The sequence below is a fragment of the Ideonella sp. genome, from assembly GCF_041914305.1.
Lineage (GTDB): Bacteria > Pseudomonadota > Gammaproteobacteria > Burkholderiales > Burkholderiaceae_C > Ideonella.
Genome location: NZ_JAYSDQ010000007.1, coordinates 168,012 through 264,225, shown reverse-complemented (window position 1 = coordinate 264,225; position 96,214 = coordinate 168,012). Strand labels below are relative to the sequence as shown.

Here is a 96,214-nt window from a genome sequence, read left to right as displayed (position 1 = left end):
GCGTAAGCCAACAGATTTACAGTCTGCCCCCTTTAGCCACTCGGGCACCCCTCCGCAGCGAGCCTGAGACTATAACACGCTTCCCGTGACAAGCGCGAGTCGCTGTTTCAGCCCGATCGGGCGGCCCCTTCACGCCCGGCACCCAGCCAGTCGACATCGATGCCGGCCGAGCGCAGCGCGCCCCAATGCCCACACCCGATGAAGGGCTGCGGCGGCCGGCGCGCCGACAGCGGCGACGGGTGGTTGGCGGTCAGCAACAGATGCCGGCCCGGCGTGGCCTGCTCGATCAGCGCCGCCTTGGCCTGGGCGTGGGCGCCCCACAACAAGAAGGCGATCCGGCGTGGCTGCCAGGCCACCGCCTGGATCAGGGCATCGGTCAGCGCCTCCCAGCCGCGTTTGGCATGGCTGGCAGGCTGGCCGTCCTCGACCGTCAGGCTGGTGTTCAGCAGCAGCACGCCCTGGCGTGCCCAATGCCCCAGGTGGCCGTCGACGGGAGTGGCGCCACCGAACTCGCGCTGCAGCTCGACGAAGATGTTGCGCAGGCTGGGCGGTGGCTTGACGCCCGGCGGCACCGAGAACGCGAGCCCTTCGGCCTGGCCGGGGCCGTGGTACGGGTCCTGCCCCAGGATCACGACGCGCACGCCCGCCAGCGGCGTCAAGGCCAGCGCGCGCAGCGGATCGGCCGGGTAGATGGTGGCGCCGGCCCGGCGGCGTTGCTCCACATACGCGATCAGCGCCTGCCCGGCCGGGCTCGCGCGCCAGGCGTCGACCACCGGGCGCCATTCGGCCGGGACCTGATCCAGCAGATCGGGCAGCGGGGTGCGCAGCCGGTTGTCGGCCGCCGCGTCGTCGAACAGGCCCATCTCAGCCGAACAAGGCCTGCAGGGCCCGGCCCGGGTCCGGCGCCCGCATGAACGCTTCGCCGACCAAGAAGGCATGGACGCCGGCTGCGCGCATGCGCTGCACGTCGGCCGGCGCCAGGATGCCGGACTCGGTCACCAGCAGGCGGTCAGCCGGCACCTGCCCCAGCAGGCCCAGCGTCGTGTCCAAAGTGACTTCGAAGCTGCGCAGGTCGCGGTTGTTGATGCCGACCAGCGGCGTCTTCAGCGCCAGCGCACGGGCCAGTTCGTCGCCATCGTGCACCTCGACCAGCACGTCCAGCCCCAGCGCCATGGCCGTGGCCTCCAGGTCTGCCATCTGCGCATCGCCCAGGCAGGCGGCGATCAGCAGGATGCAGTCGGCGCCCATCGCCGCCGCCTCGACGACCTGGTATTCGTCGACCATGAAGTCCTTGCGCAGCACCGGCAGTGCGCAGGCCGCCCGGGCTTGTTGCAGGTAGGCGGTCGCCCCCTGGAAGAACGATTCGTCGGTCAGCACGCTGAGGCAGGCCGCGCCGTGGCGCTCGTAGCTCATCGCGATCTCGGCCGGCACGAAGTGTTCGCGCAGCACCCCTTTGCTCGGGCTGGCCTTCTTGACCTCGGCGATCACCGCCGAGCGGCCAGCGGCCAGCTTGGCCCGCAGCGCCGCGCCAAAGCCGCGGCGGTCGCGGCGCGCCTCGGCTTCGGCCCGCAGCGCCGCCAAGGGCCGCGCCACCCGGGCCTTGGCCACCTCGTCGTGCTTGACCTCGACGATGCGGCGCAGGATGTCCGGCACGCCCGCCATCACGCCGCCGCCGGCCGGAACCGGTTGGTCACGGCCACGAACTGGCTCAGCTTGGCCGCCGCGGCGCCGCTGGCCACCGCCTCGCGCGCCCGCTTGACGCCTTCGGCCACCGAGCCGGCCACGTTGGCACAGTACAGGGCCGCGCCGGCGTTCAACAGCACGATGTCGCGCACGGGGCCGTCTTCATTGGCCAGCGCCCGCTGGATGCATTCGACCGACTCCTGCTGGTTGGCCACCTTCAGCACCCGCGAGTCGTAGACCGGCAGGCCGAAATCGCTCGGGTGCACGACGTATTCCTTCACCTCGCCGTTCTTCAGCTCGCCGATCATCGTCTCGCCGGACAGCGAGATCTCGTCCATGCCGTTCATGCCGTAGACCACCATCACGTGCTCGGAGCCCAGGCGCTGCAGCACCCGCACCTGGATGCCGACCAGGTCGGGGTGGAACACGCCCATCAGCTGGTTCGGCGCGCCGGCCGGGTTGGTCAGCGGGCCGAGGATGTTGAAGATCGTGCGCACGCCCAGCTCCTTGCGCACCGGCGCCGCGTGCTTCATCGACGCATGGTGGTTGGGCGCGAACATGAAGGCGATGCCCGACTCTTCGAGGCACACCGCGACCTGCTCGGCGTTCAGGCCGATGTAGGCGCCCAGCGCCTCCAGCACATCGGCGCTGCCCGAGCTGGACGACACGCTGCGCCCGCCGTGCTTGGCGATGCGCGCGCCGCCGGCCGCGGCCACGAGCATCGACGCAGTCGAGATGTTGAAGGTGTGCGCCGCGTCGCCTCCGGTGCCGCACAGGTCGACCAGGTTCGTCTTGTCGGCCACCGCCACCGGCGTGGCGAACTCACGCATCACCTGCGCGGCCGCGGCGATCTCGCCGATCGACTCTTTCTTGACACGCAGGCCGATCGCCAGCGCGGCGATCATCACCGGCGACATCTCGCCGCTCATGATGCGGCGCATCAGCGCCAGCATCTCGTCGTGGAAGATCTCGCGGTGCTCGATGACGCGCACGAGGGCGTCTGTGTTGCTGATGCTCATGGTCGTCAAGCCGGGTTGGAGAAGAACTCGCGGACAGCCGCGATGGCGGTGTCGATGCCGGCGGCATCCACATCGAGATGGGTCACGAAGCGCAGGCCGATCAGGCCGGTGGCCAGCACGCCGCGGGCCTTCAGGTGCGCCAGCAACGCGGCGCCGCGGCCGTCGGCAACCTGGGCGAAGACGATGTTGGTCTGCGGCGGCGTCACGGTCAGCCCGGCGATGCCGGCCATGCCCTCGGCCAGGCGGCGCGCCAGCACGTGGTCGTCGGCCAGCCGCTCAATGTGGTGCGTCAGCGCATGGTCGGCCGCCGCTGCCAGCAGACCGACCTGGCGCATGCCGCCGCCGGCCATCTTGCGCACCCGGTGCGCGCGGGCGATGAAGTCGCGCGAGCCACACAAGGCCGAACCGATCGGCGCGCCCAGGCCCTTGCTGAAGCAGACCGAGACGCTGTCGAAATGGCGCGTGATCTCGCGTGCCGGCACCTTCGAAGCGACCGCGGCATTGAACAGCCGCGCGCCGTCAAGGTGCGCGGCCAGACCGCGCTTCTTCGCCAGCTGTGTCGCGGCCTCGATGTAGGCCAGCGGCAGCGCGTTGCCGTTCCAGGTGTTTTCCAGGCACAGCAGCCGGCTCTTCGCAAAGTGCGAGTCGTCGGGCTTGATCGCCGCCTCGATGTCGGCCAGCAGCAGCGTGCCGTCGGGCTGGTTCGGCAAGGGCTGCGGCTGGATGCTGCCGAAGACCGCACCGCCGCCGCCTTCATAACGGTAGGTGTGCGCCATCTGGCCGACGATGTATTCGTCGCCACGGCCGCAGTGCGCGAGCAAGCCGCACAGGTTGCTCTGGGTGCCGGTCGGCATGAACAGCGCGGCCTCGAAGCCGAGCAGCGCCGCGATGCGCTCCTGCAGCGCGTTGACCGTCGGGTCGTCGCCAAACACGTCGTCGCCCAGCGGCGCAGCCATCATCGCCTCGCGCATCGCGGGCGTCGGCTGCGTGACGGTGTCGCTGCGCAGGTCGACCACCCGCGCGCCCGCGGGCCGCGAGGCGCCACTGCCGTACTGGACTGCGGTCATGCCAAGGCCTCCTGGCGGCTCATCTCGATGAAATTGCGCAGCATCGCGTGGCCGTGTTCCGAAAGAATCGACTCGGGGTGGAACTGCACGCCTTCGAGCGGCGTGGCGGTGGCGGCCAGTTCGCGGTGGCGTACCCCCATGACCTCGCCGTCCTCGCTGGTCGAGGTCACGTCCAGCACCTTCGGCATGGTTTCGCGCTCGATCGCCAGCGAGTGGTAGCGGATCACCGAAAACTCGCTCGGCAGGCCACGGTAGACACCCTTGCCGTCGGTGGTGATGCGGCTGGCCTTGCCGTGCATCTGGGCCTGGGCCCGCACGACCTTGCCGCCCAGCGCCGCACCGATGCTCTGGTGCCCGAGGCACACGCCCAGGATCGGCAGCTTGCCGATGAAGGCCTGGATCGCCGGCACGCAGATGCCGGCTTCGGCCGGCGAACACGGCCCGGGCGACAGCACCAGCTGGTCCGGCCTCAGTGCGCCGATGTCCTCGAGCGAGATCTCGTCATTGCGAAAGACCCGCACCTCCTGGCCCAGCTCACCGAAGTACTGCACCAGGTTGAAGGTGAAGGAGTCGTAGTTGTCAATCATCAGCAACATCGCGGCGCTCCTTCAAAAACCTTCTTCGACCAGCTCGGCCGCGCGGATCACTGCCCGCGCCTTCGCCTCGGTCTCTTTCCATTCCAGCTCGGGCACCGAATCGGCCACGATGCCGGCCGCCGCCTGCACGTACAAGGTGTTGTCTTTCACGATGCCGGTGCGGATCGCGATCGCCACGTCCATGTCGCCGGCGAAGCTGAGGTAGCCGCAGGCGCCGCCGTAGATGCCACGCTTGACCGGCTCGAGCTCGTCGATGATCTCCATCGCGCGGACCTTCGGCGCGCCGGTCAGCGTGCCGGCCGGGAAGGTGGCGCGCAGCACGTCGAGGTTGCTGACGCCCTCTTTCAGCAGCCCTTCGACGTTGCTGACGATGTGCATCACGTGCGAATAACGCTCGACGACGAAGGCCTCGGTGACCTTGACGCTGCCGGTCTTGGCGATGCGGCCGATGTCGTTGCGCGCCAGGTCGATCAGCATCAGGTGCTCGGCGCGCTCCTTCGGGTCGGCGCTCAGCTCGACTTCCAGCGCCTTGTCCTGCTCGGGCGTCGCGCCACGGGGCCGGGTGCCGGCCAGCGGGCGGATCGTGATCTTGTCGCCTTCGGGCGTGTGCTCGTGGCGGACCAGGATCTCGGGCGACGCACCGACGATCTGGAAATCGCCCATGTCGTAGAAATACATGTAGGGCGACGGGTTCAGCGAGCGCAAGGCGCGGTACAGGCTGAGCGGCGATTCGGTGAACCGCTTCTTCAGGCGCTGGCCGATCTGGACCTGCATCATGTCGCCGGCGGCGATGTAGTCCTTGCTCTTGAGCACCGCGGCGATGTAGTCGTCCTTGGCGAACTCACGCTCCACCGCATGGGCCGGGCCCCGCCGCACAGCGGGTGCGGTGACGCTGTATTTCAGCTTGTCGGCCAGTTCGGCCAGGCGCTTCTTGGCCTTGAAGTAGGCCTCGGGCTGGGCCGGGTCGGCGTAGACGATCAAGTAAAGCCGGCCCGACAAGTTGTCAATGACCGCCAGCTCCTCGGTTTGTAACAGCAGGATGTCGGGGGTGCCGATGCCGCCCGGCTTGTCGGTCGCCGCGAGCTTGGGCTCGATGTAGCGAACGGCGTCGTAGCCGAAGTAACCCGCCAGCCCGCCGCAGAACCGCGGCAGCCCGGGCCGCAGCGCCACCTTGAAGCGCTTCTGGTACTCGGCGATGAAGTCCAGCGGGTTGCCGTCGTGGGTTTCAACGACATGGCCGTCGGTGACGACCTCGGTCTTGAACCCGGTGGCGCGCAGCAAGGTGCGCGCCGGCAGGCCGATGAACGAATAGCGACCGAAGCGTTCGCCCCCGACGACCGATTCGAGCAGGAAACCGTATTTCTGGCCGCCGGCCAGTTTCAGGTACAGCGAGAGGGGGGTTTCGAGGTCGGCAAAGGCCTCGCTGACGAGCGCGACGCGGTTGTGGCCTTGGGCGGCCAGGCTCTGGAATTCGAGTTCGGTGATCACTTTGGGCGGGTCCTTCCGGGGGCCCGCGCCAGGTTTCGCAGGCGCGAAAACTCAGGCAAGGCGGCGGGCCGGGTCTGGCGAGGCGGGCGTGCTGGGGTCAACACGCACCACCGGTGGGAACCGGGGCGCCGCCGATCACGAGGATGCTCAGGGCGGTGCCGTCGGCAAATGGTTCACGCAGGCCAGCGACGCCAGGGCCAAGCTCCCCGGTCGTGCGACCACGCCATCCATTTGCGCGAAGTGAACATGATGTGGAAAGTGTAGCAGTCGTCCGTGTTTTTTCGGGTTCCGACGCATGGACATCCTCGTAACACTGATTCACACTTTGCGGCCTCACCCAGGGGTTCGTACGTGTTTTGTTGAGGGTACCCCTGCGAACAAGATAATCGGAAAGGTCGTGCCCATGTGGCGTCGTCTGGGTTCGAGCGCTCTGCTCGGAATGGCTGTTTCATTGGCGTGCTTGTCGTCGGCACAAGCCGATACCGTCGATCTGGCGGGCGTCAAGTACGAGACCGTCGAGCAGGTGGGCGGCAGCAAGCTGCAGCTCAATGGCGCGGGCATTCGCTACAAGGCCATCTTCAAGGTCTACACCGCCGGGCTGTACCTGCCGGCCAAGATGAACTCCGCCGAGCAGATTTACGGCGCCACCAATGGGCCGCGGCGCGTGCACATCGTGATGCTGCGCGAAATCGACGGCAATGAACTGGGCAAGCTGTTCACCCAAGGCATGGAGAAGAACTCTCCGCGCGACATCTTCGCCAAATCCATCAACGGCACCATCAAGATGGCCGACCTGTTCTCCAAGCGCAAGAAGCTGGGAGCGGGCGATGCCTTCACGGTCGACTGGCTGCCGGGCACCGGCACGCTGATCTCGGTCAACGGCAAGGTCGAGTCCGAGCCGATCAAGGAACCCGAGTTCTACACCGCGCTCCTGAGCCTTTGGCTGGGCCCCTCGCCGGCCGATAACCTGCTGAAGGACGCACTGCTGGGCAAGGCTCGCAGCAGCGGCCGCGGCGGCAACGATTAGTGAGTGAACGTTTCTTGCTTGTGTCCGCGCGCCCCGCGCGGCCGGCGTTTCGATGTACCGTTTCGCGGTTGATGGGTTGATGTTGAAGTAGCGGGCGGGCGCGTGATCCGCGTCTGTTCGAGTCGTAATTGCCGGGGTGTGCCCGCCATGATGGGCAGCCGGCTTCTCGTGATGACGCCGATGACGTACTTTGCCCGACGCCTGACGATCGCCAGTGGCTCCGTGAGCCTGGCGGCCGCGTTGCTCCACCCCCTGCTGGCCATGGGCCAGACGACGCCGGCGGCGCCTGCAGCATCGGCCGCGGGCCCGGCCGACCCGAGCGTCAGCGAGCGGGTGAAGAAGGACGCGGCCAGCCCGCTGTACTGGATCCGCCTGAACGCGCAGAAGACCGACAGCGGCCCGGCCAAGCCGGCGCCGCGCATCGTCGAAGTCAAGCCCGTCACCAACACCGCCGCGGCGGCCCCGGCACGCCCGGCACCGAGCGCCCCGACGCCATCCGGCGGTGGCGCCGTCCTGGCCGCCAACAGCAGCAGCAGCAGCAGCAGCAGCAGCAGCAGCAGCAACGGCGGCGCGCCAGCGAGCACCGGCGGCACCGCCAGCAACCTGGCAGCCACCGCGGCCGCCACAGCGGCGGCGAGCGCGCCGATCGAGGCCACGTTGACGCTGTCGGCGCCGCCGCCCTTGAGCGCGGGCGGCACCAGCGCCGCGGTGGCGGGCAGCGCAGGCCTGGCCGCGCCATCGGGCGCGGCGGCCGCCACCGAAGCCGCCCGCACGGCCACGGCGCCGGCGCCGGTCGAAGAGCCGGACGAGCAGCCGCTTGCGCTGGTGAGCGCCGGCGAGCCGGAATTCCCGACCACCGTGATGCGCCGCCTGCGCAAGGGCAGCGTGCAAGTGCGTTTCGAAGTGCAGCCGGACGGCAGCGTCGCCAACCCGACGGTCGTGCTGACCACGAACCGCAGTCTCAACGAAGCGGCGCTGGAGGCGGTGGCCGCCTGGCGCTTCCAGCCGGTGCGCAGCCCCCGCAGCGCGGTGGTGGACCTGGGCTTCGACCTCGACAGCTGAGTCGGAAGCAGGGCCGGGCCCCGAGCCCCGCGCTCTCAGGCCGAGACCGACTGCACGATCTCGTCCAACCGGTCGACCACCCGGTCGGCGCCGGCCGACTCGGCCGGTTCGCCGTGGTTGTAGCCGTAACGCACCAGCACCACCGGGCAACCGGCGCCGCGCGCCGCCTGCACGTCGTTGCGCGAATCGCCGATCATCAAGGTGCGCCCCGGCACCGAGCCGAGCGCCTCGCAGGCCTTGCGCAAGGGCAGCGGGTCGGGCTTCTTGCGCTCGAACGAATCCCCTCCGAAGCAGTGTTCGAACCAGCCTGACAGGCCTTTGCGCTGCAGCAGGTCGCGCGCGAAGGCGGCGGGCTTGTTGGTCAGGCAGGCCAAGCGCAAGCCGGCCGAGCGCAGCTGCGCCAGGCCTTCGAGCACGCCGGGATAAACCGCCGAGTGGTGGCCATTGATACCCTCGTAATGCCGCTGGTAGTGGGCCCAGGCCGGCTCGTACAGCGCCGGCGCCCCGCCGACCGCGGCCAGGGTCTCGCGGATCAGGTGTTCCGAGCCCCGCCCGACGGTGCGCTCGATGAAAGGCCGCCCGACCGCCGGCAGGCCGAGGTCGGCCAGCATGCGCGCCAACGCCACCTCGAAGTCGCCGACCGTGTCGACCAGCGTGCCGTCGAGGTCGACCAGCGCGGCGTCATACAGCACCCGGCTCGCCGGGTACGGCGAGCCACCCTCCGAGAGGGTCGGGCCTTGCTTGGGGCGGCCCGGCGCGGCGGCCCGTTCGTCCCACCGCCCACCGGTCTCACTCATCGCGCCAGCTCGGCCCGCATCGCGTCGATGACCTGCTTGTAGTCCTTCTGGCCGAAGATCGCGCTGCCGGCAACAAAGGTGTCGGCGCCAGCGTCGGCAACGCGGCGGATGTTGTCGACCTTGATGCCGCCGTCGACCTCGAGCCGGATGTCGCGGCCGGTCGCATCGATCAGGCGGCGCACCTTCTCGGTCTTGCGCAGCGCGCTGTCGATGAAGCTCTGGCCGCCGAAGCCGGGGTTGACGCTCATGATCAGCACCAGGTCGACCTTGTCGATCACCCACTCGAGCACGTCGATCGGCTCGGCCGGGTTGAACACCAAGCCAGCCTGCGCGCCCTCGGCCTTGATCAGCTGCAGCGTGCGGTCGACATGGGTGCTGGCGTCGGGGTGAAAGCTCACCAGGTCGGCGCCGGCCTTGGCAAAGGCCTGTGCCAGCGCGTCGACCGGCTGCACCATCAGGTGCACGTCGATCGGCGCCTTGGCGCCATCGGGCTTGACCGAGTGGGGCTTGAGCGCCTGGCAGACCATCGGGCCGAAGGTCAGGTTCGGCACGTAATGGTTGTCCATCACGTCGAAGTGGATCCAGTCGGCGCCGGCCGCGAGCACGTCGCGCACCTCTTGGCCCAGGCGGGCGAAATCGGCCGACAGGATGCTGGGCGCGATGCGGTAGGTTCGGCTCATGGCGGGCGCAGTTCGAGACGCAAAGGGGCAATTTTAGGAGCCGCCCGGGGCAGGCTTTCTAGAATGCACCCATGAGCACGCCGAAATTCACCGTCTCGGTGGTCACCCAGTACCTGCCCGAACAATCGTCCAGCGCCGACGACGTGTTCGCCTTTTCGTACACCATCACAGTCCGCAACGAAGGCAACATCACCGGTCAACTGGTCGCCCGCCACTGGGTCATCACCGACAGCAGCGGCCGGGTCGAAGAGGTGCGCGGCCTGGCGGTCGTCGGGCACCAGCCGGTGCTCAAGCCCGGCGAGCAGTTCGAATACACCAGCTGGACACGCATCGCCACGCCCCGGGGCCGCATGCACGGCACCTTCTTCTGCATCACCGACGACGCGCACTGGTTCGACACACCGGTGCCCGCGTTCGAACTGTCGCAAGCCCAAGCCCTGCATTGATGACGCGCTGGGACCTGAGCGCGCTGCTCAACGCCGCCGACCCGCGGGCGCCGGCCGCCGAGCAGCACCTGTGGCTGGTGCGCTGGCTGCAATGGCTGCGCTCACCGGGGCCGACCAGCGCCGGCGACAGCCCGGGCGAGACGGCAGACCCCGCCACGCCCTGGCCGGTGCAGCGCCTGCGCTTGTTCATCGACGTGGTCGAGCGCCACCCCGAGCACCGCGCCCAGATCAGCGCCCTGTGGCGCGCCATCTTCGCCCGGCTCGATGCGACCGGCCTGCTGGCCGACTTCGGCTTCGCGCCGCGCCACGGCTTCGTCAGCGAACTGGCCGAGCGCCTGCGCCTGGCCTGCCTGCCCGGCACGCCGCAGACGACCGACCTCGGCGCCCTCTTCCCGCAGCTGTTCGGCAGCCCGGCGGATGCCGACTGGGTGGCCGCGATCGACGATGCGACGATCGAGCGCCTGCTGGCGCTGGCGGTGCCGGCCTCGCCGCCGGGTGAAGAGCCTTGGCGCGAACCGATGGTCGAGTCGATCCAGCTGCTGGCCAGCCAGATCCGTGCGTCCGGCCTGTCGGGGCCGATGCGCCTGCGGATGGACGAAGCGCTGCTGGCCGACCGGCCCTTCCACCAGGTCGTGCAGGCGGCCGAGGCGCTGCGGGCCGGCCACCGCGATGGCGACGACGGCAGCGCCCGGCTGCAGCAGGCGGGCTACCTGCGCGCGGTGCTCGACGCCTGCCGCGAAGCTGCCGCCAGCGTGCGTGGCCATCTGGACGAGCACGGCGTCTCGGTCGACCTGGTGTTCCAGGTCGAGCAACTGCGCGAGCGCGGCGAGCGCATCGAGGCGTTGCTGGCCTGCCTGGTCAGCGACCTGGCCGCCGACACCACGGTCGATGCAGCGGCCTGCGGCCCGCGCGGTGCGCCCGAGCTGCGCCACCTGATGACCGGGCTGGTGCGCTGCGCGAGCGAGCGGCGCGGCGTGGCGCGGCTGTTCGGCCACCACTACGCGCTGCTGGCGCGCAAGGTCACCGAGCGCAGCGCCGAAACCGGCGAGCACTACATCACCCGCGACCGGGCCGAGTACCGCACGATGCTGGCCCAGGCCACCGGCGGCGGCGCGGTCATCGGAGTCACCGCACTGCTGAAGTTCGGGCTCGGCGCGCTGGCGCTGTCGGCCTTCTGGGCCGGCTTCGCGGCCGGCACCAACTACGCGATCAGCTTCGTGCTGATCTACCTGCTGCACTGGGCGGTGGCCACCAAGCAGCCGGCGATGACCGCGCCGGCGATGGCCGCCAAGCTCGAGGGCGTGTCGGCCAGCAACCAGGCGGTCGAGGGCTTCGTCGACGAGGTGGCCAACCTGCTGCGCTCGCAGGTGGCCGGCATCGCCGGCAACCTGGCCGGCGTGGTGCCGGTGGTGCTGGCGATGCAGGGCCTGGCCTGGTGGGTGCTGGGCGCGCCGTTGGTCGGCGAGAAGCAGGCGCACTATGTGCTGCATTCGCTGCACCTGCTGGGCCCGACGCTGTTCTTTGCCGCCTTCACCGGCGTGCTGCTGTTCGCCGCCAGCCTGATCGCCGGCTGGGTCGAGAACTGGTTCGTCTTCCACCGGCTGGACAGCGCGATCGCCTGGAACCCGCGCATCCGCGACCGGCTCGGGCCCGAGCGCGCCCAGCGCTGGGCGCTCTGGTGGCGGCAACACATCTCAGGCCTCGCGGCCAATGTGTCGCTGGGCTTCATGCTGGGGCTGGTGCCGGTGCTCGGCGCGTTCTTTGGCTTGGCCGTCGAGGTGCGCCACGTCACGCTGTCGATGGGCCAGTTGGCGGCTGCGCTGGGCGCGTTGGGGCCGGCGCTGCTGCAAGAGCCCGACTTCTGGTGGTGCCTGGCGTCGATCCCGCTGGTCGGGGTGCTGAACCTGAGCGTCAGCTTCACGCTGGCGTTCAAGGTGGCGCTGGCCTCGCGCGGGCTGCGCGTCAACGACCGCGGCCGCCTGTATGCGGCGCTGCGCCGGCGCTGGCGCCGCGCGCCGGCCAGCTTTCTGCTGCCGCCAGCCGAGGCCCGCCCGGCCCCGCCCTGATCAACCCGGATCGTTCTTGCCCGATGCGCTGTCCCCGCCCTGCTCCGTGTCTGCCGGTTCGCCGCCACGCCGGCCCGAGAACATCGTCCACCAGACGATGAAGACCAGCACCCCGCCGGCGGCCAGCGCTTCGAAGATCAACCAACCCATGTCCACTTTCCCGCGCCATGGCGGCGCCCGCCGCCGATTGTCGTCCCGCACCGTCGGCACCCTGTTGAGCCTCGCGCTGCTGGCGTCGTGCTCGGTGCTGCAACGCCAGCCGCCGGTGCCGGTGGAAGACCGGGGCGCCGTGCCCGGCGCGCCCGCGGCACCCGCCTCGGCCGCCAGTGCCCCGGTGCCCGCACCGCCCGGCACGCTCGAGCGCGGCCACGCGCGCTGGGTGCCGTCGAGTTTTGCCGAGCTGCCCGGTTGGGGCCAGGACCGCGTGGCCGAGCTGTGGCCCGCGCTGCGCCTGAGCTGCGGCACCAACGGCAGCGCCGCGCTGGCCGAGGGCTGGGCCACGGTCTGCGCGCAGTCGCGCCAGTTCTTCCCGGCCGACGACCAGCAGGCCCGGCAGTGGCTGGAGCAGCGCTTCAAGGTCTACCGCATCGAGTCGCCCGAGGGCGACCCGGCCGGCCTGGTGACCGGCTACTTCGAGCCGCTGGTCGACGCCAGTCGCAAGCCGACGCGCATCCGCAAGGTCGCGCTGTACGGCACGCCGGGCGACCTGGGCCAGCGCAAGCCCTACTGGACGCGGCAGGAGCTGGACACGCTGCCGGCCGCGCAGGCCGGCCTGAAGGGCCGCGAGATCGCCTATGTCGAAGACCCGCTCGATGCGCTGGTGCTGCAGGTGCAAGGCTCGGGCCGCCTGCGCGTGGTCGAGCCCGACGGCAGCGTGCGCCTGCAGCGCCTGGCCTTCGCCGGCCACAACGACCAGCCCTACCGCTCGGTCGGCCGCTGGCTCATCGACCAGGGCGAACTGCTCGCCGGCGAGGCCAGCTGGCCCGCGATCAAGGACTGGATGAAGCGCAACCCCCGGCGCATCAACGAGGCGCTGTGGCAGAACCCGCGCACCGTGTTCTTCCGCGAAGAGCCGCTGCCCGACCCGGCGCTGGGGCCCAAGGGGGCGCAGGGTGTGCCGCTGACCCCGGGCCGCTCGATCGCGGTCGACCCGTTGTCGGTGCCCTATGGCACACCGGTCTGGCTCGATGCGACCGAGCCGCTGTCGAACAAGCCGCTGCAACGGCTGGTGATGGCGCAGGACACCGGTGGCGCGATCGTCGGCGCGGTGCGCGCCGACTACTTCTGGGGCTGGGGAGACGAGGCCGAGGCACAGGCCGGGCGGATGAAGCAGCCGCTCAGGGCGTGGGCCCTCTGGCCGAAATGATGCCCCCACGCCCCTTGCCAGGGGCCGCCCCCCGAGGGGGCTGAGCCCGGACATGAAAGGTCCAGTGGACCTTTCGTGCCTGGCGAAGGGGCGGGCCACTGGCCCGCCGCGGTCTGCAAGACCGCGCAGCGGACCGGCAAAGCCGGATCCGCGCACGCCACTTGGAGGGCCCGGGCTGCGCCGGGCCGCTAAGGCAGGCGGTTGAGGCGAAGTTGAAGGGCTTGGCCGGTGCCGTCGGGCGCCGACCAGTGGCCGACCTCTTGCCATTGGTCCAGCTGCAGCAACAGGTCGCCGTCGAGTTGATGGGCGGCATCGCCACGAGGGGTGTCGGCCGTGTCGGGCAGCGGGTGTTCGAAGCGGAAGCTCAGTTGCGCCGGCGCGGAGCCGCCGGGCCATTGCACCTGCACCCACAGCGCGTCGCGCTGGCCGTGGCGGCGGGTGCGGCTTTCGATGCCCTGGCCCAGCGCCGTCCATGCCCAATCGGGCTGGGCCGACAGCTCGTCGCGCTGCAGGGCGATCTGTGCCTGGCCGCCGTTGCGCACGAGCAGCCGCGGCGCGGGCGTCTCAGGGGTCGCCGTGCGGGTGGTCTGTGAGCCGGGCGGGGCGGTGGCCGGGCTGGTCGTCGACACCGTGACCGAGCCGGGCGCCGTCACCGGCACCGGTGGCGAAGGCCACGGCACCACACGCCACTGCAGGCTGAAGTTGACCGCCGGCGGCGGCGTGGCGGCCTGCGCGCTGGCGATCGCGACCATCAGGCCGGCCAGCAACAGGTGGCGGCGCGTCAACACCGGGCGGCTCCAACACAACATGACGGCAAGGACAGTAGCACCGTGCCGCCCGGCCGGCCAGCCGCGCGTTCCGCGCCGTCAGCGCGAGCGTGCATCCGGCACGACCACCAGTTCGTTGACCACGCCTTCGACATCGTCGATGCCACGCACCAGCGTCTCCAGCGCCTGGGACTCGGCCTGGCTGCCGACGCAGCCCTGCAGCCAGACCCAGCGCCGCTGGCCCGTGGCCCAGACGCTGGTCGTGCGGTCGAAGCGGCCGTCGGCATCGACCGCCTTCTGCACCCGCGGCATGATCTCTTTGTCGTACAGGTAGCTGTTGGGCAGGCGGCAGCGGCCGGCGCGAAAACAGCTGGTGCCGCGCTCGATGCGGCCGTGGGCCTGCGCCTTGGCGTCGGCCTCGGTCAGCAGCGGGCCTTCGGGCACCGGGCAGGTGGGCAGCGCACGCGTCAGCTGGACGAACGGGTCGTCGAAGACGTTGCGGCGCAGCTCGTCGGCGGCAACGAACCCGGGCAGACCAACGAGCAACACGATTGCAGCGCTCCGTAGGAGTCGCTGCTCTCCAAGTGGCGTGCGCGGAGCCGGCTTTGCCGGTCCGCTGCGCGAGCCCCCTCGGGGGGCAGCCCCCGGAAGGGGGCGTGGGGGCTTCATTTCCGCTACTTCAGGCCTCCGGAGAGGAATTGCTTCAGCCGCTCGCTGGTCGGCTTGACCAGCACCTCACGCGGCGCGCCCTGCTCTTCGATCAGGCCCTGGTGCAGGAAGATCGCGTGGTTGGCCACCTCGCGCGCGAACTCCATTTCGTGTGTCACGACCAGCATCGTGCGGCCTTCGGCGGCCAGGCCGCGCATCACCTTCAGCACCTCGCCGACCAGCTCGGGGTCGAGCGCCGAGGTTGGCTCGTCGAACAGCATCACCTCGGGGTCGATGGCCAGCGCGCGCGCGATCGCGACCCGCTGCTGCTCACCGCCCGACAGCTGCGCCGGGTAGTTGTTTTCGCGGTGCGACAGGCCAACGCGGGCCAGCAGCTCGCGCCCGCGCTCGCGCGCCTGCGCCGGCGGCTGGCCGAGCACGTGGATCGGCGCCTCGATCACGTTCTCGATCGCGGTGCGGTGCTGCCACAGGTTGAAGCTCTGGAAGACAAAGGCCAGCCGCGAGCGCCAGTGGCGCAATTGCGCGGGGTCGGCCGCCGTCAGGCTGCCGTCGCGGTCGCGCTTGAGGGCCAGCGTCTCGTTGCCCAGCTGCAGCGTGCCCTCGTGCGGTTGCTCGAGCAGGTTCAGGCAGCGCAGCAGCGTGCTCTTGCCCGAGCCGCTGGCGCCGATGATCGCCATCACATCGCCCGGCTTGGCCTTCAACGACACGCCGCGCAGCACCTCGCGGTCGCCGAAGCGTTTGTGCAGGTTGTCGACAACGAGGCCGAGGTGGGAAACAGGTGAAGTCATGGTGGGGGTCAGGCCGACAGCAGCGAGCCCTGGCGCAGTGCCTCGCGCCCTGCCACCTTGCCGATCGGCATGCCGGCGACGGCGAACCGTTTGCGCTCGCGGGCGAAGAACAGGCCGTCGACCGGGCTGGTCAGCACGCTGGTCGCGCCCGTGATCGGGTCGATGATCTCGGCCAAGGGCTCGCCGGTGCACACGCGCTGGCCGACCTCGCACAAGAACACCAGCACGCCGCCATGCGGCGCGTGCAGCGGCATCGAGCCGGCCAGCGGCGTCGGCTCGCACACCGTGGGCGGCAACGCCGGCGCCGGGTCGAGCCGGATCGCGCCGCGGTGGTGCAGGTAGACCAGGATCGCGTCGGCGTCGCGCTCGGCCAGCCCGTGCGCCACGTCGCCCTCGCCGCGCAGCTCGATCGTCGCGGCCAGGCAGGCCGGCGGCACCGGCTTGGCCGGGCCCAGGCGCTCGGCCAGGTCGGGCCAGAGCATCGAGCAGGCCTCGTCGAACGGGTCGCCGCCCGAGCGGCCGGCCAGCAACGCCACCTCGGCGCCGAGGCAGCGCGTCAGCAGCTCACCGCCGGCGTCCCAGCCGGCGTGCGTGCTGTACAGGTGCAGCAGCGCCTCGCCGTCGCAGTGCAGGTCGAGCACGACGTCGGCATCGACCGCCATGCCCAGCAGCGTGCGGCGCAGGTGTTCGAGCGAGGTGGTGGCCGGCAGCGCCGCCACCGCGCCGCGCAGCGCCGTGCGCACCAGCGCCACGTTGGCCTGCGCGTCGGCGCCCAGTTTGTCGCCGCAACGCTCGATCACGGCCGAGGTCAGGTCGGTGAACTGGCGGTTGAAGTTCTCGCCGCTGCCCCACTCGAAGCGGCCCTGCGGCGAGCGCAGCATCCACTGGCCCATCCCCAGCGGGTTTGCCGCGGGCACCAGCACGACCTCGCCGGTGACCTGGCCAGCCGCGTCCAGCGCCGCCAGGCGGCTGCGCAGGTGGTGAGCGACCAGCATGCTGGGCACTTCGTCGGCGTGCAACGAGGCCTGGATGTAGACCTTCGGGCCGGCGCCGGGCCGGGCGTGCGAGGTGCCGAAATGCAGGCTGACCAGCTCGTGGCGGGCGCCAGGTGTGGACGGCAGCAGGGGGTGGTGTTCAGTGCGCATGAAACGAAGGGGTTAGCGGGCCGTCAGCGGCGTCAGCCAGCGCGCTTCGGCGGCGCGGAACAGCCCCACCAGCACGAAGGTCAGCAGCAGGTAACAGACGCCCGCGGTGATGAAGGCCTCGAACGGCATGTAGAAGCGCGAGTTGACCTCGCGCGCGGCGCCGGTCAGGTCGTACAGCGTGACCGTGCTGGCCAACGATGTGGCGTGCAGCATCAGCACCACCTCGTTGCCGTAGGCCGGCAGCGAGCGCCGGAAGGCCGACGGCAGGATGACGCGCCGAAACGTCGTCCAGCGCGACATGCCCAGCGCCTTGGCCGCCTCGACCTCGCCGCCCGGCACCGCGCGCATCGCGCCGTAGAGGATCTCGGTGGTGTAGGCGCCAGTGTTGAGCACGAAGGCCGCGACCGCGCAGAACCAGGCCGAGCGCAGCAGCGGCCACAGCGCGCTCTCGCGCACGACCTCGAACTGCGCCAGCCCGTAGTACAGCAAGAAGACCTGCACCAGCAGCGGCGTGCCGCGCATCACATAGGTGAAGGCCCAGACCGGCCGCCAGGCCCAGGGCGACGGCAGGCTGCGCAGCATCGCCAGCGGCAGGGCCAGCAGCATGCCGAAGCCAAGCGACAGCGCCAGCAGCGCCAGTGTCACGAGCGCGCCCTGGCCGTACATCGGCAGGCTGTCGAGGATGACGTCGAAATCCATCTCGCGCCGCCCCCGTCAGACCGCGACCTGGCGCACGCCGATCGCCAGCTTGCGCTGCAGCGCCGCGAAGCCCCACTCGGAGACGGACGTGAACAGCAGGTACATGCCACCGGCCGCGAGGTAGAACATGAACGGCTCGTGGGTCGCGCCCGCCGCCTGGGCCGAGCGGTTCATCAGGTCGGACAGGCCGATCACCGAGACGATCGCGGTGCTCTTGACCATCACCAGCCAGTTGTTCGACAAGCCCGGCAGCGCATGGCGCAGCATCTGCGGGCCGACCACGCGCACCAGCACCTGGCGCGGTGTCATGCCGAACGCGAGCGCCGCCTCCTTCTGGCCGGCCGGCACCGCGAGGAACGCACCGCGCAGCACCTCGGTGATGTAGGCGCCGAAGATGAAGCCGATGGTGAGCACGCCGGCCACGAAGGGGTCGATGTCGACATAGCCCCAGCCGAAGCGGTCACCCAGCGAATTGATCAGCACCTGGCCGCCGTAGAAGACGGTCAGCATCATCACCAGGTCAGGCACGCCGCGGATCAGCGTGGTGTAGACCTGCGCCAGCCAGCGCAGCGGCCGCAGGCGCGACAGCTTCGCCAGCGCGCCCAGCAGCCCGAGCACCAACGCAATGGCCAGCGACGCGAACGCCACCGCCAGCGTCAGCAGCGAGCCCTCCAGCAGGCTCGCGCCATAACCGTGCAACATTCCCTCAGCCCTTGTTGTTCTTCAGCGTTCGTCTCGACCGTCCACCAGCCTCACTGGCCGTAGACGTCGAAGTCGAAGTACTTGTCCTGGATCTTCTTGTAGGTGCCGTTGGCGCGGATCGCGGCAATCGCGGCATTGAGCTTCTGCTGCAGACCGGTGTCGCCCTTGCGCACAGCGATGCCGGCGCCGATGCCGAAGATCTTCGGGTCGTCGATCGGGGCGCCGACGCGCGCGAAGCCCTTGCCGGCCGGCGTCTTCATGAAGCCCATGTCGGCCGAGACCGAGTCGCACAGCACCGCGTCGACGCGGCCGGCGGCCAGGTCAAGGAAGACCTCGTCCTGCTTGGCGTAGCGCACGATCTCGCTGTCCTTGAAGTGCTCGGTCGCGAAGCGGTCGTGCGTGGTCGTGCGCTGCACACCGATCTTCTTGCCCTTCCAGGCGGCGGCCGACTGGTCGGCTGAGGTGCCCGCCTTGGCGATCAGCCAGGCCGGGGTGTTGGAGTACTTGTTGGTGAACAGCACCGACCGCTGCCGCTCTTCGGTGATCGACATCTGGGCCACGATGGCGTCGAACTTGCGCGCCTGCAGCGCCGGGATCATGCCGTCCCATTCCTGGTTGACCAGCGCGCACTCGGCCTTCATCTCGGCGCACAGCGCGTTGGCGATGTCGATGTCGAAGCCCTTGATCTTGCCGTCGGTGCCGATCTCGGAGAACGGCGGGTAGGCGCCCTCGACGGCGATGCGGACCTTTTTCCAGTCGGGCGCCTGGGCCTGCACGGCGGTGCCGGCAACGGACAACAGCGCGGCCAATGCGGCAGCGAGGACGGTGGTGCGGCGAAGGGTCATGGTCAAGCTCTCCTGGCTAACTCGGCGATACAGCGGCTCGTTCGGCCACGTGGGCGGATGGGTGGTTGGTGGGCAGCGCCTGGGGGTCAGCGCGTCCAGGGCGAATACAGCGGGCGGCTGATGCGCACCGGGGCGATGTCCAGATACAGGCTCGCCACCGAGTACTCGTCGCTGCCGGACTCGTCAGAGTACCAGCCCATGCTGTCCTTGCCCTTGTAGACCCTGAAGGAAAACCCCAGGTCGGCCAGCGGCTCGCTGGACGGTGCCTTGGGGTCGAAGCTCAGGCCCCGCACTTCCTTCTGGTTGCTGTCGATCAGGAAGCCCATCGCGTTGCTCAGCGTCGAGTCGCTCAGCATGTCGATGTAGAACGGCTCGTTGGTGTACTCGGGCTTGTAGTTGGGCGAGTTCGGGTCGAGGAACTGGCCGCGCCGCTTGCGCTCGGACGGCTCGATCCGGCGCAGCCCCAGGTCGAAGTGGTCACCACGGTCGAGGTAGGTCAGGCGGGCGCCGGTCAGGTTCAGCGCGTTGATGTTGCTGTCGATCTTCACGTCGTTCAGGTCGATCAGCAAGGCGCCCTTGCCGCCGATCACCTCGACCATGTCGCCCTGCACGATGGCCGCGCTGTTCTCTTCGATGCCCAGGCCGAGCTTGTAGCCCTTGGCCAGCATCAGCGGGATCATCCGACCGAAGCGGCCGCGCTTCAAGAAGTGCTGGTCGACGAACAGGTTGGGGCCGACGAAGCCCAGGCCGTGGTCGATCTCCTTGCCTTCGCGCAGCTGGCCCTTCATCACGTTGATGACGGACAGCGCGTCGCGGAACATCACGGTCGACATGATGGCCGCGCCGGCCGAGGTGCCGGCCACGACGCCGCCGCGGCGATAGACCTCCCAGATCACGTTCAGCATCGGCGTGTTGTGGCCGCCGGGCTTGAAGGTGTCGACGATGCGCTCTTGCGCGCCGCCGGTGAAGAACACGCCATTGGCGTTGCGCACCAGCTCGAGCAACTGCGGGTCGCGCACCGCCTTGTCCAGGTCGACCCATTTCAGCTGTGGCGCCACCGGCATCGACTCGGCCACCGCGCCGCGTTTTTCGAGCAGCTCGGACGCGCGGCGGCCGGCCTTGTCGGGCGTTTCGGACGCGGTGCCGAAGACCACCCAGCGCGCACCCTTGCCGCCAGACAGCTCGACCATGCGCGACCAGACCTCGTCGTTGTCGGCCTTCAGCGCGCCACCGATGATCACCGCGTAGCCCTTGACCGGCTCGCCGACCTTGGTCTCGCGCGCACCGAACGCGGCCCGCGCACCGGCACTGGGCACGGCACTGGGCACGGCACTGGGCACGGCGCTCGGCACCGCGCTGGGCGCCGAGGCCGGGGCAGACGGAGGCTGCGGCGACGGCCCGGTGAGGGGGGCCCGGTCTTGGGCGGCGGCGCCCATCGGGCCGGCCACAACGACGACAGCGACCAGCGCTGCAACAAGTTTTTTCAAGCTTGGGTTCATGACAGGCAATATGTTCTCGGCTCCCCGGGGGGCATCTTGGCATTGGCGGCACCCCTCAACCACCAAGAACTGGGGATGGACTCGTTCTTGCATCGGCCGCGCTCAGCGGCAACGCCGCGATGATGCCTGCAGTTGCGCCCTTGCCACGACCGCGGCGGCATCGTTTTGCGAAGCATCACAGGCTTCATAGACTGCATCCGCACCCGCAGTTCCCTCACTTTTGTCGAAAGCGACCCGATGCGCCCAGCCCACCGCCAAGCCCGCCCCACCCTGCACTTGTTGGCCCAGGTCGCGCTGCTGGCCCTGGCCGCACCGCTGGCAGCCAACGGCCAGACCCCGGCGGCGGATGACACCGGCACGACGCCGAAGCCGGCGCGGGTGGAGATCACGGGGTCGCTGATCAAGCGGATCGAGGGCGAAAGCGCGCTGCCGATCCAGGTCATCACACGAGAAGAGATCAACAAGCTCGGCATCACGACCGCCGCCGAATTGATGGGCAAGCTGACCGCGGCCTCGAACGGCCTGACCGACGGCGGCAGCATCAACGTCGGCGGTTATGACCAGAAGGGTTTCAACTCGGCCAACCTGCGCGGCGTCGGCACCTCGTCGACGCTGGTGCTGCTGAATGGCCGGCGCATGGCCAACTTCGCGTCACCCGGTGACGATGCGGGCGTCGACCTGAACAACATCCCCGCGGCCGCCATTCAACGTGTCGAGGTCCTGCTCGACGGCGCGTCGGCGCGCTACGGGACGGACGCGATCGGCGGCGTGATCAACTTCATCACCCAGACCGACTATCAAGGCGTCGAGCTGAACGCCTACGGCGGTGGCACCCAGGAAGGCGGCGGCGGCAAGACGACTGCGTCGATCGCCGCCGGCTTCGGCAGCCTGGGGGAGAGCGGCTTCAATGTCTTTGGTGTGCTCGATGTCCAGCACACCCAGGCGCTGCGCACCTCGCAGCGTGATTTCATCAAAGACCTGCGCGTGCCCGAGCGGCTGCCGCACCTGCTGTCGGGCTACACCAGCCCGGCCAACATCCGGCTGGGCTCGGACCAGCGCGACTATCTGCAGGAACACAATTTCGAACTCGCGCCGGGGCATCCCATCGAGAACCGCACGATCAACCTCAGCGTGCCGAACTGCAACCCGCCGGCCAACCTCTACCTGCCCAATGGCATCGGCGGTGTCGACGCCTGCACCTACGACTACATGCGCGACACCGAGCTGTACCCGAAGTCCGACAAGCTCGGCTTCCTCGGCCGCGGCGTGCTGGCCTTGGGCGGCGAGCACCAACTCTATGGCGAAGTCGCCTACAGCCGCGCCAAGACCTGGTATGTCGGTTCGTCGGCGCGCACCAACTCGGTCATGCAGGTCAAGGACGTGCCGGAGTTCGTCGCGATCGGTATGGACCAGGATCCCGACGTCGACCAGGAACTCGAGGTCCACGCACGGCTGCCCGAAGCCGGTGCGCGCACCAGCGAGCTGACCAGCACCGGCGAGCGCTACGTCGTCGGCCTCAGCGGCGTCCTGTCGGGCTGGGACTACGACATCGGCCTGAACCACAGCGTCAACACCGTCGCGGACAAGGACGGCCACGGCTACCTGCTGTATCAAGAGTTGCAAGACGCGATCTACGACCACGTCGTCGACGTCGTGCACCCGGACCCGGCGACCAACAAGGCCTTCTACGACACCATCCAGGTCAACGACGTGGCACGGCGCTCGAAAGGCACGATGGATTCGATCGACGCCAAGGCCTCGCGCTCGCTGATGAAGCTGGACGGCGGTGATCTCGCGCTGGGGCTGGGCGGCGAATTCCGCCGCGAGACAACCAGCTACAAGCCCTCGGCGCTGTACGCCAGCGACAACATCAACAACGACGACGTCGCCGGCGAGACCGAGCCGCGCAGCGACAGCCGCAAGGTGGCGGCCGTCTACGCCGAACTGGAAGCGCCGATCAGCAAGCAGTGGACGCTGCAGTTCGCCGCCCGTCACGACAAATACCAGAACGTCGGCAGCACGACCAATCCGAAGATCGGTGCGAAGTTCCAGCCGATGCCCGAGCTGCTGCTGCGCGGCTCGGCCGGCACCGGCTTTCGGGCACCGTCGTTGTCGGATCTGTACCGCCCGACCGTCGTCAGTTCGACCGCGACGCTGCCCGACCCGGTCTGCATGGCCGAGAACGACAACGACCTGTCCTTTTGCGCCGACAACTGGGAAACCCATCGCTTCAGCAACGCGAACCTGAAGCCCGAGCACTCACGCCAGTTCTCGCTCGGCGTCGTCGCTCAGCCCAGCAAGAACTGGAGCTTCAGCGTCGACTACTGGAACATCCGCAAGTCCGACCTGATCAGCGAGCTGGGCGACGATGTGATCCTGTCACACGCCGACAAGTACGCCAGCCTGATCCACCGCTACAGCGACCCGCGCAATGGCAACCAGGACTTCATCGACACCTGCGGCGAGGACCCGGACCCGGACGACACTGGCATCTGCTACATCGACCTGCGCAAGGAAAACCGCGGTGCGATGCGCTCCTCGGGTCTGGACATCGTGGTCGACTGGAGCGGCCTGAAGACCGCCTTCGGCGAGTTCGCCGTGCACCTGGCCGGCACCTACACGCTTGAGTCGAAGCAGCAGACCGGCGACGGCGACCCCTTCGTCAGCAACCTGGGCCACTTCGTCACCGACGGCGTCGTGCAGCGCTGGCGCCACCGGCTGAGCGCGGACTGGGAATACGGGGCGTTCGGCGCCACGCTGTCGAACACCTACTACTCCGGCTACGAAGACCAGAACTCGGCCATCGACACCGACAGCGGCACCGTCGTCGGCAAGAACCACGTCAAGGCCTATTCGCTGTGGGACCTGTCGGGCTCGTGGGCGTTCGACAAGTCGCTGAAATTCCGCGCCGGGGTCCGCAACGTGTTCGACACGCCGCCGCCGTATTCGAACCAGGCCTGGTACTTCATCTCGGGTTACGACCCCAGCTACACCGACCCGCGCGGACGCTTCTTCTACGCCAGCGTGCAATACACCTTCAAGTAGCACCGGCGTCATGCCTCGGCCATGCCCTATCCTGTCGGGCATGGCTGCTGAAGATCCGACCCTGGCCGCGCTCGCGGCCGACACCTCGCACGACCTGACCAGCGACGACGCGCTGCGCCGCATCTACAGCACCGGCCCCGGTGACACCTCGCTGGCCAAGGTCTGCGACCATGTGCACCCGCTGTACCGGCCGTACATCGAGGCCGCGCCGTTCGCCGTGCTGGCCACGCGCGGGCCGCACGGGCTGGACACCTCGCCGCGCGGCGACGGGCCTGGCTTCGTGGAGATCGCCGACGACAAGACGCTGCTGCTGCCCGACCGGCGCGGCAACCAGCGCATCGACAGCCTGCGCAACCTCGTGCACGACCCGCAGGTGGCGCTGCTGTTCATGATCCCGGGCGTCGGCGAGACGCTGCGCGTCAACGGCAGCGCGCGCATCTCGGCGGCGCCCGCGCTGTGCGAGCGCCTGGCCGTCGATGGCAAGGCGCCGGCCGCGGTGCTGGTGATCTCGGTCCACTCGGTCTTCTTCCAGTGCGCGCGCGCGATCAAGCGCTCGCACCTGTGGGACCCGGCGCGCCACATCGAACGCAGCACGCTGCCGTCGCCAGGGCTGATCCTCGAAACCCTGAGCCACGCGAGCATCGACGGGGCCGACTACGACGCCGCCCTGCAGGCGCGCCAGGCCGCCACGCTGTACTGACGCCGAGGGCCTGGTGCAAGGCGTGCCCGAGCAGTTCGACCAGCCGCAGGACCGGGCCGAGTTTCGCCGCGCGGCCGGGCAAGAGGGGGTCGAGCTGTACCGCGCGCACATCGTGCACCACCGGTTCGCGCCGCATATCCACGACGGTTATGGCCTGGGTGTGATCGAGGCCGGGCAGGAGCGTTTCGACTACCGCGGCCGCGAGCACCTCGCCCCCGCCGGCGCGATCGTGCTGATGCAGCCGGGCGAGCTGCACACCGGCGGCGCAGCCTCGCCCCAGGGCTGGCGCTACCGCATGCTCTACCTCGACGAAGCGGTGCTGGCGGCGCACCTGGGCGGCGAGCCGGCCTGGCGTTTCGACAGCGCGGTCTGGCGGGGCGACCTGCCCCGCGCCACCGCCATGGCCCAGGCGATGGCCGCGCTGTGGCGGGCCGAGGATGCAGCAGCCGCCGACGCCACGCTGGCCGAGGTGCTGGCGCTGCTGGCCCCGCTGGCCACGGGCCATCACGACGCGCGCACTGATCCGTCCAACGGCCCGCGACCTTTCCAGCGCGTGGTCGACGCGCTGCACGCCGACCTGCCGCGCGAGTGGCGGTTGAACGAACTCGCCGCCCTCGCCGGCCTGAGCCCCTTTCACTTTCAGCGCGCGTTCAAGGCCGCCTACGGCATCAGCCCGCACCAGTGGCGCATTGCGCTGCGGGTGGCCGAGGCCAAGCGGCTGCTGTCGCGCGGCATGCCCGCCGCCGAGGTGGCCGCCACGGTCGGCCTGGTCGACCAGGCGCACCTGACGCGCCGCTTTGCCGGCATGTATGGCGTGACGCCGGCGCGCTATCAGCGCCAGCTGCGCACGTCGGTGCCGGTCAGCGCGCCGGCTCGTCCAGCGGCTCCAGCACCGCGGCCGCGGCCTTTTGCACCGCACGGCTGAGCGCCTCCAGCACGGCCGGGCCGCGCCGCTTGTGCTGCCAGTGCAGCGGCACCGCCAGCGTCTGCCCCGGCATCAGCTCGACCAGCTCGCCGCGGTCCAGCATCGGCTGCACCATCGCCCGCATGTTCATGCCCCAGCCGAGGCCGGCCAGACAACCATCGACAAAAGCCTGGGTCGACGGCAGCCAGTGCGTCGGCGCCGGCAGGTCCTGGCCCAGCACCTGCTCGATCCATTGGCCTTGCAGCCGGTCGCGCCGGTTGAAGGTCAGCGTGGGGGCCTGCGCCAGTGACTCGGCATGGACACCATCGGCAAAGTGGCGCTGCATGAAGGCCGGGCTCGCGGTGGCGCAGTAGCGCAGCCGGCCGAGCGGCACGCTGCGGCAACCCGGCACGGCGGGCGCGAGTGCCGTCACGGCCGCGACCACCTCGCCGCTGCGCAGCCATTCGGCGGTGTGCTCCTGGTCGTCCAGGCTCAGGTCGAGCAGCAGCGGTGCGTTGGCGGTGGCCTCGGCCGCGGCGGCGATGAACCAGCTCGCCAGGCTGTCGGCATTCACCGCCACCGGCAGGGTCACACGGCCCTGCACCCCCTGCGCCAGCACCGGCAGCTCGCCGAGCAGCTCGTGCTCGAGCAGGCCGACCTGCTCGGCGTGGCGGGCCAGCGCGCGGCCGGCCGGCGTGGCCCGCGTTGGGTTCGAGCGCACGACCAGCACCTGGCCCAGCCGCTCTTCGAGCAGGCGCACGCGTTGAGACACGGCCGACGGCGTCAGGTGCAGCGCCCGCGCGGCACGCTCGAAGCTGCCTTCGCGCAGCACCGCGGCCAGCGCGTCGATCAGGGCGTAGTCCAGCATGTCAACGGGTCCCCTCTTGAGCGCTGCTTCATCGGCTGAAGAAAGTCTAACTGGCGTTCTTCGTCAACGGCCGGCAAGCTGCGCAGCATGCTCGACGACACCCCGCTCACCACCGCCGCCTCGCTGCTCGACCCCGCCCTGCAAGGCCTGGCGCTGACCTTCGGCCTGATCGTCGCGATCGGCGCGCAGAACGCCTTCGTGCTGCGCCAGGGCCTGCGGCGCGAACACGTCGGCACCATCATCGCCTTCTGCACGCTGGCCGATGCGGTGCTGATGGCCGCCGGCGTCGCCGGCCTGGCCAGCCTGATCGGCGCGCAGCCCGGGCTGGCCCGCCTGCTGGCCGGCGGCGGCGCGCTGTTCCTGCTCGGTTACGGGCTGCGCGCACTGTGGAACGCCCGCGCCCCGGGCGCGCTGCAAGCCACCACGAGCACCAGCCTGGGCCGCCGGCAGGCGCTGGTGCAGGTGGCCGGCTTCACGCTGCTGAACCCGCACGTCTACCTCGATTCGGTGCTGCTGATCGGCACGATCGGCGCGCAGCACAGCGGCGCGCCGGCGCGGGCGGCCTTCGTCGGCGGCTGTGTGCTGGCCAGCGCGCTGTGGTTCACCGCGCTCGGCTACGGCGCGCGCAAGCTGGCGCCGCTGTTCGCCCGCCCACAGGCCTGGCAGGTGCTCGACGCGCTGGTCGGCCTGACGATGCTGGTGCTGGCCTGGAAGGTGGCGCCGATGGCCTGGCGCTGAAACAGCAACGCGGTACAAGACCGCCCGCGCCCGGCCGGCGCATCATCGCGGCATGACCATGGGTGTGTTGTTCGCGCTGGCCGCCGGCCTGATGTGGGGCCTGGTGTTCGTCGGGCCGCTGATGCTGGCCGACTATCCGGCCGTGATGCTGTCGTTCGGCCGTTACCTGGCCTTCGGCCTGATCGCGTTGCCGCTGGCCTGGCTGGACCGCGCCAACCTGCGCCAGCTCAGCCGCGCCGACTGGGTCGAGGCGCTGAAGCTGGCCCTCGTCGGCAACGTCGTCTACTACCTGTTCCTGTCGTCGGCCATCCAGCGCGCCGGCGCACCGCTGCCGACGATGATCATCGGCACGCTGCCGGTGGTCATCGCCACCTGCGCCAACGTGCGCAACGCGGCGCGCGACGGCCACCTGCCCTGGCGCCGGCTCGCGCCGTCACTGGGCCTGATCGCACTCGGCATCGGGCTGGTCAACCAGGCCGAATGGACCGCCCTGCGGGCCGACCCCGACGCCGACGTGGGCCGCTACGCGCTCGGCGCGGTATTGGCCGTGGGCGCGGTCATCTGCTGGACTTGGTACCCGCTGCGCAATGCCGACTGGCTGCGCGCCCACCCTGATCGCAGCCCCCGAAGCTGGGCCACCGCGCAGGGCGTGGCGACGCTGCCGCTGGCGGTCGTCGGCTACGCGTCGACCTGGCTCTGGTTCGGCGCCACCGACGCGCCCTGGGCCATGCCCTTCGGCCCGCGGCCCGACGCCTTCGTCACGCTGATGCTGGCGATCGGCCTGCTGTCGTCATGGCTCGGCACGCTGTGTTGGAACGAAGCCAGCCAGCGCCTGCCGACCAACCTGGCCGGCCAGTTGATCGTCTTCGAGACGCTGTCGGCGCTGGCCTACGCCTTCGTGCTGCGCGGCCACGGCCCCTCGCCCACCACCATCGCCGGCATCGTGCTGCTGATCGCAGGGGTCGCCTGGGCGCTGCGGGTGGAGCCGGAGCCGGTCGCTGCCGAAGGCCATTCCACCTAGCGGAAACACCTGCGCAGCGACCGCTGCACGCTGAACGTTGACAATCGAATTCGTTTGAATACACTTGTGTTCAAAGGAACACGAGAGGCATTCATTCATGGTCAGCACCGCTGTCTCGATGGAGCCGCTGTCCGCACGCATCCCGAGTGACCTCTACCTGTGGCTGGCCCAGCTGCAGGTCGAAGGGGCCACCACCAACAGCGACAAGCTGCGCGTGCTGCTCGGCCAACTCAAGCGCCAACACGATGGCGCATTCGATTTCGTTGCCGCGCACGCGTGGTCGCGCGACCTGGTCGGCCGGCTGCGTGACGCACTGGTGCGCGTGGAAGGCACCGCCGGCCGCCATTCCGAGGTGCTGAACGCGGTGCTCGACCACCTGGCGACTTCGCTCGCGCTGGCAATCAGCCAGACGCCGGCCAACGAACAACAGGCCGCGCAGCTCGAAGATGCGCTGGTGCGCCGTGCCTTCGCGCTGGCCGAGGCGCTGCTGCGCCAGGGCCTGACCGACGAGGCGGCGGCCTACGACCCGGGCGTGGTGAAACGGCACATGGCCGCTACCATCCAACTGGCCTCGACCCTGCAAACCTTGAAGGGAACGTGACATGGCTGATTCACTGAAGACACGGGTGGGCCGTGTGATCACCGGCGGCGTGCACGCGCTGCTGGACCGCCTGGAAGACCAGGCGCCCGAGGCGATGATGGAGCAGGCGATCCGCGAAGCCGACGGCGTGATCGCCGATGTGCGCCACGAGCTGGGCACGACCTCGGCCAACCGCCACCTGGCGCAGCAGCAACACCTGAACCTGAACCGCCAGCATGAGGCCTTGAGCGAGCAGCTCAGCCAGGCGCTGGCACAGCAACGTGAGGACCTGCCGCGCACCGCCGTCGCCCGCCAGCTCGACATCGAAGCCCAGCTGCCGGTGCTCGAATCGACCCTGGCCGAGCTCGCGCGGCAGGAGACGGAGCTGCGCGGTTATGTCGAGGCGCTGCTGGCCAAGCGGCGCGAGATGGACACGGCGCTGGCCGAGTTCCGCAAGAGCCGGCTCGCCGCACAGGCCAGCCTCGCGCCAGGCCGCCCTGCCGGCGCCGGCCCGGCCGATATGCGCATGGCCGCGGCCACCGGCGCGTTCGACCGTGTGCACCAGCGCCAGACCGGGCTCAGCGCCACCGGCGTGGGCGCCAGCCTGCAGCAGGCCGCGCAGTTGAAGGAGCTGGACGACCTGGTGCGCCAGAGCAAGATCGAAGAACGCCTGGCGCAGTGGAAGGCCCAGCAGTGAAAGCACCGACCCCGTGAGCCTGTTCATCACCGCCGAAACGCTGCCGTTCGGCATTGCCTTCGCGCTGATCATCGCGCTGGCGCTGATCGAGGGCCTGGGCATGCTGATCGCACTCAGCCCGAGCTCCTGGCTCGACCACCTGATGGTCGACGTCGATGCCGATGTGGACACCGGGCTGGACCGCATGCTCGGCTGGCTGCACCTGGGCCGTGTGCCCTCGCTGGTGCTGCTGGTACTGTTTCTCGCCGGCTACGCGCTGTTCGGCTACAGCCTGCAGGCGGTCGTGCATGGCCTGTTCGGCATCTACCTGCCGGCATGGATCGCGGGGCTGCTGGCCGTGCCCCCGGGGCTGGTCACCGTGCGCAGCCTCGGTGCGCTGATCGCACAGCTCATCCCGCGCGACGAGACCAGCGCGGTCAGCGAACAGACGCTGATCGGCCGCACCGGCGTGATCAGCGGCGGCGCAGCCCGGCGCGGGATGGCGGGGCAGGCGCGTGTGAAGGACAGCCATGGCCGCTCGCACTACCTGATGGTCGAGCCGGACGTCGACGACGAGGTGTTCGACGACGGTGTCGAGGTGCTGATCGTGCGCAAGGTCGGCAGCTTCTACCGCTGCATCCGCAACCCGTATCCGACGGTGCTTTGAATTTCGCGTTTCGTTGTTGTTGAGAGGGAGGAGATTGACGATGGACAACCTGATTCAGCTGGGCGGCATGGCCGGCCTGATCCTGATTGCGCTGCTGACGATCGGCGTGGTCTTCGCGCGCCTGTACAAGCGCTCGACCAAAGAGATGGCTTTCGTGCGCACCGGCCTGGGCGGCCAGAAGGTGATCATGGACGGCGGCGCGATCGTGCTGCCGGTGTTCCACGAGCGCGTGCTGGTCAACATGAACACGCTCAAGCTCGAGGTGATGCGGCGCGAGCGCGAAAGCCTGATCACCAAAGACCGCATGCGGGTCGACGTGACCGCCGCGTTCTTCGTGCGCGTGAAGCAGACCGAAGAGGCCGTCAGCACCGCCGCGCAGACGCTGGGCGCCCGCACGCTGAGCCCGAACGAGCTGAAGGCGCTGGTCGAAGACAAGTTCGTCGACTCGCTGCGCGCCACCGCCGCGACGATGACGATCCAGGAGCTGCAGGACAAGCGCCGCGACTTCGTGCAGGCGGTGCAGAACGCGGTGGCCGAAGACCTGGAGAAGAACGGCCTGGAGCTCGAATCGGTCTCGCTGACCAGCCTGGACCAGACCGACAAGCAGTTCTTCAACCCGAACAACGCCTTCGACGCCGAAGGCCTGACCCGGCTGACCGAGCAGACCGAAGCGCGCCGCAAGCAGCGCAACGATGTCGAGCAGGACACCGAGGTTCAGGTGCGGACCAAGAACCTCGAAGCTTCGCGCCAGAAGCTGTCGATCGAGAAGGACCAGGAGTTCGCCACGCTGACCCAGAAGCGCGACATCGAAACCGCGCGCGCCGAGCAGACCGCGCAGATCTCGATGCAGCAGGCCGAGCGCAGCCGCGAGGCCGAGGCCGCCAAGATCGAGGCCGAACGCCAGGTCAGCCAGAAGCGCATCGAGGCCGACCGCGAGATCCGCTCGGCCGAGATCGAGAAGAACCTCGCCGTGCAGACGCGCGAGATCGACCTGGAGCGCAAGACCGAGGTGCAGCGCGCCGACCAGCGCAAGCAGGTCGAGATGGCCCGCCAGGACACCCAGATCGCGATCGCCAACAAGTCACGCGAACAGTCTGAAGCCGACGCCGCCGCCAACCTGGCGCGCGCCGAAGTGGCCAAGACCGAAGAAGGCGTGACCACCTCGCGCCAGGTCGCAGTGGCCGAGCGCGACAAGGCGATCCAGCTGATCGAGGCATCGAAAGAAGCCGAGCAAAACGCGATCTCGGTGACGGTGGCCGCCACCGCCGAGAAGAACGCCGCGCTGGACCGCGCCGAGGCGATCACGATCGAGGCCAAGGCCAAGCAGGCCGCCTCACTCGCCGAGGCCGAAGGCAAGCGCGCGATCAACGAGGCGCTGAACACCTTGTCGGCCGCGCAGATCGACCTGCAGATCCGCACCCAGTTGCTGCAGCAGCTGCCGCTGATCATCCAGCAGGCGGTCAAGCCGATAGAGAAGATCGACTCGATCCGCATCTTCCAGGTCAACGGCATGCCCGGTGCGCCGGGCAGCGAAGGCGGCTCGGCCGGCGCCCATGGCGCCAACGGCACAAATGGCGCGACCTTTCCCGAGCAGGTGATGAACTCGGCGCTGCAGTACCAGCTGGCCAAGCCGATCGTCGACGCGGTGATGAAGGACGCAGGCCTGTCCAACGAAGGCATCACCGGTGTCGCGCATGCGCTGTCGGGCATGTTGAAGCCGCCAGCGACGCCGGACCCGACGCACTGAAGACACTGGGGCCGGCTCAGCCGGCCGCGATCACCCGGTTGCGGCCGGCCAGCTTGGCGGCGTACAGCCGCTTGTCGGCCAGCGTCAACAACGCCTGCGGCTCGGCGGCTTCGGTGGCGTCGGCCACGCCCAGGCTGGCGGTCACGCGCAGGTCGGGCGAGACGTTGGTCCAGCCGTGGCCGGCCACCGCCTGGCGCACCCGCTCGGCGACCTCGGTCGCCGCGTCACGCGAGGCGCCGGCCAGTGCCAGCACGAACTCTTCGCCGCCGTAACGCACCGCGCGATCGTGGCCGCGGCAGCCCTCGCCCAGCAGCTGCGCCACTTGCGTCAACACCTCGTCGCCCACGCCGTGGCCGAAGCGGTCGTTGATCTGCTTGAAGTGGTCCAGGTCGAGCAGCACCAGCGCCAGCGATTCACCGCGCTCGACCCGCGGCAGGTGCTCGACCAGCCAGGCCTGCAAGGCGCGCCGGTTGCCCAGGCCGGTCAGCGGGTCTTCGGTGGCTTCGCGCGCCCACTGGCTGGTCAGCCGCGCCAGCTCGATGCGCAGCTCGCGCCGCAGCACCGCGCGCTGGGCCGTGTCGGCCGAGCTCTGGCGCTCCAGGCTGCGCACCTGCTTCAACGCGGCCAGCGCCGCAGCGGTGTCGCCCAGCGCCTCTTCGGCATGGGCCAGGCCTTCGAGCGCGGCGATCCGGTCTTCCGCCGTGCCGCCCTCGTTCAGCACCACCAACGCGGCACGGTATTGCTCACACGCTTCGGCGGGGCGGTTCAGCGCCAGCAGGCAATGGCCCCATTCGGCCAAGCACAGCCCTTCGTTGGGTTTCATGCCCAGCGCGCGGTACTCGGGCAGCAGCGCGCGCAGCTCGGCCGCGGCTTCTTCGTCACGGCCCAGGCCATGCAGCGTGATGGCCCGGTTGCCGAGCGACATCGCGCGCAGGCGCAGGCTGTCTTGCGCCGCGCAGTCGTCGGCCAACGCTTGCCAGGCAGGCACCAGGCCACTCAGCACGCGCTGCCGCATCGGGTCGTGCGGTGGCAGCGCTTCGACCTCGCGGTTGTGGGCGTTCAACAGCGACAGGCGGGCCTGCAGCTGGTCGGCAGCGGTGCCGACGCGGCGGCACAGCGCTTCGGCTTCGTTCAGGCACGACAAGGCGTGCTGGTGCCGGCCGAGGACCGAGCTGTTGATGCCGATGTGGCGCAGCGCCTGGGCCAACCGCGGCTCGTCGCCCCGCAGGCGGGCCTGTTGCTCGACCCGCTCCAGCAGCTCGACCGCCGCCGCATGGTCGCCCGCGCCACGCAGCGCCGCGGCCGCGCGCAGCAGGCCCTCGCTGCTTCCAACCGGGTCGCCGAGCTCGCCGTACAGCGCATCGGCCGACAGCGCCGCGCGCAAGGCATCGGCAAACCGGCCGGCCGAGTTGCACGCGTCGGCCAGCGCCAGCAGCGCCTGCGCACGCGGCACGCCCACCGCGTCCTGCAGGGCCTCGCGTGCCAGCGCCAGGGCACGCTCGATCTCGCCACGCTGGATCAGCCGCTGGGCCTGTGCCTCGATGTCGTCGCTCATCATCGCCGAGCGGCGTTGCCAGGACGCCGCAATAAGAGCAGGTTAGGGACGCCGAGTCTGCCAGCAATCCGAGACTAGGGGTGGGGCCGGCCGACGGGCCTGTGGTCGAATCGCCGGATGAACACGTTCCTCGACCCGCTGCTCGACCCGCTTTTCAAGGGCTACCCGGCCAACGCCCCGGCACTGCGTCGCTCGCAGATCGGCGAGCAAGGCTGGAATGTGCTGGCCAACCAGCTGCCGCTGCCGCTGGCCGTGATCCACCGCGACGCGCTGACGCACAACCTGAGCTGGATGCAGCGCCTGGTGGCCGAGGCCGGCATCGCGCTGGCACCGCACGGCAAGACGACGATGTCGCCGCAGCTGTTCCAGGCGCAGATGGCCGCCGGTGCCTGGGGCATCACCTTTGCCAACGTGCAGCAGCTGGCGATCGGCGTGGCCTCGGGCGTGCGGCGCGCGGTGGTCGCCAACCAGCTGGTGCAGACCGCCGAGCTGGCGGCGCTGGCCGCACTGCAGCGGCAGACGCCCGACCTGCGCGTGGCCTTCCTGGTCGACTCGGTCGAGCAGCTGGCCCGCATCGAACAGGCCGACCAGTCGATCGCCTTCGAGGTGCTGGTCGAGCTGGGCCTGCCCGGTGGGCGCACCGGGGTGCGCACCGACGACGGTGCCTTGGCGCTGGCGCGGCGGCTGCACGCCAGCCCCTGCGTGCGGCTGGTCGGCGTGGAGGTCTACGAGGGCCTGTGGGCCAAGGGTGAAGACACCGAAGACAGCGTGCTGGTCAACGGGCTGATGCAGCGCCTGCACCGCTTCGTCGCGGCGTGTGATGCCGAGAAGCTGTTCGATGCCGGCGAGATCATCGTCAGCGCCGGCGGCTCGGCGGTGTTCGACCTGGTCGCGCGCGGGCTGCGCTCGAGCCCGTCGTCGCGGCCGATCCAGGCGCTGCTGCGCTCGGGCTGTTATGTCACGCACGACGATGGTGCCTACCACCGCTACGCCCAGGCCGTGAACCGGCGCCTGGGTTGCAGCGACGCCAGCGGCCTGCGCGCCGCGCTCGAGGTCTGGACCGTCGTGCAATCGTGCCCCGAGCCGGGGCTGGCGATCTTGAACGCCGGCAAGCGCGACGTCTCGGCCGACTGGGGCCTGCCGGTGCCGACCAAGATCGCCAGAGCCGGCGAGCGCCGCGCCATCGCCGCACCCGCGGGCTGGGTGATCGACAAGCTGAACGACCAGCACACCTACCTGCGGCTGAACGATGCCGGGGTCGCGCTGCAGGTCGGCGACCGTGTCGCGCTCGGCATCTCGCACCCCTGCACCACGTTCGACAAGTGGCGCTGGATGGCGGTGGTCGACGAGGACTACCGCGTCGTCGACGCGATCACGACACACTTCTGACGGCCGAGGCCGGCGGCGCCGCTGCGCCGCGTCAAGACAGGATGAATCCATGAAAGACCTGACCCAGGGGTCGGTCCGCGGCCACATCATCGCGATGGCCGCGCCGGTGGCGGTGGCAATGCTGGTGCAGACGCTGTACTTCCTGGTCGACCTGTACTTCGTGTCGCGCCAGGGCAGCGACACCGTGGCCGGCGTCAGCGCCGGCGGCAACGCGATGATGCTGGTGATGGCGCTGACGCAGATGCTGAGCGTGGGCACGGTCTCGCTGATCTCGCACGCCACCGGCGCCAAGGACCGGCCCCGCGCGCAGCAGGTGTTCAACCAGGCGATGGGCCTGGGCGTGCTGTGCATGCTGGCGGCGCTGGGCCTGGGCGCTGTCGGCATCGCGCCCTACATGCAGGCGCTGGGCGCCGGTGAAGGCATTGCCGAGGCGGGCCGCGCCTACCTGTGGGCCTACCTGCCCGGGCTGGCGCTGCAGTTTCCGATGGCGGTGATGGCCTCGGCGATGCGCGGCACCGGCGTGGCCAAGCCCGGCATGGTGGTGCAGATGCTGACGGTGGCGGTGGCGGTCAACATCGTGCTCGCGCCGGTGCTGATCGCCGGATGGGGCACCGGCCACCCGCTGGGCGCGATGGGTGCGGGGCTCGCCAGCAGCCTGGCGATCGGCGTCGGCGTGGTCGCGATGGCGGTGTACTTCAAGCGGCTCGAGTCCTACCTGTCGGTCGACATGAGAGCCTGGTGGCCGCAGGCCGCCGTGTGCAAGCCGCTGCTGCGCGTGGGCCTGCCGGCGGGTGGCGAGTTCCTGCTGATGTTCATCTACATCTCGGGCATCTACTGGCTGATCCGCCGCTTCGGGCCGGCCGCGCAAGCGGGCTTCGGCATCGGCATGCGGGTGATGCAGTCGACCTTCCTGCCGGCGATGGCGATCTCGTTCGCACTGCCGGCGGTGGCGGGGCAGAACTTCGGCGCCCGCCGCGCCGACCGTGTGCGCGAGACGTTCAAGCAGGGCCTGATCCTCGAATGCAGCGTGATGCTGCTGCTGATGGCCATCTGCCACCTGGCGCCGCAGGCGATGATCGGCGCCTTCACCAGCGACCCGGCGGCCGCCACGGTGGGCGCCGAGTTCCTGACCATCATCTCGATGAACTTTCTCGCGATGGGCGTGGTGTTCGCCTGCTCCGGGCTGTTCCAGGCGATGGGCAACACCTGGCCGGCGATGGCCAGCACCGCGACACGCCTGCTGAGCTTCATGCTGCCGGCGTACTTTTTGGTGCAGCAGCCCGGCCTCGCGCTGCGCCAGCTGTGGTTCCTGTCGGTGGCCACCGTGGTGCTGCAAGCCACCGTCAGTGCGCTGCTGGTGCGCTGGCAGTTGCGCGAGCGGCTGCGGGGTTTTGAGACGGCGCCGATGGTGAGCGCCGTTTCGGCCGCGGCCTGAGCGGGCCGCGGCGCGGGCCCACACCGGCGCGGGCCGTCAGTCCACGGTGTCGTCGCTCAACGCCCCGTCGGCGCCAAGGGCCGACGACTGCTCGGCCAGCGCCCGGCCCAGCACCGAATCGCCGTTCGCTGCGGCGCCTGGGCGCTGCGGGAACTGCTTGGTCGTCGAGATCAGCTGGCCCGGCGACAGCGCCACGTTGTTGATCTTGACCACCTGGCCATAGACATCGGTCAGCTTGAAGTCGTAGGGGCCCACGCCCATGCCGCCCGGCGGGATGAACACGTTGTACAGCTCACGCGGCGAGGCCTGGTAGGCACTGCCGCTGCCGGTGACGCGCCAGGCCAGCTTGGCCACCGGGTAACGGTGGTCGCGCACTTGCACCGAGGTCCACCACTGGCTGGAGCCGGGGTCGAAATACAGCGACAGCGTCGGCGGCGTGCAGGCCACGTACTTCCAGCGGACGGTGATGCGGCCCTGCCACAGCTCGGCGATCTGCGCGAAAGCCTCCTGGTCGAGGTCGACATCGCCCGGCGCGCACTCGGGGCAACGGTCGTCGATGCGCACCTGCACCGACTTGCCGTTGGCCGGGTTGGTGACGACGATGCAGCCGCCACAGGCCTTAGCACCGTCGTAGTCGGTGGTGTTCATCGCCGCCGTCAGGATCGTCGGCGGCGGAAAGCTGCAGTTGCCGCCCTCGGTGTACTGGTAGAAGGTGCCATCGCCCTCATGCACCGTCTTCCAGCCGCCGGTGGCCTGCTGCTGGGCACTGGCGCCGATGGCGGCCACGGCCAGCGCCATACCGGCCCAAACCTTCAAGATCCCCTTCCCGTTCATGCCTGCCTCCTCGTGTGGTTGCGCAGCGATTGTGCGAACGGGCGTGGCGGCTGTGTGCAAGCGCTGTCAGCGGGAGCGCAAGAAAGGGAATCCAGATGTTTCTCCCATGCAGCCGCTGAGCGCCGGCGTCGCCCTTTGACCCTCCCCAAGCGTTAGAGAGCCGCAAGGCTGTGCCCGGTGGTCAACCGCTACGCAGGGAGCTTGCGCCGCGCAGGATCATCTCGGTGAATGACGTCTATTCCCCAACAGCGGCGGTGTTTGGCTTCAAGCTAGGCCAGCTCCCAGCTGTCTGCGGGATTCCGCCATGCGGCGATGCGATAGACATTGCTGACAATTCACGACTCACGGACGGGCGGCAGTCCTACAGACCGTGGATCGCCCACGGCGTACTTTTTGCATGGCAATCCGAAGCGAGAGGGGCCCGACAATGAAGCTGGCAGCCACCGAGTTGAGGGCACTGATTGCATTCCTCGCATGCTGGCTACTGGCCGGCCTGTTGTGTTATTACAACGGCCTTTGCATGCAGGGCTGGTTCGAGTTGTTCAATGGAGCCACGTGGCCGGAAAAGCCGGAGCAAGTTGCAGGTGATAAATGGTGGCTCTTTTCCATCATTTTGGGCTTCAGGACTGCGCTCAACTTAAGCGTCGCAATCACGGCACTTATGGCGGTGGTCTGGTTTTACTCGGGAGGCAAGCGCAAGTTGGTCGAGCTTTCAGTGGAGCGCCAGATCAAACACCGCGAGAACGCCATGCTGGGACAGGTTGCGGTGTTCTTGCACGAGAACTTCCCCGCGGAGCAGATCACCGCCGATCTGATTTCACGGCTTCAGTCGAGCATTACCGAATTCATGAGCAACAACTGGGAGATTCCCCGAAAGTGACTAAACATGGCGCCATCCGCGCCGATCGACCGTCCCTGAGTTGAAAGTGAGCCTTACCATGCCAGACGACCGCTACATTGAGCACCACACGAACGCCGTAGTCGGCGCCCTCGCAGCGTTTCTGCATCATAAGTTGGGCGACAAGATCACAGCCGAGATTACGGCGGAGATGATGCAGATCGCAAAGGCGACAAAGCTCCCACCTTTTCCGCCCCAAAAGACCAAACAGCACAGCGCGCGGGGCTACTGACCTCTCCAACAACAGTCACAACAGGGGGAGAACCATGGAATATTGGGAACCAATTCTGGATGTCCAAGTTCGTGACCTCGTGGAGGATGGCTTTGATCTTGCGGAGGTCAACGAAATCATCGCACCCACTGTCAAGAAGTTCCGTGAGTGCACCACGCCCCCAACAGGACGTCCAACCGAAGAGGACATTGAGAAGATCTACAAGAACGCAGGAGGGGTGTAGCCGCATTCTTGGTCGTACTCATCCATCGATAGCCTTGGGCCACCGGTACGCCAGCACGCAGTCGACCCGATACGCGTTCTCGCAGACCGCGCCGAGCTGGTTGCCGCCGAGCAGCCAGACTTGTTGCGCGTCGTGGCGCAGGTAGAAGCCGACGTGGCCCTTCCAGCTGTCGGGCGTCTCACGCCAGAGCACAGCGATGCAGCCGGGCCGCGGTGTGTCGAGCGGCTCGCCCCAGTCCAGCCACGACCGCGCCAGCGCCGAGCCGGTGCCGGCGACACCCGCGCGACCCAGGCACCAATGGACAAACGACGAGCACCACGACACCTTGTCGTCATAACCGGCGATGTTGGTGCCCGCGTGGTATGCGGTGATGCGTGGGTTGCTCTGCCCTTCGGGCCAGGCGGCTACGCCCGTTTCGCTGCCTGCGACCACGAGCCAGGGTGGAGCGCCTGGGTTCATAAGGCCGCGAACTGCCTGCGGTACTTGACGAAGCCGCGTTTCGCCGCGCCGTCGAACCCTTGCTGTTCGAAGAATCGGTGTGCTTCGGCACGGCCGGCGGCACTGGTCAGCATGATCTTGCTGCAGCCGGCGTCGACGCAAAGGCTCTCGGCATGGCGAAGCAATCGACTGCCGATCCCGCTGCCGCGATGGGCCGCATCGACGACGATGTTCTCGATCACCGCGAATGGCTGTCGTCCGAACATCACGTCGGCGCACAGGCTGAGCAACAAGGTGCCGCAGACCTGGCCCTGGTGATCGGCCACCAGCAATCGCGTGGCCGACTCGGCGGCGAGTTCCGCCACGCGTTCGGGCAGCACCTGCACCGCCGGGTTGGCGACGAGCTGGCGGTACAGCGCCTCGATGGCCACGGCGTCTGCGGCTACGGCCCGGCGCACGACGACGCTGGCCGCCATCAACCCGCCACCCCATCGGCCCGAAACATCGCCTTGATGCCACGCACCGCCTGGCGGATGCGGCTCTCGTTCTCGATCAGCGCGAAGCGCACGTGGTCGTCGCCGTGGTCGCCGAAGCCAATGCCGGGGCTGACGCACACCTTGGCTTTCTCGAGCAGTTGCTTGGCGAACTCGAGCGAGCCCAAGTGCGCGTAGGCCGGTGGGATCTTGGCCCAGATGTACATCGAGGCCTTGGGCAGCTCGACCGGCCAGCCGGCTTCGGCCAGGCCCTTGGCCAGCACGTCGCGCCGCTTCTGGTAGCTGGCGGCGATGTCTTTCACGCACTGCTGATCGCCTTCGAGCGCAGCGATCGCCGCCACCTGCAGCGGCGTGAAGGTGCCGTAGTCGTGGTAGCTCTTGATGCGGGCCAGCGCAGCCACCAGGTCCGGGTTGCCGACCATGAAGCCGATGCGCCAGCCTGCCATGTTGTAGCTCTTGCTGAGCGTGAAGAACTCGACCGCGATGTCCTTCGCGCCGGGCACCTGCATGATGCTGGGCGCCTTGAAGCCGTCGAACACGATGTCGGCGTAGGCCAGGTCGTGCACCACGAAGATGTCGTGCTTCTTCGCCAGTGCGATCACCTTCTCGAAGAAGCCCAGCTCCACGCACTGCGCGGTCGGGTTGCTGGGGAAGCCCAGCACCATCATCTTCGGCTTGGGGTAGCTGCCGCGGATCGTGCGTTCCAGCTCGGCGAAGAAGTCGACGCCGGGCACGTTGGGCACCGAGCGGATGTCCGCCCCGGCGATCACCGCACCGTAGATATGGATCGGGTAGCTCGGGTCGGGCACCAGCACCGTGTCGCCGCGGTCCAGCGTTGCCAGCATCAGGTGCGCCAGGCCCTCTTTCGAGCCGATCGTGACGATGGCTTCGCGCTCGGGATCGATCTCGACGCCGTAGCGGTCGCGGTACCAGTGGCTGATCGCGCGGCGCAACCGCGGGATGCCCTTGCTCGCCGAGTAGCCGTGGGTGTCCGGCCGCTGGGCAACCTCGACCAGCTTGGCCACGATGTGCGGCGGCGTCGCCCCATCGGGGTTGCCCATGCTGAGGTCGATGATGTCTTCGCCGCGGCGCCGCGCCGCCAGCTTCAGCTCGGCGGTGATGTTGAAGACGTAAGGGGGCAGGCGGTCGATGCGCGCAAAGCGGCGCTGACCGGAAGAGCCGGTGGCCATGGAGTGAATACCTTTTCGACGTAAGCGCCCGGAACCGTCCGAGCGACGAGGGCCGGCGCGTTGCGCACCGGCGAAGCCATCGTAAGCGATTCGCGCCGTCGGCGACACTGGGCGCATGTCGCCTGCGCCCAACGACCCGCTGCTGGACCTGCTGCCGCAATGGCAGTTCGAAGAGCGCCACGCCCGCCTCGTGCAAGCCCCGCCAAACATCGCACTGGCGGCCGCGGCGGCCTACCGCCCCGACGGTGACCCGCTGATCGCCAGCTTCATCGCATTGCGCGAGCTGCCGGGCCGCCTCGCAGCCGCATCCGGGCGGCGCAATGCCTTGGCCCGCCGCCCGGCCTTCGGCTTCGACGACTTCACCCCGATCGGCCAGGGCCCCGACTGGCTGGCCTTCGGGCTGGTGGGCCGCTTCTGGCAGGCCGACTACGGCCTGCGCAGCGTGCGCGGCGGCGAAGAGTTCCGGCGCTTCGCCGAGCCTGGCACCGCCCGGCTGCTGCTGGGCTTTCGCACCGAGCCCGTCGGCGCGGCGACGCGCCTGTCGACCTGGACCCGCATCCACTGCCCCGACGCCGAGTCACTGGCCCACATGCGCCGCTACTGGGTCCTGATTCGGCCAGTCAGCGGGCTGATCCGCCGCCGCATGCTGGCCCGCATCGCCCACGCCGCGCAGGGCTGAAGTCTTCTTTAGATGCGCTGCGAACCCCGTGCCGACGCTGCCAGCTTCAGCTCGGCGGTGATGTTGAAGACGTAAGGGGCGAGCGGTTGGAGTGAGTACCTTTTCGACGTAAGCGCCCGGAACCGTCTGAGCGACGAGGGCCGGCGCGTTGCGCACCGGCTCGGCCATGGTACGGCACGTTGCAGGGTTAGCGCACGGCTTCTTTCAGTCAACTAGGCCCAGACGGTGTCGGCCCACCGGTGTTCCTGACCCCAGGACACCAGGGTGTGCAGATCCGGCACCGGCGGCGTGGCCTCTGACTGCCAAGGAGCCAACAGCTCGGCGGTGGCGCTGCCACCTGTGCGCACTTGATCGGCCGTCAACTTCTCGAAACCGTTGGTATCGAATGGGGTGTCGGCCATGCGGACCACGCCGATCAGGCGCAGCTCGCCGGCGTCGAGCGACTGGTTGTCATCGGTCGCGCTGTCGACGCCGACGTACAGCAGCACCTGGCCTTCGGCGCCCTGCGCGCTGTCGTGCACCAGCACGGCCTGCCGCTGGCCGGCTTCGAAGCGGCTGCCTTGCAGCAGGGCCGCCACCTCGTCGGCCTTGGGCGGATGGCCGAAGACCGCTTCGAGGCTCAGCACGTTCTGGCCGGTGGTGTCCACCGGCCCGCTGAGCGGGTCGAAATCGTCACCCACTTCGGCCTGGCCGTCGATCACGGTCGCGCCGGCGGCACCGAAGAACAGGCTCAGGTCGATGACATCGTGTGCGTGTTTCGCGGTGCCGAAGTCCAGCACCCGGTCCACGCCGTCGTCGAGCGCACCGCTGAAGACGAACACGTCGTTGTCGGTCTCGCCGCCATGCCAGACGCCGTTGAAGCCGTCACCGACCAGCACATCGTTGCCCGAGCCGCCGAACAGGACGTCATTGCCGCGGTGCCCGCTGAGATGGTCGCGGCCGCCGCCGCCGAGGACCAGGTCGTTGCCATCGCCGCCCACCAGGCCCGCGCCGCTCAGGGCCACGCCGTGGACCGTGGCCGACCAGGCCGCGTCGTCGTTGCCCGCGCCGCCGAGCAGTGTGTCGTTGCCGCTGCCGCCGAACAGCACGTCACGGCCGCCGTCGCCGCGCAACACGTCCGCACCCGAGAAGCCCAGCAGCGTGTCCTGCCCAGCACCGCCTGACAGGCGATCGGCACCGCCCAGCAACCCGTCCAACAGATCGTCGCCAGCACCGCCGACCAGGCTGTCGTTGCCGTCGGCGCCAAGCAAGGCGTCGTTGCCGCTGCCGCCTTGCAGGTTGCGCGCCAGCAAGTCGCCATGCGGGTCGTAGCCGGCGGTGATGTTGTCGGCAGTGAGCTGCGCCGGATCGACGCCATACAGGCGCAGTTCGGCCCCTTCGGCGCTGCGCAAGATGGCCTCGCCGCCCTCCTGGGTGAACCACAACCGGCCGTCGAGGAAGGGGTTGCTGTCGGTGCGGCCGTCACCGAAGTAGCGTGTCAGCGCGTCCAGATCAAGCCGGTCGCCGCCGGCACCGGCTGCAAAATCCATCAGCCGCGGCACGAGGTTCAGGTCGTAGCCGCCGCCAGTCGGGTCGTCGGCCACCACGGTGTCGCGGCCGGCGCCGAGCGTGATGTTGCCGTTGGTCGGCACCAGGTCACCGTCGAAGGTGAAGCGGACCACGTCGTCGCCTGCGCCGGCATCCACGGTGATGCCCGGGGCCATCAGCACGATGCGGTCGTTGCCCTCACCGCCGAGGATGGTGCTGTTGTCGCCGCCGTACGAATCGGACGAGTAGATCAGCAGGTCGTCGCCGGCGCCGCCGTCCAGCAGGTTGTTGGCTTGGGCGCCCGAGCCGAGGATGTTCATGCGGTCGTTGCCATCGCCACCCAGCAGCGTGGCCCGGTGCAGATAGGGGTTGCCGTATGCCGCGCCCAGTTCGTCGTCGCCGGCACCGCCGATCAGCGTGTCGTCCGCATCGGTGGCCAGCAGCGTGTCGTTGCCCAGGCCGCCGTCGACCCAGTCGCGGCCCTGGCCGGACACGACGCGGTCGTCGCCGCCCAGAGCAAAGACCCGGTCGTCGCCATTGGTGGTGTGAGGGCTGCCGGGCGGCGAGGTCGGCGTGATGTCATCGTCGCCCTCGGTGCCGAAGATATCGTCGGCGGTCATGGCCTGGTCGTGGCCCTGGGGCCCGGGATATCGGCGCATCGTCGGCATGGCACGTTCTCGCGTTCAGATGGGGTCGCATCGTGCCACAACGTCATCGCGCAACGCCAGCGACGGTCGACGACACTGCGCGGAAGCCGCCTTCCACCTTTTTTTGATGACCCGCGAACCCTTTGCACTCGCCACTGCCTCTTGTTCATCAGGCCCGCCATGTTGGCGCGCCACGATGACCAGCAAGAAAGGTGGACGAGTATGTGGTATGCGAAGAATGTTCCGAACGGCGAACGGGTGGCGCGGGTGTTGTGCGGCGTGGTGAGCGCCGGCGCGGCGTTTGCGCTGTTGTCCGGGCCATGGGCCTGGCTGGGGGCCGCGTCGGCGGCCGGGTTGACCATGTCGGGCCTGCTGGGCTTCTGCCCGGCCTGCGCGATGGTCGGCCGCAAGCTGCCCGGCAGCGGGCGCTGAGCCGCGATGGCCTTTGCTGCCGAACAGCACGCGCCGCTGCTGGCCGCCGCCCACGGCGGCGACAGCCAGGCAATGGAGGCGCTGCTGCGCCTGGCGCGGCCCGACCTGCGGCGCTACGCGCAGCGCCACTGCCTGATCAGCGATGTCGACGACGCGGTGCAGGAGGCCTTGTGGGTGATGGCGCGCAAGCTGCACCAGCTGCGCGCGCTGGCCGCGCTCTCGGGCTGGCTGCTGCGCACCGTGCAGCGCGAGTGCCGCCGCCTGGGCCGCATCGCGCTGCGCTACGACCCCTACGACGAGGCGGCGGTCGACGCCTGGCTGGCCCGCCATAACGACGATGCCTTGCGCCACGAGCTGGCCTCGGCGATCGAGTCGTTGCCGCCGCACTACCGCGAGGTCTTGCTGCTGCGCGACTTCGAGGAGCTGACGATCACCGAGATCGCCACGCGCGTGGGCGACAGCACCGCGGCGGTCAAGAGCCGGCTGCACCGGGCGCGGACCTTGGCGCGGGAGTACCTGCTGGCCTGACGCCACAATCGGCGCATGACCCGCACTGCCCTGATCGCCGCGATGCAAGAGGAACTGGCCGCGCTGCTGCCGGCCATCGACGGTGCCCGCATCGAACACCGCGGCGGGCGCGCGTTCTGGCTCGGTCGCTTGGGCGGGCACGAGGTGGTCGCCGTGCGCTCGGGCATCGGCAAGGTCGCCGCCGCCATCACCGCGACGCTGCTGATCGATCACTACGAAGCCAGCCGCATGCTGTTCCTCGGCGTGGCCGGTGGCATCGGGGCCGGCGTGCAGGTCGGCGATGTGGTGGTGGCCGACGCGCTGCTGCAGCACGACATGGACGCCTCGCCGATCTTTCCGCGCCATGAGGTGCCGCTGACCGGCCTCGCCCGCTTCCCGGTCGATGCGCCATTCAGCGACGCGGTGGCGCGCGGCGCCGAAGCTGCGCTCGGCCAGCACGCCGACACCGCGGCCCTGCTCGGCCATGGCTCGCGGCTGCACCGCGGCCTGATCGTCAGCGGTGACCGTTTCGTCTCGACAGCAGCCGAAAGCCAGGCGCTGCGAGAAGCGCTGCCCGACGCATTGGCGGTCGAGATGGAAGGCGCCGCCGTCGCCCAGGTCTGCCATTCGTTCGGCACGCCGCTGGCGGTGGTGCGCAGCATCTCGGACCGGGCCGACGACACGGCCCATGTCGACTTCGGCCTGTTCCTGAACAAGGTCGCCGGCCCGTTGGGGTTGGCGATCGTGCAGCAGGCGCTGGGCTGAAGCGGCCAGGGCGGCGGCCGGCGTCAGGCTGCGCCGATGCGGAAGAAGCTGGCGTGGTCGCGCTCGAAGGCGCGAAAGCCGTTGTTCAGGGCCTGCACGGCCGTTGCCGTGTCGCCGCCGACCAGGAAGCGCAGCGCGCTGTGGGCGCCTTCGAGCGCGTAGTCGAAGTGGTCGGCCTCGACGCCGCCGCCGTGGCCGCTGTGCACGCCCACCCAGGCATAACAGCGGTGGGTGCCGCCGGCCAGTTGCACGGTGCTGCGCATCAGGTGGTGGACCAGCGCCGGCTGTTGCGCGCGCAGGTGCTCGTCGATCAGTGAGAACTCCTGGTCGGCCAGCAGCTCCGAGCCCAGGTGGTAGCCGATGGCCCAGAAGGCTTGCGCGGCGCGGCCATCGGCCACGGCCGGCTGGCCGGTGTAGCCCGCCAGCACGCCGTCGTTGACCGCCACCAACTCGGCCGGCTCGTCTTCTTCGAGCGCGTCGTCGCCGAGCTTGAAGAAGTCTTTCATGCTGATCAGCGCCGCCTGCGCCATGCAGCGGTGGCTGTCGCGTGCGGGGTTGATGTGGTCGTCGTACTCGTCGCGCGCCGCGTCGAAGAAGTAGCTCGCGATGTAGTTGCTGCGGTCGGCCACGGCCCGCGGAAAGCCCTCTTCGCGAAACAGGTTGCGGCTGCTGCCCAGCAGGCTGGACAGGGCCGACACGCCGTTGGCGAAGTGGCCGTTCCACGACGCGTAGTGGACGAAGAAACGCAGCAGCTGCGAGCCATCGGTCAGCTGCGCGAGCCGGTCGCGCACACGCTGGCGTGCGGCGTCGAAATCGACCAGCGCGCGCAGCGACGCTTGGCTGACCTGTGCGGCCGTGAGGTCGGCGGATTCGGCCATGGCGGCTCCTGCGTTTCTCGCGGCGGTCACAGGGTCTTCGACAGCGCGGCCACCGACTCGGCGTCGGGCAGGTGGGCGAGCGAGCCGATCAGCGTGTCCTTGACCTGCTGCAGCAGCTCGTCGGTGCGCGCTTCGGCCACGCCGGCCCGCTTGGCCAGGCCGAGCACCAGGGCACGTTCGCCGTCGCTCATGTGGCCGTCGGCATAGGCGGTCATGAAGCACATCAGCACCAGCTGCTCGGCGAAATCGGCCCCGCCGCCGGCGGCCGCCAGCAGTTGGTCGGCCTGGGCATGGGTGTGGCCGACCTGGTCGAACTGGGGCATGCCCGCGGTGGCCGACTGCTCGTAGAAGGTGCGGATCAGCTGCACTTCGGCAGGCTGGACGCCGTCGACATGGGCCACGGCCAGCATGGCGGCGACCAGGGCCGTGACTTGCGCGGGCGTCATCGTGTCATTGGATGGGGTGCTCATGGGCAGCTCCTTGGAGATCGGGGTGAACGGGGTAAGCAGGGTCAGCGACCGAGCGCACGCTGGCGCGCGCTGCGCAGTCGGGTCTGGATGTCCTCGATGGACAGGCTCTGGAAACGGGGCGGCAGCAGCGAACGGCGCGAGGTCTCGGACACCGCCAGCAGCTCCATGAAGTCGATCATGTCGCGCTCTTGCGGCGGCATGAAGTCGTCTTTCGCGCGCTGCAAGGCGTCGAGCAGGCTCAAGGCCGGTTCACGCTCGCGGAACTCCAGCCCCAGCAGCGTCAAGGCCTCGAGGTCGGCGTTCGAGTAACCGCCCAACGATTCGCACAGCGCCGTGGTGCCGGCCACGTCGCAGGCCAGCGCGGCGTCGTAGCGCCGCACCACCGCCTGCACCACCGCGGCGCGGTCGGCCGCGGTCTCGGCGTAGAAGAACGGGATCTTGCGGTCCATCCGGCCGGGGCGCTTGATGTCGGTGTCGAGCTTGTCGGGCCGGTTGGTCAGCATCACGAACAGCACCTGGCCGCGGTTCTCGGTGTCGGACATGAACTCCTTCAGCCGCGCGATCACGCGCGAGCTGGTGCCCTCGTCGCCGCCCTCGCCGCCCGAGTTGCCGAAGCTGCGGTCGCCCTCGTCGATCAGCACCGCGATCGGGCCCATGGCCTTCACGGTGGCCAGCACCCGCTCGAGGTTCTTCTCGGTCGAGCCGACCCACTTGGAGCGGAAGTTCTTCAGCGCCACCGCCGACAAGCCGGCCTCTTTCAAGAAGGCCTTGATGACGAAGGTCTTGCCGGCGCCCATCGGCCCGACGGCGAGCAGCCCCATCGGCGTCAGCTTGCTGTCGCCCTCGCGCAGCGAGCGGGCGATCTCGAGCAGCTCGCCGGTGATGTGCTGGCAGCCACCGACGGCCGACAAGCCATGCTTGGGCTCGACGAACTCGATCAGGCCGGCGCATTCCTTCTCGATCAGCTCGCGCTTGCGGGCCTGGATCAGGTGCAACACGTCTTCGTCGAGGTCGGGCGACGGCACGCTGCGCGTCGGCTCGACCAGCTTGATGATCTCGTCTTCGGTCATGCCGGCGGTGATGCCGGCAAAACGCTTGGCACGCTCGGCCGCGTCGGGCTGGCCGGCCAGCAGCTGCAGGATCAGCGCTTCGCGCTCGGCCTCGCCCATTGCGCTGTTGCCGCTGGCCCGCATCAGGCTCTCGATCTGCACCGCGCGCAGGCCGGCCAGGCGTTCAGCATAACGCGCCACCTGAGCGGTGGAGAGTTTCGGGCCGAGGTGGCGCACGATCTGCGCCCGCGCCACCTCGTCGGGCATCGGCACCTCGATCGCCGCCACCTTCGGATTGTTCAGCAGGCTCTGGTTCAGCGAACCCAGCGTCTCGACGACGATGAAGGTGATGTTGTCGGACGAGTTCAGTTGCCGGTCGAGCGACCAGCGGTGGAACAGGTTGCCGACCTTGCGGTCTTCGGACGAAACGAAGCCGGCGTCCTCACCCGGCATCAGCGCGTCCGCATAGGGCACGTAGATCGCCGTGCCGTGGCTGTGGCGCAGGTGCCGCTCCAGGCTGTGCAACTGGGCCATCAGGTCACCGGCCTGGTCCAGCTCGACCAGGCCCTTCAGGCACTGCACACCGAACTCGGCCGAGACCTCGACCACCGTCGGCTTGGTCTCCTGCACGAACGGGCCCGTCAGGAAGGCCTTCAGGTCGACGAACTGGCCGCCGATCAGGAAGCTGTCAAAGACGTTGCGGTACAGCACGAAGGTCGACGCTTCGCCGGCGAGGTATTTCTCGCGCAGCTCACGCGCCCAGGCCGGCAGCTCGGCTTTGATGGGGGCCGCGGTGCCCGTGGTCGTGGCCATGTCAGAGCGACTTGCCGCCGCCACCGGCGTTGTTGGCTTCCATCGCCTTCTTCATCTGCTCCAGCTGCGCGCGCGCGGTGACCGCACCGGCGCTGCGGTTGAGCGACTTCAGGCGCTGGTCGAGGTCGGACTCGCGCAGCTCGCTGCCCAGCTTGGCTTCGGCGACGCGGCCCTTGATGTGCTCGCGCACGCCCGCCAGAGCCTGCACCTCGGCGTCGATCGACAGGCCGTCGAGCGACTCCTGGATCTTGATGCGGGCCTGCGCGCTCTGGAACTTCGCGATCATGCGGTCCTTCTCGGCCTTCAGGCGGTCGATCTCGCTCTTCATGTCGAGCAGCGAGGCCTTGGCCTCTTCGGCGTCCTTGTCGGCTTCGGCGAAGTCGGCGTCCAGGCCCTGGATGCTTTCGTCCAGCGCGTTCTTCTTCTGGATCAGCACCAGCGCCAGGTCGTCCTGGTTGGTGGCCAGCGCGGCGTTCAGCTGCGAGGCCACCTTGGCCAGCTCGGTCTTGGCGGCCTGCAGCTGGCCTTCCAGATCGAGCCGGCGCGCGATGATGCGGCCCGAGGCCTGCTTGAGCTTGCTGTACTTCTCGGTCATCGAGGCGATCGAGTTCTGGTAGGCGATTTCAGGGTGTTCCTTCTCGATGTCGGTCACCCACAGCGCCACGAAACCCGTCCACAGGTTCCACAGGCGGCTGACGATTGCGTTGTTGGCCATGGTGTCTTTCTCTTCCTTCAGCTTGTCTGCACATCACCGCCCTGACGGGCGGCACCTTGTCGTTACATCTCTGGTCAGGACCGTTGCCCCACCGCGCGGCGCGCGGCCGCCTGCGCGGCCTCGCGGTCGGCTGCCACGCTGCCGATGCCGGCCAGGTCGAAGGGCCGTTCGATGTCCATCGCCGCCTGCTCGGCCAGCTTCAGCTTGGACACCGATTCCTCCAGCAGCTGACTCAGGTTGCCGTCGCGCGGGGCACTCATCACCATCTGGTAAACCTCCTCGAGCCGGATCGGCATCGCCACCAGGGTCGCCTCGAGCGCGCTGCGCCGCGACGCGATGCGAGCCTGGCGCGACAGCGCCTCTTCGTACTCGGCCTTCGCGCGGCGCAGCTGGGTCTGCTCTTCCTGGTCGAGATGGCCGCTGGCCAGGCGCTCGTCGACCGCGCGCAGCTTGCGGTGCACGCTGGAGACGAGGTCGTTGCTCTGCGGGTTGCGCAGCACCGCGTCGCTGACGCACATGCGCAGGTAGTCCAGCGTCAGGTCGTCGAGCTGCTCGACCTCGCGCGTGGTCAGGCTGGTGCTGCGATCGCTGGCGGTGCGGTACAGCGAGGCCACCCGGCTGCACATCTGCTCGAAGCTGCGCAGGTGGTTGGAGCCGCCGTGCGAATGCACCTCGCGCAGCAGCGTCTCGCGGCGGGCGTCGCGCTGCTCGCGCCGCACGCGCTCGTTGACCGCGAGCTGGAAGTTCGGCAGCCCCGGCACGATCGCCAGGCCGATCATCTCCAGCGCGGTCAGGCCCAGCATGCCCAGCACCAGCGCATCGGCCCCGAACGGGAACGACGCCAGCACCGAGGCCGCGGTGACACCCATCACCATCAGCTGGTTCTTGCGGTGCCAGAGAAAGGCCTGCCAGTACGAGGGCTTGTCGTCGTCATCGCTCATGCAAGCGGCCTCACACGCTGACCCTCAGGTTGCCGCGCGCGCCCGAGCTGCGCAGGTGGCCGACGACCTGCTCGTGCAGCTGGCGCGCCTCGGCGCTCATCAGCCAGTCGGCGCTGCGCGGTTGGCGCAGCGGGATGTGGAAGTCTTCAATCACCCGCGCCGGCTGGCCCGACAGCACGATGACCCGGTCGCCGACCAGCAGCGCCTCGGTCACGTCGTGCGTGACGAAGACCACCACGCAGGGGTGCGCCGCATGCAGCTTGCACAGCAGCGTCTGCATGTTGGTGCGGGTCTGCGCGTCGAGCGCGCCGAAGGGCTCATCCATCAGCAGCACCTTGGGCCGCAGCACCAGCGCCCGTGCCAGCGCCACGCGCTGGTTCTGCCCACCCGACAGCTGCGACGGGTACTGGTCGCGCTTGTCGGCCAGGCCCACCTCCTGCAGCATCTGGTCGACGCGGTCCTTCGCGTCCTTGTCGGTCACGCGGCGCTTCCACTCGCTGAAGGTGAACGGGTACATCACGTTCTGCCACACCGTCAGGTCGGGCCGGTTGGCGTAGTGCTGGAACACCATCACCGCGTCCGGGTGCGGCCCCGTGCACGACACGCCCTCGATCTCGATCTTGCCCGATGTCGGTGTCTTCACGTTCCACGGCCGCACGCCGCCGAGCATGCGCAGCAGCGTCGACTTGCCGCAGCCCGACGCACCGAGCAGCATGTTGATCGACGGCGCCTCGAAGCTCAGCGACACGCCGTCGAGCACCCGCAGCGTGCCGCCATCGGCGCGGGCGTATTCCTGCACGATGTCGGTGGCGGCCAGCAGCGGCTTCGCGGCAGCCGCAGGCGCAACCGGAGGCACTGCACTCATTCCTTCGTTTCCCACTTGTACAACGCTCGCTTGAGCGCCATCAGGCCTTGGTAGGTCAGCAACGCCACCGCCATGATGACGATGATGCCGGCAAAAACCTGGTCGGTGGCGCTCAGGCGGCGCGCGTTGGCGATCAACTGGCCCAGGCCCTCTTGCGCGTTGACGTATTCGGCCACGGTGATGTATGTCCAGCTGACCGAGACGCCGACGATGATCGCGTCCATGATGCGCGGCATCGCCAGCGGCACCAGCACCTTGCGGATGCATTCCCACGGCGTCGCGCCGATGTCCTGTGCGCTGACCAGGTAGCCTTCGGGCACCGCGCGGATCGCGTCGCGCACCAGCGGCGTCAGGTAGACGATCGAGCCGACGAACAGGAAGGCGATCTTCATGAACTCGCCGATGCCGAACCACATCACCATGATCGGCAGCAGCGCCGCCACCGGCGCCGAGCGGAACGGGTCAATCAGCGGCGAGAAGACCGCGTTGATGCGCGGCGACGCGCCCATCAGCACGCCCAGCGGGATGCCGATCACGATCACCAGCAGCGACGCGGTCGCGACCCGGCCGACCGACCACAGCGTGGCCGAGGCGAGCTGGCTGTGGCCCTCGTACCAGCCGAGGTAGGCCATGGCCTGCGCCACCGCCCAGGGCGACGGCAGCTGGTTCTTGCTCAGCAGGCCCGAGGCCGACAACAGCGTCCACAGCACCAGCACGACCACGATGCTGCCCAGCCCGAGCAGGCGCTGCTGCGTCGGCGCCAGCGTGCGGTACGGGTTCCAGAAATCCGTCACTTGCTGAACACCGCCAGCCGGGTCGACCGGTTCAGCGCGCGGCAGGCGTCCAGCGTCATGTCGGCGGCCTCGGGGCGCGTCTCGTCGCACAGCGGCCGCGATGCGCCATAGCCGGCGACCTTCAGCCGGGCACGCGGCACTTCCCATTGTTTTTCCAGGTAGTCGGCCACCGCCTTCGCGCGGGCCAGCGACAGCGACTGGTTGGCCGCGGCCGAGCCGACCGAGTCGGTGTTGCCGCCGACCTCGAAGTAGGCGCTGCCGTTGTTCTCGATGAACGGCACCATCTCGTGGTCGATCACCTGCTGGGCTTTCTTCGACAGCTCGAACGAGCCCGACGCGAAGTTCACCGACACCGGCTTGGTCACCTGGGCCGGCGTGGCCAGCGCCGCGGCCTGGCCCTTCTCGGTGAAGGTTTCGGTCGGCTTGACCGCCTCGGCTTGCGCCTGGGTGTTGCGCTGCAGCGCCTTCTTGATGAAGCGCAGGTCGAAGCTGTCTTGCGGCGGGATCACCGGCGACTTCGGGTTGGCCAGCGAGCCTTCGCCGCGGTAGATCTGGTCGAAGCGGGCGTAGACGCGCTCGTAGTGGTTCACGCCGCCGGCCAGGCCGAGGATGCGGGCGTTGTCGGCCAGGTCGGTCCACAGCAGGTTGGCGAACAGCGACTTGATGAACGGCGCGCCCTCTTTGGCGCCGAGCAGCTTGAAGAACTCTTCGGTCTCGACCAGCGCCTTCACCGCGTTGTCGGGGTTCGCGCGGGCCGCCGTCACGCCTTCCATCCAGCCGTCGACGAAGGCCTGGAACACCGCCTCGTTGTCGGGCTTGGCCAGCTCGCGCTGGTCGCAGACCATCATGTCGTAGATCAGGTTGGTTGCGGTCTTGGTCGAGTAGACGACGTGCGCGCCCTTGGTCTCGCGCAGCGCCAGCGACAGGTCGGGGTCCCACAGCACCGCCGCGTCCACATTGCCCGCGGTGAAGGCCGCGCGCACGCCGGCGGTGCCTTCTTCGGGCTTGATGAACACCGGCTTGATCTGCTTCTTCTGGCGCGCTGTCAGCGAGGCGTTGTCGATCGCGTCGATCAGCATGCCGTGCGACGGCGTGTACTGCAGCAGCGCGACCGACTTGCCGGCCAGGTCTTCGATCTTCTGGATGCTGCCGTCGCGGGCGATGACGGCGTCGCCACCTTGCGTGTTGTCGACCAGCATCACGCCCTTGCCGTCGTGGCCGGAGTTGCGCAGGTTCGGCTGCTCCTGGGCCCAGAAGTCGGACGTGCGCCAGGCGCACTGTGCGGTTTTGGCTTCGAACAGCGTGGTCAGCGTCGGGATGTCGTCGTTGATGACGAACTCGACGTTCAGGCCCAGCTTGGCGTAGATCGAGCCAGGCTTGGTCGTCAGGCTGTTGCCGTTGGCCACCAACGCCGGCGCGTAGCCGTGAAAGCTCACCAGGCTGACCTTCAGCGGGTTGCCGGCGCTGCCCAGCTTGCCGCCGGCCGGCGCCGCCGCCCGGGCCGGGGCGGTGGTGCCGCCACCGGCCGGTGCCGCGCTGCTGTCGGTCGCGTTGCTGTTGCCGCCGCCGAGGGTGTGGCCGGCGACGGTGATGCCGCCGTCCTTCAGCTTGTCCTTCAGCACGAAGTTCCAGCCGATCGAGCCTACGAGGCCCAGGCCGATGATCAGAAGAAGCCCTTTGGTGAGGCCCGTCATCTGGTATGCCATGCCCGCCGATTCCTTATGGGGTGAGGTTGGTCTTGAATTGCCCGATCAGCACGCGAAACTCGCTCGCTGCGCGCGACAAGGTGCCCAGCTCCTGGCTGACCGCCTCGCGCCTGGCTTGCAGCGCGGCCTCGACGGCAGCGCACTCCTGCGCACCGCGGGTGACCTCGCGGGCCATCAGGCCTTCGAGGTCGGCGATCTGGCGCTTGATTTCAGCCACCGCGCTGTCTTGCTTGCGGCGTAACTCGGCCAGCTCGGCCTGCGCCGCCTGCTCGGCCTGGCCCAGGCCCGAGCGCAGGCCCGAGGCGTGCTGCTCGATCGCCGCCACCTTGGCCGCGGCGTCGCTCAGCGGGTCGTCGATGGTCCAGGATTCGTCGGCCGCGTCGATCGCGTGGATGGTCTGCCGGCGCATCGCCTCGTCCATCGCACTCAAGCCGCCCAGCAGGCGCAACAAGCGCTCGGCCGGGTAGTTGCATGGCGGCACCTGGGCGGCGGCGTAGACCTGCTCCAGCGTCTGGCCTTCGGCCGCAGGCGCCACCGCCGGAGGCCGCGGCTCGGCGGCCTGGGTGTCTGCCACGGTGTCGGGGCCGGCGCCGGGCGAAGAGCCGTCGTCAGGCGGGATGGCCGGGGCGGCGGCGTCGTCGCCCATGCCTTCCTGGCGGACCAATCCGGCCCTCTCCAAGAGGCTCATCATTCCCTTCATCGGCCCTCCTGCTCGCTTGATGCTGTTGGCAGCGCGAATCCTCTCACATCTGCTCACCTCGGCGTGCAGATGCGGCGAGGGCGGATAGCGGCGTCAGATCAGGGCGGCGTCCAGGATTTCAACCCAGTGTTTGACCGGCCGGGTGCTGGCCGACTGCAGGTGCTGGATGCAGCCGATGTTGGCCGAGACGATGGTGTCGGCCACCACCGGCGCCAGCGCCTTCAGCTTGCGGTCGCGCAGCTGCATCGACAGCTCGGGCTGCAGTACCGAGTAGGTGCCGGCCGAGCCGCAGCACAGGTGGCTGTCGACCGGCGCGGTCTGCACGTGAAAGCCGAGCGCCGCCAGGTGGGTTTCGACCCCACCGCGCAACTGCTGGCCATGCTGCAAGGTACACGGCGGGTGGTAGGCCAGCGGCACCGGCTCGCTGCGGCGCGCCGCGAGCTTGGGCAACAGCGCCGGCACCAGGTCGGGCAGCAGCTCGCTCAAGTCCTTCGTCAGCGCGCTGATGCGCCGCGCCTTGGCGGCGTAGTCGGGGTCATGGGCCAGCGCGTGGCCGTATTCCTTGACCGTGACGCCGCAGCCCGATGCGTTCATCACGATCGCCTCGACCCGGCCGGCCTCGGTCAGGCCCTCGACCAGCGGCCACCAGGCGTCGATGTTGCGGCGCATGTCGGCCAGGCCGCCTTCGTGGTCGTTCAGGTGCGTGCGGATCGCGCCGCAGCAGCCGGCGTCGTCGGCGACCAGGGTCTGGATGCCGGCGGCGTCGAGCACGCGGGCGGTGGCCGAGTTGATGTTCGGCATCATCGTCGGCTGCACGCAACCCAGCAGCAGCAGCACCTTGCGCGGGTGCGGGCGGGTCGGCCAGCGGTGCGCGTCGGCGCCGGCGCGTTCGGGCACCTTGGCCTTGAGCGCCGCGGGCAGCAGCGGGCGCACCAGCTGGCCCAGCTTCATCGCCGGGCCGAACAGCGGCGAGGTCAGGCCTTCTTTGAGCAGCCAGCGCGTCGCGCGCTCCCCCGCCGGCCGCTCGACCTTGGCCTCGACGACACGGCGGCCGATGTCGACCAGCTCGCCGTAGCGCACCCCGCTCGGGCAGGTCGATTCGCAGTTGCGGCAGGTCAGGCAGCGGTCCAGGTGCAGTTGCGTCGCGCGTGTCGGCTCGGCGCCTTCGAGCACCTGCTTCATCAGGTAGATGCGGCCGCGCGGCCCGTCCAGCTCGTCGCCCAGCAGCTGGTAGGTCGGGCAGGTCGCGGTGCAGAAGCCGCAGTGCACGCAGCTGCGCAAGATCGCCTCGGCCGCCCGGCCATCGGGCGTGTCCTTGAATTCGGGGGCGAGGTGGGTCTGCATTCAGTGCAACTCGTAGGCCAGCGTCCAGTAGTAGGTGGACTCGGTCCAGCGCGGCTCGCGGGCACGCGGGCCCAGCAGGGCGAACGCATCGTCGCGGCCCGGGAAGTTCTTCAGCACCTCGTGCGTGCTGCCGTCGTCGAGCCGGCGCTGCTGGTAGCTGTTGCCGTCGGCGTCGCGGCGCGAGATCGGCGTCACGCTGCCGGCGACGAAACGGTTGTCACAGATCACCACGCGGGCGCCGGCGTCCAGGCAGCTGTGCAGCGTCGACAACCAGCCGGCCAGGCGAGCCCGCGGCACGTGCGACCACCAGAAGCCCGCGAATGCAGCGTCGAAGCGCGCATCGGCCGGCAGGCCGTCGAGCGTGTAGGCGTCGACCACGCAGAACTCGACCGTCGGCGGCATCGGCTTGGCCTTGGCCACCGCCATCGTCTCGGGGTTGAGGTCGGTCGCCAGCCAGTGCGCCGCCCGGGCGGCGCCATGCGGCGTCCACCAGCCAGTGCCGCAGGCGATCTCGAGCACCCGGCGGCCGGCAAACGGTTCGGGCAACCAGGCCTCCAGCGCGCGGATGTCCGACTGCCGCTCGGGCTTGAGGTAGACCCGGTCGTACTCGCGCGCACGGCGGGCATAGTAGTCGGCCATGGTGGCCTCGGTCGCGTTCGTCGTCGGGGTCATTCGGTCTCGCCAAGCCGGCCAGGGTTGAACAGCTGGAACGGATCGAACGCCGCCTTCAGCGCACGCTGCAGGCGGGCCTGCACCGGTGGCAGCGGGTGGAAGGCGCCGCCCGCCTTGTCGCCGCGCCAGACGGTGGCGTGGCCCAGCGCGTCGGCGGCGGCTTGGCGCACCCGCGCGGGTGGTTCGTCGCTGACCAGCCAGCGCTGCGCGCCGCCCCATTCGACCAGCTGCTCGCCGCGCAGCTCGATGCGCGGCGCGGTGGCAGCGACCGACAGGCGCCACAGCCGCGACCCGCTGGCCACCGCCGCCGCGGCGTGGTCGAAGTACTCGTCGTGCTGGTCGCGCAGGCCGGTCCAGAAACCATCGGCCAGCTCGTTCGGGATGCGCTCGCCGCCCAGGCGCTGCGCGGCCGACGCGACCGCGGCCTGCGCCCCTTGCAGGCGCAGCAGCAACGCGCCGTCCCACCAGGCGCTGGCCGACAGTGGCAGCGCCTGGCCGGCCCATTCGTTGGCGTGGCGCAGCGCGTTGGCCTGGTCCATGTCGAAACGCAGCGTGGCGCGGCCGGGCGCGACGGGCAAGACCTTCATCGACACCTCGCAGATCACGCCCAGCTGCCCCATCGAGCCGGCCAGCGCGCGCGACACGTCGTAGCCGGCGACGTTCTTCATCACCTGGCCGCCGAAGCTCAGGGTCTCGCCGCGGCCGTTGACGATGGTCGCGCCGAGCAGGTAGTCGCGCACGCCGCCCACGGCCGCGCGCGCCGGCCCGGACAGCCCGGCGGCGACCATGCCGCCGACCGTGGAGCCCTCGGCATAGTGCGGCGGCTCGAACGGCAGGCACTGACCCTTCTCGGCCAACGCCGCCTCCAGCTCGGCCAGCGGCGTGCCGGCACGCACCGTCACCACCAGCTCGGTCGGCTCGTAGGCGCTGATGCCGGCCAGCGGCTTCACGTCCAGCGCTTCGCCGCGCAGCTCGCCACCGTAGAAGTCCTTGGTGCCGCCACCGACGATGCGCAGCGGCCGGCGCCGGTCGGCCGCATCACGCACCGCATCGACCAGGCGCTGCAGCGGCGCGCTCATCGAAGCCCCCTTGGGCCAGCACCCTTTCCCGCCAAGCGGGATTGAGCCCCTTCGGGCGGCCGGGCGTGGCTCATTGGGGCACCCTTGGGCCTGCGGCCCTTTCCCGCCAAGCGGGATTGAGCCCCTTCGGGCGGCCGGGCGTGGCTCAAAACCGCTCCAGGTTGGCGAAGGGCAGCAGGCCTTTCTTCACATGCATCTTGCCGTACTCGGCGCAGCGCTGCAGCGTTGGCAGCAGCTTGCCGGGGTTCAGCAGCTCGTGCGGGTCGAACGCGGTTTTCAGCGCCCGCATCTGCGCGATCTCGTCGGGGCTGAACTGCACGCACATCGAATTCAGCTTCTCGACGCCGACGCCGTGCTCGCCGGTAACCGTGCCGCCCATCGCGACGCTGGTCTCCAGGATGTCGGCGCCGAACAGTTCGGCCCGGTGCAACTGGTCGGGGTCGTTGGCATCAAACAGGATCAGCGGGTGCAGGTTGCCGTCGCCGGCATGGAAGACGTTGCAGCAGCGCAGGCCGTACTTGGTTTCCATCTGCGCGATGGCGATCAGGATGTCGGCCAGCCGCTTGCGCGGGATGGTCGAGTCCATGCACATGTAGTCGGGGCTGATGCGGCCCGACGCGGGGAACGCGTTCTTGCGCCCGCTCCAGAACTTCAGCCGCTGCGCCTCGTTGGCCGAGACCTCCATGCGTGTCGCGCCGCAGCCGGCCAGCACGCCCCTCATGCGGCCGATCTCTTCTTCGACCTCTTCGGGCGTGCCGTCACTCTCGCACAGCAGGATCGCCTCGGCGCTGAGGTCGTAGCCGGCGTGGACGAAGTCTTCGACCGCCGCGGTCATCGGCTTGTCCATCATCTCGAGGCCGGCCGGGATGATGCCGGCACCGATGATGGCCGCGACCGCGTCGCCGGCTTTGCGGATGTCGTCGAAGCTGGCCATGATGCAGCGCGCCAGCAGCGGCTTGGGCGTGAGCTTGACCGTCACCTCGGTGACGACCGCCAGCATGCCCTCGCTGCCGACGACCAGCGGCAGCAGGTCCAGCCCCGGTGCGTCGAGCGCATCGCCGCCGAACTCGACCGGCTCGCCGTCGACCGTGAAGCCCTTGACCTTCAGCACGTTGTGCAAGGTCAGCCCGTACTTCAGGCAGTGCACGCCGCCCGAGTTCTCGGCCACGTTGCCGCCGATCGTGCAGGCGATCTGGCTCGACGGGTCGGGTGCGTAGTACAGGCCCAGCGGCGCCGCGGCCTCGCTGATCGCCAGGTTGCGCACGCCGCACTGCACGACCGCGGTGCGGCTGAGTTTGTCGAGCTTGAGGATGCGGTTGAACTTGGCCAGGCCCAGGGTCACGCCCAGCTCGTGCGGCATCGCGCCACCCGACAGGCCGGTGCCGGCGCCGCGCGCCACCACCGGCACCTTCAGCGCGGCGCAGGCCTTCAAGACGGCGCCGACCTGAGCTTCGGTCTCGGGCAATGCGACCACCAACGGGCGCTGGCGGTAGGCGGTCAGCCCGTCGCACTCGTACGGCGTGGTGTCTTCGCTGCTCCACAGCAGCGCATGCGCCGGCAGCACGGCCTGCAAGGCCACCACCACCTCGCGCTGGCGGGCAGCGCGGGGCGAGGCGTCGGCAGACGGGGAGGCGGTCACCGCGGACATGAGCGCCGACTGTAGCAACGCGAAACTGAACCGCGGCTGAAGCCGAACAGCAATCAGGTCGATTCAGCTGCGACCAGGATGCAGTGAATTGACGCGCGTCAGCTGCGCTTGCGCGGCGCCGCCTTCTTGGCTGTCGCCACCCGCGTGGCCGCCTTGACGCCGCCGCCGACCGCCTTGGCCGCGACCTTGGTCGCCTTCACCGGCACCTGCGCGCCCAGCTCGACCGCGCGCTTGAGCGTCTCGCCGGCGGCGTCGAAGCTCTGCTTGACCATCGCGCCGGCCAGGTTCTTGGCGGCGTCGGTGGCGCTGTCTTTCATCGCGCCGGCGGCCAGCGTGGTGAACTGCTTGGTCAGCGCGCCCCACCACTGCATCGGGTCGACCGTGCCCATCGGCGTCTCGACCTGGGTCTTGGACGGGGCCGCGCGCGGCTTCTTGGCCGCCGGCTTCGGCGCCTGCTCTGGCTCGGCCTGCGCCGGCTCGGGCACCGTCAGCTTGATCGAGTCGCGCAGCTCGCCCATCTGCACGTTCATCGTCTTCAGCGTCGACAACGTCATGCGCTGCACCTCGAGCGCCTGGATCGTCGCGCCCAGCATGCGGGCGTTCTGCTCGAGCCAGAACTGCACGGTGCGCAGCTCCTCGATGCGCTTTTCCAGCTCCTCGGGGTTCAGCGTCGGCGCGATCCACTGGCCCATGTTGGGCAGCGCGGCGCCGGCGTTCTTGACCAGCCCCTGCAGGAAATCGAAGCCCGGAACCATCTTGGTGAAACTGGCTGCATCGGCCATCACACGCCCCTTCTTGCTTGCTGGGATGGCGGCGATGGTACGCCGCGGTCACCGAGGTTTGTCCAAGGTCTTGCACGAATCCGGCTTGGCCGGCCCGTCGCAGGCGCCCTGGTGGCCAGCGACCGGAGTGAGCGTGGGGGCCACACGTTCCACCTCGAAGCCCCGCGCCTTCAGCAGCGCCGGCAGGCCCTCGTCGCCGATCATGTGCAGGGCGCCGACCGCGACGAACAGCTGCTCGCCCGCCTCGTGCCGGGCCTGCAGCTGGGCCGCCATCGCGAGGTTGCGCTCGTCGAGCAGGCGGTGCATCAGGCGCTTGTCGTCGTCGCTGTCGACGCAGTGGCACCAGTCGGCATAGCTGCTCAGCTCAGCCCAGTCCGAGCGGGCCCAGGCCTCGGCCAGGCGCCGCAGCGTCGGCAGGGCCCGGCCGCTGTCCAGCTCGTCCAGCGCGTGGCCGACGAAGGTCTCGGTCTCGGCCGGCGTGGGCTGCAGCAGCAGGCCGATCTGCGCCTCGGGCGTTTCGAGCGACAGCACCGGCTTGCGCAGGCCGCGCGCGTAGCCGGCGAGGAAACCGTCGATGCCGAAGGCCGGCTCCAGCCCGGCGCGGCGACCGACCATCACCGTCAGCGTCACGGCCTGCATCTCGGGCCTCAGCGCCGCCAGCTCCTGACCGGCGCAGGCCTTGTCCATCTGCGTGCGCAGGCGGCGCTGCACCGGGCCGGTCAGCGTGGGCGCGCCCGGCGCCACGGCCAGCACCGCCATCAGCCGGCGCTGGATGTCGGGGTCGAGCATGTCGAGCTCCAGCGCGACCTTGTCGACCGCCTGCAGCGCGCTGCGCACCTGCGGGCCGGGGAACATCCAGGTCTGGCGGGCGACGTGCAGCGTGCCGTACAGCCACGAGGTCTTGCCGCCCTTGCTGGCGCGAAACAGAAACCCGCGGTCGACGGCGTCGCGCATGCCGCGCTGCACGTCGTCGGCCGACAACGGCGCCGGCTGCGGCGGGCAGGCCTCGGTGGCGCGGGCGGCCGGGGCCACCCAGCAGCACCAGGCGGCGGCCAGGGCGGCGATCCAGCCGGCCGGCCTCATGCCGGCTCCACCACGGTCTGCTCGATCGCACCGAACAGGCTGTGGCCGTCCTTGCCCTTCATCTCGATGCGGATCGTGTCGCCGTACTGCATGAACGCGGTCTTGGCCTCGCCCTGGTCGATCATCTCCAGCGCGCGCTTTTCGGCGATGCAGCTGTAGCCGCGGGAAGCATCTTTGTTGCTGACGGTGCCGGAGCCGACGATCGCGCCGGCGCGCACGTTGCGTGTCTTGGCGATGTGGGCGATCAGCTGGCCGAAGTGGAAGTTCATCTCCGGCCCGGCCTCGACCAGCCCGACCTTGCGGCCGTTCCAGGTCGACTGCAGCGTCAGGTGCACGCGGCCGCCCTGCCAGGCGTCGCCCAGCTCGTCGGGCGTCACGGCCACCGGGCTGAAGGCGGTGGCCGGCTTGCTCTGGAAGAAGCCGAAGCCCTTGGCCAGCTCGGCGGGCACGAGGTGGCGCAGTGTCCAGTCGTTGGCCAGCATCAGCAGCCGCACGCCTTCGAGCGCCTGCGCCGGCGAGGCGCCCATCTCGATGTCGCCGGTGATCACCGCGACCTCGGCCTCGAAGTCGATGCCCCAGTCGGCGCTGGCGAAGCGCACGTCGTCGCAGGGGCCGAGGAAATCGTCGCTGCCGCCCTGGTAGACCAGCGGGTCGCCGAGGAAGGATTCGGGCATCTCGGCGCCGCGGGCCTTGCGCACCAGCTCGACGTGGTTCAGGTAGGCCGAGCCATCGGCCCACTGGTAGGCGCGCGGCAGAGGCGCCATGCACATCGCCGGGTCGAACGGGAACGCGTGCCGCGCCTTGCCCTGGTTCAGCGTGGTGTAGAGGTCCTGCAACTGCGGTGACAGGAAGTTCCAGTCGTCCAGCACCTGCTGCAGCCGGGTGGCGATGCCGTTGGCGTAGTGGGCGGTGGCGAGGTCACGCGAGACGACGACCAGCTGGCCGTCGCGCGACCCATCTTTGTAGGTGGCGAGCTTCATGAACGGTGGACGCGGTGGGCCGCCGAGGCGGAGGCGGCCGGAGTTGATGGCACCATTGTCCGATGCCCTGGCCTGTCTTCACCTTTCCTGCCCCCACGCAACTGCCCGCGCGCGCGCCGGCGGTGAACTGGCGCCGGCGCGGCCAGGCCAGCGCCGTGCTGCTGGGGGTGCTGCTGGGCCACGGCTGGCTGATCGGCCCGGTGCGCCAGCCGATGGGCCGTGCGCCCGAGCACGCGCCGGCGATCCAGCTGGTGACGCTGCCGCCGGCCGAGGCACCGCAGCCGGCGGCCGAGGTGGCCGAAGCCCCGGCCGAGATCACCCCTGCTGCTTCGCCGCCGGCGCAGACGCCGCCGCAACCGGCCACGCCCGAGCCCGCTGCGCCGGTGGACCCGCAGCGGACACCACCCGACACGCCGATCGATTGGAACGCCGGCCCGCGGCCGCTGGAATCGGTAGCCGGCTCCCAGCCGATGTCGCCCGAAGAGTTGACCTCGACCCCCGCCGCACCGGTGCCTGGAACGGTGTCCGCCGCACAGGACAGCGACGACGGTGGCGGCCGGCCGCCGATCTACACCACCCAGCGACCGGAGCAATCGTTCAAGCTCGACTACCGGATCGAGCGCGGTGACGACGCGGGCACCGGCCAGCTCAGCTACGACTTGCAGACCGGCGGCGTCTTCCGCGTGCGCTTTGCGGGCGAGGTCCGCGGCAAGACGACGGACTGGATCTCGCGCGGCTTCTTCAACGCCGCCGGCTTCGCGCCACAGCGCATGGTCGAGCGCCATCGCGGGCTCGAGGTGCGGGCGACCAATTTCCAGCGTGAACAAGGGGTGATCACCTTTTCCGGCTCCACCCGCGCGATCGCGCTGTACCCGGGCGCGCAGGACCGCACCAGCGTGCTGCTGCAGGTGGTCGCGATCGCCCAGGCCCAGCCGGGTGGGCTGCGCGCGGGCCAGCGCATCCGGATGCAGGTGGCCGGGCTGCGCGATGTGGACGAATGGACGTTCGAGGTCCTTGGCGACGAGCGGGTCGAGCCCAATGGCACGCCGATCCCGGTCGTGCACCTGCAGCGCGAGCCGACACGCCCCTATGACCAGCGCATCGAGCTGTGGCTGGCGCGCGAGGCGGGCCACCTGCCGGTTGGGCTGCGCTTCACCCAGGTGCCCGGCCGCGCCAGCGAGGCCTACTGGCTGACCAGCCCGCTGCCGGCGCCCGCACCGGCCGCACCGGCCGCACCGGCCGCACCGGCCGCACCGGCCGAACCTGCCAGTGCCGGCCAGCCCTGAACTGCGGCGCCGCCGCCTGGGGCCCTTGAATCCGGCCGGGGCGTCACCAACTGCCTGGCATGGGGCCTGCTTGGCCCTGTGCAGCATAAGGAGCCCCGCATGAACCTGGTCTACAACTCCGACAGCTACGCCGTCGTGCAGATCTCGCTTGAGCAGGCGGACGGCGCGCCCGACGATGGCGAAGGGGCGTCGGCCAGCCACGACGAGGTCGTTCGCGGCGGCTACGAGATCGTCGACAAGATGGCCAAGAAGGGCATCTTCATCGACGGTGCGCTGGCGCAACGCTTTCGCGAAGGCGTGCGCGCGCTGGCCGAAGAGCACGAGCCCAGCACCGAAGAGATCGACGACTTCATCGCCGGCTACACCCAGCTGGCGCAACAGCCGCTGACGCTGCACTGATCGCGCCACGGTGGGCCGAGCGACGGGCCGCCCCTAGCCGGCCCACATCCCCTCGGGGGATCGGCCAACGTACCCGTTGGCCGAGGGGCCCCACTCACCGCCGGGGCTTGCCCTCGCGCGACGCCTGCGCCAAGATCAGCGCCACTTCGACGGCGACGGTGCGCCCTGCGCCCAGCCGCCGGTGGAGGAGACGAAGTGGTCAAGCGTCTTGCCGATGCGCGCGTGGTGCTGTCGCCCGGCCTGGCCGATGCGCCGGTGCTGGACCGCCTGTGCACGCATTTCGTGCTGACCCTGACGCTGGCCCAGGCCGGCCGGCTGAACCTGCGCCGTGATTGGGGCGGGCTGATCGGCCTGACCGGGCGCCACCTGGTCTGGCCGCTGCCGGTGCTGCACCGCCTGCGCGCGTTCCTGCAGCGCCGTTGCGGTGCCAACGAACACTGGGCCGGCCACGAGCGCCTGACCGACGACGCCTTCATCGCCCGCCACGGCGCCTGGCACGGCCCGTACGAAGAGGGCTCGCTGTTCTTCTACATCGACGAGTACATCAAGGACGCGCCGAAAGACCTGCTGGCAATGCTGAACGCGACCGCCGACTGGCTGGAGCGCGACCTGAAGAAACACGCCACGCTGGTCGAGAAGAACATCGACGCGCTGGGCCAGTTGCTGCAGCTGAACCCGGCCGAGCGCGCGCTGCTGCTGTACGGCACGCTGGCGCGCTACCAGCGCGAGCTGCGCGGGCTGCTGGTCGAGTTCAAGGTCTCGAACGCGCAAGAGGCGTTCGCGATGCTGGCGCGCGTGGCACGGGTCGACGAGCGGGAGGTGGCCGAGGCGCTGCGCGCCGGCTCGCGGCTCGAGCGCATCGGCATGGTCGAGAACCTGATCTCGGAACACAACATCACCGACCTGGCCGACCTGATGAAGGTCAGCGAGCAGCTGCCGCCGGTGCTGATGCGCGAATACCGCGACCCGAGCGACCTGATGGCGGTGTTCACGCGGCCGGCGCCGCGCACCGAGCTGGCCACCGGCGATTTCGAATTCGTCGCCGAAGAGGTGCAGGTGTTGTGCGCGCTGTTGCGCAACGCCGTCGCGCGCAAGGCCGCTGGCGTCAACGTGCTGCTGTACGGCCCGCCCGGCACCGGCAAGACCGAGCTGGCCAAGGTCTGCGCCGAGGCGGCGGGGTTGGAGCTGTACGAGGTCGAATACGCCGACCGCGACGGCAACTCGCTGACCGGCCGAGACCGCTACCGCTCGCTGCAGATCAGCCAGGTGTTTCTGAAGGGCGGCGCCCATGTCGCGCTGCTGTTCGACGAGGTCGAAGATGTGTTCCCGGCGATCCCCAGCGACACCGCGCAGCTGATGGCGCGGCTGGACGCCGGTGACGGCGCATCGTCGGCCAGCGTCAGCGGCAAGGCCTGGGTCAACCAGATCCTCGAGGCCAACCCGGTGCCCGTGATCTGGATCACCAACCGCATCGAGCAGATCGACCCGGCGTTCCGCCGCCGCTTCCAGTACCACCTGGAGCTGAAGTCGCCCCCACCGGGCGCGCGCGAGGCGCTGGTCGCGCGCGCGCTGGCCGGCTCGGTGGTGAGCGAGGGCTTCGCGGCGCGGCTGTCGGGCCGGCGCGGGTTGACGCCGGCACAGATCCGCACCGCCGTGCGCTTTGCCGAGCTGGCCGGCCAGCCGGGTGAGGTCGAGGGCCTGATCGAGCGCCAGCTGGCGCATGCCGACCTGGCGCTGGGCAGCCTCGGCCGCCGCGAGCGCGGCGCGCGGCCGAGCGTGACCCACTACGACCTCGGGCTGCTGAACGTCGAGTCGCGCTTCGGCGTGCCGCAGATCGTCGCCGCGCTGCAGCGCCGGCCGCATGGCGCGCTGTGCTTCTTCGGCCCGCCGGGCACCGGCAAGACCGCCCTGGCCGAGCACATCGCCACCAGCCTGGGCCGGCCGCTGCTGGTGCGCCAGGCGAGCGACATCATGAGCAAGTTCGTCGGCGAGACCGAGGCCAACATGGCCCGCATGTTCGACGAGGCCGCGACCGAAGAGGCGGTGCTGCTGCTCGACGAAGCCGACAGCTTCCTGCGCAGCCGGCGCTACGCCGAGCGCCACTACGAGGTCAGCGAGGTCAACGAGATGCTGCAGGGCATGGAGCGCTTTCCTGGCGTCTTCATCTGCACCACCAACCTGTTCGAAGACCTGGACGAGGCGGCGCTGCGCCGCTTCACCTTCAAGATCCGCTTCAAGGCGCTACAGCCGGCGCAGCGGGTGGCGATGTTCGTCGCCGAGGCGCTGGCAGGCGACCCGGGCGCGCTGACCGGCGAGCAGCGCCAGCGCCTGGCCGCGCTGGAGGAGCTGGCACCGGGTGACTTCGCCGCGGTGCAGCGCCAGGTCGACGTGCTCGGCGCGCCGTTCACGGCCGATGAGTTCCTCGCTCAGCTGGAAAGCGAGCACAGGGTGAAACCCGAGGTACGGCACCGAAGAGCGGTGGGATTCACGCAAACTCCATGATTGTTCAGGCGCCGCCATGGCGCCGTGAACCGGCGGGCCCAATAATGCCCGCGCCCTGCCCGCCCGCCCCTCGCGACCCATCCACCGCATGCCCGTGCCGCCTACCGCCGACCTGGTCAACGCCCTCGCCGCCCCCGAGCTGCACGGCCCGACCATCGCCGGTGCCGCACTGCTGGCCGGCTTGATGTTCGGCCTGGTCGGCCATGGCCTGCGCAAGATCCGCTCGACCGACACCGTCACCGCGCTCGGCTGGTGGGGTGCCGCAGCGGTGGCCGGTGGCGCCGGCTTGTGGGCGCTGCACTTCTTTGCCTTGACCGGCCTGGGCCTGCCGTGGGAGCCGCACTTCCGCGGCTGGCAAATGGCCGGCAGCGGCATGGCCGCTGCGCTCGGCCTGGCCGCGGTGCTGGCCACCGCCCGCCTGCGCTGGGGCGACACCGCGCGCCTGGTGCTGCAGGGCCTGGGGCTGGGCGCGCTGTGGGCGATGGTGCAAAGCCTGTCGGTCGCCGCGCTGGCCGAGCCGCCCTTCGTCAGCGCCGCCGGGCCGGCCTGGCCGCTGCTGGCGCTGGCCGGTGTGGCGACCGCGGCCACCGCGGCGCTGGGCCTGGCCTTCAGCCCGCGCTGGTCTGCGCTGGGCCCGTTCGGCCTGCGGCTGTTCCTGGGTGCCACCGGCTTTGCGCTGGCCTCGGGCCTGGCCCAGGCGCTGACCTTGGGCAGCCTGGGTTTTGTCGAGACCACGCGCCCGAGCGGTGTGCTGCTGGTCGCGGTCGACGCCCTGCAATGGGCCTGCGCCGCCGGTGCGCTGGCCTTGCTGCTGGGTTTGTTCGGGGTGCTGATCGATTCACGCGCGTCGCACCGCAACCGCGCGCTGGCCTCGTCGCTGAGCGACGCCAACCGCCGGCTGCGCGAACAGGCGCTGACCGACCCGCTGACCAAGCTGCCGAACCGGCTGCTGTTCGAAGAGCGGCTGGCCAATGCGCTGGAGCTGGTCGACGACCCCTCGGCCCCGCCCGGCGGCACGCTGGCGGTGATGTTCATCGACCTCGACGGCTTCAAGCCGGTCAATGATTCGTTCGGCCACAGCGCCGGCGACGCGGTGCTGCGCGAGGTCGGCCGCCGGCTGCAAAGCCTGGCCCGCCAGTCGGACGTGGTCGCGCGTGTCGGCGGCGACGAGTTTCTGCTCCTGGCCGAGCGGCCCGGCACGCCCGCCGGCGCCGGCCACCTGGCGCAGCGGGTGCTGCAGTGCCTGGCCGCGCCGTGCAAGCTGCCCAACGGCGCCGAGGTGCGGCTGTCGGGCTCGGTCGGCATCGTGATGTACCCCGAGCACGGCCCGGCGCAAAAGCTGCTGGCCCGCGCCGACGCCGCGATGTACGCCGCCAAGCGCGCCGGCGGCTCGGGCTTCGCGATCTTCGAGCCCAGCATGGAGCAAGACAGTCGGGCCCAGCTCGAGCTGCAGCACGAGCTGCGCGGCGCGATCGAGCGGGCCGAGCTGGTGCTGTACTACCAGCCCAAGATCGACGGCCGCTCGGGCCAGATCACCGGCGTCGAGGCGCTGGTGCGCTGGCAGCACCCCACCAAGGGCGTGATCTCGCCGGGCGTGTTCATCCCGATCGCCGAGCGCTTCGGCCTGATCAGCGCGCTGGGCCAGTGGGTGATCGACGAGGCCTGCCGCCAGCTGCGCGCCTGGCTCGACCAGGGCCTGCGCATGCGAGTCTCGATCAACATGTCGGCCCACCAGTTGCGGCAGGAAAACCTGGTTCAGCGCATCCGCCGCTCGCTGCATGCGCACACGGTCGACCCGGCGCTGCTGACGCTCGAGATCATCGAATCGGTGCTGATGGAAGACGCCGCGGTGCAGGCTTTTGCCGGCCTGGCGCAGCTGGGCGTCACGCTGTCGATCGACGACTTCGGCATCGGCTATTGCAACTTCGCGCTGCTGCGCAAACTGCCGGTGACGCAGCTGAAGGTCGACCGCAGCCTGTTCACCGACATCCAGCACAGCTCGGACGCACTGGCGGTCGTCGACGCGATCGTCAAGATGGCCCACGCGCTGGGCCTGCGGGTGGTGGCCGAAGGCGTCGAGACCGACGCGCAGCGCGACATGCTGCTGGCGCTGCGGTGCGATGAACTGCAGGGTTATCTGTTCGCCAAGCCGATGTCGGCCGAGCGGCTGACGCTGTGGGCGATGGGCGACGAAGGCGTGCACATGGCCGACTTCCGGCCGTCGATCTACGCGGCGGCGCCGCAGACGCTGCAGTAAGACGGCCGCGCGCAGCGGCCGCCGGGCTCAGGCAATCAAGCCGGTTGCAGCGTGGCCAATTCGTCCTCGGCCTGATCCGGCCGCGTCTCGGGGGCCCCCTTCGGGTTGGCCTTGGTGCTGCGGCGCTTGCGGGGCTTCGCGGCCTCGGGGGCCGGTGCGTCGGCCGCCGCGGCCACGGCCGCCTTGACGGGCTTGGCCTTCTTGGTGACCGCTGGCGCTGCGGCGGCCTCGGGCAGCTCGATCGCGACCGGCGGGGCCTTCTTGGCCCGGCCCTTGTGGCCCTTGGGCGACTTGGCCTTCAGCTCGGCCCGGGCGGCCAGGTAGGCCTGGGCCTCGTCGTCGTTCATGCCCAGCGTCGAGAAGACCTGCGCCACTTCGGCCAGCGACGTGCTGTTGGTGAAGGTGTGGACCAGGTGGCCGCGGCGGCCGCCGAACATCAGCTCGATGCGCCGTGCGCGGTGGCTGTACAGCAGCGCGTAACGCTGCAGGCCGACGCGAAACCAGATGACGTTGCCGCCGGCGCCGTCTTTCTCGCTCACGCGGACATGGGCGCCTGCGTTCTTGCGCCACAGGATGCCGCCGGCGATGGCCAGCAGCACCTCGTTGACTTCGCCGGCGTGGTGGTCCGAGCGCTCGAACACGCCCAGGAGATGCTCTTGCAGTTCATCCACGCTCTTCAACGCGATTGCCATCGACATCCCCCTGAGTGCATTGGCCCCTGAACGCTGGGCTCATGACCCGCGACAGCTACATAACGCCGACTTTGCGGGGTTACCTGTGAAGCCAACACCCCTAGATCGAAGGGGAACTTAGGCGCGACGTTTGCTCACCGCGGCGGCCAGCTGGCGCAGCACCGGCTCGGTGTCGGCCCAGCCCAGGCACGCATCGGTGATCGATACACCGTGTTTCAAGGCCTGGCCTGGCAGCAGGTCTTGCCGGCCGTCGTTCAGGTGGCTCTCGATCATCACGCCGGTGATGCGCCGCTCACCGCCGGCGATCTGCGCCGCCACGTCGGCACCGACCTCGATCTGCTTGCGGTGCTGCTTGCTCGAATTGGCGTGCGAGAAGTCGATCATCACTTGTTCGCGCTGGCCCGACGCGCGCAGCACCGCGCAAGCGGCCTCGACATCGGCGGCGCTGTAGTTCGGCTGCTTGCCGCCGCGCAGGATCACGTGGCAATCATGGTTGCCGCGGGTCTCGAAGATCGCCGCCTGGCCCATCTTGGTCATGCCCATGAAGGCGTGCGATGCGCTGGCCGCGACCACCGCATCGGCCGCGACCTTCACGCCGCCATCGGTGCCGTTCTTGAAGCCCACCGGGCAGCTCAGGCCCGAGGCCAGTTGGCGGTGGCTCTGGCTTTCGGTCGTGCGCGCGCCGATCGCGCCCCACGAGACCAGGTCGGCGATGTACTGCGGGCTCAGCAGATCGAGAAATTCGGTGCCGGCCGGCAGCCCGAGTTCGGTCACGTCCAGCAGCAGCGCGCGGGCGCGGCGCAGGCCTTCGTTGATGCGGAAGCTGCCATCCAGCCGCGGGTCGTTGATGTAGCCCTTCCAGCCGACGGTCGTGCGCGGCTTCTCGAAATAGACACGCATCACGACCAGCAGCTCGCCGCGCAGCTCGTCGGCCAGCCGCTTCAGTTTCTTTGCATACTCGATCGCCTGGTCGTGGTCGTGGATCGAGCAGGGGCCGACGACGGCGATCAAGCGGTCGCTGCGGCCGGCCAGCACATCGGCCAGCTCGCGGCGCGCGGTCTCAACCAGGCTTTGCGCAGCCTCGGGCATCGGCATGTCGTCTTGCAGCAGCGCCGGCGAGATCAAGGGCCGGACGGCGCCGATGCGCACATCGTCGACGCGGGTCGAGTCGTGGGTGGCTGGCGCATCGGCGGGCTGCAGGCGCGAGGCGCCCCCGACCTCGTGGTCGTGTTGCCAGTCATCGGGTCGGTTCACGGTCACACTCCTTGCAGCGCGATTCGGTTGCTGAGGGCCTCCCAGCCGGGACAGGGATTATCCGCGCCGTGGGACACTGGCCCGCCCGTCACCCTGGAGCTGTCACCGATGATCCTGGAACATGCCGACATCCGCATCGCCCCCGGCCAGCAGGCCGCCTTCGAAGAGGCGATCCAGCGCGGGCTGCAGACCGTGATTTCGCGTGCGAAAGGCTTTCGCGGCGCCCAGGTGCAGCATGGGGTCGAGAACCCCGAGCGCTACTTGCTGCTGATCCACTGGGACACGCTGGAGGACCACACCGTGGGTTTCCGCCAGGGCCCGCTGTTCACCGAATGGCGCGCGATCGTCGGGCCGTTCTTTGCGGCGCCGCCGGTGGTCGAGCACTTCGAGCTGGCGGTGGAGACGAACGCCTGAACGCCACCGCATCAACGCGAGAAGGCGGGCTGCCCAGAGCGAGCGTCTGACGATCGCCCGGGCATGCCCGCCTTCTCGCGCGCGCACCGCCCGCGACGGACAGCCCGCTAAAAAGACAACTTACTGCTTGACGGCTTCGACCTGGATGATCAGCTTGACCGCGTCCGGGAAGCCCCAGTCCAGGCCGTAGCTGACGCCGTACTGGCTGCGGGTGATGGTGGCCTCGAAGTCGCCGCCGCAGACCTCGCGCTTGAGCATCGGGCTCTGGTAGCAGTTGAAGTTGTTGGCCTTCAGCGTGACCGGGTTGGTCTTGCCGGCCAGCGTCAGCGTGCCCGCCACTTCGCTGACCTTGTCGCCGTTGAAGCTGAACTTGTCGCCGACGAACTTGGCGGTCGGGAACTGTTCGGTCTTCAGGATCTCGGCGCTCTTCAAGTGCTTGTCGAACGGCGCGGTGCCGCTGTTGATCGACGTGGTGTCGATCGTGATCTCGACCTTGCCGGTCTTGCCCGCGCGGTCGAACTGCACCGTGCCTTCTTTCTTGTCAAAGCGGCCGCGGTTGGTCGAGGTGCCGAAGTGGGTGATCTCGAAGGTCACGAAGGTGTGCGTCGGGTCGATGCTGTAGGTCGCTGCCTGCGCTTGGGCGCCGGTGGCTGCGAGCATCGTCAGGGCGCCAGCCGCAACGGCGATCAGCGAGGTCTTATGGTTCATGCGGGAATCTCCAGGGAACAGGGGTTGGAAAAGAAAACGGTCAGAGCGGCGCCACGCCGGTCACGGCGAGCTTGAATCTCACCTGCACGTCGTTGGCCACCATCGAGGTGTCGGCCCATTCGCCTTCACCGATCTTGAAATCGAGCCGCTTGATCGTGAACGCGCCGGTGGCGAAGGTCACGCCGCCTGTGCCCTGGGCCAGGGCGACGGGCACCACCACGTCTTTCACGCTGCCCTTGATCGTCAGCTTGCCGGCGACCTCGAATTTGCCGCCGCCCAGCGCCTTCATGCCGCTGGACTGGAACGTCGCCTGCGGGAACTTGGCGACGTTGAACCAGGCGGGCTTCGGCACTTCGGCGTCGGTCTCGGGCGAGCCGAAGCCTGCGCTGCCGGTGTCGATCGTGAAGCTGACGTTGCTGGCTTCAGGCTTCTTCGGGTCGAAGCTGATGGTCGCGTCCCATTTGCGGAACTTGCCGTCGACGGGCACGCCCATCTGCTTGGAGGTGAAGCCGATCTCGCTTTGCGCCGGGACGACCTTCTGCGCCTGGGCCAGGGCGAGCGAGCTGCCCAGCAGCAAGGTGGCGGCGAGCGCAGCGGAACGGGTCAGTGCAGACATTCGGTCAACCTTCGATATTAGAGAAGACGAGTCAGGGCGGTTCAGCGGCCGGGGCGCATGCGGTCGAGCAGGCGGTCGCGGTCGACGAAGTGGTGTTTCAGTGCGGCGCCGATGTGCAGCAGCACCAGCACGCCGAGCGTCCAGGCCAGCACCCCGTGGCGCTCTTTCATGACCTCGGCCAGCGCCTTGTCGGGCGAGACGAAATCGGGCAGCGGCAGCACGCCGAACCAGACCACCGGGAAGCCCGCCGCCGAGCTGTAGGCCCAGCCGGCCAGCGGCACCAAAAAGAACAGCGCATACAGCGCCCAGTGCGTCAGGTGCGCCATGCGCTGCTGCCAGCGCGGGCCGGCCACGTCGGCCGGCGGCCGGTGCGTCAGGCGCCACAGCAGGCGCAGCGCCGACAGCGCGAGGATCGTGATGCCGGCCCACTTGTGCCAGTTGAACAGCTTCAGCCGCGTCGGCGACATCGACAGGTCGCTCATGTACCAGCCGACGCCGAAGCTGACGATGATCATCAGCGCCAGCAGCCAGTGAAAGCCGATGGCCACGCCGGTGTAGCGAGAGCGGGTCGAGGGGGTGGCGTTGGTGTTCATCGTGGTTGGTTAGTGTGGCGAGGTGATCGGGGCCAGCGGTTCAGCACGATTGAGGCGGCATTTCAGTTTTGCTGAATGAGGAAACCGCCGCCGGCGGATCACGCCACCGGCGGGTCGAACCGCGCGGCGCGCTCGGGCACCACCAGCAAGGCGCCGAACGCGGCCGCCAAAGGCTGCGCCTCTTCCGCCGGCAGCAGTTGGTGCCGCAAAGCGAAGTCCAAGGTTGCAAGGGCCGCGTCGGTGGTCATTTCACCGTCGGCGGCGCGTTGCAAGGCGTTGGCGATCGGTAACAGCTGGTGCTCGGCGACCTCGCCGTCCTGGTTCTGCGGCACGCGGCCCGGCGCCAGGCCCAGGTCGTAGACGAACAGCCACTCGTGCTGCCAGCCTTCGGGGATGTCGCAGGCCAGCTCGAGCACGCGGCCGGCCGTCAGGCCCGCCAGCTCGTGCGGGTGCAGGCCGGCCTCTTCCCACGCTTCGCGGCAGACCGCCTGGCGCGGGGTCTGGCCGTGCGGCACGCCGGAGCCGACCAGGTTGTCGAGCCGTCCGGGGTCGGTCGGTTTGTTCCAGGCCCGGCGGGCGATCCACAGCTGCTGCGGCCGGCCCTGGGCGTCGGCGACATAACCGTTGATGTGTGCGCCCAGCGTCTGCGCGCCCCAGAAGCGCGACGAGGCACGCTCGATCACCGCGGCCAGCGCACCGTCTTCGTTCCACAGCGCGAAGGGCTCGTCGCGCCAGGCGCGGATCAGGCCCTGCGCGCGCAACGTGGCGTTGACCTCGGCGAACACCGCGTCGCGCTCGGCCGCGGGCACGTCCAGGCGCCACGCGCCATCGGTGGCCTGGCCAAACCACTGCGGCCAGGCTGCAAGGGCCAGTGCGCCGGCGGCGTCGATCGAGCCGGCGCGCCGGCCGTCGACCACGAATGGCCAGCGTGGGCCGCGCTCACTGCGGCGCGCCGCCGCCAGGCAAGACCAGCGGTTCATCGGCTGGCCGCCCACAGGTTCAGCGCCAGGCCGGCCATCACCAGGCCGGCGGCGCCCAGCTTCCAGCCCGGCAAGGCCTCGCCAAACACCAGCGCCGAGGCGCCCATGCCGAACACCGGCACCAGCAGCGCGGCCGGCGTGACGGTGGCCGGAGGGTGGCGCGCCAGCAGCCAGTTCCACACGCCGTAGCCGAACAAGGTGTTGCCCACCGCCTGCCACGCGACGGTGGCCCAGGCCGCTGCGCTGGCGGCGCTTGCCACCGCCACCAGGTGCCCGGCGCCGCCTTCAAACAAGATCGTCATCAACAGCAGCGGCGGCAGCGCGAACAGGCTGGACCAGACCATGAAGCCCAGCGCATCGACCTTGCCGGCGCCACGCGCCACCAGGTTGGCGAGCGACCAGCAAAACGCCGCCGACAACACCAGGCCCATGCCGACAAGGCTGATGCCGGCGCCACCGAGGTGCGCCTGCCAGCCGATCCAGCCCATGCCGGCCAGCGCGAGCCCGAACGCCCCGAGCTGGATCGGCCTCACCCGCTGGCCGGCCAGCACGATCGTGATGAAGACCTGGGCCTGCACGACCAGCGACGCGAGGCCGGGCGAGATGTCGGCCTTCATCGCGAGAAACAGCAGGCCGAACTGGCCAGCGCCGAGCAGCACGCCGAAGGCCGCCAGCCGCCACCACGGCGTGGCCGGCCGGCGGATGAACAGCATGAAGGGCAAGGACGACAGGCCGAAGCGCAGCGTCGCCAGCAGGAACGGTGGCAACTCGGCCAGCCCCCACTTGATGACCACGAAGTTGGTGCCCCAGACCGCAACAACGGCCAGCGCGAGCAAGAGGTGGGAGACAGGCATGGGGCGGCAGTGTAGGCAGCTTGGGTGGGCCGCGTGGGCGGCGGGGCATCGGGCCCACCGGCTGCGGCATCGACGTGGGCGCCAGGATCCATGCGACTGGGGCGATGCGCCGCATCACACCTCGGCGTTAGGCCGACGGCCCACCTTGGGCACCATGCGCCAACGGATCACAATCCGCTGCATGGGCACCACCTTGCACCGAATGACCGAGCAGGCCTTCGTGCGCTTCAACGAAGCCGCGATCGCCGACTATGCCGACGACAACGTGACCTCGGGCCGCTGGCCTGCCGAGGGCGCGCTCGAGCGCTCACGGCTGGAACAAGAGCGCCTGCTGCCGCAGGGCCTGGCCACGCCGGGCCAGCACCTGTTCACGATCCACGACGATGCCCTGAACCTCGATGTCGGCGTGTTGTGGCTCGCGGTGACCGAGCACCCGGGCAGCCGTTCGGGTTATGTCTACGACGTGGCCATCGACCCGCCTTACCGCCGGCGCGGCCACGCCAAGGCGGCTTTCATGGCGCTGGAAACGGTGGCCCGCGAGCTGGGCCTGGCCGACATCGGGCTGCACGTGTTCGCCCACAACGAAGGTGCGCAGGCGCTGTACCGCTCGCTGGGCTACCAGACGACCGGCATCAACATGCGCAAGCGCATCGAGCCCTGACGGCCGCGGCGCCTCGCGCGCGCGACGAGGTCAGATCGTCATCGGGTCGACATCGACCGCCCAGCGCGCGATGCCTTTGTGCTGCGAGCGCAGGGCGGGCAGGCCGGCCACCCAGTGCGCCAGCAGGCGCTGCAAGGCGGCGCGCGAGCCCGACTCGACCAGCATCTGGCGCCGCTCCTGCCCGGCCACGCGGGCCACATGCGGCGGCACCGGCGCGTACAGGCTGATCTGCTCGGCCAGGCCCAGCTCGCCGGCCAGCACCAGGGCCTCGTCGCGCGCCGCGCGCAAGAAGCCTTCGGCCACCGCCGCGTCGCGCGCTTCGGCGCGCAGCAAGGCCAGGTGGGCAAACGGCGGCAGGCCGGCCATCTCGCGCTCGCGCAACTGGCTGGCGGCGAAGCGCGCGTAGTCGTGCGCCTTCAGCGCGGCAAACAGCGGGTGGCCGGGGTTGGCCGTCTGGACCCACATCTCGCTTTGCTGCGCGACCTCGGCCGCGCGGCCGGCGCGGCCGGCCGCCTGCATCAGCGTCGCGAACAGGCGCTCGGGGGCGCGGAAGTCGGCGGTGAACAGCGCCCCATCGGGGTCGACCGCGGCCACCAGCGTGACGCGTCGAAAGTCGTGGCCCTTGGTGACCATCTGGGTGCCGACCAGCACGTCGACCTCGCCGGCGTGCACGGCCGCCAGCTGCTGCTCCAGCGTGCCTTTCAGGCGCGTCGTGTCGGCATCGATGCGTGCAATGCGCGCTTGGGGCAACAGCTCGCCGACCTGCTCTTCGAGCTTCTCGGTGCCGCGGCCGACCGGCTGGATGTCCAGGTTGCCGCATTCGGGGCAGGCGCGCGGCACCCGCTCGGTGAAGGCGCAGTGGTGGCAGCGCAGCGTGCGGTCGAGCTTGTGGAACACGCGCCAGGCGCTGCAATGCGGGCAGGCGCTCTTCCAGCCGCAGGCGGTGCAGTGCAGCACCGGCGCAAAGCCGCGCCGGTTCAGGAACAGCAGGCTTTGCTCACCCCGCGCCACCCGTGCTTCGATCGCGGCTTTCAGCGCCGGCGCCAAGGCCAGCGGTGGCTCGCCCGGCGGCGGGCGCACCTGCTGCGTCATGTCGATCACCTGCACGCTGGGCAGCGGGCCCTGCCCCACCCGCTCGGCCATCGTCAGCAGGCGGTAGCGGCCGGTCTGGGCGTGGTGCCAGCTTTCGAGCGACGGGGTGGCCGAGCCGAGCACGACCGGCGCGTTCTCGAGCCGGCCCCGGTAGACCGCCAGGTCACGCGCCGAGTAGCGCGCGCCGTCTTGCTGCTTGTAGCTCGGGTCGTGTTCTTCGTCGACGACGATCAGGCCCAGCCGCGGCAGCGGGCAGAAGATGGCCAGCCGCGTGCCCAGCACCAGTTCGGCCTGGCCGCGGTGTGCGGCGAGCCAGTTGGCCAGCCGCTGCGCGGGTGTCAATGCACTGTGCAGCGACACTAGGCGGCGACCCGGGAAGCGCGCCGCGAAACGCTCTTCGAGCTGCGGCGTCAGGTTGATCTCGGGCACCAGCACCAGCGCCTGCTGGCCGGCCGCCAGGGCCGCTTCGGCCAGCCGCAGATAGACCTCGGTCTTGCCGCTGCCGGTGACGCCGTGCAGCAGGTGGCAGGCCGGCTCGGCCGCATCGAGCGTGGCCAGCACCGCGGCCTGCTCGGCGGTCAGTGCCGGGCGCACCGGGGCTGCCGCGGGCGGCGCCTTGGCCGCCGCCTTGGCGAGCCGCTTGTCCTGCAGCCGCATGCGCTTGGCCAGGCCCGCGTCGTCGAGCTTGCGCAGCTCGGGCGGCAGCACCGCCAGCGCCACCTCGCCGATGGCCCGCTGGTAGTAGCGGGCGCTGAACTCAACCAGGCGGCACCAGGCGGCCGGCAGCGGCGGCAGGCTGCCTAGCACTTCGGCCACCGGCTTGAGGGCAAAGCCTTCAGCGTCGTCTTGGTCTTTGGTGTCGGGCGGCTGCGCCGTGGCCGGCCCGGGCCAGACGATGCCGGGAACGTCACGCCGGCCCAGAGGCACACGCACCAGCGTGCCCGGAGCGAGCGGCTGCTCACTCTCGTAGTCCAGCGTATCGCCGAGGCCGGCATGGGCCGGCGTGTCGACGGCGACCCGAAGCCGATTCATGCGACGCGGGGGTTCAACCTGCTCGCCAGACACGTTTCTAAGAGCAACAGATCAACAGTGGCGCTTAAGTTCATGATTCCAAAGACCTTTCAGACTTGCCCACTGTTCCTGTGGATAACATTGTGGGAAAGCTGCGGTCGGGCGTGCTAAATGCTTGATGCGCCACGCACCGGCTTGGGTTGCCCGTTTCTGTGGCAAGACCCAAAAATTCTTTCTAATCAAACACTTGCCACGAATCGCCGCGATTTTGATGGTTTTATGACGTGATCCATAGCGGTGATCTGTCGCACCCCGGCTTTTGGGGATAAGTCAAGCCCTTAGCGAACACTCACCCGGTGAAACCCCCATACCACATCACAAGGGCGCCGGCGTATGGGAGCGTTTACGCAACAGCCGGGAGTGGCTGTGCACGGCCTCGACCAGCGCCGACACATGCTCCGGCGGGGTGTATTGGCTGATGCCGTGGCCGAGGTTGAAGACGTGGCCGTCCCACCCGCCATCGGCGCGCTGCGGCGGGCCGAAACTGTCCAGCACCCGCCGCGCCTCGGTGGCCACCACGGCGGGCGGCGCGAACAGCACGTTCGGGTCGAGGTTGCCCTGCAGCGCCACCTGGTGGCCCACGCGGGCGCGCGCCTGGCCCAGGTTGACCGTCCAGTCCAGGCCGACCACATCGGCGCCGCTGGCGGCGATTTCGTCCAGCCACAGCCCGCCGCCCTTGGTGAAGACGATCGCGGGGATGCGCTGGCCGTCATGCTCGCGCTTGAGCTGCGCCAGCACGCGCCGGGTGTAGGCCAGCGAGAACTGCTGGAACGCGCCGTCGGCCAGCACGCCGCCCCAGCTGTCGAAGACCATCACGGCCTGCGCGCCGGCGTCGATCTGCGCGTTCAGGTAGGCGGCGACCGCATCGGCGTTGACGGCCAGGATGTGGTGCATCAGGTCGGGCCGGCTGTACAGCAGGCCCTTGACCAGGCGGTAGTCGTCGGAGCCCGCGCCCTCGACCATGTAGCAGGCCAGCGTCCACGGGCTGCCCGAAAACCCGATCAATGGCACGCGCCCGTTCAGCGCGCGGCGGATCGAAGTGACCGCGTCGAACACGTACTGCAGCTTGGCCAGGTCCGGCGCCACCAGCGCACGGATCGCCGTCTCGTCGCGCAGCGGGTGGGCGAAACGGGGGCCTTCACCCTGCGCGAAGCTCAGGCCCAGGCCCATCGCGTCGGGCACGGTCAGGATGTCGGAGAACAGGATCGCCGCATCGAGCGGGTAGCGCTCCAGCGGCTGCAGCGTCACCTCGGTGGCGAAGTCGCGGTTGGTGGCCAGACCCATGAAGCTGCCGGCCTTGGCGCGGGTGGCGCAGTACTCGGGCAGGTAGCGGCCGGCCTGGCGCATCAGCCACAGCGGCGTGTATTCGGTGGGCTGGCGCCAGCAGGCACGCAGGAAGGTGTCGTTCTGGAGCGGGGCAAACATGGCGCGATTATCGGCGCCCGCTCCTGTTTGAATTTGACGCCGGCCGCTTGACTCGGCGCCGACTGTCCCCAATTCCCCCGCGCGGGTAATATGCCCGCGCCCTGGGCCATCCACGACGGAGCCTTGTCGAATGAAACTCTTTGCCCGCCCCTTGCTGGCCGCCTCGGCCATCGCCACCACGCTGGCCCTGACCGGCTGCGGCTACAACGACTTTCAACGCCAGGACGAGCAGGTCAAGGCCGGCTGGTCCGAGGTGCTGAACCAGTACCAGCGCCGGGCCGACCTGGTGCCCAACATCGTCGCCACCGTCAAAGGCGAGGCCAATTTCGAGCAGGAGACGCTGACCAAGGTGATCGAGGCACGCTCGCGCGCCACCTCCATCCAGGCCACGCCGGCGCTGATCAACGACCCGGCCGCGTTCCAGAAATTCCAGGCCGCGCAGGGTGAACTCACCGGCGCGCTGAGCCGCCTGATGGTGGTCAGCGAGAACTACCCGAACCTGAAAGCCAACCAGGGCTTCCAGGACCTGCGCGTGCAGCTGGAGGGCACCGAGAACCGCATCACCGTGGCGCGCAACCGGTACATCAAGGCGGTGCAGGACTACAACGTGCTCGCGCGCAGCTTCCCGACCAACCTGACGGCGATGATGTTCAGCTACACCGTCAAGCCCAGCTTCACGGTCGAGAACGAGAAGGCGATCTCGGCGCCGCCGACCGTCAGCTTCGACAAGCCAGCCGCCACGCCCGCCGCGCCCGCTGCGTCGAAGTAGGCCCGCCAACCCACATGCCCCACCTGCCACGCCCAGGGCTGGGAGCCGGCCCCGGCCCGCTGTGGCGCTGGTTCGCACGTTTGATGCTGGCGCTGGCTCTCTGGCCTGGGCTGGCCGGGGCTGCGCTGGCGCAAGAGCTGCAGCCGGTGCCGGCGCTGGCCGCCCGCGTGACCGACACCACCGGCACCTTGAGTGCGAAGCAGCGCGAGGCGATCGACGCGAAGCTCGCCGCCTTCGAGCGTGAGGCCGGCACGCAGATCGTCGTGCTGGTCGTCGCGACGACCCAGCCCGAAGACATCGCCGCCTACGCCTACCGCGTGGCCGATCAATGGAAGGTCGGCCGTCGCGAGGTCGGCGACGGGCTGCTGGTGCTGGTCGCCAAGGACGACCGGCGGGTGCGCATCGAGGTGGCCAAGGCGCTCGAGGGCGCGGTGCCCGACCTGGCGGCCAAGCAGATCATCGACAACGCCATCCGGCCCGCGTTCAAGGCCGGCGACTACGCTGGCGGCCTGAACGCCGCGATCGACCAGCTGGCGGCGCGGGTGCGCGGCGAAGCGCTGCCGGCGCCCGACGCGAAAGCCCGCCGGGCACCCAGCAGCGGTGGCTTCGGCGGCGTGGGCTGGGACCAGCTGGCGCTGTTCTTCTTCATCGGCGTGCCAATCATCGGCTCGGTGCTGACCGGCCTCTTCGGCCGCAAGCTGGGTGGGCTGGTCACCGGCGGCGCAGCCGGCGGTCTGGCCTGGCTGTTCGGCGCGCCGATGCTGTTGGCCGGCGTGGCCGGCGCCGTGGCGCTGGTGCTGGTGGGCGTGCTGGGCATCGGCTCGGCCGCGCGCCGCGGTGTGGGGCTGCGCGGGGGCCATGGCACGCCGGTCATCTGGGGTGGCGGTGGCGGTGGCAGCAGCTGGGGCGGCGGCGGTGGGGGCGGTGGGGGCGGTGGCTTCTCGTCCGGCGGCGGCGGCGACTTCGGCGGCGGCGGCGCCTCGGGGGATTGGTGATGCACGGCGGCAAACGCTCCTGGCCGGCGCGCATCGCCCGGTTGCTCAAGCACCGCTGGTGGGACGAGGCCGATGCGCGCCGCGTGCTGCCGAGCGAGGCGCTGGACCGCCTGCAGGCGCGCGTGGCCGACAGCGAGCGCGGGCACTCGGGTGAGATCCGCGTCTGTGTCGAGGCCGGGCTGCCGCTGTCGTACCTGTGGCGCGATGCGAGCCCGCGCGAACGGGCGGTGGCGATGTTCGCCAAGCTGCGGGTCTGGGACACCGAGGCCAACAACGGCGTGCTGATCTACCTGCTGCTGGCCGAGCATGCGATCGAGTTGGTGGTAGACCGCGGGCTCGCCCGCCATGTCGACGACGCGCGTTGGCGCGCGCTGGTGGCCGGCCTGGGCGAATCGCTGCGTGCCGGCCGCTTCGAAGAGGGGCTGATGCACACCATCGCCGAGGTCGATGCACTGCTGCGTCAGCACTTTGCGCTCGGCGAAGCGATGGCCGCCAACCCGAACGAGTTGCCCGACCGGCCGCACCTGCTGTAGCGGCGCGTGGCCCGCGCCGGGTGTCAACCGCGCCCCCCTAGCTTGCGCCGCGCCCCTAGATCGGGGGGCTGTCGCCTTGGCCGCCAGCGCCTACAAACTCGTCATGCATACCCATCCGCACCTTCACCGGGCCCCGGGTCTCGAATCAGGTGCTCGATGAACCTGCAGTCCCGTGTCCACCGCCGATTGCACAAGCATCGGTCCAACGGGACCGGCCATGCCGGTCTCGCGCGCGACAGCCATGTCGTCGCGTCGCCCGTCGTCACGGCCGCCCGGCATGCGGTTCGCCACGCAGCCACCCCGCCTGCCCAGCCCGTTGACCTGCCGCACGAGCAGCTGCTGGGCTACCTGAGCGCATCGGACGAGCCCGCATCGACCGGCGCCGACGAGGGCAGCGACCGGGCCACGCTGCAGGCCGCAGCCCGCGCGTTGATGCACAACGGCGACTCTCTTCGCCTGGGCGTGCGCGCCGGCGACCTGGGTCAACGGGTGCGCTGGTTTCGCCGCCTGCTGGCGCTGTGGCCGCTGGCCGAGCGCGAGCGCTGGCTGGTCGACCAGGTGGCTGCGGGGCAGCGGCACCCGCTGGCGGCCTCGCCACTGCACGACGAGCTCGACCCGCGCCTGTTCGACCCGGCGCTGCATGCCGAGCAGCGGCTGGGCCTGCAGGCCCTGTGGCTGGCCGTGGTGGCCCCTGGCGCGGTGAGCCTGGACGCCGGCCGGCGCGAGCGTGATCTCGACGAAGCCCGCCGGCTGCTGCAACGCTGGCTGGGCTGAGCGGCTGAGCTCGGCCCGCTGCGGCCTGGGGGCCACTGGCGCCGTCAGGGCTTAGGCCACGGGCGCAGCGGCTTCACCGGGCCCTTGAAGCTCTCCTGGCGCGGCGGGCCGTCCAGCGGCGGAAACGCCAGCGGCGCCGGCGGCACCGCGGTGTCGGGCAGGTGGTCCAGCAGATGGCGGATCAAGGTCAGCCGGCCGCGGCGCTGGTCGTTGAAATCCACCAGCACCCACGGGGCCTGCTTGGTGTGGGTGGCCTTCAGCATCGCGTCGCGGGCCCGGCCGTAGTCGGCATAGTGCTCGCGCGCCTTCAGGTCGATCGGCGACAGCTTCCAGCGTTTCAGTGGGTCCACCAGGCGTTCGGCGAAGCGCTCTTCCTGCTGCGCCTGGTCGACCGTCAGCCAGTACTTGAACAGCAGGATGCCGTCGTCGACCAGCATCTGCTCGAACACCGGCGCCTGCTTCAGGAACGCCTGTGCCTCGTCTTCGGAACAGAAGCCCATCACCCGCTCGACGCCGGCGCGGTTGTACCAGCTGCGGTCGAACAGCACCATCTCGCCGGCCGCCGGCAGCCATGGCACATAGCGCTGGAAGTACCACTGGGTGCGTTCGCGCTCGGTCGGCTTGGCCAGGGCCGCCGCCCGCACCTGGCGCGGGCTGAGCGTGCCGGTGATGGCCGAGATCACGCCGCCCTTGCCGGCCGTGTCGCGCCCCTCGAGCACCACCACCAGGCGCTTGCCGCTGGCCTGCAGCCAGCGCGCCATGTTGTTCAGCTCGACCTCGAGCGCGGCCAGCGTCTCGGCATAGGCGCTCTTGCTGAGCTTGTTGCCGGTGGCCGCAGCCCCACCATGCGGCCGGCGCGCCGCCTTGGGCTTGTCGGTCTTGGGCTTGCCTGCTTTGTCCTTGGCCATGCGGCGCTCCAGCAATGGGGGTGCCGCCGATTGTGGCCTTGCGCGCCTCGCCAAGAAAAAACCCGCCGGGTGACGCACACCGGGCGGGTTGTCTGGGGAGCGCTGAAGCGGCTCAGCGGCTCTTGCGCAGCTTCTGGATCGCGGCGATCTGGGCCGCCATCGCGGCGAACTCACCCTGGGCCTTGGCGAAGTCGATGTCGCTCTTCGCGTTCTTCATCGCGTCCTCGGCCATCTTCTTGGCCTCGAGCGCCTTCGCTTCGTCCAGGTCATGGCCACGGATGGCCGTGTCGGCCAGCACCGTGACCGAGCCCGGCTGCACCTCGAGGATGCCACCGGCGACGAAGACGAACTCTTCCTCGCCGTTGTCGGCTCGCTCGATGCGCACGGCCCCCGGCTTGATGCGGGTGATCAGCGGCGTGTGGCGCGGCAGGATGCCGAGCTCGCCGTTCTCGCCCGGCAGCGCAACGAACTTGGCCTCGCCGCTGAAGATCGACTCTTCCGCGCTGACCACGTCGACGTGAATGGTTGCCATGTTCGTGTTCCTATCGTGGAAGGAGGTTCAAGAAGCAAGCAGTCGGGATGTCAGGCGAGGCGCGCCCCGCAGCCGTACACCCGTACGGCGAGGAGCGCAACGATGCATGACGCCCGAATGCGCCGCTTACTGAATCTTCTTCGCCTTTTCGAAGGCTTCGTCGATGGTGCCGACCATGTAGAAGGCCTGCTCCGGCAGGTGATCGCACTCGCCGGCAACGATCATCTTGAAGCCGCGGATGGTTTCCTTCAGCGGCACGTACTTGCCCGGCGAGCCGGTGAACACTTCGGCCACGTGGAACGGCTGCGACAGGAACCGCTGGATCTTGCGGGCGCGGGCCACGGCCAGCTTGTCTTCCGGCGACAGCTCGTCCATGCCCAGGATCGCGATGATGTCGCGCAGTTCCTTGTAGCGCTGCAGCGTGGCCTGCACGGCGCGGGTGGTCTCGTAGTGCTCGAGGCCGACGACGTTCGGGTCGACCTGGCGCGAGGTCGAGTCCAGCGGGTCCACCGCGGGGTAGATGCCCAGCGAAGCGATGTCACGCGACAGCACCACGGTGGCGTCCAAGTGGGCGAAGGTCGTGGCAGGCGACGGGTCGGTCAAGTCATCCGCAGGGACGTACACGGCCTGGATCGAGGTGATCGAGCCGACCTTGGTCGACGTGATGCGCTCTTGCAGGCGGCCCATTTCTTCGGCCAGCGTCGGCTGGTAGCCCACGGCCGACGGCATACGGCCCAGCAGCGCGGACACTTCGGTACCGGCCAGGGTGTAGCGGTAGATGTTGTCGACGAAGAACAGCACGTCACGGCCTTCGTCACGGAACGACTCGGCGATCGTCAGGCCGGTCAGGGCCACGCGCAGACGGTTGCCCGGGGGCTCGTTCATCTGGCCGTAGACCATCGCGACCTTCGACTGCGACAGGTCCTCTTGCACGACGACCTTCGAGTCCGACATCTCGTGGTAGAAGTCGTTGCCTTCACGGGTGCGTTCACCCACGCCGGCGAACACCGACAGACCCGAGTGGGCCTTGGCGATGTTGTTGATCAACTCCATCATGTTCACGGTCTTGCCGACGCCGGCGCCACCGAACAGGCCCACCTTGCCGCCCTTGGCGAACGGGCAGATCAGGTCGATCACCTTGATGCCGGTCTCGAGCAGCTCTTGCGACGGGCTCAGCTCGTCGTAGGCCGGGGCCTTGCGGTGGATCGAGGCGGTCAGCTCGCTCGCGACCGGGCCGCGCTCGTCGATCGGGTTGCCCAGCACGTCCATGATGCGGCCGAGCGTTGCCTTGCCGACCGGCACCATGATCGGGTTGCCGGTGTTGCTGACGGTGACGCCGCGGCGCAGGCCGTCCGACGAGCCCAGCGCGATGGTGCGCACGATGCCGTCGCCGAGCTGCTGCTGCACTTCCAGCGTCAGGGCCGAGCCTTCCATCTTCAGCGCGTCATACACCTTGGGCATCTGGTCACGCGGGAACTCCACGTCCACCACGGCGCCGATGCACTGAACGATCTTGCCTTGGGCTTGAGTGTTCGACATTTGTCTGTCCTTCAATTCAGAATTCGTGTGAGTCTCGGGCCGAGGCTTAACCGCTGATGGCGGCGGCGCCGCCAACGATCTCGGAAAGCTCTTTGGTGATCGCCGCCTGGCGCGTCTTGTTGTAGACGAGCTTGAGTTCGCCGATCAGCGTGCCGGCGTTGTCGGTCGCGGCCTTCATCGCCACCATGCGGGCCGACTGCTCGGACGCCATGTTCTCGGCGACCGCCTGGTAGACCAGCGCCTCGACGTAGCGCGTCAGCAGCTCGTCGATCACGGTCGCGGCGTCCGGCTCGTAGATGTAGTCCCAGCCATAGGCCTTCTTTTCGGCCTCGGTCTGGGCCAGCGCACCGGCCGCCAGCGGCAGCAACTGCTCGACCACTGGCTCCTGCTTCATCGTGTTGATGAACTTGGTGTAGCACAGGTACACCGCGTCCACCTTGCCTTCGATGAAGGCATCGAGCATGACCTTGACCGGGCCGATCAGCTTCTCGATCTGCGGCGCGTCGCCCAGGCCGAGCGCGTGCGACACGACCTTGGCGCCGATGCGGTTCAGGAAGCCGTTGCCCTTGGTGCCGATCGCCACCGCTTGCACCTGGCCACCGGCGGTCTGCACGTCACGCATCTTGTTCGTGACGGCGCGCAGCACGTTGGTGTTCAGGCCGCCGCACAGACCCTTGTCGGTCGTGACGACGATGAAGCCCGACGCCCCGGCCTTGCCACCCGAACGCATGTAGGGCGACTGGTACTCGGGGTTGGCCTGCGACAGGTTGGCCGCGATGTTGCGGATCTTGTCGCTGTAGGGGCGCGCGGAACGCATGCGTTCCTGCGCCTTGCGCATCTTCGACGCGGCGACCATCTCCATGGCCTTGGTGATCTTCTTGGTGTTCTCCACCGATTTGATCTTGCCGCGTATTTCCTTGCCGACCGCCATGACGGTTCTCCTTGTTCAGAGTGTCAGGCGGGCTTCAGGCGAAGGACTTCTTGAACGCGGTGATCGCGCCCGACAGCTCTTCCTCGGCAGCCTTGTCCATCGCCTTGTCGGCCTCCAGCTTCGCCAGCAGAGCGGCGTGGCTGGCCTTCAGGTGCTGGTGCAGGCCGTGTTCGAACGCCAGCACCTTCTTGGTGTCGATGGTGTCGAGGAAGCCCTTGTTCACCGCGTACAGCGTGGCGGCCATCAGGCTGATCGGCAGCGGCGAGTACTGGGCCTGCTTCAGCAGCTCGGTCACGCGGGCACCGCGGTCCAGCTGCTTGCGGGTGGCTTCGTCCAGGTCGGACGCGAACTGCGCGAACGCGGCCAGTTCACGGTACTGCGCCAAGTCGGTACGGATACCGCCGGACAGCGACTTGACCAGCTTGGTCTGGGCGGCGCCACCGACGCGCGACACCGAGATACCGGCGTTGATCGCGGGGCGGATGCCGGCGTTGAACAGGTTGGTTTCCAGGAAGATCTGGCCGTCGGTGATCGAGATCACGTTGGTCGGCACGAAGGCGGACACGTCACCGGCCTGGGTCTCGATGATCGGCAGCGCGGTCAGCGAACCGGTCTTGCCCTTGACCTCGCCCTTGGTGAAGGCTTCGACGTAGTCGGCGTTCACGCGGGCCGCGCGCTCGAGCAGGCGGCTATGGAGATAGAACACGTCGCCAGGGAAGGCTTCGCGGCCCGGCGGGCGGCGCAGCAGCAGCGACACTTGACGGTAGGCCACGGCCTGCTTGGACAGGTCGTCATAGACGATCAGGGCGTCTTGGCCGCGGTCGCGGAAGTACTCGCCCATCGTGCAGCCCGAGTAGGCCGACACGTACTGCATCGCGGCCGATTCCGAGGCCGAGGCGGCGACGACGATGGTGTAGTCCATCGCGCCGGCTTGTTCGAGGGCGCGCACCACGTTCTTGATCGACGAAGCCTTCTGGCCGATCGCGACGTAGACGCAGGTCATGTTCTGACCCTTCTGGTTGATGATCGCGTCGATGGCGACAGCGGTCTTACCAGTCTGGCGGTCACCGATGATCAGCTCGCGCTGGCCACGGCCGATCGGCACCATCGAGTCGATCGACTTCAGGCCGGTCTGCACCGGCTGGTCCACCGACTTGCGCGCGATCACGCCCGGGGCGACCTTCTCGATCACGTCGGTCATCTTGGCGTTGATCGGGCCCTTGCCGTCGATCGGCTGGCCGAGCGCGTTGACGACGCGGCCGATCAGCTCGGGGCCGACCGGCACTTCCAGGATGCGGCCCGTGCACTTGACGGTGTCGCCTTCGGAGATGTGCTCGTACTCGCCCAGGATCACCGCGCCGACGGAGTCGCGCTCGAGGTTCAGCGCCAGACCGAACGACGGCTGGCCGTCCTTACTGGCGGGGAACTCGAGCATTTCGCCTGCCATCGCATCGGACAGGCCGTGCACGCGGACGATGCCGTCGGTCACCGAAACGACGGTGCCCTGGTTGCGGATGTCCGTCGAGGCGCCCAGGCCTTCGATGCGGCTCTTGATCAGTTCGGAAATTTCAGCGGGATTCAGTTGCATAGCTTTCTCCGAAAGCGTGAGGCGCTAGCGTCGGGCTGGTCGCCGTAGAGGGTGTTGCCGTGGAGCGCGTGGGCTGCGGATGTTCAGTGGGTCAGGGCGACGCGCATCTGCTCGAGCCGGGCGCGAACCGAGGTGTCCAGCACCTCGTCGCCGACTTCGACACGGATGCCGCCGATCAGCGCCGGGTCGACCACGACGCTGGCGTTCAGCTTGCGGCCGAAGCGCTTTTCCAGCGTGGCGACGACATCGGCCAGCTGGCCGGCATCGAGCGCGAACGCGCTGGTGATCTTCGCGTCGGACACACCCGAGCTGGCGTTGACCAGCGCGCGGTATTGCGCGGCGATCTCGGGCAGCGCGGTCAGGCGGCCGTTGTCGATGACGGTGCGCAGCAGGTTGGCGACCTTGGGCGACAGCTGCAGGCGGGCGACGCCGCTGACCAGCTCGAACACCTGTGCCGCGCTGACCTTGGGGCTGTCGGCGAACTGGCGCAGTTGCGCATGCCCGGCGACCTGGCCCAGCGTCTGCAGCTGGTCGGCCAGGCCCGAAGCGTCGGCGCCGGCGCTGGCCTTGAACAGGGCTTCCGCGTAGGGGCGGGCGATGGTGGCGAGCTCGGCCATGGTCAGAGTTCCGTCTTCAGGCGGGTCAGCAACTCGGCGTGGACGCCGGCGTTGACTTCGCGCTTCAGGATCTGCTCGGCGCCCTTGACGGCCAACAACGCGACCTGCTCACGCAGGGCTTCGCGGGCCTTCATGGATTCTTGCTCGGCCTCGGCCTTGGCGGCGGCGACGATCTTGGCGCCTTCCTCGCTTGCGCGGGACTTGGCTTCTTCGATCAGCTGCTGGCCCAGACGCTCGGCATCGGCCAGGCGCTTGGCGGCGTCGTCCTTGGCGGCCGACAGTTCGGCCTGGATCGTCTTCGCGGCGGCGGCCGATTCGGCCTTGGCCTTGTCGGCGGCCGACAGCCCATCGGCGATCTTCTTCGCGCGCTCGTCCAGCGCGGCGGTGATCGGCGGCCAGACGAATTTCATCGTGAACCAGACCAAGATCAGGAACACGATCATCTGGACGATGAGGGTACCGGTGATGCTCACTTGATTGCCTCGAACGGTGGCGGGGATCTTCAGCGAAGGGCGCGGCAGCTCATGCCGCCACGCCCCAAGCCTCTCAACACGACCGTGCCGTATTACTTGGCGGCTTGAGCGGCCACGGCTTGGGCGATCTGGCCCAGGAACGGGTTGGCCGTGGCGAACCACAGGGCGATACCGGTGCCGATGATGAAGGCCGCGTCGATCAGGCCGGCCAGCAGGAACATCTTGGTCTGCAGTTCACCCATCAGCTCGGGCTGGCGAGCGGCGGACTCCAGGTACTTGCTGCCCATGATGCCGATGCCGATACAAGCACCGACAGCGCCCAGACCGATGATCAGGCCGGCGGCGAGGGCAACAAAGCTGATGACTTCCATGATGACTCCTAGTCGAGAAGGTTGTGTTGTGGAGAGGAAAAAGGAAACGGGAACCGAGAGAAAGACCGCCGCTCGATCAGTGAGCGTCGTGTGCCTGACCGATGTAGACCAGCGTGAGCATCATGAACACGAAGGCCTGCAGGGTGATGATCAGGATGTGGAAGATCGCCCAGGCAGAGCCGGCGATGATGTGGCCGATGGCCAAGCCCAGGCCGGTACCGAAGCCGACCGAGCCGATCGCGCCGCCCATCAGCGCGATCAGCAGGAAGATCAGTTCGCCGGCGTACATGTTGCCGAACAGACGCATGCCATGCGAGACGGTCTTGGCGACGAACTCGATGATCTGCATCAGGAAGTTGAACGGCGCCAGCGCCCAGTGGTTGCCGAACGGCGCGGCGAACAGCTCATGGACCCAGCCGCCGAAGCCCTTGATCTTGACGTTGTAGATCAGGCAGGTGATCAGCACGCCGACCGACAGGCCCATCGTCACCGACAGGTCGGCCGTGGGCACCGAGCGCAGGTAGGCGTGGTGCGGGTCGCCGCCGGTGGCGCCGACGATCTTTTCCCAGATGAAGGGCAGCAGATCGACCGGCAGCAAGTCCATCGCGTTCATCAGGAAGATCCAGAGGAACACGGTCAGCGCCAGCGGAGCGACCAGCTTGCGGCTTTGTGCGTTGTGCACGATGCCCTTGGCCTGCGACTCGACCATCTCGACCAGGATCTCGACGGCGGCCTGGAAGCGCCCCGGCACGCCCGAGGTGGCCGAGCGGGCGGCGCGCCACAGGAAGAAACAGCCCACGACGCCCAGCAAGATCGCGAAGAACATCGAGTCCCAGGCCACGACCGAGAGGTCGAACGGGCCGTGCAGCTCTTTGTTGCGGGCGTGGGTCAGGTGGTGGACGATGTACTCGCCCGCGGTGGGTGCGTGCTCTACGGCTTCGTGACCTTCGGCTGCCATGTTGTTGTCGTCCGTGCTAACTGTTCAATTGGCGTTCAACTTGTCGTCTTGCGACCGCGCCACGCGAGCGCAACCCAATACACCTTGATGCACAACACCAGGGCCACCAGCAAGGCTGGCCAGCTCAGGTGCGGCACCAGTCTCGGCGCCCCGATCAACAGGGCCACCGACACTCCCAGCTTCACCATCTCCCAGAACATGAAGCTGACGGCGGATACGCCGGGCGCCATGCTCGAGAGCCGGCTGGTCATGCCGCGCGCCATCAAGGCACCCGGCAGGACCACCGTGCCGGCGCCATACAGCGCCGACCAGAAATACGACGGCTCACCCATCAGCAGCCCCGCAAGCGCGGCCACGATGCCCCCGACCACGGCCTGGGCCGCGACCACCCGCCATGGTGAGACAGCGGGGTTTCGCGCCGCCAGGGCCCGAGCCTCTTCTCGGGTCAAGGCCTTGAACGGCGGCTTTGCGCCCTCATCATCCCGATCACCCCATGGATCAGATCGGTCCGGTCGCGGCGTGCCCGGCTGGTAGGCAGGGGCGGCTGGCGGCGGAGTCTGGGGTGAGTTGGAGGCTGCGGTCGGCAAAGCCTCGGGATTATACGAGCAAACCCTTGGCCGTCCGATGACGCCCTACTTCGGGCCGAATATGGAACGCATAAGGGGCTGCAGCGCGGCCGCCGGTTACGCCACGGTTACGGCGCTTTTGTTGACCTCAGCAAGCAGCGGCGGGCCGCCTGTCCAGCGCCTTCACAGCACCGCAAAATTCACCGGTAGACCAGGCACGTCGACCCGCAGGCGCAGCACCGCGCCCGCCCAGGGCTGGGCGGCCAACTCGTCGGCCGGACGCTTCTCGCGCGAGGTCGTCACGTACAGAGTCTTCAGGTCGGCGTCGCCGAAGCAGGCCATCGTCGCGCAGCGCACCGGCAGCCTCACTTCACGCAGCACCCGGCCCTCGGGCGACAGGCGCAGCAGGCGCTGGCCTTCGAACATCGCACTCCAGTAGCAGCCTTCGCTGTCGACCGCGGCACCGTCGGGCCGGCCGCCATAGCTGTCGAGCGGCTGGTCGGCCGCCTTGAGCGGGAACTGCGCGAAGACGCGCCGGTTCGACAGCGAGCCGTCGCTCGGGTCCATGTCGAGCGCCTGGATCAGGTGGGCCTTGGTGTCGCTCCAGTACAGCGTGCGGCCGTTGGGGCTCCAGCCCAGGCCGTTGCTGACGGTGATGTCACCGGCCATGCGCTGCAACTCACCATCGCACCAGCGGTACAGCGCCGCCAGGGCTGGCTCGCGCGGCTCGTAGATCGTGCCGACCCAGAAGCGCCCCTGCGGGTCGGCCTTGCCGTCGTTGAAGCGCTCCTTGGCCGGGTCGTACGGCGGCTTGGCCAACAGGCGCCGCTCACCGGTGGCCGGGTCGAAGCGCCACAGGCCGTCGCGCATGGCCAGCAGCAAGCCGCCACCCAGCAGCGGCGCTGCGCTGCAGGGTTCGCAGGCGAAGTCCCAGGTGCGATGGGCGCCGCTGGCCGGCGCGTAGCGGTTCAGCCGCTTGCCAGGGATGTCGCACCAGTAGAGCGCCGCTTCGCCCGGAAGCCAGAACGGCGACTCGCCCAACAACGAGGGCGGCACCGGCAGCGGCTGCGCGTCGAACAGCGCCGGCGCGTCGGCCGCCGCGCTCATACCCGCGCCACGTCCAACGTCATCGACAGCTCGAACGATTCGCCCGGCGCGAGCTTGCGCAAGCCATGGGCCTGCGGGTCGGCCATGTGGATCGCGTTGCTGACATGGCTGACCGGCTCGACGCAGAAGTACGGCTTGTTCTGCGGCGTGAAGACGACCAGGTACGGCGTCGACGCGCGCAAGCTCATGCGCAGCTTCTCGTCGCGGATCTTCGCGTCGCCGCGCCAGCCTTCGAAGCAGTTGTCGAAGTCGAGGTGGGCGATGTCGCCGTCGATGCCGGCCTGCGGCACCTTGCGCGTCGGCAGGCCACTCGCGTCGGGTTCCCAACGGTCGGTCAGCTCGATGTGCAGCCGGCTGCGGGTGCGCTTCGGGAAGTACGGGTGCCAGCCCAGGCCCACCGGCTGCGGCCCGTCGTGGCGGTTGGTGATGCGCAGGCGCGTGGTCATCGACTCGGGCGTCAGCTCGAAAGCCTGGCGCAGGTCGAACGCGAACGGCCAGTGCGCATCGGGCTGGTGCGAGTAGGCCAGCTCGGCGCGCTGTGCGTCGCTGGAGACCACCGTCCACGGGCGCTGCCATGCGACGCCGTGCACCGAGTGCGGGTTGTCGTCGAAGTTCTGCTGCGTGGTGTAGTCGTGGCCCAGCCAGCGGAAGCGGCGAAAGCCCAGGCGATTCGAGTACGGCGCCAGCGGGTAGTTGCCGGCCAGGCGCGAGGTCGCGAGGTCGGCCGGTTCGGTGCTGCGCAGCACCGGCAGGTCACCGAGCCAGAGGCCGGCCATGCAACCGCCCAGGTCGGGCCGCAATGCCAGGCGCAGTTCGCCGGCGGTCAGTTCGAGGGAAGTCGAGGTGGTGATGGCTAGGCCCTCCTCAGGGCTGGCACGGCGAGCGTGCGATGGTCGGTTGCAGTGGGGGATGTCGGCATCGGGGCCGACGTCCAGCGCATCGTACGCCGGACGGGTGGCGCGCTTTACTCGCGCGCAAAGATGCGCTCGACGGCCGTGTCGATCACCATGCCGCAGGCGCTGTAGATCAACGAGCCGATCAACGCGGCGGCGAAGCCGGCGACCTCGAAGCCGTCGAGCAGTCGCGCCGCAGCCCAGAACATCAGCGCATTGATCACGAACAGGAACAGGCCCAGCGTCAGCAGCGTGACCGGCAAGGTCAGCAACACGAGCAGCGGCCGCACCAGCGTGTTCAGCAGGCCCAGCACCAGCGCCGCACCGAGCGCCGCCGTGAAGCTGGCCACGGTGACGCCGCTGTACAGGTTGGCCACGAGCAGCAGCGCGGCAGCGAGCAGAAACCAACGAACGAGGAGCTTCATCGAACGCGACTTTCTTGGAGGTGATGACTCAACACGCGGTCGACCGCGCAGCGGCATTGTGCGGTGCTCGTGCAGGTGCGCAAGTGGGGTCCGCCGACACGTGGTCGGCGATCTGCGTCGAATCGTGTCCGCCGCTCCTCGTGAAAATACGGGTGAGGGTATACAAATCTCCCCAGGTGATGCCCAGGAGCGACAAATGCGGGTCACTACGGGGCATCAAAGGGTGTTTTACGAGGGAAAACGGCTTCTCAGCCCCTCGTACACGCAGTACCATTCGGGTCGCTGCGGATCTTGTGAGAAACGGAAGCTCATGTGGCTTCCACCCGGGCCCGGCACATCAACTGTTCACTTGATGGAGAGAATCAACATGGCAACTGCGAAGAAGGCCGCTCCGGCCAAGAAGGCCGCTCCGGCGAAGAAGGCCGCCCCGGCCAAGAAGGCCGCCGCTCCGGCGAAGAAGGCGGCACCTGCCAAGAAGGCAGCGCCCGCGAAGAAGGCGGCACCTGCCAAGAAAGCCGCCCCCGCGAAGAAGGCCGCCCCGGCCAAGAAGCGCACCCCGAACGCCGCGTTCATGAAGGCGATGACCCCCAGCGCAGCGCTGGCCGCGGTCATCGGCGACAAGGCCGTGCCGCGCACCGAGGTGACGAAGAAGGTCTGGGAATACATCAAGAAGAACGGCCTGCAAGACAAGGCCAAGAAGACGATGATCAACGCCGACGCCAAGCTGAAGGAAATCTTCAAGAAGGCGCAGGTCTCGATGTTCGAGATGACCAAGCTGATCAACAGCCACCTGAGCTGATCAGGCAGGCGGCCCACCAGCCGCCTGACCCCACGATGAAGAGCCGGCACCCGCCGGCTTTTTTCATGCCTGTTCGTGGGTGCGGGCCGTCGGTGCGACACGGGCGCTGCCAGCGCGCCGCATCGCCGCGGCCAAGCAGCGTCAGCTGCCGTCGAAGGCGCGCCGCGCGTCGATGACCCGCCGCACCTCTTCGATCAGGCGGTTCAGGTCGATCGGCTTGGTCCAGTAGTCGTCGAAGCCGGCGGCGAGCGCCGCGGCGATCTGCTCGTTCAACGCGTCGGCCGACAGCGCCACACACAACAGGTCGGCGGTGGTCGGCTGGGCGCGCAGCCGGCGCAGCACCTCGAGCCCGTTCATGTCGGGCAGGTTCATGTCGATCAGCGTCAGGTCCGGCTGGACCTGCGTCGCCCGCTCGACACCGCTGCCGCCGTCGTGCGCGACGTGCAGCGTCCAACCCGGCTGGGTGCGGAAGACTTCTTCCATCAGCAGCACGTTGAGCGGCTCGTCTTCGATGTAGAGCACCACCCGGTGGCCCGGGCCATCGGTCGATTCGGTGTCGGCCCGCGATTCGTCGGCGGCAGCCCTGCTGCCGGCCAAGCCCGCCGCGGCCACCATGCGCAGGTTGAAGCAGCAGCCGCGGCCGGGCTCGCTGAGCGCGTCGATGTCACCGCCCATCGCGCGGGCCAGGCCACGCGCGATCACCAGGCCCAGGCCGGTGCCACTGATGCGGCGGCGCTCGGCCCCCAGGCGATGGAAGGGCTGAAACAGCTGGGCCAGCTGATCGGCGCGCAACCCCTCGCCCTGGTCCCGGATGGCCAGCAGCGGCGTCGCCGCGGCATCGTTGGTCTGCTGCAGTGTCACGGTGACACGGCCCCCTGCTCGGTTGAATTTGATCGCATTGGACAGCAGGTTGACCAGCACCTGCTCCATGGCCGCGGCATCGCCTTGCACCCGTGCGCCTGGCGGCACCATCAGCTGGAAGGACACCGACCGGGCGGTGGCCAGCGGCTGCACCGCCTCGATGCTCGCGCGCAGCAATTCGGTCAAGCTCAGCGCCTCGCTGCGCAGCGTCAGTGCGCCTTGCTCGATGCGAGACAGATCGAGCACGTCGTCGACCAGCGTCAGCAAGGCCTGGCCGGCCTGGCGCACACCATCGAGCCGGTGGCGCTGCGCCCCCTCCAGCGGCTGTTCACGGTCCAGCCCCATCAGCTGCGCGAAGCCGATGATCGCGTTCAGCGGCGTGCGCAGCTCGTGGCTGACCCGCGAAAGAAACTCGCTCTTCGCACGGCTGGCGCGTTCGGCGCCCTCATGGGCCAGGCGCAGCGCCTCGTGCTCGCGCAGCGCATGCTGCGCCCGATGGCGCTCGGTGACGTCCCAGGTGAAACCGTGGAAGACGATGCAGCCGTCGGCCTGGCGCTCGGGCGTCGCCCGCGTCTCGAGCCAGCGCTGCTCGCCGTCTGCGCGCTCGAAGCGGAACTCGATCCGCATCGGCTGCATCGTCTGCATCGAGGCCTTCACCGCGTCGACGAACCCGCCGCGGTCGGCCTCGACGATGCGGCGCAGCGACGGCGCCTGATCAGCGCCATCGCCGCCGATCAACAGGCGCAGGCCATCGTTGACATACAGATAGTGCGGCAGCGTGCCATCGGGCTGCAGCCGCAGCTGGAAGGCCGCGCCCGGCAGCTGCGCCAGCAGCGTGTGCATGCGCTGGTCGCGCTCGCGGGTCTCTCGGCTGGCCAGCACCTGCGCGGTCACGTCGCGCGCGCTGCCGCGCCAGCCGTCGAACACGCCGTGCGGGCCGAACACCGGCACGGCACTGCGCGAGATGTAGAGGGGGCCGCGGTGCGGGGTGTCCAGGCGCGTGACGACACGGGCGATCGCCTGCTGTTGCGCCAGCCGCCCCCGCAGCGTGACGCCAGAGAGCATCGGGTCGCCGGTCGGGTCGACGCAGGGCTCGTCGGCCAACGGCTGGCCGATCAGCAGCGCTGCCGGCACCCCCGTCAAACGCTCGAATTCGGCCGACAGCCAGCGGTGGCACAGCGTGGCATCGAGCTCCCACAGCCAGTCGCCCGAGGCGCGCGCCAGGTCGGCCAGGCGCCGGCGCTCGCGGTCCAGGTGCTCGCGCGCGTGCTGCGCCGCCAGCAGGGCCTCGGCGGCCACCGCCAGCTGGGCCAGTTGCTGGCGCTGCGCATCGTCCAGCCGATGCGGCTGCGGGCTGGCGACGCACAAGGAACCCACCACATGGCCTTGCAGGCGCAGCGGCATCGCCGCGCAGAAACGCCAGGGCTCGCTGCCGGGCAGCGCCGGCGCCTCGCCGAACCGCGGGTCGAGCCGCAGGTCGGGCACTTCGATGAAGGCGTTGGCGGCCACCGCGTGGGCGCAAATGGCCTCGGCGCGCGGCAAGGTGCGCACCATCGCCGTCTCGTCGCCGTCGACCCCGACCTGGCAGGCGTGCTCGGCGCCGACCAGCGACAGCCACCCCACCGGGCAGCCGCAGAGCCGCCGCGCGGCATCGGCCAGCGCGCGCAGGGCGCCCAGGGGCGCGGCCTCGTTCAAGCCGTCGCTGTGCGGGCTGAACCAGCCCAAATCGCGCAAGGCCGCCTGACGCAAACCTTCGTCAGCCGGCTCAGGCGCGGGTCGCCATGCCATCGTCCCACTCCGCCAAGTCTGGCGAGTGCCTGCCCAAATATCCCCCGGGCGGCCGCGCCAGCAAAAGGTTGATTGTGGCGCAGGCCCCCGCGCTTCAGTCGTCCAGCAGCGGTGCCAAAAAGCGTCCGGTGTGGCTGGCTGCACAGGCGGCGACAGTTTGAGGGGTGCCCTCGACCACCACGGTGCCCCCGCCGGCCCCCCCTTCGGGGCCCATGTCGATCAACCAGTCGGCGGTCTTGATGACGTCCAGGTTGTGCTCGATCACGACGATCGTGTTGCCGGCATCGCGCAGCTGGTGCAGCACCTTCAGCAGTTGCGCGGTGTCGTGGAAGTGCAGGCCGGTCGTCGGCTCGTCGAGGATGTACAGCGTGCGGCCGGTGTCGCGCTTGCTCAGTTCGAGCGCCAGCTTCACCCGCTGCGCCTCGCCGCCCGACAGCGTGGTCGCGCTCTGGCCCAGCGTGATGTAGCCCAGGCCGACGTCGAGCAGCGTGCGCAGCTTGCGCGCGATGGTCGGCACGGCGTTGAAGAACTCGTGCGCCTCCTCGACCGTCATGTCCAGCACCTGGGCGATGTTGCGGCCCTTGTAGAGGATCTCCAGCGTCTCGCGGTTGTAGCGCTTGCCGTGGCAGATGTCGCACGGCACGTAGACATCCGGCAGGAAGTGCATCTCGACCTTCAGCACCCCGTCACCCTGGCAGGCCTCGCAGCGGCCGCCGCTGACGTTGAAGCTGAAGCGCCCGGCGCCGTAGCCGCGCTCCCGCGCGGCCGGCACCTCGGCGAACATTTCGCGGATCGGCGTGAACAGCCCGGTGTAGGTGGCCGGGTTCGAGCGCGGCGTGCGGCCGATCGGGCTCTGGTCGAC

The 96,214-nt window shown here is 69.3% G+C and carries 98 protein-coding genes (1 of these 98 running past the window's edge); 34 read left to right on the top strand and 64 right to left on the bottom strand.

Annotated elements, in window-relative coordinates:
• Positions 1–107: 107 nt before the first annotated feature.
• Genes ACE3SG_RS12105 through trpE form a run of 6 tightly spaced genes read right to left on the bottom strand, consistent with a single transcriptional unit; the run spans position 108 to position 5,853 of the window.
• A complete protein-coding gene (locus ACE3SG_RS12105; RefSeq protein ID WP_374565261.1) occupies positions 108–863 on the bottom strand; it encodes a uracil-DNA glycosylase in 756 nt (251 codons plus the stop codon).
• Between the two features lies 1 nt (position 864).
• Positions 865–1,653: an indole-3-glycerol phosphate synthase TrpC gene (trpC, locus tag ACE3SG_RS12100; protein WP_374565269.1), complete on the bottom strand. Its 789-nt coding sequence runs from the start codon at positions 1,651–1,653 to the stop codon at positions 865–867.
• Positions 1,654–1,661: 8 nt separating this feature from the next.
• Positions 1,662–2,702: an anthranilate phosphoribosyltransferase gene (trpD, locus tag ACE3SG_RS12095; RefSeq protein ID WP_374565260.1), complete on the bottom strand. Its 1,041-nt coding sequence runs from the start codon at positions 2,700–2,702 to the stop codon at positions 1,662–1,664.
• Between the two features lie 5 nt (positions 2,703–2,707).
• Positions 2,708–3,769 (bottom strand): low-specificity L-threonine aldolase, encoded by a 1,062-nt coding sequence (gene ltaE / locus ACE3SG_RS12090; RefSeq protein ID WP_374565259.1) that lies wholly within the window; start codon positions 3,767–3,769, stop codon positions 2,708–2,710.
• Positions 3,766–4,365: an aminodeoxychorismate/anthranilate synthase component II gene (locus ACE3SG_RS12085; protein WP_374565258.1), complete on the bottom strand. Its 600-nt coding sequence runs from the start codon at positions 4,363–4,365 to the stop codon at positions 3,766–3,768. The genes ltaE and ACE3SG_RS12085 overlap by 4 nt, the downstream gene beginning before the upstream one ends.
• A 12-nt stretch (positions 4,366–4,377) precedes the next feature.
• Complete coding sequence (gene trpE, locus ACE3SG_RS12080) at positions 4,378–5,853, bottom strand: anthranilate synthase component I (RefSeq protein ID WP_374565257.1); 1,476 nt, start codon at positions 5,851–5,853, stop codon at positions 4,378–4,380.
• A gap of 439 nt (positions 5,854–6,292) precedes the next feature.
• On the opposite strand from trpE, the gene ACE3SG_RS12075 reads away from it, so the two are divergent.
• Both ACE3SG_RS12075 and ACE3SG_RS12070 read left to right on the top strand, forming a co-directional pair.
• Positions 6,293–6,880 (top strand): chalcone isomerase family protein, encoded by a 588-nt coding sequence (locus tag ACE3SG_RS12075; protein ID WP_374565267.1) that lies wholly within the window; start codon positions 6,293–6,295, stop codon positions 6,878–6,880.
• 180 nt (positions 6,881–7,060) lie between these two features.
• A complete protein-coding gene (locus tag ACE3SG_RS12070) occupies positions 7,061–7,942 on the top strand; it encodes a TonB family protein (protein WP_374565255.1) in 882 nt (293 codons plus the stop codon).
• A gap of 35 nt (positions 7,943–7,977) precedes the next feature.
• On the opposite strand, the gene gph is transcribed toward ACE3SG_RS12070, so the two are convergent.
• Both gph and rpe read right to left on the bottom strand, forming a co-directional pair.
• Positions 7,978–8,739 carry a phosphoglycolate phosphatase gene (gene gph / locus ACE3SG_RS12065; RefSeq protein WP_374565253.1) on the bottom strand — a complete coding sequence of 254 codons (762 nt, stop codon included), beginning with the start codon at positions 8,737–8,739 and terminating at the stop codon, positions 7,978–7,980.
• Positions 8,736–9,419, bottom strand: a complete 684-nt coding sequence (rpe, locus tag ACE3SG_RS12060) for a ribulose-phosphate 3-epimerase (RefSeq protein ID WP_374565251.1) — start codon at positions 9,417–9,419, stop codon at positions 8,736–8,738. The genes gph and rpe overlap by 4 nt, the downstream gene beginning before the upstream one ends.
• 71 nt (positions 9,420–9,490) lie before the next feature.
• On the opposite strand from rpe, the gene apaG reads away from it, so the two are divergent.
• Positions 9,491–9,865, top strand: coding sequence for a Co2+/Mg2+ efflux protein ApaG (gene apaG / locus ACE3SG_RS12055; RefSeq protein ID WP_374565250.1), 375 nt, complete (start codon positions 9,491–9,493; stop codon positions 9,863–9,865).
• Positions 9,865–11,931, top strand: coding sequence for a site-specific recombinase (locus ACE3SG_RS12050; protein ID WP_374565248.1), 2,067 nt, complete (start codon positions 9,865–9,867; stop codon positions 11,929–11,931). The genes apaG and ACE3SG_RS12050 overlap by 1 nt, the downstream gene beginning before the upstream one ends.
• Here ACE3SG_RS12050 and ACE3SG_RS12045 read toward each other — a convergent pair whose 3' ends face one another.
• Complete coding sequence (locus ACE3SG_RS12045; RefSeq protein ID WP_374565246.1) at positions 11,932–12,081, bottom strand: hypothetical protein; 150 nt, start codon at positions 12,079–12,081, stop codon at positions 11,932–11,934.
• Here ACE3SG_RS12045 and ACE3SG_RS12040 point away from each other — a divergent pair.
• Positions 12,080–13,297: a murein transglycosylase A gene (locus ACE3SG_RS12040; protein ID WP_374565244.1), complete on the top strand. Its 1,218-nt coding sequence runs from the start codon at positions 12,080–12,082 to the stop codon at positions 13,295–13,297. The two genes, ACE3SG_RS12045 and ACE3SG_RS12040, sit on opposite strands and share 2 nt — an antisense overlap.
• A gap of 188 nt (positions 13,298–13,485) precedes the next feature.
• Here ACE3SG_RS12040 and ACE3SG_RS12035 read toward each other — a convergent pair whose 3' ends face one another.
• The 8 genes from ACE3SG_RS12035 to ACE3SG_RS12000 all read right to left on the bottom strand — a co-directional run bounded on the left by ACE3SG_RS12035 (position 13,486) and on the right by ACE3SG_RS12000 (position 20,399).
• Positions 13,486–14,085: a hypothetical protein gene (locus tag ACE3SG_RS12035; protein ID WP_374565242.1), complete on the bottom strand. Its 600-nt coding sequence runs from the start codon at positions 14,083–14,085 to the stop codon at positions 13,486–13,488.
• Between the two features lie 78 nt (positions 14,086–14,163).
• Positions 14,164–14,613 (bottom strand): BON domain-containing protein, encoded by a 450-nt coding sequence (locus tag ACE3SG_RS12030; RefSeq protein WP_374565241.1) that lies wholly within the window; start codon positions 14,611–14,613, stop codon positions 14,164–14,166.
• 125 nt (positions 14,614–14,738) lie between these two features.
• On the bottom strand, positions 14,739–15,521 hold the full coding sequence (locus ACE3SG_RS12025; protein ID WP_374565239.1) for an ABC transporter ATP-binding protein: 783 nt from the start codon (positions 15,519–15,521) through the stop codon (positions 14,739–14,741).
• An 8-nt stretch (positions 15,522–15,529) separates the two neighbouring features.
• Positions 15,530–16,666 carry a succinylglutamate desuccinylase/aspartoacylase family protein gene (locus ACE3SG_RS12020; protein WP_374565237.1) on the bottom strand — a complete coding sequence of 379 codons (1,137 nt, stop codon included), beginning with the start codon at positions 16,664–16,666 and terminating at the stop codon, positions 15,530–15,532.
• 12 nt (positions 16,667–16,678) lie between these two features.
• Complete coding sequence (locus tag ACE3SG_RS12015; RefSeq protein ID WP_374565235.1) at positions 16,679–17,365, bottom strand: ABC transporter permease; 687 nt, start codon at positions 17,363–17,365, stop codon at positions 16,679–16,681.
• Positions 17,366–17,380: 15 nt separating this feature from the next.
• Positions 17,381–18,067: an ABC transporter permease gene (locus ACE3SG_RS12010; RefSeq protein WP_374565233.1), complete on the bottom strand. Its 687-nt coding sequence runs from the start codon at positions 18,065–18,067 to the stop codon at positions 17,381–17,383.
• Positions 18,068–18,117: 50 nt separating this feature from the next.
• Positions 18,118–18,912, bottom strand: a complete 795-nt coding sequence (locus ACE3SG_RS12005) for an ABC transporter substrate-binding protein (RefSeq protein ID WP_374565231.1) — start codon at positions 18,910–18,912, stop codon at positions 18,118–18,120.
• 86 nt (positions 18,913–18,998) lie between these two features.
• Positions 18,999–20,399, bottom strand: coding sequence for a cyanophycinase (locus ACE3SG_RS12000; RefSeq protein ID WP_374565229.1), 1,401 nt, complete (start codon positions 20,397–20,399; stop codon positions 18,999–19,001).
• A gap of 249 nt (positions 20,400–20,648) precedes the next feature.
• Between ACE3SG_RS12000 and ACE3SG_RS11995 the strand changes: the two genes are divergently transcribed.
• From ACE3SG_RS11995 to ACE3SG_RS11985, 3 genes are read left to right on the top strand one after another with little or no spacing between them, the layout of a single operon-like run.
• Positions 20,649–23,456 carry a TonB-dependent receptor domain-containing protein gene (locus ACE3SG_RS11995; protein ID WP_374565227.1) on the top strand — a complete coding sequence of 936 codons (2,808 nt, stop codon included), beginning with the start codon at positions 20,649–20,651 and terminating at the stop codon, positions 23,454–23,456.
• 40 nt (positions 23,457–23,496) lie between these two features.
• Entirely contained in the window at positions 23,497–24,156 is a 660-nt protein-coding gene (locus ACE3SG_RS11990) for a pyridoxamine 5'-phosphate oxidase family protein (RefSeq protein ID WP_374565225.1), read from the top strand.
• A 13-nt stretch (positions 24,157–24,169) separates the two neighbouring features.
• Complete coding sequence (locus ACE3SG_RS11985; RefSeq protein ID WP_374565223.1) at positions 24,170–25,081, top strand: AraC family transcriptional regulator; 912 nt, start codon at positions 24,170–24,172, stop codon at positions 25,079–25,081.
• Here ACE3SG_RS11985 and ACE3SG_RS11980 read toward each other — a convergent pair.
• Positions 25,017–25,928 (bottom strand): LysR family transcriptional regulator ArgP, encoded by a 912-nt coding sequence (locus ACE3SG_RS11980; protein ID WP_374565221.1) that lies wholly within the window; start codon positions 25,926–25,928, stop codon positions 25,017–25,019. The genes ACE3SG_RS11985 and ACE3SG_RS11980 overlap by 65 nt on opposite strands.
• A gap of 87 nt (positions 25,929–26,015) precedes the next feature.
• Here ACE3SG_RS11980 and ACE3SG_RS11975 point away from each other — a divergent pair, with 87 nt between their 5' ends.
• From ACE3SG_RS11975 to ACE3SG_RS11950, 6 genes are all read left to right on the top strand, one after another.
• Positions 26,016–26,666: a LysE/ArgO family amino acid transporter gene (locus ACE3SG_RS11975; RefSeq protein WP_374565219.1), complete on the top strand. Its 651-nt coding sequence runs from the start codon at positions 26,016–26,018 to the stop codon at positions 26,664–26,666.
• A 52-nt stretch (positions 26,667–26,718) separates the two neighbouring features.
• A complete protein-coding gene (locus ACE3SG_RS11970) occupies positions 26,719–27,687 on the top strand; it encodes a DMT family transporter (protein WP_374565217.1) in 969 nt (322 codons plus the stop codon).
• Between the two features lie 97 nt (positions 27,688–27,784).
• On the top strand, positions 27,785–28,288 hold the full coding sequence (locus ACE3SG_RS11965; protein ID WP_374565215.1) for a hypothetical protein: 504 nt from the start codon (positions 27,785–27,787) through the stop codon (positions 28,286–28,288).
• A gap of 1 nt (position 28,289) precedes the next feature.
• The gene (locus tag ACE3SG_RS11960) at positions 28,290–28,964 is read left to right on the top strand and encodes a PspA/IM30 family protein (protein WP_374565213.1); all 675 of its coding nucleotides are present in this window, start codon (positions 28,290–28,292) and stop codon (positions 28,962–28,964) included.
• Positions 28,965–28,977: 13 nt separating this feature from the next.
• Positions 28,978–29,610, top strand: a complete 633-nt coding sequence (locus tag ACE3SG_RS11955; protein ID WP_374565211.1) for a YqiJ family protein — start codon at positions 28,978–28,980, stop codon at positions 29,608–29,610.
• Between the two features lie 40 nt (positions 29,611–29,650).
• On the top strand, positions 29,651–31,357 hold the full coding sequence (locus tag ACE3SG_RS11950) for a flotillin family protein (protein ID WP_374565209.1): 1,707 nt from the start codon (positions 29,651–29,653) through the stop codon (positions 31,355–31,357).
• A 16-nt stretch (positions 31,358–31,373) separates the two neighbouring features.
• Here the strand turns inward: ACE3SG_RS11950 and ACE3SG_RS11945 are convergent, their stop codons facing one another.
• On the bottom strand, positions 31,374–32,912 hold the full coding sequence (locus tag ACE3SG_RS11945) for a diguanylate cyclase (protein ID WP_374565208.1): 1,539 nt from the start codon (positions 32,910–32,912) through the stop codon (positions 31,374–31,376).
• Between the two features lie 117 nt (positions 32,913–33,029).
• Here ACE3SG_RS11945 and ACE3SG_RS11940 point away from each other — a divergent pair, with 117 nt between their 5' ends.
• Positions 33,030–34,301: an amino acid deaminase gene (locus tag ACE3SG_RS11940; protein ID WP_374565206.1), complete on the top strand. Its 1,272-nt coding sequence runs from the start codon at positions 33,030–33,032 to the stop codon at positions 34,299–34,301.
• Positions 34,302–34,350: 49 nt separating this feature from the next.
• A complete protein-coding gene (locus tag ACE3SG_RS11935; protein WP_374565203.1) occupies positions 34,351–35,736 on the top strand; it encodes an MATE family efflux transporter in 1,386 nt (461 codons plus the stop codon).
• Positions 35,737–35,772: 36 nt separating this feature from the next.
• Here ACE3SG_RS11935 and ACE3SG_RS11930 read toward each other — a convergent pair whose 3' ends face one another.
• The gene (locus ACE3SG_RS11930) at positions 35,773–36,570 is read right to left on the bottom strand and encodes an expansin EXLX1 family cellulose-binding protein (protein ID WP_374565200.1); all 798 of its coding nucleotides are present in this window, start codon (positions 36,568–36,570) and stop codon (positions 35,773–35,775) included.
• A 427-nt stretch (positions 36,571–36,997) separates the two neighbouring features.
• Between ACE3SG_RS11930 and ACE3SG_RS11925 the strand changes: the two genes are divergently transcribed.
• Genes ACE3SG_RS11925 through ACE3SG_RS11915 form a run of 3 tightly spaced genes read left to right on the top strand, consistent with a single transcriptional unit; the run spans position 36,998 to position 37,923 of the window.
• The gene (locus ACE3SG_RS11925; protein WP_374565198.1) at positions 36,998–37,450 is read left to right on the top strand and encodes a hypothetical protein; all 453 of its coding nucleotides are present in this window, start codon (positions 36,998–37,000) and stop codon (positions 37,448–37,450) included.
• 58 nt (positions 37,451–37,508) lie between these two features.
• Entirely contained in the window at positions 37,509–37,700 is a 192-nt protein-coding gene (locus ACE3SG_RS11920; RefSeq protein WP_374565196.1) for a hypothetical protein, read from the top strand.
• 34 nt (positions 37,701–37,734) lie between these two features.
• On the top strand, positions 37,735–37,923 hold the full coding sequence (locus ACE3SG_RS11915; protein WP_374565195.1) for a hypothetical protein: 189 nt from the start codon (positions 37,735–37,737) through the stop codon (positions 37,921–37,923).
• A gap of 18 nt (positions 37,924–37,941) precedes the next feature.
• On the opposite strand, the gene ACE3SG_RS11910 is transcribed toward ACE3SG_RS11915, so the two are convergent.
• Genes ACE3SG_RS11910 through alaC form a run of 3 tightly spaced genes read right to left on the bottom strand, consistent with a single transcriptional unit; the run spans position 37,942 to position 40,045 of the window.
• The gene (locus ACE3SG_RS11910) at positions 37,942–38,382 is read right to left on the bottom strand and encodes a TIGR02594 family protein (RefSeq protein WP_374565194.1); all 441 of its coding nucleotides are present in this window, start codon (positions 38,380–38,382) and stop codon (positions 37,942–37,944) included.
• Positions 38,379–38,837, bottom strand: coding sequence for a GNAT family N-acetyltransferase (locus tag ACE3SG_RS11905; RefSeq protein WP_374565193.1), 459 nt, complete (start codon positions 38,835–38,837; stop codon positions 38,379–38,381). Before ACE3SG_RS11905 ends, ACE3SG_RS11910 begins: the two co-directional genes overlap by 4 nt.
• On the bottom strand, positions 38,837–40,045 hold the full coding sequence (gene alaC, locus ACE3SG_RS11900; protein WP_374565192.1) for an alanine transaminase: 1,209 nt from the start codon (positions 40,043–40,045) through the stop codon (positions 38,837–38,839). Before alaC ends, ACE3SG_RS11905 begins: the two co-directional genes overlap by 1 nt.
• Positions 40,046–40,160: 115 nt before the next feature.
• On the opposite strand from alaC, the gene ACE3SG_RS11895 reads away from it, so the two are divergent.
• Positions 40,161–40,724 (top strand): hypothetical protein, encoded by a 564-nt coding sequence (locus tag ACE3SG_RS11895; protein ID WP_374565191.1) that lies wholly within the window; start codon positions 40,161–40,163, stop codon positions 40,722–40,724.
• 212 nt (positions 40,725–40,936) lie between these two features.
• Here ACE3SG_RS11895 and ACE3SG_RS11890 read toward each other — a convergent pair whose 3' ends face one another.
• Positions 40,937–42,871, bottom strand: coding sequence for a calcium-binding protein (locus ACE3SG_RS11890; protein ID WP_374565189.1), 1,935 nt, complete (start codon positions 42,869–42,871; stop codon positions 40,937–40,939).
• Positions 42,872–43,120: 249 nt separating this feature from the next.
• Here ACE3SG_RS11890 and ACE3SG_RS11885 point away from each other — a divergent pair, with 249 nt between their 5' ends.
• Genes ACE3SG_RS11885 through ACE3SG_RS11875 form a run of 3 tightly spaced genes read left to right on the top strand, consistent with a single transcriptional unit; the run spans position 43,121 to position 44,602 of the window.
• The gene (locus ACE3SG_RS11885) at positions 43,121–43,330 is read left to right on the top strand and encodes a DUF2892 domain-containing protein (RefSeq protein ID WP_374565188.1); all 210 of its coding nucleotides are present in this window, start codon (positions 43,121–43,123) and stop codon (positions 43,328–43,330) included.
• Between the two features lie 6 nt (positions 43,331–43,336).
• Positions 43,337–43,858 carry an RNA polymerase sigma factor gene (locus ACE3SG_RS11880; protein ID WP_374565187.1) on the top strand — a complete coding sequence of 174 codons (522 nt, stop codon included), beginning with the start codon at positions 43,337–43,339 and terminating at the stop codon, positions 43,856–43,858.
• A 15-nt stretch (positions 43,859–43,873) separates the two neighbouring features.
• The gene (locus tag ACE3SG_RS11875) at positions 43,874–44,602 is read left to right on the top strand and encodes a 5'-methylthioadenosine/adenosylhomocysteine nucleosidase (RefSeq protein ID WP_374565185.1); all 729 of its coding nucleotides are present in this window, start codon (positions 43,874–43,876) and stop codon (positions 44,600–44,602) included.
• Between the two features lie 23 nt (positions 44,603–44,625).
• On the opposite strand, the gene ACE3SG_RS11870 is transcribed toward ACE3SG_RS11875, so the two are convergent.
• From ACE3SG_RS11870 to ACE3SG_RS11795, 16 genes are all read right to left on the bottom strand, one after another.
• The gene (locus ACE3SG_RS11870; RefSeq protein ID WP_374565184.1) at positions 44,626–45,480 is read right to left on the bottom strand and encodes a hypothetical protein; all 855 of its coding nucleotides are present in this window, start codon (positions 45,478–45,480) and stop codon (positions 44,626–44,628) included.
• A 26-nt stretch (positions 45,481–45,506) separates the two neighbouring features.
• Entirely contained in the window at positions 45,507–45,950 is a 444-nt protein-coding gene (locus ACE3SG_RS11865) for a TerB family tellurite resistance protein (protein WP_374565183.1), read from the bottom strand.
• Between the two features lie 41 nt (positions 45,951–45,991).
• On the bottom strand, positions 45,992–47,812 hold the full coding sequence (locus ACE3SG_RS11860; RefSeq protein ID WP_374565180.1) for an ATP-binding protein: 1,821 nt from the start codon (positions 47,810–47,812) through the stop codon (positions 45,992–45,994).
• Position 47,813: 1 nt separating this feature from the next.
• Positions 47,814–48,527, bottom strand: coding sequence for a PspA/IM30 family protein (locus ACE3SG_RS11855; RefSeq protein ID WP_374565179.1), 714 nt, complete (start codon positions 48,525–48,527; stop codon positions 47,814–47,816).
• A 74-nt stretch (positions 48,528–48,601) separates the two neighbouring features.
• Complete coding sequence (locus ACE3SG_RS11850) at positions 48,602–49,468, bottom strand: hypothetical protein (RefSeq protein ID WP_374565177.1); 867 nt, start codon at positions 49,466–49,468, stop codon at positions 48,602–48,604.
• 10 nt (positions 49,469–49,478) lie between these two features.
• Complete coding sequence (locus tag ACE3SG_RS11845; RefSeq protein ID WP_374565176.1) at positions 49,479–50,324, bottom strand: ABC transporter ATP-binding protein; 846 nt, start codon at positions 50,322–50,324, stop codon at positions 49,479–49,481.
• Between the two features lie 5 nt (positions 50,325–50,329).
• The gene (locus tag ACE3SG_RS11840) at positions 50,330–51,127 is read right to left on the bottom strand and encodes an ABC transporter permease (RefSeq protein ID WP_374565175.1); all 798 of its coding nucleotides are present in this window, start codon (positions 51,125–51,127) and stop codon (positions 50,330–50,332) included.
• Positions 51,124–52,833, bottom strand: a complete 1,710-nt coding sequence (locus ACE3SG_RS11835; RefSeq protein WP_374565174.1) for an OmpA family protein — start codon at positions 52,831–52,833, stop codon at positions 51,124–51,126. Before ACE3SG_RS11835 ends, ACE3SG_RS11840 begins: the two co-directional genes overlap by 4 nt.
• A 13-nt stretch (positions 52,834–52,846) precedes the next feature.
• Positions 52,847–53,521, bottom strand: a complete 675-nt coding sequence (locus ACE3SG_RS11830; RefSeq protein ID WP_374565173.1) for a methyl-accepting chemotaxis protein — start codon at positions 53,519–53,521, stop codon at positions 52,847–52,849.
• A 105-nt stretch (positions 53,522–53,626) separates the two neighbouring features.
• Positions 53,627–54,877 carry a glycolate oxidase subunit GlcF gene (glcF, locus tag ACE3SG_RS11825; protein ID WP_374565171.1) on the bottom strand — a complete coding sequence of 417 codons (1,251 nt, stop codon included), beginning with the start codon at positions 54,875–54,877 and terminating at the stop codon, positions 53,627–53,629.
• Positions 54,878–55,549 carry a class I SAM-dependent methyltransferase gene (locus tag ACE3SG_RS11820; protein WP_374565170.1) on the bottom strand — a complete coding sequence of 224 codons (672 nt, stop codon included), beginning with the start codon at positions 55,547–55,549 and terminating at the stop codon, positions 54,878–54,880.
• Entirely contained in the window at positions 55,546–56,628 is a 1,083-nt protein-coding gene (gene glcE, locus ACE3SG_RS11815) for a glycolate oxidase subunit GlcE (protein WP_374565168.1), read from the bottom strand. Before glcE ends, ACE3SG_RS11820 begins: the two co-directional genes overlap by 4 nt.
• Before the next feature lie 145 nt (positions 56,629–56,773).
• Positions 56,774–58,276, bottom strand: a complete 1,503-nt coding sequence (locus tag ACE3SG_RS11810; protein ID WP_374565166.1) for an FAD-linked oxidase C-terminal domain-containing protein — start codon at positions 58,274–58,276, stop codon at positions 56,774–56,776.
• Between the two features lie 98 nt (positions 58,277–58,374).
• Positions 58,375–59,058, bottom strand: coding sequence for a PhaM family polyhydroxyalkanoate granule multifunctional regulatory protein (locus ACE3SG_RS11805; protein ID WP_374565164.1), 684 nt, complete (start codon positions 59,056–59,058; stop codon positions 58,375–58,377).
• A 48-nt stretch (positions 59,059–59,106) separates the two neighbouring features.
• A complete protein-coding gene (locus tag ACE3SG_RS11800) occupies positions 59,107–60,141 on the bottom strand; it encodes a TraB/GumN family protein (RefSeq protein WP_374565163.1) in 1,035 nt (344 codons plus the stop codon).
• Entirely contained in the window at positions 60,138–61,121 is a 984-nt protein-coding gene (locus tag ACE3SG_RS11795) for a fumarylacetoacetate hydrolase family protein (protein ID WP_374565161.1), read from the bottom strand. Before ACE3SG_RS11795 ends, ACE3SG_RS11800 begins: the two co-directional genes overlap by 4 nt.
• Before the next feature lie 62 nt (positions 61,122–61,183).
• Between ACE3SG_RS11795 and ACE3SG_RS11790 the strand changes: the two genes are divergently transcribed.
• From ACE3SG_RS11790 to ACE3SG_RS11775, 4 genes are all read left to right on the top strand, one after another.
• Entirely contained in the window at positions 61,184–62,407 is a 1,224-nt protein-coding gene (locus tag ACE3SG_RS11790; RefSeq protein WP_374565159.1) for a DUF3108 domain-containing protein, read from the top strand.
• 99 nt (positions 62,408–62,506) lie between these two features.
• On the top strand, positions 62,507–62,806 hold the full coding sequence (locus ACE3SG_RS11785) for a DUF3567 domain-containing protein (RefSeq protein ID WP_374565158.1): 300 nt from the start codon (positions 62,507–62,509) through the stop codon (positions 62,804–62,806).
• Positions 62,807–63,001: 195 nt separating this feature from the next.
• Positions 63,002–65,308, top strand: a complete 2,307-nt coding sequence (locus ACE3SG_RS11780; RefSeq protein WP_374565156.1) for an ATP-binding protein — start codon at positions 63,002–63,004, stop codon at positions 65,306–65,308.
• Between the two features lie 88 nt (positions 65,309–65,396).
• The gene (locus tag ACE3SG_RS11775; protein ID WP_374565154.1) at positions 65,397–67,565 is read left to right on the top strand and encodes a putative bifunctional diguanylate cyclase/phosphodiesterase; all 2,169 of its coding nucleotides are present in this window, start codon (positions 65,397–65,399) and stop codon (positions 67,563–67,565) included.
• Positions 67,566–67,600: 35 nt separating this feature from the next.
• Here the strand turns inward: ACE3SG_RS11775 and ACE3SG_RS11770 are convergent, their stop codons facing one another.
• The gene (locus ACE3SG_RS11770; protein WP_374565152.1) at positions 67,601–68,257 is read right to left on the bottom strand and encodes a hypothetical protein; all 657 of its coding nucleotides are present in this window, start codon (positions 68,255–68,257) and stop codon (positions 67,601–67,603) included.
• Between the two features lie 117 nt (positions 68,258–68,374).
• Positions 68,375–69,511 carry a 3-deoxy-7-phosphoheptulonate synthase gene (locus tag ACE3SG_RS11765; RefSeq protein WP_374565150.1) on the bottom strand — a complete coding sequence of 379 codons (1,137 nt, stop codon included), beginning with the start codon at positions 69,509–69,511 and terminating at the stop codon, positions 68,375–68,377.
• Positions 69,512–69,619: 108 nt separating this feature from the next.
• On the opposite strand from ACE3SG_RS11765, the gene ACE3SG_RS11760 reads away from it, so the two are divergent.
• Entirely contained in the window at positions 69,620–69,925 is a 306-nt protein-coding gene (locus ACE3SG_RS11760) for an antibiotic biosynthesis monooxygenase (protein ID WP_374565149.1), read from the top strand.
• Positions 69,926–70,045: 120 nt separating this feature from the next.
• On the opposite strand, the gene ACE3SG_RS11755 is transcribed toward ACE3SG_RS11760, so the two are convergent.
• The 5 genes from ACE3SG_RS11755 to ACE3SG_RS11735 form a co-directional block, all read right to left on the bottom strand.
• Positions 70,046–70,633 carry a YceI family protein gene (locus ACE3SG_RS11755; RefSeq protein WP_374565147.1) on the bottom strand — a complete coding sequence of 196 codons (588 nt, stop codon included), beginning with the start codon at positions 70,631–70,633 and terminating at the stop codon, positions 70,046–70,048.
• A 40-nt stretch (positions 70,634–70,673) separates the two neighbouring features.
• Positions 70,674–71,249: a YceI family protein gene (locus tag ACE3SG_RS11750; protein WP_374565145.1), complete on the bottom strand. Its 576-nt coding sequence runs from the start codon at positions 71,247–71,249 to the stop codon at positions 70,674–70,676.
• 41 nt (positions 71,250–71,290) lie between these two features.
• Positions 71,291–71,842 (bottom strand): cytochrome b, encoded by a 552-nt coding sequence (locus tag ACE3SG_RS11745; protein ID WP_374565144.1) that lies wholly within the window; start codon positions 71,840–71,842, stop codon positions 71,291–71,293.
• Between the two features lie 98 nt (positions 71,843–71,940).
• Positions 71,941–72,822 (bottom strand): DUF4743 domain-containing protein, encoded by an 882-nt coding sequence (locus ACE3SG_RS11740; RefSeq protein WP_374565142.1) that lies wholly within the window; start codon positions 72,820–72,822, stop codon positions 71,941–71,943.
• Entirely contained in the window at positions 72,819–73,676 is an 858-nt protein-coding gene (locus ACE3SG_RS11735) for an EamA family transporter (RefSeq protein WP_374565140.1), read from the bottom strand. The genes ACE3SG_RS11740 and ACE3SG_RS11735 overlap by 4 nt, the downstream gene beginning before the upstream one ends.
• Before the next feature lie 202 nt (positions 73,677–73,878).
• Between ACE3SG_RS11735 and ACE3SG_RS11730 the strand changes: the two genes are divergently transcribed.
• Complete coding sequence (locus tag ACE3SG_RS11730; RefSeq protein WP_374565265.1) at positions 73,879–74,337, top strand: GNAT family N-acetyltransferase; 459 nt, start codon at positions 73,879–73,881, stop codon at positions 74,335–74,337.
• Between the two features lie 30 nt (positions 74,338–74,367).
• On the opposite strand, the gene ACE3SG_RS11725 is transcribed toward ACE3SG_RS11730, so the two are convergent.
• Positions 74,368–76,461: a primosomal protein N' gene (locus tag ACE3SG_RS11725; protein WP_374565138.1), complete on the bottom strand. Its 2,094-nt coding sequence runs from the start codon at positions 76,459–76,461 to the stop codon at positions 74,368–74,370.
• Positions 76,462–76,815: 354 nt separating this feature from the next.
• Complete coding sequence (gene hemE / locus ACE3SG_RS11720) at positions 76,816–77,925, bottom strand: uroporphyrinogen decarboxylase (protein ID WP_374565136.1); 1,110 nt, start codon at positions 77,923–77,925, stop codon at positions 76,816–76,818.
• 130 nt (positions 77,926–78,055) lie between these two features.
• Here hemE and ACE3SG_RS11715 point away from each other — a divergent pair, with 130 nt between their 5' ends.
• The 4 genes from ACE3SG_RS11715 to ACE3SG_RS11700 all read left to right on the top strand — a co-directional run bounded on the left by ACE3SG_RS11715 (position 78,056) and on the right by ACE3SG_RS11700 (position 80,996).
• Entirely contained in the window at positions 78,056–78,694 is a 639-nt protein-coding gene (locus ACE3SG_RS11715; RefSeq protein WP_374565134.1) for a LemA family protein, read from the top strand.
• Between the two features lie 14 nt (positions 78,695–78,708).
• Positions 78,709–79,689, top strand: a complete 981-nt coding sequence (locus ACE3SG_RS11710) for a YgcG family protein (RefSeq protein WP_374565133.1) — start codon at positions 78,709–78,711, stop codon at positions 79,687–79,689.
• Positions 79,689–80,222 (top strand): TPM domain-containing protein, encoded by a 534-nt coding sequence (locus ACE3SG_RS11705; RefSeq protein WP_374565132.1) that lies wholly within the window; start codon positions 79,689–79,691, stop codon positions 80,220–80,222. The genes ACE3SG_RS11710 and ACE3SG_RS11705 overlap by 1 nt, the downstream gene beginning before the upstream one ends.
• Before the next feature lie 156 nt (positions 80,223–80,378).
• Complete coding sequence (locus tag ACE3SG_RS11700) at positions 80,379–80,996, top strand: hypothetical protein (RefSeq protein ID WP_374565130.1); 618 nt, start codon at positions 80,379–80,381, stop codon at positions 80,994–80,996.
• Positions 80,997–81,040: 44 nt separating this feature from the next.
• Here ACE3SG_RS11700 and ppk2 read toward each other — a convergent pair whose 3' ends face one another.
• The 13 genes from ppk2 to ACE3SG_RS11635 all read right to left on the bottom strand — a co-directional run bounded on the left by ppk2 (position 81,041) and on the right by ACE3SG_RS11635 (position 91,904).
• Complete coding sequence (gene ppk2 / locus ACE3SG_RS11695; RefSeq protein WP_374565128.1) at positions 81,041–81,904, bottom strand: polyphosphate kinase 2; 864 nt, start codon at positions 81,902–81,904, stop codon at positions 81,041–81,043.
• A gap of 112 nt (positions 81,905–82,016) precedes the next feature.
• Positions 82,017–82,436, bottom strand: a complete 420-nt coding sequence (locus ACE3SG_RS11690) for a F0F1 ATP synthase subunit epsilon (protein WP_374565126.1) — start codon at positions 82,434–82,436, stop codon at positions 82,017–82,019.
• Positions 82,437–82,562: 126 nt separating this feature from the next.
• Entirely contained in the window at positions 82,563–83,975 is a 1,413-nt protein-coding gene (atpD, locus tag ACE3SG_RS11685) for a F0F1 ATP synthase subunit beta (protein ID WP_374565124.1), read from the bottom strand.
• A gap of 46 nt (positions 83,976–84,021) precedes the next feature.
• Positions 84,022–84,906: a F0F1 ATP synthase subunit gamma gene (gene atpG / locus ACE3SG_RS11680; RefSeq protein ID WP_374565123.1), complete on the bottom strand. Its 885-nt coding sequence runs from the start codon at positions 84,904–84,906 to the stop codon at positions 84,022–84,024.
• A gap of 34 nt (positions 84,907–84,940) precedes the next feature.
• Positions 84,941–86,494: a F0F1 ATP synthase subunit alpha gene (gene atpA / locus ACE3SG_RS11675; protein ID WP_374565121.1), complete on the bottom strand. Its 1,554-nt coding sequence runs from the start codon at positions 86,492–86,494 to the stop codon at positions 84,941–84,943.
• An 83-nt stretch (positions 86,495–86,577) separates the two neighbouring features.
• Positions 86,578–87,111: a F0F1 ATP synthase subunit delta gene (locus ACE3SG_RS11670; protein WP_374565119.1), complete on the bottom strand. Its 534-nt coding sequence runs from the start codon at positions 87,109–87,111 to the stop codon at positions 86,578–86,580.
• A gap of 2 nt (positions 87,112–87,113) precedes the next feature.
• Positions 87,114–87,584 (bottom strand): F0F1 ATP synthase subunit B, encoded by a 471-nt coding sequence (locus ACE3SG_RS11665; protein WP_374565118.1) that lies wholly within the window; start codon positions 87,582–87,584, stop codon positions 87,114–87,116.
• A gap of 92 nt (positions 87,585–87,676) precedes the next feature.
• Positions 87,677–87,955: a F0F1 ATP synthase subunit C gene (gene atpE / locus ACE3SG_RS11660; protein WP_374565116.1), complete on the bottom strand. Its 279-nt coding sequence runs from the start codon at positions 87,953–87,955 to the stop codon at positions 87,677–87,679.
• Positions 87,956–88,031: 76 nt separating this feature from the next.
• Positions 88,032–88,913, bottom strand: a complete 882-nt coding sequence (gene atpB, locus ACE3SG_RS11655; RefSeq protein WP_374565114.1) for a F0F1 ATP synthase subunit A — start codon at positions 88,911–88,913, stop codon at positions 88,032–88,034.
• A 35-nt stretch (positions 88,914–88,948) separates the two neighbouring features.
• Positions 88,949–89,302: an ATP synthase subunit I gene (locus ACE3SG_RS11650; RefSeq protein ID WP_374565113.1), complete on the bottom strand. Its 354-nt coding sequence runs from the start codon at positions 89,300–89,302 to the stop codon at positions 88,949–88,951.
• Between the two features lie 360 nt (positions 89,303–89,662).
• Positions 89,663–90,586: an SMP-30/gluconolactonase/LRE family protein gene (locus ACE3SG_RS11645; protein ID WP_374565111.1), complete on the bottom strand. Its 924-nt coding sequence runs from the start codon at positions 90,584–90,586 to the stop codon at positions 89,663–89,665.
• Complete coding sequence (locus ACE3SG_RS11640) at positions 90,583–91,362, bottom strand: aldose 1-epimerase (RefSeq protein WP_374565110.1); 780 nt, start codon at positions 91,360–91,362, stop codon at positions 90,583–90,585. The genes ACE3SG_RS11645 and ACE3SG_RS11640 overlap by 4 nt, the downstream gene beginning before the upstream one ends.
• A gap of 188 nt (positions 91,363–91,550) precedes the next feature.
• The gene (locus ACE3SG_RS11635; RefSeq protein WP_374565109.1) at positions 91,551–91,904 is read right to left on the bottom strand and encodes a phage holin family protein; all 354 of its coding nucleotides are present in this window, start codon (positions 91,902–91,904) and stop codon (positions 91,551–91,553) included.
• A 367-nt stretch (positions 91,905–92,271) separates the two neighbouring features.
• Here ACE3SG_RS11635 and ACE3SG_RS11630 point away from each other — a divergent pair, with 367 nt between their 5' ends.
• On the top strand, positions 92,272–92,703 hold the full coding sequence (locus ACE3SG_RS11630; protein ID WP_329716036.1) for an SWIB/MDM2 domain-containing protein: 432 nt from the start codon (positions 92,272–92,274) through the stop codon (positions 92,701–92,703).
• Positions 92,704–92,844: 141 nt separating this feature from the next.
• Here the strand turns inward: ACE3SG_RS11630 and ACE3SG_RS11625 are convergent, their stop codons facing one another.
• Together ACE3SG_RS11625 and uvrA are read right to left on the bottom strand one after the other, a co-directional pair.
• Complete coding sequence (locus tag ACE3SG_RS11625; protein ID WP_374565108.1) at positions 92,845–95,352, bottom strand: ATP-binding protein; 2,508 nt, start codon at positions 95,350–95,352, stop codon at positions 92,845–92,847.
• A gap of 94 nt (positions 95,353–95,446) precedes the next feature.
• Positions 95,447–96,214: the 3' end of an excinuclease ABC subunit UvrA gene (gene uvrA, locus ACE3SG_RS11620; RefSeq protein ID WP_374565107.1), read on the bottom strand. The gene runs 2,226 nt beyond the window's last position; 768 of the gene's 2,994 nt are visible here — the last part of the coding sequence; its start codon lies off the right edge, out of view; the stop codon is at positions 95,447–95,449.

Coding starts and splice junctions, on each gene's coding strand:
- ACE3SG_RS11895 (WP_374565191.1), top strand. CDS start 40,161: ATGTCGCCTGCGCCCAACGACCCGCTGCTGGACCTGCTGCCGCAATGG.
- apaG (WP_374565250.1), top strand. CDS start 9,491: ATGAGCACGCCGAAATTCACCGTCTCGGTGGTCACCCAGTACCTGCCC.
- ltaE (WP_374565259.1), bottom strand. CDS start 3,769: ATGACCGCAGTCCAGTACGGCAGTGGCGCCTCGCGGCCCGCGGGCGCG.
- ACE3SG_RS11885 (WP_374565188.1), top strand. CDS start 43,121: ATGTGGTATGCGAAGAATGTTCCGAACGGCGAACGGGTGGCGCGGGTG.
- ACE3SG_RS11830 (WP_374565173.1), bottom strand. CDS start 53,521: ATGAGCCTCTTGGAGAGGGCCGGATTGGTCCGCCAGGAAGGCATGGGC.
- ACE3SG_RS12015 (WP_374565235.1), bottom strand. CDS start 17,365: ATGGATTTCGACGTCATCCTCGACAGCCTGCCGATGTACGGCCAGGGC.
- ACE3SG_RS11805 (WP_374565164.1), bottom strand. CDS start 59,058: ATGGCCGATGCAGCCAGTTTCACCAAGATGGTTCCGGGCTTCGATTTC.
- ACE3SG_RS11835 (WP_374565174.1), bottom strand. CDS start 52,833: ATGGCATACCAGATGACGGGCCTCACCAAAGGGCTTCTTCTGATCATC.
- ACE3SG_RS11755 (WP_374565147.1), bottom strand. CDS start 70,633: ATGAACCATAAGACCTCGCTGATCGCCGTTGCGGCTGGCGCCCTGACG.
- glcF (WP_374565171.1), bottom strand. CDS start 54,877: ATGCAGACCCACCTCGCCCCCGAATTCAAGGACACGCCCGATGGCCGG.
- ACE3SG_RS11705 (WP_374565132.1), top strand. CDS start 79,689: ATGCACGGCGGCAAACGCTCCTGGCCGGCGCGCATCGCCCGGTTGCTC.
- ACE3SG_RS11690 (WP_374565126.1), bottom strand. CDS start 82,436: ATGGCAACCATTCACGTCGACGTGGTCAGCGCGGAAGAGTCGATCTTC.
- glcE (WP_374565168.1), bottom strand. CDS start 56,628: ATGAGCGCGCCGCTGCAGCGCCTGGTCGATGCGGTGCGTGATGCGGCC.
- ACE3SG_RS12050 (WP_374565248.1), top strand. CDS start 9,865: ATGACGCGCTGGGACCTGAGCGCGCTGCTCAACGCCGCCGACCCGCGG.
- ACE3SG_RS11905 (WP_374565193.1), bottom strand. CDS start 38,837: ATGGCGGCCAGCGTCGTCGTGCGCCGGGCCGTAGCCGCAGACGCCGTG.
- ACE3SG_RS12005 (WP_374565231.1), bottom strand. CDS start 18,912: ATGACCCTTCGCCGCACCACCGTCCTCGCTGCCGCATTGGCCGCGCTG.
- ACE3SG_RS11940 (WP_374565206.1), top strand. CDS start 33,030: ATGAACACGTTCCTCGACCCGCTGCTCGACCCGCTTTTCAAGGGCTAC.
- ACE3SG_RS11935 (WP_374565203.1), top strand. CDS start 34,351: ATGAAAGACCTGACCCAGGGGTCGGTCCGCGGCCACATCATCGCGATG.
- ACE3SG_RS11770 (WP_374565152.1), bottom strand. CDS start 68,257: ATGGCAATCGCGTTGAAGAGCGTGGATGAACTGCAAGAGCATCTCCTG.
- ACE3SG_RS11670 (WP_374565119.1), bottom strand. CDS start 87,111: ATGGCCGAGCTCGCCACCATCGCCCGCCCCTACGCGGAAGCCCTGTTC.
- ACE3SG_RS11950 (WP_374565209.1), top strand. CDS start 29,651: ATGGACAACCTGATTCAGCTGGGCGGCATGGCCGGCCTGATCCTGATT.
- ACE3SG_RS11880 (WP_374565187.1), top strand. CDS start 43,337: ATGGCCTTTGCTGCCGAACAGCACGCGCCGCTGCTGGCCGCCGCCCAC.
- alaC (WP_374565192.1), bottom strand. CDS start 40,045: ATGGCCACCGGCTCTTCCGGTCAGCGCCGCTTTGCGCGCATCGACCGC.
- ACE3SG_RS11740 (WP_374565142.1), bottom strand. CDS start 72,822: ATGAACCGCTGGTCTTGCCTGGCGGCGGCGCGCCGCAGTGAGCGCGGC.
- ACE3SG_RS11800 (WP_374565163.1), bottom strand. CDS start 60,141: ATGAGGCCGGCCGGCTGGATCGCCGCCCTGGCCGCCGCCTGGTGCTGC.
- ACE3SG_RS11890 (WP_374565189.1), bottom strand. CDS start 42,871: ATGACCGCCGACGATATCTTCGGCACCGAGGGCGACGATGACATCACG.
- ppk2 (WP_374565128.1), bottom strand. CDS start 81,904: ATGGCCAAGGACAAAGCAGGCAAGCCCAAGACCGACAAGCCCAAGGCG.
- ACE3SG_RS11870 (WP_374565184.1), bottom strand. CDS start 45,480: ATGGCCGAATCCGCCGACCTCACGGCCGCACAGGTCAGCCAAGCGTCG.
- ACE3SG_RS11920 (WP_374565196.1), top strand. CDS start 37,509: ATGCCAGACGACCGCTACATTGAGCACCACACGAACGCCGTAGTCGGC.
- ACE3SG_RS11875 (WP_374565185.1), top strand. CDS start 43,874: ATGACCCGCACTGCCCTGATCGCCGCGATGCAAGAGGAACTGGCCGCG.
- ACE3SG_RS11810 (WP_374565166.1), bottom strand. CDS start 58,276: ATGTCCGCGGTGACCGCCTCCCCGTCTGCCGACGCCTCGCCCCGCGCT.
- ACE3SG_RS11865 (WP_374565183.1), bottom strand. CDS start 45,950: ATGAGCACCCCATCCAATGACACGATGACGCCCGCGCAAGTCACGGCC.
- gph (WP_374565253.1), bottom strand. CDS start 8,739: ATGAGTGAGACCGGTGGGCGGTGGGACGAACGGGCCGCCGCGCCGGGC.
- ACE3SG_RS11925 (WP_374565198.1), top strand. CDS start 36,998: ATGAAGCTGGCAGCCACCGAGTTGAGGGCACTGATTGCATTCCTCGCA.
- ACE3SG_RS11795 (WP_374565161.1), bottom strand. CDS start 61,121: ATGAAGCTCGCCACCTACAAAGATGGGTCGCGCGACGGCCAGCTGGTC.
- ACE3SG_RS11820 (WP_374565170.1), bottom strand. CDS start 55,549: ATGACCCCGACGACGAACGCGACCGAGGCCACCATGGCCGACTACTAT.
- ACE3SG_RS12045 (WP_374565246.1), bottom strand. CDS start 12,081: ATGGGTTGGTTGATCTTCGAAGCGCTGGCCGCCGGCGGGGTGCTGGTC.
- ACE3SG_RS11730 (WP_374565265.1), top strand. CDS start 73,879: ATGACCGAGCAGGCCTTCGTGCGCTTCAACGAAGCCGCGATCGCCGAC.
- ACE3SG_RS11965 (WP_374565215.1), top strand. CDS start 27,785: ATGGTCAGCACCGCTGTCTCGATGGAGCCGCTGTCCGCACGCATCCCG.
- ACE3SG_RS12075 (WP_374565267.1), top strand. CDS start 6,293: ATGGCTGTTTCATTGGCGTGCTTGTCGTCGGCACAAGCCGATACCGTC.
- ACE3SG_RS11980 (WP_374565221.1), bottom strand. CDS start 25,928: ATGCTGGACTACGCCCTGATCGACGCGCTGGCCGCGGTGCTGCGCGAA.
- ACE3SG_RS11710 (WP_374565133.1), top strand. CDS start 78,709: ATGCCCCACCTGCCACGCCCAGGGCTGGGAGCCGGCCCCGGCCCGCTG.
- ACE3SG_RS12085 (WP_374565258.1), bottom strand. CDS start 4,365: ATGTTGCTGATGATTGACAACTACGACTCCTTCACCTTCAACCTGGTG.
- ACE3SG_RS12025 (WP_374565239.1), bottom strand. CDS start 15,521: ATGACTTCACCTGTTTCCCACCTCGGCCTCGTTGTCGACAACCTGCAC.
- ACE3SG_RS12020 (WP_374565237.1), bottom strand. CDS start 16,666: ATGCGCACTGAACACCACCCCCTGCTGCCGTCCACACCTGGCGCCCGC.
- trpD (WP_374565260.1), bottom strand. CDS start 2,702: ATGAGCATCAGCAACACAGACGCCCTCGTGCGCGTCATCGAGCACCGC.
- ACE3SG_RS11785 (WP_374565158.1), top strand. CDS start 62,507: ATGAACCTGGTCTACAACTCCGACAGCTACGCCGTCGTGCAGATCTCG.
- ACE3SG_RS12010 (WP_374565233.1), bottom strand. CDS start 18,067: ATGTTGCACGGTTATGGCGCGAGCCTGCTGGAGGGCTCGCTGCTGACG.
- ACE3SG_RS11640 (WP_374565110.1), bottom strand. CDS start 91,362: ATGGCCGGCCTCTGGCTCGGTGACCTGCCGGTGCTGCGCAGCACCGAA.
- ACE3SG_RS11625 (WP_374565108.1), bottom strand. CDS start 95,352: ATGGCATGGCGACCCGCGCCTGAGCCGGCTGACGAAGGTTTGCGTCAG.
- atpE (WP_374565116.1), bottom strand. CDS start 87,955: ATGGAAGTCATCAGCTTTGTTGCCCTCGCCGCCGGCCTGATCATCGGT.
- ACE3SG_RS11915 (WP_374565195.1), top strand. CDS start 37,735: ATGGAATATTGGGAACCAATTCTGGATGTCCAAGTTCGTGACCTCGTG.
- ACE3SG_RS11630 (WP_329716036.1), top strand. CDS start 92,272: ATGGCAACTGCGAAGAAGGCCGCTCCGGCCAAGAAGGCCGCTCCGGCG.
- ACE3SG_RS12070 (WP_374565255.1), top strand. CDS start 7,061: ATGACGTACTTTGCCCGACGCCTGACGATCGCCAGTGGCTCCGTGAGC.
- atpG (WP_374565123.1), bottom strand. CDS start 84,906: ATGGCGGTCGGCAAGGAAATACGCGGCAAGATCAAATCGGTGGAGAAC.
- ACE3SG_RS11990 (WP_374565225.1), top strand. CDS start 23,497: ATGGCTGCTGAAGATCCGACCCTGGCCGCGCTCGCGGCCGACACCTCG.
- ACE3SG_RS11975 (WP_374565219.1), top strand. CDS start 26,016: ATGCTCGACGACACCCCGCTCACCACCGCCGCCTCGCTGCTCGACCCC.
- ACE3SG_RS11945 (WP_374565208.1), bottom strand. CDS start 32,912: ATGAGCGACGACATCGAGGCACAGGCCCAGCGGCTGATCCAGCGTGGC.
- ACE3SG_RS11635 (WP_374565109.1), bottom strand. CDS start 91,904: ATGAAGCTCCTCGTTCGTTGGTTTCTGCTCGCTGCCGCGCTGCTGCTC.
- ACE3SG_RS11745 (WP_374565144.1), bottom strand. CDS start 71,842: ATGAACACCAACGCCACCCCCTCGACCCGCTCTCGCTACACCGGCGTG.
- atpB (WP_374565114.1), bottom strand. CDS start 88,913: ATGGCAGCCGAAGGTCACGAAGCCGTAGAGCACGCACCCACCGCGGGC.
- ACE3SG_RS11855 (WP_374565179.1), bottom strand. CDS start 48,527: ATGGCCAACAACGCAATCGTCAGCCGCCTGTGGAACCTGTGGACGGGT.
- rpe (WP_374565251.1), bottom strand. CDS start 9,419: ATGAGCCGAACCTACCGCATCGCGCCCAGCATCCTGTCGGCCGATTTC.
- ACE3SG_RS11960 (WP_374565213.1), top strand. CDS start 28,290: ATGGCTGATTCACTGAAGACACGGGTGGGCCGTGTGATCACCGGCGGC.
- ACE3SG_RS11750 (WP_374565145.1), bottom strand. CDS start 71,249: ATGTCTGCACTGACCCGTTCCGCTGCGCTCGCCGCCACCTTGCTGCTG.
- ACE3SG_RS11970 (WP_374565217.1), top strand. CDS start 26,719: ATGACCATGGGTGTGTTGTTCGCGCTGGCCGCCGGCCTGATGTGGGGC.
- ACE3SG_RS12105 (WP_374565261.1), bottom strand. CDS start 863: ATGGGCCTGTTCGACGACGCGGCGGCCGACAACCGGCTGCGCACCCCG.
- ACE3SG_RS11775 (WP_374565154.1), top strand. CDS start 65,397: ATGCCCGTGCCGCCTACCGCCGACCTGGTCAACGCCCTCGCCGCCCCC.
- ACE3SG_RS11645 (WP_374565111.1), bottom strand. CDS start 90,586: ATGAGCGCGGCGGCCGACGCGCCGGCGCTGTTCGACGCGCAGCCGCTG.
- ACE3SG_RS11850 (WP_374565177.1), bottom strand. CDS start 49,468: ATGAGCGATGACGACGACAAGCCCTCGTACTGGCAGGCCTTTCTCTGG.
- ACE3SG_RS11725 (WP_374565138.1), bottom strand. CDS start 76,461: ATGAATCGGCTTCGGGTCGCCGTCGACACGCCGGCCCATGCCGGCCTC.
- ACE3SG_RS11910 (WP_374565194.1), bottom strand. CDS start 38,382: ATGAACCCAGGCGCTCCACCCTGGCTCGTGGTCGCAGGCAGCGAAACG.
- ACE3SG_RS11760 (WP_374565149.1), top strand. CDS start 69,620: ATGATCCTGGAACATGCCGACATCCGCATCGCCCCCGGCCAGCAGGCC.
- ACE3SG_RS11860 (WP_374565180.1), bottom strand. CDS start 47,812: ATGGCCACGACCACGGGCACCGCGGCCCCCATCAAAGCCGAGCTGCCG.
- ACE3SG_RS11715 (WP_374565134.1), top strand. CDS start 78,056: ATGAAACTCTTTGCCCGCCCCTTGCTGGCCGCCTCGGCCATCGCCACC.
- ACE3SG_RS11735 (WP_374565140.1), bottom strand. CDS start 73,676: ATGCCTGTCTCCCACCTCTTGCTCGCGCTGGCCGTTGTTGCGGTCTGG.
- ACE3SG_RS11790 (WP_374565159.1), top strand. CDS start 61,184: ATGCCCTGGCCTGTCTTCACCTTTCCTGCCCCCACGCAACTGCCCGCG.
- hemE (WP_374565136.1), bottom strand. CDS start 77,925: ATGTTTGCCCCGCTCCAGAACGACACCTTCCTGCGTGCCTGCTGGCGC.
- atpA (WP_374565121.1), bottom strand. CDS start 86,494: ATGCAACTGAATCCCGCTGAAATTTCCGAACTGATCAAGAGCCGCATC.
- ACE3SG_RS11930 (WP_374565200.1), bottom strand. CDS start 36,570: ATGAACGGGAAGGGGATCTTGAAGGTTTGGGCCGGTATGGCGCTGGCC.
- ACE3SG_RS11700 (WP_374565130.1), top strand. CDS start 80,379: ATGAACCTGCAGTCCCGTGTCCACCGCCGATTGCACAAGCATCGGTCC.
- atpD (WP_374565124.1), bottom strand. CDS start 83,975: ATGTCGAACACTCAAGCCCAAGGCAAGATCGTTCAGTGCATCGGCGCC.
- ACE3SG_RS11995 (WP_374565227.1), top strand. CDS start 20,649: ATGCGCCCAGCCCACCGCCAAGCCCGCCCCACCCTGCACTTGTTGGCC.
- ACE3SG_RS12040 (WP_374565244.1), top strand. CDS start 12,080: ATGTCCACTTTCCCGCGCCATGGCGGCGCCCGCCGCCGATTGTCGTCC.